This window comes from Paenibacillus nanchangensis, assembly GCF_046543445.1.
GTDB classification, from domain to species: domain Bacteria; phylum Bacillota; class Bacilli; order Paenibacillales; family Paenibacillaceae; genus Paenibacillus_AQ; species Paenibacillus_AQ nanchangensis.
In genome coordinates this window covers 1-114,792 of sequence record NZ_JBHOFD010000007.1, presented here as the reverse complement: position 1 = coordinate 114,792, position 114,792 = coordinate 1, and the positions used below count along the sequence as shown (strand labels likewise).

At 49.5% G+C, this 114,792-nt stretch carries 114 protein-coding genes, 1 tRNA gene and 2 pseudogenes (1 of these 117 only partly in view); 35 read left to right on the top strand and 82 right to left on the bottom strand.

Features of this window, described 5'->3' with window-relative positions; translation table 11 throughout:
* Positions 1-575 carry the final stretch of a serine hydrolase gene (locus tag ACE6ED_RS07300; protein ID WP_410826442.1) on the top strand. It extends 1,432 nt beyond the left edge of the window, so the window shows 575 of its 2,007 coding nt (coding positions 1,433-2,007); the start codon falls outside the window, past its left edge; its stop codon occupies positions 573-575.
* Between the two features lie 122 nt (positions 576-697).
* Here ACE6ED_RS07300 and ACE6ED_RS07295 read toward each other — a convergent pair whose 3' ends face one another.
* The gene (locus ACE6ED_RS07295; RefSeq protein WP_410826441.1) at positions 698-1,090 is read right to left on the bottom strand and encodes a RidA family protein; all 393 of its coding nucleotides are present in this window, start codon (positions 1,088-1,090) and stop codon (positions 698-700) included.
* 104 nt (positions 1,091-1,194) lie between these two features.
* Between ACE6ED_RS07295 and ACE6ED_RS07290 the strand changes: the two genes are divergently transcribed.
* Positions 1,195-1,557, top strand: coding sequence for a winged helix-turn-helix transcriptional regulator (locus ACE6ED_RS07290; RefSeq protein WP_410826440.1), 363 nt, complete (start codon positions 1,195-1,197; stop codon positions 1,555-1,557).
* 112 nt (positions 1,558-1,669) lie between these two features.
* Here the strand turns inward: ACE6ED_RS07290 and ACE6ED_RS07285 are convergent, their stop codons facing one another.
* From ACE6ED_RS07285 to ACE6ED_RS07260, 6 genes are all read right to left on the bottom strand, one after another.
* Positions 1,670-2,080, bottom strand: a complete 411-nt coding sequence (locus ACE6ED_RS07285; RefSeq protein WP_410826439.1) for a VOC family protein — start codon at positions 2,078-2,080, stop codon at positions 1,670-1,672.
* A 126-nt stretch (positions 2,081-2,206) separates the two neighbouring features.
* Positions 2,207-2,530 carry a heme oxygenase gene (locus tag ACE6ED_RS07280; RefSeq protein ID WP_410826438.1) on the bottom strand — a complete coding sequence of 108 codons (324 nt, stop codon included), beginning with the start codon at positions 2,528-2,530 and terminating at the stop codon, positions 2,207-2,209.
* 65 nt (positions 2,531-2,595) lie between these two features.
* Positions 2,596-3,291, bottom strand: a complete 696-nt coding sequence (locus ACE6ED_RS07275; protein WP_410826437.1) for an ABC transporter ATP-binding protein — start codon at positions 3,289-3,291, stop codon at positions 2,596-2,598.
* Positions 3,291-4,412 carry an ABC transporter permease gene (locus ACE6ED_RS07270; protein WP_410826436.1) on the bottom strand — a complete coding sequence of 374 codons (1,122 nt, stop codon included), beginning with the start codon at positions 4,410-4,412 and terminating at the stop codon, positions 3,291-3,293. Before ACE6ED_RS07270 ends, ACE6ED_RS07275 begins: the two co-directional genes overlap by 1 nt.
* Positions 4,413-4,530: 118 nt before the next feature.
* A complete protein-coding gene (locus tag ACE6ED_RS07265) occupies positions 4,531-5,100 on the bottom strand; it encodes a TetR/AcrR family transcriptional regulator (protein ID WP_410826435.1) in 570 nt (189 codons plus the stop codon).
* A gap of 93 nt (positions 5,101-5,193) precedes the next feature.
* A complete protein-coding gene (locus tag ACE6ED_RS07260; RefSeq protein WP_410826434.1) occupies positions 5,194-6,351 on the bottom strand; it encodes a winged helix-turn-helix domain-containing protein in 1,158 nt (385 codons plus the stop codon).
* 184 nt (positions 6,352-6,535) lie between these two features.
* Between ACE6ED_RS07260 and ACE6ED_RS07255 the strand changes: the two genes are divergently transcribed.
* The 3 genes from ACE6ED_RS07255 (at position 6,536) to ACE6ED_RS07245 (ending at position 9,270) form a co-directional block, all read left to right on the top strand.
* On the top strand, positions 6,536-7,714 hold the full coding sequence (locus ACE6ED_RS07255; RefSeq protein ID WP_410826433.1) for a sensor histidine kinase: 1,179 nt from the start codon (positions 6,536-6,538) through the stop codon (positions 7,712-7,714).
* Positions 7,701-8,354 carry a response regulator gene (locus tag ACE6ED_RS07250; protein ID WP_410826432.1) on the top strand — a complete coding sequence of 218 codons (654 nt, stop codon included), beginning with the start codon at positions 7,701-7,703 and terminating at the stop codon, positions 8,352-8,354. Before ACE6ED_RS07255 ends, ACE6ED_RS07250 begins: the two co-directional genes overlap by 14 nt.
* 79 nt (positions 8,355-8,433) lie before the next feature.
* The gene (locus ACE6ED_RS07245; protein ID WP_410826431.1) at positions 8,434-9,270 is read left to right on the top strand and encodes a CPBP family intramembrane glutamic endopeptidase; all 837 of its coding nucleotides are present in this window, start codon (positions 8,434-8,436) and stop codon (positions 9,268-9,270) included.
* Between the two features lie 12 nt (positions 9,271-9,282).
* Here the strand turns inward: ACE6ED_RS07245 and ACE6ED_RS07240 are convergent, their stop codons facing one another.
* Positions 9,283-9,924, bottom strand: coding sequence for a TetR/AcrR family transcriptional regulator (locus ACE6ED_RS07240; protein ID WP_410826430.1), 642 nt, complete (start codon positions 9,922-9,924; stop codon positions 9,283-9,285).
* A 178-nt stretch (positions 9,925-10,102) separates the two neighbouring features.
* Between ACE6ED_RS07240 and ACE6ED_RS07235 the strand changes: the two are divergent.
* Positions 10,103-10,993: pseudogene (locus ACE6ED_RS07235) on the top strand (SDR family oxidoreductase).
* A 177-nt stretch (positions 10,994-11,170) separates the two neighbouring features.
* On the opposite strand, the gene ACE6ED_RS07230 reads toward ACE6ED_RS07235, so the two are convergent.
* The gene (locus ACE6ED_RS07230; protein ID WP_410826429.1) at positions 11,171-12,055 is read right to left on the bottom strand and encodes a TetR/AcrR family transcriptional regulator; all 885 of its coding nucleotides are present in this window, start codon (positions 12,053-12,055) and stop codon (positions 11,171-11,173) included.
* Between the two features lie 141 nt (positions 12,056-12,196).
* On the opposite strand from ACE6ED_RS07230, the gene ACE6ED_RS07225 reads away from it, so the two are divergent.
* Positions 12,197-12,775 carry an isochorismatase family protein gene (locus tag ACE6ED_RS07225; RefSeq protein WP_410826428.1) on the top strand — a complete coding sequence of 193 codons (579 nt, stop codon included), beginning with the start codon at positions 12,197-12,199 and terminating at the stop codon, positions 12,773-12,775.
* A 204-nt stretch (positions 12,776-12,979) separates the two neighbouring features.
* Here the strand turns inward: ACE6ED_RS07225 and ACE6ED_RS07220 are convergent, their stop codons facing one another.
* Both ACE6ED_RS07220 and ACE6ED_RS07215 read right to left on the bottom strand, forming a co-directional pair.
* Positions 12,980-14,071, bottom strand: a complete 1,092-nt coding sequence (locus ACE6ED_RS07220) for an L-dopachrome tautomerase-related protein (protein ID WP_410826427.1) — start codon at positions 14,069-14,071, stop codon at positions 12,980-12,982.
* 232 nt (positions 14,072-14,303) lie between these two features.
* Complete coding sequence (locus ACE6ED_RS07215) at positions 14,304-14,585, bottom strand: hypothetical protein (RefSeq protein ID WP_410826426.1); 282 nt, start codon at positions 14,583-14,585, stop codon at positions 14,304-14,306.
* Between the two features lie 183 nt (positions 14,586-14,768).
* On the opposite strand from ACE6ED_RS07215, the gene ACE6ED_RS07210 reads away from it, so the two are divergent.
* From ACE6ED_RS07210 to ACE6ED_RS07190, 5 genes are read left to right on the top strand one after another with little or no spacing between them, the layout of a single operon-like run.
* Positions 14,769-15,011 carry a spore gernimation protein GerQ gene (locus ACE6ED_RS07210; protein ID WP_410826425.1) on the top strand — a complete coding sequence of 81 codons (243 nt, stop codon included), beginning with the start codon at positions 14,769-14,771 and terminating at the stop codon, positions 15,009-15,011.
* A 12-nt stretch (positions 15,012-15,023) separates the two neighbouring features.
* Positions 15,024-15,410: a spore coat protein gene (locus ACE6ED_RS07205; protein WP_410826424.1), complete on the top strand. Its 387-nt coding sequence runs from the start codon at positions 15,024-15,026 to the stop codon at positions 15,408-15,410.
* A complete protein-coding gene (locus ACE6ED_RS07200) occupies positions 15,407-16,543 on the top strand; it encodes a zinc-dependent alcohol dehydrogenase (protein ID WP_410826423.1) in 1,137 nt (378 codons plus the stop codon). Before ACE6ED_RS07205 ends, ACE6ED_RS07200 begins: the two co-directional genes overlap by 4 nt.
* A 31-nt stretch (positions 16,544-16,574) precedes the next feature.
* Entirely contained in the window at positions 16,575-16,775 is a 201-nt protein-coding gene (locus ACE6ED_RS07195; RefSeq protein WP_410826422.1) for a hypothetical protein, read from the top strand.
* Between the two features lie 13 nt (positions 16,776-16,788).
* On the top strand, positions 16,789-17,085 hold the full coding sequence (locus ACE6ED_RS07190; RefSeq protein WP_410826421.1) for a spore coat protein: 297 nt from the start codon (positions 16,789-16,791) through the stop codon (positions 17,083-17,085).
* 80 nt (positions 17,086-17,165) lie between these two features.
* Here the strand turns inward: ACE6ED_RS07190 and ACE6ED_RS07185 are convergent, their stop codons facing one another.
* From ACE6ED_RS07185 to ACE6ED_RS07120, 14 genes are all read right to left on the bottom strand, one after another.
* Positions 17,166-18,035 (bottom strand): ROK family protein, encoded by an 870-nt coding sequence (locus tag ACE6ED_RS07185; protein ID WP_410826530.1) that lies wholly within the window; start codon positions 18,033-18,035, stop codon positions 17,166-17,168.
* A gap of 22 nt (positions 18,036-18,057) precedes the next feature.
* On the bottom strand, positions 18,058-19,488 hold the full coding sequence (locus tag ACE6ED_RS07180) for a hypothetical protein (RefSeq protein ID WP_410826420.1): 1,431 nt from the start codon (positions 19,486-19,488) through the stop codon (positions 18,058-18,060).
* 47 nt (positions 19,489-19,535) lie between these two features.
* Positions 19,536-20,531 (bottom strand): ABC transporter permease, encoded by a 996-nt coding sequence (locus ACE6ED_RS07175; RefSeq protein ID WP_410826419.1) that lies wholly within the window; start codon positions 20,529-20,531, stop codon positions 19,536-19,538.
* A gap of 6 nt (positions 20,532-20,537) precedes the next feature.
* A complete protein-coding gene (locus ACE6ED_RS07170) occupies positions 20,538-22,007 on the bottom strand; it encodes a sugar ABC transporter ATP-binding protein (RefSeq protein ID WP_458782621.1) in 1,470 nt (489 codons plus the stop codon).
* Positions 22,008-22,126: 119 nt separating this feature from the next.
* Positions 22,127-23,110 (bottom strand): sugar ABC transporter substrate-binding protein, encoded by a 984-nt coding sequence (locus ACE6ED_RS07165; RefSeq protein WP_410826417.1) that lies wholly within the window; start codon positions 23,108-23,110, stop codon positions 22,127-22,129.
* Between the two features lie 202 nt (positions 23,111-23,312).
* Positions 23,313-25,319 carry a LacI family DNA-binding transcriptional regulator gene (locus ACE6ED_RS07160; RefSeq protein WP_410826416.1) on the bottom strand — a complete coding sequence of 669 codons (2,007 nt, stop codon included), beginning with the start codon at positions 25,317-25,319 and terminating at the stop codon, positions 23,313-23,315.
* A gap of 256 nt (positions 25,320-25,575) precedes the next feature.
* Positions 25,576-26,607 carry a hypothetical protein gene (locus tag ACE6ED_RS07155; RefSeq protein ID WP_410826415.1) on the bottom strand — a complete coding sequence of 344 codons (1,032 nt, stop codon included), beginning with the start codon at positions 26,605-26,607 and terminating at the stop codon, positions 25,576-25,578.
* A gap of 1 nt (position 26,608) precedes the next feature.
* Entirely contained in the window at positions 26,609-27,700 is a 1,092-nt protein-coding gene (locus ACE6ED_RS07150) for a hypothetical protein (RefSeq protein ID WP_410826414.1), read from the bottom strand.
* 101 nt (positions 27,701-27,801) lie between these two features.
* Positions 27,802-28,863: a hypothetical protein gene (locus ACE6ED_RS07145; protein WP_410826413.1), complete on the bottom strand. Its 1,062-nt coding sequence runs from the start codon at positions 28,861-28,863 to the stop codon at positions 27,802-27,804.
* Positions 28,838-29,425, bottom strand: coding sequence for an RNA polymerase sigma factor (locus ACE6ED_RS07140; protein WP_410826412.1), 588 nt, complete (start codon positions 29,423-29,425; stop codon positions 28,838-28,840). Before ACE6ED_RS07140 ends, ACE6ED_RS07145 begins: the two co-directional genes overlap by 26 nt.
* A gap of 293 nt (positions 29,426-29,718) precedes the next feature.
* A complete protein-coding gene (locus ACE6ED_RS07135; protein ID WP_410826411.1) occupies positions 29,719-30,294 on the bottom strand; it encodes a TetR/AcrR family transcriptional regulator in 576 nt (191 codons plus the stop codon).
* A 150-nt stretch (positions 30,295-30,444) separates the two neighbouring features.
* On the bottom strand, positions 30,445-30,843 hold the full coding sequence (locus ACE6ED_RS07130) for a VOC family protein (RefSeq protein WP_410826410.1): 399 nt from the start codon (positions 30,841-30,843) through the stop codon (positions 30,445-30,447).
* 70 nt (positions 30,844-30,913) lie between these two features.
* Positions 30,914-31,633 (bottom strand): sigma-70 family RNA polymerase sigma factor, encoded by a 720-nt coding sequence (locus tag ACE6ED_RS07125; RefSeq protein WP_410826409.1) that lies wholly within the window; start codon positions 31,631-31,633, stop codon positions 30,914-30,916.
* A 46-nt stretch (positions 31,634-31,679) separates the two neighbouring features.
* Complete coding sequence (locus ACE6ED_RS07120; protein ID WP_410826408.1) at positions 31,680-32,384, bottom strand: DUF4386 domain-containing protein; 705 nt, start codon at positions 32,382-32,384, stop codon at positions 31,680-31,682.
* Between the two features lie 88 nt (positions 32,385-32,472).
* On the opposite strand from ACE6ED_RS07120, the gene ACE6ED_RS07115 reads away from it, so the two are divergent.
* On the top strand, positions 32,473-33,342 hold the full coding sequence (locus ACE6ED_RS07115) for a helix-turn-helix transcriptional regulator (protein WP_410826407.1): 870 nt from the start codon (positions 32,473-32,475) through the stop codon (positions 33,340-33,342).
* A 164-nt stretch (positions 33,343-33,506) separates the two neighbouring features.
* On the opposite strand, the gene ACE6ED_RS07110 is transcribed toward ACE6ED_RS07115, so the two are convergent.
* Positions 33,507-34,403, bottom strand: coding sequence for a LysR family transcriptional regulator (locus ACE6ED_RS07110; RefSeq protein WP_410826406.1), 897 nt, complete (start codon positions 34,401-34,403; stop codon positions 33,507-33,509).
* A 111-nt stretch (positions 34,404-34,514) separates the two neighbouring features.
* On the opposite strand from ACE6ED_RS07110, the gene ACE6ED_RS07105 reads away from it, so the two are divergent.
* The 6 genes from ACE6ED_RS07105 to ACE6ED_RS07080 all read left to right on the top strand — a co-directional run bounded on the left by ACE6ED_RS07105 (position 34,515) and on the right by ACE6ED_RS07080 (position 40,008).
* Positions 34,515-34,904, top strand: a complete 390-nt coding sequence (locus tag ACE6ED_RS07105) for a tautomerase family protein (protein WP_410826405.1) — start codon at positions 34,515-34,517, stop codon at positions 34,902-34,904.
* A 19-nt stretch (positions 34,905-34,923) separates the two neighbouring features.
* Positions 34,924-35,244, top strand: coding sequence for a carboxymuconolactone decarboxylase family protein (locus tag ACE6ED_RS07100; protein ID WP_410826404.1), 321 nt, complete (start codon positions 34,924-34,926; stop codon positions 35,242-35,244).
* A gap of 658 nt (positions 35,245-35,902) precedes the next feature.
* Positions 35,903-36,586, top strand: a complete 684-nt coding sequence (locus ACE6ED_RS07095) for a response regulator (protein WP_410826403.1) — start codon at positions 35,903-35,905, stop codon at positions 36,584-36,586.
* Positions 36,579-37,949 carry a sensor histidine kinase gene (locus tag ACE6ED_RS07090; RefSeq protein ID WP_410826402.1) on the top strand — a complete coding sequence of 457 codons (1,371 nt, stop codon included), beginning with the start codon at positions 36,579-36,581 and terminating at the stop codon, positions 37,947-37,949. Before ACE6ED_RS07095 ends, ACE6ED_RS07090 begins: the two co-directional genes overlap by 8 nt.
* Positions 37,950-38,037: 88 nt before the next feature.
* The gene (locus ACE6ED_RS07085; protein ID WP_410826401.1) at positions 38,038-39,405 is read left to right on the top strand and encodes a S41 family peptidase; all 1,368 of its coding nucleotides are present in this window, start codon (positions 38,038-38,040) and stop codon (positions 39,403-39,405) included.
* Positions 39,406-40,008, top strand: a complete 603-nt coding sequence (locus tag ACE6ED_RS07080; protein WP_410826400.1) for an SDR family NAD(P)-dependent oxidoreductase — start codon at positions 39,406-39,408, stop codon at positions 40,006-40,008.
* A gap of 317 nt (positions 40,009-40,325) precedes the next feature.
* Here ACE6ED_RS07080 and ACE6ED_RS07075 read toward each other — a convergent pair whose 3' ends face one another.
* The 8 genes from ACE6ED_RS07075 to ACE6ED_RS07040 form a co-directional block, all read right to left on the bottom strand.
* A complete protein-coding gene (locus tag ACE6ED_RS07075) occupies positions 40,326-41,801 on the bottom strand; it encodes a serine hydrolase domain-containing protein (protein WP_410826399.1) in 1,476 nt (491 codons plus the stop codon).
* 51 nt (positions 41,802-41,852) lie between these two features.
* On the bottom strand, positions 41,853-42,959 hold the full coding sequence (locus ACE6ED_RS07070; RefSeq protein WP_410826398.1) for an ATP-binding protein: 1,107 nt from the start codon (positions 42,957-42,959) through the stop codon (positions 41,853-41,855).
* Complete coding sequence (locus ACE6ED_RS07065; protein WP_410826397.1) at positions 42,944-43,639, bottom strand: response regulator transcription factor; 696 nt, start codon at positions 43,637-43,639, stop codon at positions 42,944-42,946. The genes ACE6ED_RS07070 and ACE6ED_RS07065 overlap by 16 nt, the downstream gene beginning before the upstream one ends.
* Positions 43,640-44,206: 567 nt before the next feature.
* Positions 44,207-44,596, bottom strand: coding sequence for a carboxymuconolactone decarboxylase family protein (locus tag ACE6ED_RS07060; RefSeq protein ID WP_410826396.1), 390 nt, complete (start codon positions 44,594-44,596; stop codon positions 44,207-44,209).
* Entirely contained in the window at positions 44,593-44,802 is a 210-nt protein-coding gene (locus ACE6ED_RS07055; protein WP_410826395.1) for a YgaP family membrane protein, read from the bottom strand. The genes ACE6ED_RS07060 and ACE6ED_RS07055 overlap by 4 nt, the downstream gene beginning before the upstream one ends.
* 73 nt (positions 44,803-44,875) lie before the next feature.
* Positions 44,876-45,550 carry a Crp/Fnr family transcriptional regulator gene (locus ACE6ED_RS07050; RefSeq protein ID WP_410826394.1) on the bottom strand — a complete coding sequence of 225 codons (675 nt, stop codon included), beginning with the start codon at positions 45,548-45,550 and terminating at the stop codon, positions 44,876-44,878.
* A gap of 281 nt (positions 45,551-45,831) precedes the next feature.
* Complete coding sequence (locus ACE6ED_RS07045; protein ID WP_410826393.1) at positions 45,832-46,629, bottom strand: class I SAM-dependent methyltransferase; 798 nt, start codon at positions 46,627-46,629, stop codon at positions 45,832-45,834.
* Positions 46,630-47,008: 379 nt separating this feature from the next.
* Positions 47,009-47,443: an Lrp/AsnC family transcriptional regulator gene (locus tag ACE6ED_RS07040; protein ID WP_410826529.1), complete on the bottom strand. Its 435-nt coding sequence runs from the start codon at positions 47,441-47,443 to the stop codon at positions 47,009-47,011.
* A gap of 169 nt (positions 47,444-47,612) precedes the next feature.
* Between ACE6ED_RS07040 and ACE6ED_RS07035 the strand changes: the two genes are divergently transcribed.
* Positions 47,613-48,077 (top strand): VOC family protein, encoded by a 465-nt coding sequence (locus ACE6ED_RS07035; protein ID WP_410826392.1) that lies wholly within the window; start codon positions 47,613-47,615, stop codon positions 48,075-48,077.
* Positions 48,078-48,192: 115 nt separating this feature from the next.
* Here ACE6ED_RS07035 and ACE6ED_RS07030 read toward each other — a convergent pair whose 3' ends face one another.
* Complete coding sequence (locus ACE6ED_RS07030; protein WP_410826391.1) at positions 48,193-48,606, bottom strand: VOC family protein; 414 nt, start codon at positions 48,604-48,606, stop codon at positions 48,193-48,195.
* Positions 48,607-49,129: 523 nt separating this feature from the next.
* On the opposite strand from ACE6ED_RS07030, the gene ACE6ED_RS07025 reads away from it, so the two are divergent.
* The 3 genes from ACE6ED_RS07025 to ACE6ED_RS07015 all read left to right on the top strand — a co-directional run bounded on the left by ACE6ED_RS07025 (position 49,130) and on the right by ACE6ED_RS07015 (position 51,244).
* Positions 49,130-49,687: a MarR family winged helix-turn-helix transcriptional regulator gene (locus ACE6ED_RS07025; protein WP_410826528.1), complete on the top strand. Its 558-nt coding sequence runs from the start codon at positions 49,130-49,132 to the stop codon at positions 49,685-49,687.
* A gap of 166 nt (positions 49,688-49,853) precedes the next feature.
* Positions 49,854-50,333, top strand: coding sequence for a hypothetical protein (locus ACE6ED_RS07020; RefSeq protein WP_410826390.1), 480 nt, complete (start codon positions 49,854-49,856; stop codon positions 50,331-50,333).
* Positions 50,334-50,371: 38 nt separating this feature from the next.
* The gene (locus tag ACE6ED_RS07015; RefSeq protein ID WP_410826389.1) at positions 50,372-51,244 is read left to right on the top strand and encodes an SDR family oxidoreductase; all 873 of its coding nucleotides are present in this window, start codon (positions 50,372-50,374) and stop codon (positions 51,242-51,244) included.
* A gap of 343 nt (positions 51,245-51,587) precedes the next feature.
* Here the strand turns inward: ACE6ED_RS07015 and rlmH are convergent, their stop codons facing one another.
* Positions 51,588-52,067 carry a 23S rRNA (pseudouridine(1915)-N(3))-methyltransferase RlmH gene (gene rlmH / locus ACE6ED_RS07010; protein WP_410826388.1) on the bottom strand — a complete coding sequence of 160 codons (480 nt, stop codon included), beginning with the start codon at positions 52,065-52,067 and terminating at the stop codon, positions 51,588-51,590.
* A gap of 88 nt (positions 52,068-52,155) precedes the next feature.
* On the opposite strand from rlmH, the gene ACE6ED_RS07005 reads away from it, so the two are divergent.
* Positions 52,156-52,425 carry a hypothetical protein gene (locus ACE6ED_RS07005; protein ID WP_410826387.1) on the top strand — a complete coding sequence of 90 codons (270 nt, stop codon included), beginning with the start codon at positions 52,156-52,158 and terminating at the stop codon, positions 52,423-52,425.
* A 276-nt stretch (positions 52,426-52,701) separates the two neighbouring features.
* On the opposite strand, the gene ACE6ED_RS07000 is transcribed toward ACE6ED_RS07005, so the two are convergent.
* The 8 genes from ACE6ED_RS07000 to ACE6ED_RS06965 form a co-directional block, all read right to left on the bottom strand.
* Complete coding sequence (locus ACE6ED_RS07000) at positions 52,702-52,869, bottom strand: CxxH/CxxC protein (protein WP_410826527.1); 168 nt, start codon at positions 52,867-52,869, stop codon at positions 52,702-52,704.
* A 275-nt stretch (positions 52,870-53,144) separates the two neighbouring features.
* A complete protein-coding gene (locus ACE6ED_RS06995) occupies positions 53,145-55,052 on the bottom strand; it encodes an amino acid ABC transporter ATP-binding/permease protein (protein WP_410826386.1) in 1,908 nt (635 codons plus the stop codon).
* Positions 55,049-56,995, bottom strand: a complete 1,947-nt coding sequence (locus ACE6ED_RS06990; protein WP_410826385.1) for an ABC transporter ATP-binding protein/permease — start codon at positions 56,993-56,995, stop codon at positions 55,049-55,051. The genes ACE6ED_RS06995 and ACE6ED_RS06990 overlap by 4 nt, the downstream gene beginning before the upstream one ends.
* A complete protein-coding gene (gene cydB / locus ACE6ED_RS06985; protein WP_410826384.1) occupies positions 56,995-58,011 on the bottom strand; it encodes a cytochrome d ubiquinol oxidase subunit II in 1,017 nt (338 codons plus the stop codon). The genes ACE6ED_RS06990 and cydB overlap by 1 nt, the downstream gene beginning before the upstream one ends.
* Entirely contained in the window at positions 57,998-59,401 is a 1,404-nt protein-coding gene (locus tag ACE6ED_RS06980; RefSeq protein ID WP_410826383.1) for a cytochrome ubiquinol oxidase subunit I, read from the bottom strand. The genes cydB and ACE6ED_RS06980 overlap by 14 nt, the downstream gene beginning before the upstream one ends.
* Positions 59,402-59,618: 217 nt before the next feature.
* Positions 59,619-59,849, bottom strand: a complete 231-nt coding sequence (locus tag ACE6ED_RS06975) for a cold-shock protein (protein ID WP_410826382.1) — start codon at positions 59,847-59,849, stop codon at positions 59,619-59,621.
* A gap of 163 nt (positions 59,850-60,012) precedes the next feature.
* The gene (locus ACE6ED_RS06970; protein WP_025701608.1) at positions 60,013-60,213 is read right to left on the bottom strand and encodes a cold-shock protein; all 201 of its coding nucleotides are present in this window, start codon (positions 60,211-60,213) and stop codon (positions 60,013-60,015) included.
* 281 nt (positions 60,214-60,494) lie between these two features.
* A complete protein-coding gene (locus ACE6ED_RS06965) occupies positions 60,495-61,745 on the bottom strand; it encodes a S1C family serine protease (protein WP_410826381.1) in 1,251 nt (416 codons plus the stop codon).
* A gap of 400 nt (positions 61,746-62,145) precedes the next feature.
* Here ACE6ED_RS06965 and ACE6ED_RS06960 point away from each other — a divergent pair, with 400 nt between their 5' ends.
* A complete protein-coding gene (locus ACE6ED_RS06960; RefSeq protein WP_410826380.1) occupies positions 62,146-62,352 on the top strand; it encodes a hypothetical protein in 207 nt (68 codons plus the stop codon).
* Here the strand turns inward: ACE6ED_RS06960 and ACE6ED_RS06955 are convergent.
* The 21 genes from ACE6ED_RS06955 to rpsF all read right to left on the bottom strand — a co-directional run bounded on the left by ACE6ED_RS06955 (position 62,321) and on the right by rpsF (position 86,583).
* Entirely contained in the window at positions 62,321-63,127 is an 807-nt protein-coding gene (locus ACE6ED_RS06955; RefSeq protein WP_410826379.1) for an MBL fold metallo-hydrolase, read from the bottom strand. The two genes, ACE6ED_RS06960 and ACE6ED_RS06955, sit on opposite strands and share 32 nt — an antisense overlap.
* 20 nt (positions 63,128-63,147) lie before the next feature.
* Positions 63,148-63,873: a two-component system regulatory protein YycI gene (yycI, locus tag ACE6ED_RS06950; protein ID WP_410826378.1), complete on the bottom strand. Its 726-nt coding sequence runs from the start codon at positions 63,871-63,873 to the stop codon at positions 63,148-63,150.
* A gap of 63 nt (positions 63,874-63,936) precedes the next feature.
* The gene (locus tag ACE6ED_RS06945; protein WP_410826377.1) at positions 63,937-65,235 is read right to left on the bottom strand and encodes a YycH family regulatory protein; all 1,299 of its coding nucleotides are present in this window, start codon (positions 65,233-65,235) and stop codon (positions 63,937-63,939) included.
* Complete coding sequence (walK, locus tag ACE6ED_RS06940) at positions 65,232-67,061, bottom strand: cell wall metabolism sensor histidine kinase WalK (RefSeq protein ID WP_410826376.1); 1,830 nt, start codon at positions 67,059-67,061, stop codon at positions 65,232-65,234. Before walK ends, ACE6ED_RS06945 begins: the two co-directional genes overlap by 4 nt.
* Complete coding sequence (gene yycF, locus ACE6ED_RS06935; RefSeq protein ID WP_410826526.1) at positions 67,061-67,789, bottom strand: response regulator YycF; 729 nt, start codon at positions 67,787-67,789, stop codon at positions 67,061-67,063. Before yycF ends, walK begins: the two co-directional genes overlap by 1 nt.
* Positions 67,790-68,048: 259 nt before the next feature.
* On the bottom strand, positions 68,049-69,674 hold the full coding sequence (locus ACE6ED_RS06930) for a peptidoglycan DD-metalloendopeptidase family protein (protein ID WP_410826375.1): 1,626 nt from the start codon (positions 69,672-69,674) through the stop codon (positions 68,049-68,051).
* 280 nt (positions 69,675-69,954) lie between these two features.
* Positions 69,955-70,758 carry a hypothetical protein gene (locus ACE6ED_RS06925; protein WP_410826374.1) on the bottom strand — a complete coding sequence of 268 codons (804 nt, stop codon included), beginning with the start codon at positions 70,756-70,758 and terminating at the stop codon, positions 69,955-69,957.
* A gap of 210 nt (positions 70,759-70,968) precedes the next feature.
* A complete protein-coding gene (locus ACE6ED_RS06920; RefSeq protein ID WP_410826373.1) occupies positions 70,969-72,255 on the bottom strand; it encodes an adenylosuccinate synthase in 1,287 nt (428 codons plus the stop codon).
* Positions 72,256-72,474: 219 nt separating this feature from the next.
* Positions 72,475-73,836 carry a replicative DNA helicase gene (gene dnaB, locus ACE6ED_RS06915; protein ID WP_410826372.1) on the bottom strand — a complete coding sequence of 454 codons (1,362 nt, stop codon included), beginning with the start codon at positions 73,834-73,836 and terminating at the stop codon, positions 72,475-72,477.
* A gap of 1 nt (position 73,837) precedes the next feature.
* Positions 73,838-74,284: a 50S ribosomal protein L9 gene (gene rplI, locus ACE6ED_RS06910; RefSeq protein WP_410826371.1), complete on the bottom strand. Its 447-nt coding sequence runs from the start codon at positions 74,282-74,284 to the stop codon at positions 73,838-73,840.
* Positions 74,281-76,287, bottom strand: coding sequence for a DHH family phosphoesterase (locus ACE6ED_RS06905; RefSeq protein ID WP_410826370.1), 2,007 nt, complete (start codon positions 76,285-76,287; stop codon positions 74,281-74,283). Before ACE6ED_RS06905 ends, rplI begins: the two co-directional genes overlap by 4 nt.
* A gap of 11 nt (positions 76,288-76,298) precedes the next feature.
* Positions 76,299-77,213, bottom strand: a complete 915-nt coding sequence (locus tag ACE6ED_RS06900) for a DUF2232 domain-containing protein (protein ID WP_410826369.1) — start codon at positions 77,211-77,213, stop codon at positions 76,299-76,301.
* Positions 77,210-77,521, bottom strand: coding sequence for a MazG-like family protein (locus ACE6ED_RS06895; RefSeq protein WP_410826368.1), 312 nt, complete (start codon positions 77,519-77,521; stop codon positions 77,210-77,212). Before ACE6ED_RS06895 ends, ACE6ED_RS06900 begins: the two co-directional genes overlap by 4 nt.
* A gap of 147 nt (positions 77,522-77,668) precedes the next feature.
* Complete coding sequence (locus ACE6ED_RS06890; RefSeq protein WP_410826367.1) at positions 77,669-78,094, bottom strand: CBS domain-containing protein; 426 nt, start codon at positions 78,092-78,094, stop codon at positions 77,669-77,671.
* Between the two features lie 96 nt (positions 78,095-78,190).
* The gene (locus ACE6ED_RS06885; RefSeq protein ID WP_410826366.1) at positions 78,191-79,231 is read right to left on the bottom strand and encodes an LCP family protein; all 1,041 of its coding nucleotides are present in this window, start codon (positions 79,229-79,231) and stop codon (positions 78,191-78,193) included.
* 453 nt (positions 79,232-79,684) lie between these two features.
* The gene (locus ACE6ED_RS06880) at positions 79,685-80,638 is read right to left on the bottom strand and encodes a D-alanyl-D-alanine carboxypeptidase family protein (RefSeq protein WP_410826365.1); all 954 of its coding nucleotides are present in this window, start codon (positions 80,636-80,638) and stop codon (positions 79,685-79,687) included.
* A gap of 260 nt (positions 80,639-80,898) precedes the next feature.
* The gene (gene opp4A / locus ACE6ED_RS06875) at positions 80,899-82,638 is read right to left on the bottom strand and encodes an oligopeptide ABC transporter substrate-binding protein (RefSeq protein WP_410826364.1); all 1,740 of its coding nucleotides are present in this window, start codon (positions 82,636-82,638) and stop codon (positions 80,899-80,901) included.
* A gap of 148 nt (positions 82,639-82,786) precedes the next feature.
* Complete coding sequence (locus ACE6ED_RS06870; RefSeq protein WP_410826363.1) at positions 82,787-84,814, bottom strand: endonuclease MutS2; 2,028 nt, start codon at positions 84,812-84,814, stop codon at positions 82,787-82,789.
* 636 nt (positions 84,815-85,450) lie between these two features.
* Entirely contained in the window at positions 85,451-85,723 is a 273-nt protein-coding gene (rpsR, locus tag ACE6ED_RS06865) for a 30S ribosomal protein S18 (RefSeq protein ID WP_410826362.1), read from the bottom strand.
* A gap of 24 nt (positions 85,724-85,747) precedes the next feature.
* Positions 85,748-86,251, bottom strand: a complete 504-nt coding sequence (gene ssb, locus ACE6ED_RS06860; RefSeq protein WP_410826361.1) for a single-stranded DNA-binding protein — start codon at positions 86,249-86,251, stop codon at positions 85,748-85,750.
* Positions 86,252-86,298: 47 nt separating this feature from the next.
* On the bottom strand, positions 86,299-86,583 hold the full coding sequence (gene rpsF / locus ACE6ED_RS06855; protein ID WP_410826360.1) for a 30S ribosomal protein S6: 285 nt from the start codon (positions 86,581-86,583) through the stop codon (positions 86,299-86,301).
* Positions 86,584-86,776: 193 nt separating this feature from the next.
* Here rpsF and ACE6ED_RS06850 point away from each other — a divergent pair, with 193 nt between their 5' ends.
* The gene (locus ACE6ED_RS06850; RefSeq protein WP_410826359.1) at positions 86,777-86,974 is read left to right on the top strand and encodes a YjzC family protein; all 198 of its coding nucleotides are present in this window, start codon (positions 86,777-86,779) and stop codon (positions 86,972-86,974) included.
* Between the two features lie 370 nt (positions 86,975-87,344).
* Here the strand turns inward: ACE6ED_RS06850 and ACE6ED_RS06845 are convergent.
* From ACE6ED_RS06845 to ACE6ED_RS06830, 4 genes are all read right to left on the bottom strand, one after another.
* Positions 87,345-87,435: transfer RNA gene (locus ACE6ED_RS06845), tRNA-Ser, on the bottom strand.
* A gap of 44 nt (positions 87,436-87,479) precedes the next feature.
* The gene (locus tag ACE6ED_RS06840) at positions 87,480-87,689 is read right to left on the bottom strand and encodes a DUF951 domain-containing protein (protein ID WP_410826358.1); all 210 of its coding nucleotides are present in this window, start codon (positions 87,687-87,689) and stop codon (positions 87,480-87,482) included.
* A 2-nt stretch (positions 87,690-87,691) separates the two neighbouring features.
* Positions 87,692-88,726 carry a mechanosensitive ion channel family protein gene (locus ACE6ED_RS06835; protein ID WP_410826357.1) on the bottom strand — a complete coding sequence of 345 codons (1,035 nt, stop codon included), beginning with the start codon at positions 88,724-88,726 and terminating at the stop codon, positions 87,692-87,694.
* On the bottom strand, positions 88,704-88,991 hold the full coding sequence (locus tag ACE6ED_RS06830; protein WP_410826356.1) for a DUF3343 domain-containing protein: 288 nt from the start codon (positions 88,989-88,991) through the stop codon (positions 88,704-88,706). The genes ACE6ED_RS06835 and ACE6ED_RS06830 overlap by 23 nt, the downstream gene beginning before the upstream one ends.
* Before the next feature lie 160 nt (positions 88,992-89,151).
* Between ACE6ED_RS06830 and yyaC the strand changes: the two are divergent.
* Positions 89,152-89,742 (top strand): annotated as a pseudogene (yyaC, locus tag ACE6ED_RS06825) (spore protease YyaC); the annotation flags it as partial.
* On the opposite strand, the gene ACE6ED_RS06820 reads toward yyaC, so the two are convergent.
* The 12 genes from ACE6ED_RS06820 to rpmH form a co-directional block, all read right to left on the bottom strand.
* Positions 89,729-90,229, bottom strand: coding sequence for a DUF4446 family protein (locus tag ACE6ED_RS06820; protein ID WP_410826355.1), 501 nt, complete (start codon positions 90,227-90,229; stop codon positions 89,729-89,731). The pseudogene yyaC and the gene ACE6ED_RS06820 overlap by 14 nt on opposite strands.
* A 122-nt stretch (positions 90,230-90,351) precedes the next feature.
* On the bottom strand, positions 90,352-91,527 hold the full coding sequence (locus tag ACE6ED_RS06815) for an aminotransferase class V-fold PLP-dependent enzyme (protein WP_410826354.1): 1,176 nt from the start codon (positions 91,525-91,527) through the stop codon (positions 90,352-90,354).
* Positions 91,528-91,780: 253 nt separating this feature from the next.
* Positions 91,781-92,620, bottom strand: coding sequence for a ParB/RepB/Spo0J family partition protein (locus ACE6ED_RS06810; RefSeq protein ID WP_410826353.1), 840 nt, complete (start codon positions 92,618-92,620; stop codon positions 91,781-91,783).
* Positions 92,613-93,374 carry a ParA family protein gene (locus ACE6ED_RS06805; RefSeq protein WP_410826352.1) on the bottom strand — a complete coding sequence of 254 codons (762 nt, stop codon included), beginning with the start codon at positions 93,372-93,374 and terminating at the stop codon, positions 92,613-92,615. Before ACE6ED_RS06805 ends, ACE6ED_RS06810 begins: the two co-directional genes overlap by 8 nt.
* 298 nt (positions 93,375-93,672) lie before the next feature.
* Positions 93,673-94,488, bottom strand: a complete 816-nt coding sequence (gene noc, locus ACE6ED_RS06800) for a nucleoid occlusion protein (protein WP_410826351.1) — start codon at positions 94,486-94,488, stop codon at positions 93,673-93,675.
* Positions 94,489-94,885: 397 nt separating this feature from the next.
* Positions 94,886-95,611, bottom strand: a complete 726-nt coding sequence (gene rsmG, locus ACE6ED_RS06795; RefSeq protein WP_410826350.1) for a 16S rRNA (guanine(527)-N(7))-methyltransferase RsmG — start codon at positions 95,609-95,611, stop codon at positions 94,886-94,888.
* Positions 95,608-97,497, bottom strand: a complete 1,890-nt coding sequence (gene mnmG, locus ACE6ED_RS06790) for a tRNA uridine-5-carboxymethylaminomethyl(34) synthesis enzyme MnmG (protein WP_410826349.1) — start codon at positions 97,495-97,497, stop codon at positions 95,608-95,610. Before mnmG ends, rsmG begins: the two co-directional genes overlap by 4 nt.
* A gap of 28 nt (positions 97,498-97,525) precedes the next feature.
* Entirely contained in the window at positions 97,526-98,902 is a 1,377-nt protein-coding gene (gene mnmE / locus ACE6ED_RS06785) for a tRNA uridine-5-carboxymethylaminomethyl(34) synthesis GTPase MnmE (RefSeq protein ID WP_410826525.1), read from the bottom strand.
* Positions 98,903-99,204: 302 nt separating this feature from the next.
* Entirely contained in the window at positions 99,205-99,939 is a 735-nt protein-coding gene (jag, locus tag ACE6ED_RS06780) for an RNA-binding cell elongation regulator Jag/EloR (protein ID WP_410826348.1), read from the bottom strand.
* Positions 99,936-100,775, bottom strand: coding sequence for a YidC/Oxa1 family membrane protein insertase (locus ACE6ED_RS06775; protein ID WP_410826347.1), 840 nt, complete (start codon positions 100,773-100,775; stop codon positions 99,936-99,938). The genes jag and ACE6ED_RS06775 overlap by 4 nt, the downstream gene beginning before the upstream one ends.
* 85 nt (positions 100,776-100,860) lie before the next feature.
* Positions 100,861-101,211, bottom strand: coding sequence for a ribonuclease P protein component (rnpA, locus tag ACE6ED_RS06770; RefSeq protein WP_410826346.1), 351 nt, complete (start codon positions 101,209-101,211; stop codon positions 100,861-100,863).
* Positions 101,212-101,382: 171 nt separating this feature from the next.
* Complete coding sequence (rpmH, locus tag ACE6ED_RS06765) at positions 101,383-101,517, bottom strand: 50S ribosomal protein L34 (RefSeq protein WP_019914530.1); 135 nt, start codon at positions 101,515-101,517, stop codon at positions 101,383-101,385.
* A gap of 1,243 nt (positions 101,518-102,760) precedes the next feature.
* On the opposite strand from rpmH, the gene dnaA reads away from it, so the two are divergent.
* The 6 genes from dnaA to gyrB all read left to right on the top strand — a co-directional run bounded on the left by dnaA (position 102,761) and on the right by gyrB (position 109,120).
* Positions 102,761-104,107 (top strand): chromosomal replication initiator protein DnaA, encoded by a 1,347-nt coding sequence (dnaA, locus tag ACE6ED_RS06760; RefSeq protein WP_410826345.1) that lies wholly within the window; start codon positions 102,761-102,763, stop codon positions 104,105-104,107.
* A gap of 199 nt (positions 104,108-104,306) precedes the next feature.
* The gene (gene dnaN / locus ACE6ED_RS06755; protein ID WP_410826344.1) at positions 104,307-105,449 is read left to right on the top strand and encodes a DNA polymerase III subunit beta; all 1,143 of its coding nucleotides are present in this window, start codon (positions 104,307-104,309) and stop codon (positions 105,447-105,449) included.
* Between the two features lie 46 nt (positions 105,450-105,495).
* Positions 105,496-105,714, top strand: a complete 219-nt coding sequence (yaaA, locus tag ACE6ED_RS06750) for a S4 domain-containing protein YaaA (RefSeq protein WP_410826343.1) — start codon at positions 105,496-105,498, stop codon at positions 105,712-105,714.
* 38 nt (positions 105,715-105,752) lie between these two features.
* Positions 105,753-106,871, top strand: coding sequence for a DNA replication/repair protein RecF (gene recF, locus ACE6ED_RS06745; RefSeq protein WP_410826342.1), 1,119 nt, complete (start codon positions 105,753-105,755; stop codon positions 106,869-106,871).
* A gap of 44 nt (positions 106,872-106,915) precedes the next feature.
* The gene (remB, locus tag ACE6ED_RS06740; protein ID WP_410826341.1) at positions 106,916-107,164 is read left to right on the top strand and encodes an extracellular matrix regulator RemB; all 249 of its coding nucleotides are present in this window, start codon (positions 106,916-106,918) and stop codon (positions 107,162-107,164) included.
* 45 nt (positions 107,165-107,209) lie between these two features.
* Complete coding sequence (gene gyrB / locus ACE6ED_RS06735) at positions 107,210-109,120, top strand: DNA topoisomerase (ATP-hydrolyzing) subunit B (RefSeq protein ID WP_410826340.1); 1,911 nt, start codon at positions 107,210-107,212, stop codon at positions 109,118-109,120.
* 38 nt (positions 109,121-109,158) lie between these two features.
* Here gyrB and ACE6ED_RS06730 read toward each other — a convergent pair whose 3' ends face one another.
* Positions 109,159-110,088: a YheC/YheD family protein gene (locus tag ACE6ED_RS06730; protein ID WP_410826339.1), complete on the bottom strand. Its 930-nt coding sequence runs from the start codon at positions 110,086-110,088 to the stop codon at positions 109,159-109,161.
* Positions 110,089-110,570: 482 nt separating this feature from the next.
* Between ACE6ED_RS06730 and gyrA the strand changes: the two genes are divergently transcribed.
* Both gyrA and ACE6ED_RS06720 read left to right on the top strand, forming a co-directional pair.
* The gene (gyrA, locus tag ACE6ED_RS06725; protein ID WP_410826338.1) at positions 110,571-113,099 is read left to right on the top strand and encodes a DNA gyrase subunit A; all 2,529 of its coding nucleotides are present in this window, start codon (positions 110,571-110,573) and stop codon (positions 113,097-113,099) included.
* A 196-nt stretch (positions 113,100-113,295) separates the two neighbouring features.
* On the top strand, positions 113,296-114,378 hold the full coding sequence (locus tag ACE6ED_RS06720; RefSeq protein ID WP_410826337.1) for an HD-GYP domain-containing protein: 1,083 nt from the start codon (positions 113,296-113,298) through the stop codon (positions 114,376-114,378).
* Positions 114,379-114,792 lie beyond the last annotated feature (414 nt).

The window sequence follows — 114,792 nt, the reverse complement described above, 5'->3', positions numbered from 1 at the left end:
AATACTTCTATTATACGAATCCCAATTCCTTGGACTATGGTTCTGATGCCCGTAAAGTGCATCCGAAGCCAGCGTTCGCAGATGTGCCTAATGACAGCGTCTATAAAACCCACATCAACAATCTGCATGCTTTTGATATTATAAGCGCTAAATCTGGCAACCTCTTTGAGCCACGCGGCACAATGACCCAAGGCGAGTTTATGGATGCCGCTATTCTTGCCCATGGATGGGATACATTTAGCGATATTCTTGAGAGCAATAAAGAAAAGATCGTGTCCGGCATACCTGGATTTGACCGTAATGCCCCAATAACAAGACAAGCCGCAGCGGTTATGATTCAAAATCTAAAACAAGCGGAACCTGCAAGGGAAATCAAGCTGACGGGTGACACGGACCTTTGGGCGGTTAAAGCGATTACCACACTAGTTTCTCAAGGTATTGTAGACCCGGATACAAAAGTACAAGCGGATAGTTCCGTCGATTTCCGCTCGAAACAGCCTTTGCTTCGTCAAGAAGCCAGTGCTTTGCTTGATCTTGCGTTTGGCTACTATACGTTGCCCATCAAGAGCAAATAAACTATTTTTTCAGGACTCCAAACTTGCCGAAAGCCACTCTAGACGGAGTGGCTTTCAAGCATGATCATAGAAAACTTACAGTTTTTCGAAACGGCTCAATCGGTCCCCGATGATCATGTTCGTTAGTTGATGTGAGCGACAGCGCTGATCTCTATCAATTGCTCAGGGAACGCCAGCGCTGTCACACCAATGAGACTGCCGGCGGGACGGTGCTGCCCCATATATTCTTTAAACAACTGGATGCAAGGCTCGAAATGCTCCCTCACGTCTGTTAGGTAAACCTCAACATAAGCAAGGTTTGACTTTGTGGCGCCGAACCCCTCCAGTACACGATCTAAATTCTCAAGTGTCTGCCTGGTCTGTGCCTCGATGTCCCCCGCACCAACGAATGTGCCCTGCATATCGTGGGAAAATTGACCCGAGACATAGATCGTGCCGTTAATTGCATACCCCTGGGAGATGCCGCTCCCTTCCTCCCATGCAACACCGTGATCAAACGTTTTTGCTATCCCCATGTTTGTTCTCCTTTCGTTCAATGTATGGTTAGTATAAAATGATGGCAAACAAAAAAATAGTACGCACCTTATTGATAGGTACTATCAGAAAGGATAGTGTTAGCATGAGTATGGCCGAATACAAAGGCAAAGTGAAGCATCTTCAAGACACCCCCTTCGGTTACACCCTATCCGTCATTGGCGGCAAGTGGAAGATGGTGATTATTTACCTTCTGGCGGAGAACGAGCCGGTTCGATTTAACGATCTGAAGAGACAAATCGGGGCCATTACGTATAAAACATTGAGCTCACAGCTTAAAGAGCTGGAGCAGGATGGAATGGTGGACCGGAAGGAATATCCTCAAATCCCTCCAAAGGTTGAGTACCGGCTTACAGAAAAAGCGAAAGCCCTGCTACCCATTCTGGAAGGGTTGTGTGAGTGGGGAGAACACCATCGGCCTTCCACGATAACAAAAGAAGACGTATGACAACGGCCTGTCATACATCTTCCTATTTCCCTGCCTTACTATTCAATTCCAGATATATACCCTCTATCTAAACCCAATATCCCATATGGCTGCCCCTATTGAGAACGGAGTTCTATTCCCGGCAAATCATCAACTTATTCCCGTCCGGATCTTTTACAACAAACCAATGATTATGCTCTATTCCGGTTACAAGTTCCGCACCGGTCTTCTTCATATAATCCAATGAGCCTTCTAGATCTTCTGTTAAAAGCATTATTGCAGGAACCTCAATGGAAGGAGCCCCGCCGGGTTGATCCCCGCCCCACTTAGGCATCGTATCAAGAATGATTCCGGTTCCCTCCATTGGCAAAGGGCACAAGTGGCCGCTCATGATCTCGCAGTCGTTTTCATCCAGCCCCAAAACCCTGCAGTACCAGCTGCGTGACCTCTTAATATCACTTACCGGGATAAAAATGCTCCCGATTTTGTTTTTGATCGGGCTTGCTTGAAAATTGCTTTCGTTAGCCTGTGGTGGTTTGCTCATGATTTCGCCCCCATAAATTTACTTTTAATGTTTTCAGAATCACTGAAATTATCGCAAAACTATGGGTACACGTTTACACAGCAACAGATTGGTTATATAACCTGTCTGTCGTATTAGGGCGCCAAATCAGTTTTTTACGGATGCCACTTCATAAGTTATAATTTCACTTCCGAGAACTGGAGATTCTTTATTTTCTCCTCCTGAACCTGGTTCCGGACGTTTGTGTGCCGATTTAAAAGCATCACTATTTCTCCAGGCTGTAAAGGATTCAGTATTCTCCCAATACATATTTACATTTAGCTCATCGTATTCAGTTACGTTCTGTGTCAACCATACTTCTACTTTTACAAAACCCTCAAAAGTGTCCAGCGGACCTGGTGCTGTAAATCTCGGCGCCATTGCTGCGCCCATTCCCTTTTTCACTTTAATTCTGTTCGTGACAACGATCATCTGTACCATCTCCCTAATTTTCGGATATATTTATGGCTCACAAAATTAAGAGATACTATTAAATCTTAATAGATGGACTCCAGTTCCGCTAGCATTAATTTGCCGTCTTCCATCCGATACATCTTGTCGCAGTAGGTAAGCAGCCGCTCATCGTGTGTGACCATGATGGCCGCTTTGCGGCGTGTTCTCACCTCATGGGCAATCAAGGAAACAACTTCATGGGCGCGCTTGGTATCCAGGCTTGCTGTAGGTTCATCTGCTAATATGACACTGGGATCATTAATTAACGCGCGGGCAATAGCGATACGCTGCTTCTCTCCCCCAGACAGCTCCTCCGGGTAGCTCTTCAGCTTTTTACCTAGACCCAATTCCTCTAGTAATTTTACAGCAAAAGCTTTGTCTGCTGCACGAACCGTACCCGACATCCGCTTTACGACAAGCAACTGATCAAGAACATTCAGGTATGGAACCAAATTGGAGGCCTGCATGATGAAGCCAATCTCATGCAATCGGATATCGGATAGTTGCCTGTCTGACAGCTTCGATAAGTCCTTCCCATTTAAAAGAACTTCTCCCGAAGAAACTCTAAGCAGTGCGCCCGCAACAGATAAGAAGGTGCTTTTGCCCGAACCGGACGGTCCCACCACTGCGACGAACTCCCCGGGATCCACTTTTATGGACGCTCGGTCTAATGCCACGATACGATTTAATCCTTCATTGTAATATTTAGAAACTTCTGTTATTTGCAAACCCTTAGTCATTATTCCACCCTCCCAAGTGCCCTAAGCGGATCAATTTTTGAAATTGTGCGAACAGATACCAACGAGCTAAGTAGTGAGATTACCAGCAAAACAAGGGAATATATAATCACCAGCTTCGTATCTAGCATGAACGGCATGCCTTTGGGCATGATTGCCGCTGTCCCATAGGTCAATAAGGTGCCAACGGCAATGCTTGAGAGCGATAAGACGAACACCTGTGAGACTACGGCTTTGCTTAAGAATCCATTTTTAGCCCCGATTGCTTTCATAATCCCGAACTGGTTGGACTTCTGCATGGTGAATACATAGAAGAACACGCCAATAACGAATGCAGAAATCGCTAGCAGGAATGCAAGCATCATCGTGATTGTGCCATTCTCTTCTTTGTAGCCGGGCATTCCCTGAACCGCTTCGGCACGAGTAGCCGTATCGGTACCTGAAAGCTGTTCATCTATGATATTCGGATCAATATCTTTACCTTGGAGCATAATCGCGTTGACGGGCTCCGTGACTCCCTTATCGGAGCCCGGTGCCGCAAACGCAAGCTTGCGCCATTCTTCAATAGGTGTAAATACAGCGGATACGTGATTATACGTCTGATTCTTGACAAAGCCGACAATCGTCAACGATTCTGCCGAACCATCTAACTGGAAGGTGTCCCCAAGCTTAAATCCTTCGTCTTTCATCGTTTCATTGACGATAACGTTCGTCATTTGACTGGAAGTCAGCCCCGTACCTTCTGTAACGGCCGGCTCAAGGAAGCTCCCCGGATTAATTCCAATAATCGCTATATCTACTTTGTCCTCATTCAACTTAGAGCTCCCTTTGATGGCCGATGCCATAATGGTTCCCATAGGTGAAGTTGCACTTACATTCGGAATTTCTGCTAATTTAGCTGACAAATCATTAGACAATAAAGACTTGCTCATTGAAGCCTTCGATCCTTGTTCGAAAACCACATAATCAGCCTTCATGGTCTTAAACGTCGAAGCCGCAAGCGTAGATAACCCATTACCTAAACCTGACAATATAAATACCAACCAAGAAATAAGCACAAAGATGATAGCAATCATCAAAAACCTTGTCTTGCTATGTCTTAATTCCTTCAATGCTAAAAACATAGGCTACTCCTCTCCTCAATCATTTTATTTGACACCTGTGTCGAATTGATCATTTCTCGACTAGCACAGGTTCATTATAGGCCTTAATCGACACGAGTGTCAAATATATATGTGCTCTCTATCTCCGTCCTACCCCTCCTAGCCACATTTGGTACAATAGCTTACTCCACTGAGGTGTAGGAATGTTCATCATATTGGGAGTATCAATCAGGTTAAAAAAGACACCTATTATGGCGGGAAGTGGGATGCTCGTATTTAAGTGCCCCTCTTCTTGGGCATGAGCAAACAATCGCTCCAGTTGATTTTTCAAAGTCACATGCGCCTGTTCAATAAATTCAAGATCATTGGCCGCTGCCGCAGAATTATCCTTGTTTATTTTGTTTGCATACCCAAGCAATTGATGGAAACTGGCTTCCTCCAGATATACATCCAGCAGTTGTTGAAGGGCTTTCATGCAATCCGTTTCATCAATAGCCGACGCTTTCTGCAGCACATTCTCCATGGATCGCTTCATACATGCAGCAACAATTTCCTCTTTATTGGCATAGTATTGGTAAATTGTACTTCTTGCCCCGACCAGGCTTTTCGATAACAATTTAAGCTGAAACCCCTCATAACCGTATTCCAGCAGCACTCTCTTGGTTTGATCAAGCAACTCCGATTTTGTAAAAACCTGCTTTCTTCCCATATTAATCACCGTCCCTAATTGCTATCCATAGCTTCATTGTAACAAAAACTTCGCCCTGCTAATCTCCTTTAAATATAGGAAATAATATCACAATCAGAAACGGTTTAGCTCGCTCAGCACCGTAGCCTCCAGCGGCCCTAACAGCTTTTGGAGGCCGATCCGCTCCAGTTCTTCTTCATAAAGATCTGTATATTTCAGCTGCAATTTTTTCTCCGGAGGAAACATGCCGCAGTAATGAATAATCCGGTACAGGCCATACATCTTTATCGGCACAAAACCGGACCTGTCCAACACCTGGAGTCCTTCGTCCAGCAGATTCTCCGCTTCGCGCCATGCCTCACGCCGCAGCATCCACAGTCCCTTAACCACCTTGTAACTGCCGGTCTCCCGCAAAAAAGGCTTGACGGACAATATCTTGGCTTCAATGGCTTCCGCCATCTTCTCCAGCTTGCAATCCTCCGCCCCTGCGACCAGATGCACAAACAGCTCCGAAATCGCCGTCTGCGGGATGAAATATTCATAATTAGGGTCGGCGATTACGGTATGACTTAACTTCAAACGTTCCAGTGCTTTATCCGGCTCTCCCGCCAGCGCATACCAATCAAGAATGTTGAGAATCTCCAGTTCCCTATGCTGCGCTGGAGACAATAGTTTTTTCTCTAGTACCCGCTCGCAGATGGCCAGCTTCTGTTTCGGGTTGCCCGTGAGAATATAAAACACCAACAGGGAATAAAAGCGTTCGCTTAGCCGAACCTCGTCCGTGTTCAGCAGCCATGCCAGATCTCCTTGTACAAATCGGATATAGACGGAATAAAACGGATCCAACGCATAGCCAAGCACATCCTGTTGGCGTGCAAGGGTCAGCATTGAACGGCCTTGGCCGTATTGGTGGTACTTTTCGAATATATCCCGCATCGTCTCATTTAGCTCCGGATCCCTGACCGTGGGGTTCGCTTCCGCTACGTTGTTGGCACGGTGAACAGCCAGGCTATAGCCAAGTCCACGGACCGTCTTGATTTCCAAGCCTGCGAAAGAATCCAGCTTCTTGCGAAGCCTGTATATATGGTCATCCACTGTTCGCTCAACCGGATATTCCAGCGGCCATACCTTATCCAGCAGCTGTTCCCGGCTGAATATACGGCCTTTATTTCGATAAAGAAATTGCAAAAGAGCGAACTCCTTGGGCAGCAGCTCTACCGTTAAACCTTCGGCAGTTACTTTATATTCGCTTGCGTGTAATTCTAGGTGCATGCATTAAACCTCTGCTTTCCTACAAAAACTTCAAGTTCATGAATTCAGTATACCAGCCGGCTTCAAGAGATAAAGCAGAAATTACGGGAACAACAAAATGTGTTAATTAACATATTTTTCCCTTACAATTGATACACTGGACGCTGGTGCTGAATTATTTTTATTGGAAACGTGGGATGTCGATATGAAACAAAAAATATTATCTTTCATGGATTGGGGCCTGTTTGCCCTTCGTTCGTATCACTATATTTTGCTGGCGTCTCGTCTATTGGAAAAAAGTGAGTTTTCGATCCTGACGGTAGTGAATATCATTTGGCTAACTCTGGCGCTTGTCGTCCCTATGCTGTTCTGGTTCCCTGGACGTAGAAATAACAAGACTTGGTTCTGCATACTGGAGCTGCTGCTTGGCGGTTCTTATTATGTGAATTCTGCCATCCATCCGGATCTCACTTCAAGGGCGGACTATTTGCTGCTCAGTCTTATCATGGGATACTTAATGACGAAGAAGACAATCTGGGTTATTCCTGTCGTGGCTTTGATACCTTTTCTATCGCAGACGTACTTGCATTTGCCTTGGGAGCAGGCGTTCAGCTTCGCATCAGACAATGTGCTGTTCTGCTTCATCGGCATATGGGTCAGCTCCATAGCCAAAGCCTATGAAGAGAAAAATAAACTGGCACTAGAAGTGGAGCGGCAAAATAAACTGCTAACCCTCTACTCTGCGGAAATCGAGACCATGACGCTTCAAGAAGAGCGCAACCGTATGTCGAAGGAGCTTCATGATACATTGGGGCACTCCTTTATCGCACTTATAATGAGCCTTGATGCTTCAATTGCCCTTTTGGACCGGAAGCCTGAAGAGGTCAAAGGCCGTTTGATCCGCTTAAGGGCACTCGCTGAACAAAATTTGGACGACATGCGGAACATTGTTCATGAAATGGGAGAAGAAGATGGGGCGAGTCTTACACAGCAGGTAGAGAACCTTGTCCACCGTTTCCAAGAGCACACGGGAACTGTACTCACCGTCAATCTGCTGGGGACAGAGCCCAGGGTACATTTTGAAGTGCGGCAAACGGTCCTCCGTGTCATTCAGGAAGCTTTTACGAATGCGCTAAAACATGGAAAGGCGTCTCAATTGTATTTGGAGCTGGAGTTTGCCGTGGACATGCTGCAATTAATTGTTCGAAATAACGGAATACCGATTAAAAAAATGGATTATGGTTTTGGCCTGACCACGATGAAGCATCGAATTGAGCGATTGGGAGGCAGCTTGTCCGTGAATTCTAGGGAAGAAATTGAGGCGATTACCGAAGTCAGATGTGAAATTCCGCTGAAGGGAGTGCTGCTGCATGTCGAACATTAAGGTGCTGATTGCTGATGATCAAGAATTGATCCTGGAAAGCTTACATATCGTGCTGTCCATGGAGGAAGATATCGAAATAGCTGCGTTGGCGAAAAATGGGGAGGAGGCCGTGCATGGATGCGAGCAGTTTCAGCCCGACATTGTGCTGATGGATATCAACATGCCTGTCATGGACGGCGTGGCTGCAACGGCCCTGATTAAGAAGCGATTCCCTGACATCAAAATTATTATGCTGACCTCTTATAGGGAAGTGGAGTATGTGCTTGCGGCGTTAAGTCATGGCGCAGAAGGTTATCTGCTCAAGGCCATCCACCCCAAGGATCTTGCTGCAGGTATACGCGTGGTTCATGCGGGAGGCACCTTAATAACACAAGAGATGGCGGGAAAAATGATTAAAAGCATGAGCATGAACCAGTCCTCAGCCGTAAAAAGTAATGAATACGGGCTCAGTGCCCGTGAACTTGAAGTGCTGCATAAGCTGGCTTCCGGCCTGCGCAATCAAGACATTGCTGAGGCGCTTTTTCTTAGTGAGGGGACAGTTAAAAATTACATCTCAACGATTTATTCGAAGCTTCATGTCAAGGGAAGGCGGGAAGCTGCCCGCATAGCCCGAGATTCGGGCATATTGGATCACAAGTAACCATGTCATGACCAAAGCGCACTATGCCTTTATGACTTTTTCAGCATAAACTCATAACTACCAAACGTTATAGGAGCTGATGAAAGACATGAAGAAAATAAGGTCCAACAGCATAGAGAAGCTGCTTCGCCTTCCAATAATCTGGATGCTTGTGGGTGCGGCCGCTATCATTCTTGTACAGGGATTATTCCTTGTGCTGACCGAGCGAGTAGAAGGGGCTGGTTCCCTATTCTTAACACTCCTGTTGGGCTTAGCAGCCATCCTGGTATATAAGCTTATTATGAAATATGTGGCTCAGCGGCCCATTCCAGAGCTATCCGGCCAGCACGCAGGGGTGGAAGCAGGCCTTGGCATAATCACGGGAGCAATTTTTATCGCAGTATCTACGCTTATTATCGTTATGCTCGGCGGCTATTCCTTTCAATGGGCGGGTGCTGCAGATCCGGGTTCAATTCTCATGACATCCATTGAAACATCGCTGAGCGCAGCCATCGTCGAAGAACTGGTCTTTCGTGGACTGATGCTTCAAGCTATACAGAAATTAGGGGGCAGCTGGATTGCACTCGCAATAACCTCGCTTACCTTTGGAGTCTTTCATCTTGGCAATCCTGGAGCAACCCTATGGAGCGCGCTTGCCATCACCCTAGAAGCAGGGGTTCTGCTCGGAGCTGCATTCTTGTGGCGGCGCAATTTGTGGTTCGCCATGGGGCTGCATTTTGCTTGGAATGCACTTGAAGGTTTACTTGGCATTCCTGTGTCCGGACACCCTGCGGCCGGGTTGTTTACTGTGAAGACAAACGGCGCAGCATTGCTCACTGGGGGAGATTTTGGCCTGGAAGGCTCTATTGTTACGGTGGTCCTAGGGCTTGTGATTGCCATTCCGATGCTAATCGGCGCTGCACGGAAACGGCCATGATTTGTTTCTCTCTCACGAAATGGTTAATAAAATTTCCGCTACCTGACTCTCAAAATTGGAGTCGTCAATCGTATCTAGATGTTCCGGCTTAATCATTTGATACTGTTTCATCTTATAATATTCGATTATTGCTTGCTTCAACGTAAGATCATACCAGTGAATACTGAAAGTTGGTTCCATAAAGCGCCGCAGTGTGGCGTCATCTTGAATCAAGGGCAGCACGGGGTTCATTCTGTTGAATACCTTCCGGTCCATCCCGGTTTCAAAAAAAGCCTGTAGATTCTTATTTCGATTTTGTTGGGCCATGACAAGCTTATCATAAAGCGCCGGGTAGAATTCCTTGAGGTCTTGCAGGAACAGGTCAGATATATAAACAACGCACAGCAGCGACTGCAGGAATGTTTTTTGGAAGCGGTCTGCATAAGAGAGGGAATCATCGTTTACAACGAGATCCGCCTGCTGCAAGTACTGAACTTCATATTCGACAACCTGCTCGATGATATCCTCTTTGGATGAAAAGTGTTTATATAGCGTCACTTTACTAATATCCATATATTTTGCGATATCGTCTATTCTCAATTGGCTGAACTTTGTTTTTCGAACGATCGGTTTGATTTTATTCAAATAGTGACTTGCGCTCATCGGTTTTCTCATGACTTAAGCCCCCTTTGATGCTTATTCCAATAGTATAGCAAAATCAAAATTACCACAAACTCAATTAACCAAACTTAATAAATTAACTAATTCAGTTAATTTAGTTTACTTTGCTAATCGCTTGCTGTATAATCTGTCTTGTACCTAATCATGCCATTGAGGGGAAAGGATGAATATTATGCGTGTATTTGTAACGGGTGCAACAGGGTTCATCGGTTCTGCCGTCGTACGCGAACTTCTCGAGGGGGGGCATCAGGTTGTTGGACTCGCCCGCTCCGATAAGTCCGCCGAGGCGTTGACGGCAGCTGGCGCCGAAGCGCACCACGGCGACCTCGATGACCTTGACAGCCTGCGAGAAGGCGCTGGGTCAGCGGACGGCGTCATTCACTTGGCTTTCAAACACGACTTCGCCAGCTTTGAGGCAGCCGCAGCAGCCGACAGTCTGGCGATCGAAGCCATGGGATCGGTGCTCAAGGGTACGGGGAAACCTTTCGTGGCCACCTCAGGCACGTTGATGCTCATACCAGGAATCCTGGGGACGGAAGAACAGGCATCGACGCAATCTACGCCGCGGCGCTCCGAGGAGACAGCGCTTGCGTTGGCTAGTCACGGGGTGCGATCATAGATCGTCCGCCTTGCGCCTTCTGTACATGGTAAGGGGGAGCAGGGCTTCGTTCCGACCCTCATCAAGATCGCGCGCCAAAAAGGGGTTTCGGCCTATGTGGGAGATGGACTCATCCGATGGCCGGCAGTACATCAATTGGATGCAGCCCGTCTCTTCAGACTGGTGCTTGAAAAAGGCGAGATGGGAGCTATCTATCACGGGGTCGCCGATGAGGGAGTGCCCTTCCGGGATATTGCCAGCGTTATCGGGCGTCACCTGAACTTGCCGGTGGCCAGCATCACCCGTGAAGAGGCAGACGTTCACTTCGGATGGCTCTCCTTCGCCGCTTCCACTGATAATCCAGCGTCAAGCGCGCTGACAAGGGAACGCTTAGGATGGCAACCGGTCCACCCTGGCCTGATCCCAGACCTTGAGCAGGGCCACTACTTCAACAATTTGAAATAACTTCGCAATCGATTTACAGTTAGGGACTTAGATTTCCATATGAAAAAAACTCGCTGCGATAACAGCGAGTTTCTTTACTTGTGATACGGCTCACCGTAACACCTTTATAGCGAGTTCGAAATGGACTCAATCGGATGCCTTTTGCAAAAGCTAGTCTCTATGTAATATCAGGCTTTCTCACTCTTCCAGGACCATTTGCTTCAACTGAATGACCGGACTTCTCAGCTCCTGTTCTTGTTCCAGATAGGCGCACAGCGCCTGAATGAGCGATCTCTTGGGCTGAGTCTGAGAGATCTCCGTTCCCAGCAATTGAACAATCTCTTGCAGCTCTCTCCGCCGAGCGAGCCCGCTGGGCCAAGACTCAAGCAAAGCGGTCACTCTGCCGAACAATTCTTCGATCATTTTTTCTTTTTCGTTATTCCAATCCTTTGAGTCTGAATGAATAAACTTTGTGAAGGCGGTTTGTCCAAGCAGCCCCTTCGAGCCTGACCTAGACATATGTTCGACTAGCGCATCCATTTTATCGACGATGAACCAAGCTGTATCCTCTATCGATAGCAGCTTCACCTCGAAGATGATGCGCTGCAGATAGTCCTTCAGGATCGCGCGGTAAATAAAAATCAGATCCCATAAAAACGGTTCGATTCTCTCCCCATAAACTTCAAGCAGCCAATATCTATGCCACTCCATCATACGGGCGCGGACATGATTCCGTAGTGAACGGAAAGTTGCGTATTGCGTAATAGGAAGATCTATGAAGTCAACCATAATGTGACTGTATTCAATAAAATACTGAAAGCGAAATACGATTTGATTGACGAGCCGCTCCTTGGGAGTGCCCGTCCCGGTTTGTTTCAGGTGCTCGGCCCGGTCAAAATAAACCGTTTGGCACTCGTCGAAAACCGCGCACAATAAGTCCTCTTTGGACGGAAAATATTTGTACACCGAGCCCTTTGCAATGGAACAGTCCTGAGCAATTTCCTGGATTGAGGTCCCCAGAAACCCTTTTTCTTTAAACATCTTAGAAGCCGAACGAATAATATCCTGTTTGGTTACACTCATCCTCATGTATCCCCCGCTTGACAACTTTAAACTCATAGTACAAAATTATGAACATAGAGTCAATTGACCTGTATTTCAAAATATTAAACTTTAGGTCAAAGCGGGAGCAAACTCGATTTCTTAGTAGGAGTGTGATTGATCTTGGAAGAACTTTTGTTTCAATTTCCTAAGACGGCATTAATCGTAATCGACTTGCAAAATTGGCTTGGAACCCAGTATGCCCCTTACTCGGCAGAGCAAGTCGTCACCCGCGCCGCCACTATGGTTCAAGCATTTCGTGAGGCAGGCGCATTTGTTGGGCTTGTTCGCGTATCCACGAAAGACTTTAAAGATATGCCTCGTCCGTTGCTGGATCAGGCCCCTCCAACCCTCAATCTGGTGCCTGGATGGGATGAAATTGTGCCCGAGATCGGAGTCACTGACACCGATCATTTAATTACCAAGCGCCAATGGGGAGCATTTTACGGAACGGACTTGGATCTGCAGTTGCGCCGGCGCGGCATCACGACAATCGTGCTTTGCGGCATTGCTTCTGGTATCGGCGTAGATACCACTGCGCGTGAAGCCTTCGCCCATGGGTATCAGGTTGTTTTTGCAGCAGATGCCATGACCGGCTTCAGCGTGGAGGAACATGAACACGTAATTAAGGCCATCTTCCCGCGTATTGGCAGAATCCGCTCTACCGAAGACATTCTTGCTTGCGCCGCGCTTCAATCTTAATCCGAGCATCTATATAATTGGAGCGGTAAAAATCTATTAAGAAAGGCTGCGACAGGCAACTTACTCCTAACCTGTCACAGCCCTCTCACCCATGTAGGGCGTAGTTTTTCTACTTTTCATCACCTAATTTCGTCCTACTTAAGGTTAGTTCACCGTAACACCCTTATAGCGAAATCGAAAGGGACTCAATCGGATGCCTTTTGCTTACCAAAAGGTAGGAGCAGGTGGTTCGGCTATTTTCATACGGAGTAAACTATAAGGCTTCTGCCGCAAGTCCTTTCCATAATGAAATCTTGGCTGCCGGTGTAATTGGTTTACGATGAAATATAAGCATTGATCTGGACCAATCGAAAAAGTGTCCGGCCATAAAATTCTCGGATCATGTGCGATGGTTTCGATTATTCCATTCGGCGATATCTTTCGAATACTATTGTTTTCATAGTCTCCAGCGTAAACATTTCCCTTTGCATCGGTGATCATTCCATCTGAAGCGCCTTTTTCTCCCCAATACTTCACGTAATACTGTAAATTCATATCTGGTATCGTTCGGTCTCTTAGAGCTTCCGTTGAAATCGAGTACAGTTGACGACTGGAGAGAGGACAAAAATACAATATCTTGCCGTCCGGGGAAATCGCTATACCATCGGATGCCAATCTAAAGGGTGAAGTAGATCCGTCATTGTTTCGATTCATCAGGATTTTACCTTCAACTTTCGGCAGGAAAGAGAGATCAGGCGAAGTTGAATTTGCCCCATTTAACCGTCTCCAGGCATAACCGGTGTCTAAATCAACGACAATAATCGCTCCTGGTCCTCGGGATGACGAATCCGTTATATAAGCATAACCTGCTTTACCAACACGAAAATCAACTCGGACATCATTCAGATAAGTGGTTGGCAGGACAACATCTTCCGTAAATGTATATACCCTTCTTATGGTATTGGAATTTAAATCAACAGCGACTAACTTCGCCCCCCCTTTGATGGGCTCTGAGAAATTAGGAGCACCTGTATCCAATATCCAAAGCGTACCCTTTCCATCAGCAAACACACTTTGGACACTAATGAGGGACGTTGTGATATTCGATGGGCTTACTACATTAGCGTCTAGACTAGGATAAGGCTGTAATGTATCGTAAACGATTTCAGCTACCGTAAATTTAACATCGTCTCCCCATTTCGGGAAGCAAATGAAAATACGCCCAGTTTCAGAAACAGCAACGCCTGTAGGCATGGCTCCGCAAAATAAAAAAACCGCCTCAAACTTACCGAAATACTGTTCACTAGGTAATATCACTGGTATAAAATCCTCCTCAATAGGTTCGAACTGCTATCACCTATTTATATGACTCCATGTGGTTCAATTGCCTGCATAATAAAAAAATTAACGGACCTTAGAAAGCAGAAAAGCCTTCAAAACCACAATTAAAGTGGATTTAAAGGCTCCTTTTTGATAAGGCAAAAGCTTAATTCACGTGTAACCGAAAAGAAGGACTATCCTCTCCATGCCTATCAGCTGTAAAACCGTTTTATTGCTGGTCCGGCAGACGTAATGCATTTGCTGAAGTTTGCGCTTGATCCAAGAACTCTTCCGCCCGGGTCAATTGCTGCCGGGCTGCCTCCAAAGCTTGTGCATTTGTTGCCGCATTCGATTCACTTATTGTGTTTATCGCCTGATTTAAAGCATTTTGTACCTCAGAAACCGCGTTAGATGCATGCTGCTCCAGCGTATTACCGCTCGAGTTGAGTGTGCCTTCTGCCGGTTTTTTTGCATTTTTGGTGGCTAGATCAATTTTGTTTTTATTGGGCAAGGTGGGTCCTCCATTCTTGAACATCCATCAATAACTTATACAGAAAAAGTATGCGTTAAGATTTTGTATATATGCTTACGCCCAGATGGGAATATACGGCTCCGGAAATTCGGGTTCTTTAGAATAAGACCCGGTGAAGCCGGAAAATTTAACGTTAATGAAAAAGGAGGGAATGACTTCTCAATGAATCCGCAGACGCTCGCACCGCACGAATCGATGGAACTCCATGAAGCATTAAACTTTAAAACACTCTGCCTGGCTAAGTCAAAACTTATGCAAGGTTTGGTCTTTGACCAAGAGCTAAAAGCGTTAATGCAGAAGGACGTAATTCAATCCACACAACAGATTGCCGAGCTGCAAGCAATTTACGCACGAGCTCCTTTCCAAGCGCCTGTTCCGAATAGCCCCACACCTATAACACATTAAAGGGGAATGCAAATGAACACTGATTATCTAGACCCGATTAATTCATTAAATATGCCGGAAATGGCAGATATGACTTTTGCAATGGACTTCCTTCTTCGTGCCAAGGAGGGTGTGCGAAATTTGTCCGTCGCCCTGACGGAAACGGCTTCTCCCGATGTAAGAGCAATGTTGCGCAACCATCTTATGCAGGGGATTGCACTGCACCAAGAAATCACGGATCTGATGATCCGCAAAAAATGGTTCCATCCTTATGAGCTGAACGAGCAGTACCAACTCGATCAGCTTTCCGCGAAAAACACAGTGATGATCGGACAGATGAATTTGTTTCCGGATGATACGTCGCGTAAAGGGATGTTTGATCGAACCCCAGATGAACATAACGGAGGACATAATGCATGAAGGCGGTAACGTATCAAGGGATTAAAAATGTGGTAGTCAAAGAGGTACCGGATCCGAAGATTGAGAAGCCGGACGATATGATCGTAAAAATCACCAGTACCGCCATATGTGGTTCTGACCTTCACCTTATTCACGGGATGATCCCTAACCTTCAGGAGAATTATGTCATAGGGCATGAACCGATGGGGATCGTAGAAGAAGTAGGCCCCGGCGTGACAAAGCTAAAGAAAGGCGACCGTGTGATCATTCCCTTCAACATCGCTTGCGGGGAATGCTTTTATTGCAAAAATCAGCTGGAAAGCCAATGTGACAAGTCAAACGAACACGGGGATATGGGCGCCTTTTTCGGCTACTCGGGAACGACCGGCGGATACCCTGGCGGACAAGCCGAATATTTACGGGTTCCTTTTGCTAATTTCACCCATTTCAAGATTCCCGAAAACTGCGAACAACCGGACGAAAAGCTAAGCTTAATCGCCGATGCCATGACGACGGCATTCTGGAGCGTAGATAACGCCGGAGTAAAGAATGGAGATACAGTCATCGTACTCGGCTGCGGCCCGGTTGGTCTTCTGGCCCAGAAATTCTGCTGGCTGAAAGGAGCAAAACGCGTCATCGCCGTCGACTATGTCGATTACCGCTTACAGCATGCAAAGCGAACGAACAATGTGGAAATCGTAAACTTTGAAAAGGATAGCAACATTGGCAACAAACTCAAGGAAATGACCAAAGGCGGCGCCGATGTCGTGATTGATGCGGTAGGAATGGATGGCAAGATGAGTGATCTCGAATTTCTTGCCAGCGGTTTGAAACTGCAAGGCGGCACTATGAGCGCATTTATCATTGCGTCTCAGGCTGTCCGCAAAGGCGGAACCATTCAAGTAACCGGGGTATACGGCGGACGCTATAACGGATTCCCGCTCGGTGACATCATGCAGCGCAATGTGAATATTCGTTCCGGACAAGCTCCGGTCATTCATTATATGCCGTATATGTACGAGTTGGTTACATCGGGGAAAGTGGACCCTGGGGACATCGTTACGCATGTCATTCCGCTCAGCGAGGCGAAACGCGGTTATGAAGCGTTCGATACGAAAACGGATCAGTGCATTAAAGTTGTCTTAAAGCCCTGAATTTAAGTGAATAAATGGGAGGAAACTTCAAATGAATTCCAATTACGCCTTGCATGAGATGCTAGAAGTTCATGAAATGGCCGCGTTCAAGACCGTTTGTATGACCAAATCGAAAACTATGCAAGCGTTGGTAACCGACCCGGAGCTCAAACAAATTCTGCAGCAAGACGTACAATTATCACAGCAGCAGCTTCAGGAGCTCGGTGGAGTGCTGTCTAAAGTAACCTCATAGGAGAGAATAAAACATGAATACAATACTTGAACACCTCTTAGGAGTTAATACGCTGACCGACGACGTGATCGCAATGGATTTTTTGATGAATGCCAAGAGCGGAGTCAGAAACTGCGCCATGGCCGTTACGGAATGTGCCACCCCTGAAATTAAGCAAATTTTGATGAAACAGCTCAACGAGGCTATAGACTCCCATGAAAAAATAACAAACTACATGATGCAGCGGGGCCTATACCATCCCTACCATGTTCCAGAGCAAGTTCAGCTCGATCTGAAAAATATTCAGACCGCTATGAGCATTTTGTCCTGACACAGCTCTTTCACCTTAACCTCTCAACCGGCAAGAAAAGCCTGTCCCGCTTTTATTGGGGACAGGCTTTTTCGGCTTATTTAACCCACTCTGTCATATTCCTTTTTAGCTAGAAGCAGTCCTCCGGTTATACCTGTGTCGTCGCCTAATGCAGGTAAACTTACATACTTATCTATCGGCGGGATTTCCACATAGTTGGCGATACGTTCGACCAGCTCTTTCTTCACCTTTGAGAGAAGCTGCCCGCTTTTCATAACACCGCCGCCTAAAATAATGATGTCAGGGCTTAATACGACGGTATAGGCATATAGAGCCTGGGCCAAATAATGAGCCAAAAAGCTCCATACTTCATGATTCGGATCGATTTCATTCCCTTTTTGCTGTAATCTTGCTTCAATCGTTGGTCCTGCCGCCATCCCTTCCAAACAGTTATGGTGAAATGGACATAACCCCTGAAACCCGTCCTCCGGGTGAGACTCGACCTTGATGTGCCCCATTTCAGGATGGCTGAATCCCTCCAGAATCTTCCCGTCGACGACTGCACCGCCGCCGATTCCTGTGCCAACGGTCAAATAAAGAACGCTTTTTAGTCCTGCGCCTGCTCCTTTCGCCGCTTCGCTTAGAGCCGCTGCATTGACATCGGTTGACCATCCGATAGGAATGTTATACCGGCTTTTCATTGCGCCAACAAAATTATAATGAGCCCATGACCGTTTTGGTGTATTTTTAATATAGCCGTAAGTTGGGGAATTCGGGTTGACATCAATGGGGCCAAAGGAACCGATCCCGATTGCCTTTAGATGATAGGAATCAAAAAATTCGAATACTTGATTCATCGTTTCATCCGGTGTTGTCGTAGGAAACGTCACTCTTTTGACGATTTGACCGACCTCATCCCCCACGGCGCAGACAAACTTTGTTCCCCCTGCTTCGATCGAACCAAACAATATAACCCGCTCCTTGTGTTACGTACTATTTTAGTATAGTTGCAAGACCTTGCTTGGAATCGATATTTTTCTCCATCGTATCCGCTTGTGCTTCCCAATTGCCGAATTGCCCATAAGCCGAATAAATCGTTGACCCCGTGGGTAGTTCGGGATGCTCGTTTTCACCATTCGTGCCCCAGTTGACCCATCCGGAATCATTACGCTGCACGATTTGGTAGCGGGACACTACATTGCTCGTATACCATACCATGGCATAACCAGTCTCTTCATTTAACTCGGCTGTTTTATTAGCGCTCATCGGAAAGATAGTTTGTTCCGGAGCGCTGTTTACATCAACCAATCGGTCGAACAATACCTTCTCATTTCTTTCACTTTGATGTACTTGTGCGTGAGACTCCGGAATAATGGTAGAGATATGGTGTTTGATCTCCTCCGCACTCAAAATTCCTTCTTTTACACAGAACAGCCTCCAGAAATAATCCCAGGAAACTTTATTAATATCCTCTCCGATATTATCCTTATATTTTTTAATGTTCGGATTATTTTGTTCGTCGGCATGCTCCAGCAGCTCATGAACGCCCTCAGATAAAATATTAGCGTATAAATCGCCTTCTCTGTAATAAGTTCCGCCATAGGAAGCAAAGGACGTAAAGACCCGATCTCCCTTGCCGCTCTCAAATTCATCGCCTACCGTAATTTTGTTTATGACAGGAATACCGTCTACCGTGGTTGAAAAATCGTCTACCTCATATTTTCTTCTAAACCATGGAGAATTGTAGAAGAACTCCCACGTAATCGCAAATTTTTTCCCCTTCAGATTCTCATCGAGCCCATCCGGCACGATGCCTTTAAACAGATATCTGCAATACAACGGGCCTTCCTCTTCAACGATACAGTCTACCGTAGTATGCTCAGGGGGATTGATCAGCCCATTTTTTGGTGTGAAGAACGGTCCATAGAATCCGCCAATCGCATTGGAATAGTCCTTAATCAGATTTTTTCCTTCCGCTTTGGCTTCAAAATATCGGATCCCCCATTTGCCGTAAGAGGTTCCGTCCGCAGTCCCGGAGCAAAGCTCCAAAATGTAGTAACCGGTGTCTAATCTTCTAAACCCGTCGTCTTGGGTGACTTCCAGCTTCTCGATGCCTTTAAACGCCTTCTCAACCGCAGCAGGCTGTTCATCCGCATACAGCCAGTAAGAGGTAACCAACTTGTCCATATCCACTACATATACAATCGAAGCTTCTTGAATGTAGTCCCCTTCCGCCCTAACATCAATTAACTGAAAAGGAATGGCATTATCTGCATCGTCATATAAGACAAGGCTATCCTTATGAACGCGGTCATCCGTAAAATTCAATTTCGTGATGACAGGTTCCCGTTTCCTTGGCAGATGATCCGGGTTATTCAGCATAATCTGATATTTATATTTGAAGTTTTGCTTGTTGTTGTCCACAGATAAACCTCTTTTCATTTTGTATTCAATCTCTGGGTGGATTCGTCTTACTGTTTAGCGGCTTTAAAAGAAAAGCTTAGTTTTTTTCCTTTTTGTGCATCAACCAAAATGGCAATCAGAATAATTAAGCCTTTGACAACGAGCTGCCAGAAAGAGCTTACTCCCAGCAGGTTTAGACCATTACTGATCACACCAATTACCATGGCGCCAAAAATCGTTCCGCTAATTCTGCCTCGGCCGCCAGCCATGGAAACTCCGCCTAATACACAGGCCGCAATAGCATCCATTTCATATCCAGCCCCAACAGAAGGCTGGCCGGAGTACATTCTTGCAGAGAGGACGATTCCAGCAAAGGCTGCAAGCAAACCGGTAATCGTATAGACACCTATCTCCACTTTTTTAATAGGTACGCCGGAAAGACGTGCAGCTTCTCTATTCCCGCCGATCGCGTAAATATAGGTTCCGAATTTTGTCTTCATTAATAAGGTAGAAAAGATAAACACTAAGATAAACATATACAGGACCGGCAGCGGAAGAAAGCCAAAGAGCTGTCCTGTTCCAATCGAGGTATAGGCTGCATCTCTAATCCTTACGGATTGACCGCCGCTGTATAAATACGCAACCCCCTGCGCGATATTCATTGTAGCTAATGTAACTATGAAAGCAGGCAGCTTAAATTGGGTTACTATACACCCGTTAACGAATCCGATAGCCGCACCGATTACTAGGCCGATTAAGATGGCCAGATAAACAGGCAATCCTGTTGTAACAATTAACCCTACCGTTAAGGTTCCCGACAATGCAACGATGGCCCCGACGGAAAGATCAATCCCTGAAAGAATAATCACCAATGTCATTCCGAGAGCCAAAAAGACGTTAATCGAGATCTGTCTCAAAACAGCGATTAAATTGTCCTGGGTTAAAAACACCGACGAAGTTAATGATAACGTGATAAACAAAAGCAATAATACAGTAATAATCCCAATATTCCCTCTAATCACCGACATGATGGGGTTGTTTACTCTCTCCGTTTTTTGAGTCATGCTATATTATCCTCCTGTTGCATAGCGCATAATATTTTCTTGAGTTAGTTCGGACTGGGCTAACTGAGCGGTTAATTTTCCTTCTCGCATGACACAAACAGAATCACACATATTGATGATTTCAGGAAGCTCAGAGGAGACCAAAATAATAGCCAGCCCCTGTTTAGCAAGCTCGTTGATAATGGAATAAATTTCGGATTTTGCGCCTACGTCAACGCCCCTTGTCGGCTCATCAAGAATTAAGAGCTTCGGATTGGTAGCTAACCATTTAGCTAATACCACCTTTTGCTGATTTCCTCCGGATAAACTGGACACTTCCGCATCAGGCGAAGCCGTTTTTATGTTTAAACTCTTTATATAAGCGCTGATTAATGCGCTTCTTTTTTCCTCACTAACAATCAGTTTATTTTTCATAAGGTGTTTCAGCTCGGACAGCGTCATATTAAAACCAACGGAATTCATTAGTACAAGGCCTTGATCCTTGCGATCCTCCGGAACCAGTGCAATCCCTTTTTCAATGGCATCACTGCAGCTTTTAATTTTCAGCTCTTCCCCGTTCAGAAAAACAGATCCGTGATCATAACCATAAGCGCCAAATATAGCAAGCATGAGCTCGCTTCTTCCCGCACCCATCAGACCGGAGAAGCCAAGAATTTCACCTTTGTGTACGGAAAAACTAATATCTTCAAAAATATTCTGTTTTGACAAATGGTCGACTTTCAACACGACCTCATCTTGCCGGGAATAGGTCCTTGTATAAAAGTTTTTTAACTCTCTGCCAACCATCATCGCCACGAGTTCATCAGGGCTGCTGTTTTTTGTAGTCACGGTTCCAACATAGGTCCCGTCTCTAATGATGGTAATTCGATCGGTTATGGTAAACAATTCTTCAAACTTATGCGAAATGTAAATCATACTCACGCCATTTTGTCTTAACCGTTCCATCGTTACAAAGAGGTGTTTGACCTCTTCATCCGATAATGAGGACGTAGGTTCATCCATTACTAAAATTTTTACATTAAAAGAAATCGCCTTTACGATTTCTACTAGCTGCTGGTGAGCTACCGACAACTCGCCGACTAACGTGTTCACATCAAGGTTTAGTCCCAATTCCTTCACCATTTCTTGGGCCTCAGCATTCATTTGCTTTCTATCGACCAATCCCAACTTCGTCACAGGCTCTCTTCCCAAAAAAATGTTCTCTGCAACGCTCAGATAAGGTACAAGAACGATTTCCTGGTGAATGACGCCAATACCATGGGCTTGGGCATCGTGAACGCCCTTGATCTGCACCGCTTCTCCATTGATTACAATTTCGCCGCGATCGGGTTGATGAATCCCGCCCAAAACTTTGATTAATGTGGATTTACCCGCACCATTTTCGCCTAGCAAAGCGTGAATTTCTCCTGATTTAAGCTCGAAGTCGATTCCGTTCAAAGCATGTGTTTGTCCAAAGCTTTTAGCAATCGAATGCATTTCCAGGACGTTTTCAACCAATGAGGTTCACCTCCGAAAGTAAAAAAAATGTAGAATGCAAGATAAACCTGAATTCTACAAGAATAAAACTATAAGAATTTAAAGGCCTTATCCTTAAATTACTGCCACTCGCCAGCTGTTTCTTCAGCCATTTCTTTGGTTACTACGTGGGAAGGCAGCAGCATTTCTTTCTCAATTTCTTTTCCGTCTATCAAATCAAGAGCAGCCTGGAAAGATTTTTCGGCGATTTGAATAGGTACCTGAGCCGCTACCGATTTAAGGGATCCATCCACTATCGCAGCTTTTCCGTCTGGTGATGCATCAATGGAGTACACGCCAATGTTTTTACCGCTTGCTTCTACAGCTGCAGCTGCACCCAGTGCGGAAGGGTCATTGATGGCAAAAATGGCCGCTAAATTAGGGTTGGCTTGAATAATGTCTTCGGCGATGGGCAGCGAAGCATCCAATGCGGCTTTACCGTCTTGCTGTGCCACAATATTAAATTTGGATTTACTATCCCCTAAGCCTTCCATGAAGCCGGCGACACGTTGAACACAGCTTTCATTGGATGGGAAGTCCAGAATCGCAATTTCTCCGCCGTCTGGAAAGTCCTTTACCATTTGCTCTCCCATCAATTTACCTGCCATAAAAGCATCGGTAGCGATTACACTCTTAACTAATTCCTGGTCGTCTTTGATTACCGCGGTATCTACGTTAAATACCGGAATATTTTTATCATTTAACTGTTCTAATCCCTGGCGGATTCCTGCAGAGTCAACTGGAATGACGAACACCGCATCAAACCCTTGGTTTGCAGCGTCAGACATTTGATTCATTTGTTTGTTCAAATCATAATCCGGATCCAACATGGTGAATTCCACGCCTTTTTCTTTAGCCAGTCTTTCGTAGGTTTTTGTCATCGCTGTCTGGAACGTATTATTTTGCGTGTTTGGCAGGAAAGCAAAGCTTAATTTACCGTCTCCTTTTGAGGCATTGCTGGCATTGCTGGCATTTCCGGTATTTGTTCCGTTGTTAGCGCTGCCACATGCGGTAAGACTTAATGCCAAAACTGTCACTGAAAGTGCTTTTAGAAAATTTTTCACTCTTATAGCCCCCTATAATTTAAATATGTTTCTTTTTTAGCTAAGAACCGTTTGTAAAGCAGCTTCTTCACGTAACAATGAAAACAGGAATCTGTATTGAACCGCTTTCATGCTAGTGATTACGTAAAATATAGCACATCAACGTTTTTTAAGTCAACGCTTTCAATAAAATTTTAAAGAAACATTGTTTTCTCTCCTTTTTTTACGTAAATTTATTCAGAATAATGTTCTCTATCTCTGGCGGAGCTGGCTCAAGCGTTATATCTTTCCATGCTTTCAATAAGTTTTTCGACTCCACCATATACGGTTGTACGCCGATATATTTATAATTATCTTGCCCCAACAAAGCTTTTGCAGTCGCTAAACCCACCGCAATCCCTTGCTGATAAGGCCTTTGTGTAGAAAGTCCCTTCACCATTTCTTCTTTAGCTAAATAAGTTGCAATTTCAATCTCCAAATCAAAGGTGAAGATGGATACATCTTCTCTTTTTAATTCCTTTAGCGCTTTAATTGCTTCAAGTGCCGGTCTATCCCAGGATATATACAGCCCTTTAATTTCAGGATTGGCCTTCAGCATTTCTTTGCATATTTCATAAGTATTTTCGATTTTATAAAAATACTGTTCATTCACAATCTCAATGTTTTTGAAATTCGTTGTAATGACCTCTTTCGCCACAGCATCACGCAAATGCGTTCCATAAAACGGAGCGCCGTGACCAATAAAACCGATTTTGACGTCTTTCTCATTCTTAAAGTAGTTCCCCAAAAGCAAAGCTGCATTTTGGCCGTTTTCCCGTTCATTAACCGAAACACAAGATGCATACTGGTCTTTGTTCATTCCTTCGGGAATATTACTCATAAAAATGAGTTTAACCTGTTCCGAAATACTTTGGAATTTCTTTGCCGTGACTTCATCATCGACAGGTATAGCGATGATCGCATCCGGCTGTTGAAGCCTTAAGCCTTCCAACTGGTTAACTTGCAGGATAGGATCGAAGTGTGCATTGGTAATGGCAAGAATGGAAATCCCATATTTGTCCAGGGTGTTGCGGATTCCATTCTCATACAGTCTCGCCCATGCCGTACCCCCATAGTGAAAGGAAATCGCAACCTTATAATTCCCCGCCTTTAATTGGTCCGCCTCTGCTTTAGAAATCGTCAATTCTTCTGGGGAAACCGTTTTTTCTCCGAATGGTCCCTTACCGATAACTTGAGTCGACCGTTGTATAGAGAGCTCCATGGGAATCTTAATTTGTTCAGCCTCTTGGGAAAGGTTCTCCATCTGTTCAAGCAAAAGCTTGACCTCTTGAATTCCTATTTCCTTTGTATCATGCTTAAGCATGGTTAACGGAGGGGTCACAATTTCAGACCACTCTTCATCGCCGAATCCAATAACCGACACATCTGTCGGACAATCCAGGCCTAATTTGTTCAACACCTTTAACAGATTTAACGTCATTCGATTACCGCTTGCAATAAAAGCTGTCGGTTTAATGCGGACCCATACGTCTTTAACCTTTTTTTCGATATCCTCATAACTATTGTTGTCTGCGTCTAACACCAATTCGCCTCTAAATGGCAGCTTGTACGAATTCAAGGCGCCCTGGTAGCCTTCGATCTTGCTCTCCGACGAGGAGAACCGGCCTCTCTCAATAATTAAAGCGATCTCTTCATGTCCGGATCTCAACAAATGCATAGCCGCTTGATAAATTCCGCCTTCCCCATCGGAAAGTACAGAACCAGCCTCGATACTTTTAACCGTTCTGTCTAAAAAGACAAAAGGAATACGATGCTGCACTAATTTATCAAACTGCTTGCCATCCGTACTTACAGGGACAATAATGGCCCCGGCAATCCGCTTATTAAAAACGATATTTGTAATGATATCTTTTTCCTGAGCGACCTTGTCATGATGAAAATGAACAACCGGGTTATACCCTTTTTCTATTAAATACTCAGAAATCGTGGAAACCAATTTCGCATACAAAGTACCGCATAAGTCAGGAACGACGATTGCAATTTCGGAGCTTTTGCCGATTTTCAGCTTGCTGCTTGTTTTTTTCAGCTTTTTATCATAGCCGGTCCTTTTAATGATCTCCTCTACTTTTTCTACAAGCTCCGGACTTACATACCTTGATTTATTAATTACGTGGGAAACCGTGGCAATCGAAACCCCAGCTTCTTTAGCGATCTCGTTGATCGTAACCATCACATCACAACTCCCAATTTTTTTACGTAAATTTTTAAAAATTGTATCACCTTTCTAGAATGGGGTCAACGAACTGTGGCTTTGAAAGGGCCTATATTTTTAAGCTAAATCCATCAATCGCCCAAGTTTACGTAAATAGTTGTCTTTTGCGGTAGTTCGTTCTTCAGCAAAAAGCCCCTCCGGATTACGGAGAGGCTTCCTGTGGATGAGTCTGATAGACGTTCTTTGATTATATAGGTGATTTCCACATTTTGAATTAGTTGATTAATACTTTTGGCTCCTCATTTGCAGGCCCTACAATCGTGTTTTCGCTGAAAGTGAGATACTGGCCATACTTCTCTACGATAAAGTCGTTAAACGATCCGTCCGTATTCACTGTGGCAGTGACTGTAGGCGCTCCCTTTTTAGTAAACGTCATTTCGTCCTTGTCCCATGCATTGGTTCCTCTTGCTCCCTTATATCCCTTCAAGTCAAAATCGATCATCATTTTCGCATCTTTCACTGCGTTCTTCATTAAGGTATCTAACGTCAGTTGCTTGCTCGTTGCACCCTTTGCTTTCTCTTGCTGATGTACGCTTGCCTGAAGTAGCTGCAGTGTTTGTTCTTCAATGGCAAAGCTCGCATTCACAGAATTTGATTTATACCTGTATCGATACACATCCGGCTTGCCCTCACGGATAAATACACGATCAAGCTTAGCCCCTGTCTTGACCTTTCCATTGGTAAGCTTGGATATTACCTGGGCAGCCTTTTTCTGCACACTTGCCGGAGCCGCATCAGGAGCATAATTCACACCATACGCCTGCTCGCTTTCTTTCATATACACTTGTTTGTTCTGCTTGGCATTCGCTGAGATCGTACCCACACTATAGATGGACTCGGAGATGTTCACATATTTCGGGTTTTCCGCCGGGAACAATGCCTTCCACGCTTTCTCCAGTTTTGCTTGATATTTCCCGCCGTTTAGATCTTCATAATTGATATTAATCCCGATATTTTCGAGCTTTCCGCTTTTCTGATAAGAAATAATATCGTACTTGAAATTCTCCCGTTTAAAATTCACTACATCCTTCATCGCCGTTCCCGGAATTAACGTATACGTATTGCCTGTCAGCTCTTTAAGTTTATCCTGAGCCTGCTGCATCAGCTTCTGATCACTCTTAACCCCCTGTGAAGCATTTGTATTTACCTTGTTAGATGCATTTGCTTGAACATATGCTTGGCATCCCAGCAGACTTCCTGATAATAAGGCAACGCCGAGAATCGGGACAATTATTTTTCTGTTCATCTTAATGAACTCCTTCCTTTTCAATTAACAGTTTGGGTTCTTCATTTGGGGAGCCAACAATGGTCATTCCGTAAAAATCGATGATCTGATCATACTTTTCAATCGTAAAGCTGGTGAACGAACCGTCTGCCTCATATTTGGCAGTCACTGAAGGGGCACCGTCTTTGGTGAATGTCATGTGATCCGCATCCCATGCATTTGTTCCTTGTGCTCCCTTATAGCCCTTCAGGTCAAAATTTAGCATCGTTTTAGCGTCGCTCACTGCATTTTTCATTAAAGTGTCCAGCGTCAGCTTCTTCATCTTTGCCTCTTTTGTTTCTTCTCTCTTCTGGAAATCTTCATAATTGTCTACACCTTGTCCATCCGTTTGACTTACATCTGCCTGGATCAGCTCCAGCGTTTGATCTTCAATGGCAAAGCTGACCTTCACCGTTTTGGATTGATACTTATATTGATACACATCAGGCTTGCCCTCACGGACATACACACGATCAAGCTTAGCTCCCGTCTTGACCTTTCCATTGGTAAGCTTGGATATTACCTGGGCAGCCGTCTTCTCCACGTTTGCCGGGACATCGTCAGGAGCATAATTCACGCCATACACGCCGCCATTCTCTTGCATGTAAATTTGCTTGTTTTGCATAGCATTTGATGAGATTGTACCCACATAGTAGATGGACTCCGAGATATTCACATACTTCGGTTCTTCCCCTGGGAACAAAGCTGCCCACGTTTCCTTCAGTTTGGTTTGATATTTCCCGCCGTTCAAATCTTCATAATTGATGTTAATTCCGATATTTTCGGGCTTTCCATTTTTATATGAAATGATATCGTACTTGAAGTTCTCCCGTTTAAAACTCATTACATCCTTCATCGCCGTTCCCGGAATTAACGTATACGTATTTCCTGTCAGCTCTTTAAGCTTATCCTGAGCCTGCTGCATCAGCTTTTGATTCTCATCCAGCTTAATCTCCTGTGATATACTCTTATTTACGTTGTTAGACGCACTAGCCTGCACCAGTGTCTGGTATCCCAGCAGGCTCCCTGATAGCAGGGTTACTCCGAGAATAGGAAGAATCACTTTTTTGTTCATTGGTATAAACTCCTTTGTTTTTTATTTTGTTTTGTGATAAATCTATAGACAATCAGTTGCCACCACCTCCTCTCACTGCCTTGGACCGGACAGCCCTTAATTTAATCCGTTTCTTGTTCTGATAAATCCCGTAACTTGATTTCAACGCCATAGATCGTCCCTTGAGAGGTAAACAGCGCAGTAACGGCTGGAGCACCCGCTTTCGTGAAGGTTAGTGTATCAAACCGTGATTCCAGTCTGGAGACGGTATAATCAGCCAAGTCCAATTTCATCCAGGATTGAGCCTGTTTCACTGCTTCCTTATGAAGCGTGTCCCGCTCAATTGCTTTCGTTTTCTCAACGAGGTCATCATATTTCTTCTTGTCATCCAATTTATCCAAATGATCCGATAACGGAAAAGCTACTACCCTTGTGATCTGATTGGTCTCTTTTTGTACATCAATGAGGATAGAACCCTTGTTTGTTTCATACACGAACTCATACACCGGGTTTTGATTGGGTCTTAAGATCATTTGACTAACTGACCTTTTACCTTGTTTAAACTCCCCGACTTTATGAAAAGCTTGATCCGCTGCAGCTTTGGCAGCACCTGGAACCTGGTTCTCTCCAATCGTTTGTTTCGCATAAAACCAGCGGCCTTGGTCAAATTCGATGGATCTGTTCTCGTTTCGCGCCTCGATGTGATAGGTATCCGCCTTATATTCGTACACAATCACTTCACGAATTCCTTCCCCCTGGGGAAAAATCTCTGTCCAAGCCCTTTGCAGCTGGCTCTTAAACTCCTGGTCCTCAATATCATCAAAGCGGATCATCCCCGTATGAAAAGACTTATGCCCGTCCAACCCCCGTTGATAAATTGTCTCTACCTTCTCATTGGGATTTGTTTTTATTTCTTTGGCAAAAGGGTTGATATATTCAAGCAACGATAGCCGCTCTATGGCTTGAGCCATGACAGGAGTCATAAATACACAGAATGCAAGCAATGACGCTGCGATAACTCCCGCTCTTCTGGTGAAGACCGGCTTTTGCGCGGGCACGCTTCGGGATTCAAGCTTGTCTACAATCTGCTGACTCATGCTGTACTCTGGCGTCTCCGTATCCCGAATCATTTGCTCCACCTGATGTATACTGACGGTTTTAGATGGATTTGGTGATCGACGCATTTACTGTTCCTCCTTCCTTAGCTTCCTTAGCCTGCAGTTTTTTGCGAAGGCGTTCGTACTTTTTGCGCACCGTTGCCGGTTTCATATTCAACATTTCGCTAATCTCGTTAAAGTCATACCGGTGAAGCGCCCGGAGAACTAATATATGCCTCTCTTCAGTGGTCAGTAAATCCAGAAACTCCTTCAGTGTCGTTTGACTGTCTACTTTCTCCATCGGGGTCTCAGGCTGATCATATTTGTAACGATCTATGAAACGAAACCACCTTTTTTTGCTCCGGATCTGATTCAGACTGTAATGGTAGGCAAATTTGTACAGCCATGCCGAAAAAGACATATTTGGACGATACTTATGTATCTGTTGATACACTCTAATAAATATTTCCTGCACCGCGTCCTCGGCTTCTTCCTTGCTTTTGAGCATATGGTAACAATAGATATACATTGGTTTTTCAAAGTTTCTTATAAGTGACGCGAAAGCTTCCTTATCACCAAGCTTAGTTCTTTGAATCAGCATCTCAAGCTCTTCTGAGTTTGATGGATACTCACTGTGCTGTCTATCCAAAAACCATCCCCCCCTCCTGGCTACACTCTTAATACACCAATGCAGCTCATTTTGTGACAGCAGCATCAAAAAATAATACTTGGTAACATCATCGAGCCTTGAAATGATGAAAAAGAAAAATTCCGATGAGGTTATGGCTATAATAAGTTTGCGTACAGACTCTAATACTCGGATTCTCCAAACATAAAAAGATCGCCGTCCTCCTGGAGGTCCAGGTTGGATAGGCGATCTTTCTTATGCGTCTCCTTTATTGAGGCTTTGCCTGGAGTCTCCAGGCCCTGTCATCGAACCCCTCATTTTGTATCGGCGTCCGGCGTTTGGATCAAAATGGTCTGCATTACACTTTCCCGAATGAGATCAATGACATCAGGTTCGGGTGGGGGAACCTTACGAATCTTGGCTGTCACGTACAGCCAAGAGGCCGTATTGGCGGAAGCCCAGACCAGATCTGCCGCAGCGGGGGCTGGCACAGCCAGTTTGCCTTCGGCAGCAACCCTCTGAACATATTGCACTAGTGCTTGGTACGACTGATCTGCCGCTTCGATATGGGCGCCTTCGAGCAGCCGCCCCATCATCGCCGCATAAATCCGGGGACGGGCTGCTGCGAAGCGGACATAGTCATCCCATCCTTGACGAAGAGCCATCTCTGGAATGGGGGACTCCACAGCTGCAATCTTGCTTTCAAACAACTGTTTGAACGCTTCCACTATAGCTGCACTCAGAAGTCCATCAGCATTGCCGAAATGGTGGTAGAGCGTGGGAGCCGTAACCTGCGCGATTGCTGTTACCGCACGCGTCGAAAATTGGGCTCCGCCCTCCTCTTCGAGTACCTTAAGTGCAGCTGCTAATATTTTGTCATATGTGTTCATACGCCCATTATAGCAGTGCTATATGTTTATGTCCATGACGAAGGTTGTTCGCCTATGACCCATAATTCCTGTATTGGTGAATTTTCAATCCTTGGCTTCTTCTTTTCCGCTTAGGCAAGCACGACTTTAACCTTGAGCTTGGCGAAAAACTTAGTTTTCTTCCTTTGGCCAACCGCCCCACAAGTTACCAAAGTGGCCGTCTGGGTCGCGAAATGTAAAACTATACCCACCCTGTGGTTTGTAGACCATTTCTCCAACTTCGGCTCCCTTCTTCTTTAACTCTTCGTACGCCTCCTGAATGTTGTCAACCTGTAGTGAGATAATCGGCTGAAGCTCCCCCCGGCTGTTCGTGAAATCCAGCTTCGGCACCTCTGGGCAGAGAATGAGACCGAGCCCGACACCCCCGACGTTAAGCCATGCCTCTTGATCGCCCTGTGTGTATTCAAACGTGAACGGAATGCCAAGTACCTCCTTGTACCACCTAATGGATACTCCTAAATCGCGAACAGGCAGTTGAACGACTGCGTAATTTTTCACCTTGACTGCCATACTAAGTCCCTCCTAGGAATCGTTTTCGCCACATATAACGAATTCTAAGCCAGATAAGAAACGGGTAACGCTAAACATTTTGGAAAAATTCGAGCAAATGTCCGTCCGGGTCCCGCATCGTGAAAGAATAACGGCCTTCCTCCCTCGATACTTTCTCTATCGTGACGCCTTGAGCAGCTAAACTCAGGTAAGCGCGGCAAATCATGCCTGCATCACCTTTCCGAAAGCCTGTCAAAAATGTCTCGAACAAGGCAGTGGTCATTTCACCACCAGTTTGCCTCGTTGGCCTTTCATTTCGAGCGATGTCCTCCCCGTTCCCGGCAGCAAGGGAGTGCAAGCGCCGACGTGCCCGTTTCAGCCCTTCCTTCACTGCCCCTTCCGTCATACCTAGTAACTCCGCCGTCTCAGCTGCACGAAAAGCGAAAGCATCAATCAGGATGACGAGCACCATCTGCCTAGGATTCAGCGTTTCGGATAGCTGCTCAAGTAACTCCCGGGCTAGCCATTCATTCATTGCAAATGGGACAGACCGGTGGTATTCCTCGTCGAAAGCCGTTTCGCCGCGCCGCTTCCGCTCTGCCCGGCAACGGTCAATCCAAGCGTTCTTCGCTATACGGAAAAGGAACGACCTGTTGATCGGCCTCTCAGGAGAAAGCGAAAACGCATGCAAGACCTTCGTTAGTACATCCTGCATCAAGTCCTCCGCATCCCAATCGTTTCCGGCAAGTGAACGGCAATAAATCTTCAATCCCGTTAAGTATGGCTCCAGTTTAGCAATTACGTCCTGCACTCTTAACTCCCCTGTTCGATCGCATCAAACAATTTTCAAATATATTTCATATTCGTGATCTAATACCAAGCCCCTTCTTTGAGGGCCGATGAAATCCCTTCACAATCAACCAGACTGCCAAGGTCATCTCGTAAACGCCTACAGGCAGGGCGACCAGCCCTTTTACTGCCGAATAAGGTCCAATAATTCCGAACATTTGCAATAAGCCAGCCATAAAAACCATAACCCCTGTGAGCATTCCGAAAATCGCTAACGGTTTAGGCACATAGCCTGTTCGATAGAGCAAATAACTATATAGACTTGTATTGATGCCTAACATGAAATTAGGACCCAACATAGCCGTCCAGCAGTAAATATCCTGCAGCAATAACCCTATAGGCTCAAGACTGGCTGCATTTGCTAAGCTGGCCGTACTATAATACGTACTAAGCCGTAACAAGCCTAATATACTTAGGATTCCGATTGCAATAAAAACAGCCTCCATAAACCGAAAACACAAATATCCCAATGCGAGGTGTTCATTCCAGAGCCGAACGTAAGGAAATAGCATGACTGAAGTACCAACAGCCGTAACCACAAGCAGGAGATCATTTAATACACCGATTAAGACCTTCGTTTCCGATCCATTTGCCACGGCCATATGCCATTGCTCTGACAAAACAGGTCCATACAAAACCACCGCTATGATTGACGACAACGCAGCTATGATATAAAAAATCCCCAGTATTCTGGCATTCCTTTTGTCTCGCATTTTTCCTCCTGAGAAATCATTTTTGCTGATACCCGTATGGTATACTTGGTACAAAACAGCCTGCAAACACTCGATAGAAGGAGTTATTATGAACCATAACGAAGTCATCGAACGTGCTTTGATCCATATCGAGGACCATTTACAACATCCCTTGACCGTGGAGTCCGTAGCCAATGCCTTCAACATGTCTAAATATTATTTTCATCGGTTATTTTCTGCTATGGTGGGCTGTACGTTAAGCCAATACATCCTATCCAGAAGATTAAATGCATCCTTAACCTTGATGCTTGATAAAAACAAGTCCCTGACCGACATTGCCTATCAGCTTAACTTCGGTACGCAAGCCTCTTTCACTCGCGCTTTCAAACGGCAATACGGTGTAGCTCCAAATTCCTTAAAAGCAGGAATCACAATCCTCTCCCCAGTACCCATACCCACAGTAGTGAATAGACCGATTAAAAACATTAACGGCGATATTGTCGCCGATTTCACCCTGACTGAGTTCGAGGGAACCCGAATCAGCGGAATCGCTTTTGAAGTGGATTTAGCCAATGATGATTATAAGGGGAAGATTCGCGCACATTCAGAAATGCTTCTAAACCAAATTGATGAAACTATAAACGGTCCCTGCTACGTCATTTATTCAAACTGTCAACCTGATTCAACCCGGTTTAAGGTTCTATTCGGGATTCCAAGCAGTATTGAAATTGATGAGCCTAATTATTTTACAGTCGATGTGCCGCAAACTTTTTGTGCAAGGTTCAACTATTGTGGTGATCTGCTTGACATTGGGGATGTACTGAAAAGTGACTATGCCCGTTTTTTAAAGATCTCCAGGCAGGAAACGGCTGAAACCGATATTGAACTTATTCAAGTTTTTGAGGACGTCCACAATTCTGATTCGGCCTATCATATATATGCACCTGTCAAAAAACTCCCTGCGGACTCTCATCTTTAGTGCCGTGGCTCAAATATCACCTTCTCTACTCCTTTCTTTTCTCGAAAATAAGATAACATACCGGTTTTCGATCTACTTTCCACATCTTGCTGTAATTTAGGGGCGAAAAAATGCACCTCTCTCGAGGTGCATAAACAAACTGTTCATCCTACTTGTGATACGGTTCACCGTATCACTCGAAACAGTGAATTTTCAATTTGCTCCTTTAGAATTTGCATGAACAATCGTTTAAAAGAGGGGGATGGGAAATCACGCCCGTGAAACTGTAGAAAGCCAATCGGTATTAGGATCCCTTCCCAGTTCATGTTGATTCTCTTTGTTTCCGGGGGTAAGGGAGTAGAGTCTAATACGACACCAACAGCTGTAGTCTTCTGGACGAAGTACGGAATCGCAGAAATATGATTAACCGAATGTAACAGAGGAGCCGCCTCATATCTCGACAAGTGCTTGGCTAACTCCAAGTGATATAAGCAAGTTCGTCCTCCTGCTATGAGGGCATAATCCAGTATGTCTTTTAAGGAAACATGATCTCTGTTAATCAACGAATGATTCTGGTCTGCTACAAAAACAACACTTTCTTTATATAGTGGCTCGAAATAAAAAGCGGTTGGATCCGGTGGCTCTCCGCATATTGCAAAATCAAGCTCATTCTGTCGTATAGCTTGCGACAACATTTCGGTATTCCCCAAATGAATCTGACAATCTACTCTTGGCTTACTCTGTTGAAACTTGCGTACGGAGTCCGGAAGGATGGATTGAATCAATGGTTCGATAGCCCCCACACGCAGGCTTCCTGCCTCATCTTGCTCTAATGCCCTGGCCATCTCGGATACATCGTTCCAATGCCGAATAAGCTTACCCACCTCGGTAGCAAATAATTGACCGGCACTCGTTAGTTCCACATCCCATCCTCTCTTGAACAGCTGTATTCCAATCTCCTTCTCCAACCGTTGGATCTGATTCGTAATGGTCGACTGTGCGTAGTTTAATTTCTCAGCTGCTCTTGAAAAGGTGCCTTCCTGAAGAATTGTTTGAAAAGCGGTTAGTTCTTTTAAGTCCATCTACTCCGCCCCTTAATCGATGTATTAGATGAAGTTTATTGTTTTATTCCATTATATAAATGAAGATGCTTCCTATACAATAAATGTATCTTAAGCAAGGGGGAAGTCTACATGCCATTCATAAGAGTTAGCTACATGAAGCCTCAATATGAGCCCTCCCAATTGGAACGCGTCAGTCAGACGATCATGCATGCACTCATTCACCATTTCAATGTGCCCTCGGATGATCTATTTCAAGTATTTCATGCGCATGATCCAGCGGAATTCTACTACAGCAACAATTACTTGGGCGTCGAACGCAGCAACGGATTGCTGTTTATTCAAATCACTCTCAAGTCGGGAAGAACGATTGAACAGAAGACAACTTTCTACAGGACATTAGCCGATCAGTTATCGAGAAGGATTCCGATGAGACCAGAAGATGTGTTCATCGTACTCGTCGATACCGAATTCGAAGATTGGTCATTCGGTAACGGGATCGCTCAAATGCTGCATCGATAAATACAGGAGGTGCTTCAGGATGCATCGGGAAATCAAGTCTAGTGCCCGCGAATCGTTTGGGGAATTCGCTCCGACATTCGTCCGGTACTCAGAAGATGTGTTATTCGGGGATGTGTGGAGACGGGAAGACTTATCTCTAAGGGATCGCAGCTTAATAACGGTTGCAGCTTTAGTGTCGGGAGGGATGACAGAGCAACTTCCTTATCACCTGCAATTAGCCGCACAGAATGGATTGAAGGAAAAGGAACTAGTCGAGGGGATTACTCACTTGGCCTTCTATGTCGGCTGGCCACGCGCCGCTTCCGCTCTTCAGTTAACAAAGAAGATGTTCATGGAATAGGCCGCACAATAGGCATCATGACATTGGATACTTATATGAAGTGGCGGTGGCACCCGATTCGGGTGCCTTTTTTCGCCCTACTTGTGATACAACTCTCCGTAACGGGTCTATCGGCGAAGACTGGCGGCCCTGTGGCCGCCAGTCTTCGCTATGCCTACTCACTTTTGCTGGAAGATTTCTAAACCTCTCTATTTCCTCCACTAACTGAATGGGCACTTTGTTGAGCAAACGACTTCTGATGCGAAAACCAAATTGCATGTACGAAGCCTCTCAGATAGTCAGGCACTTCATACAGCAGGTCATATTTGGCGGCAACAATTCCCTTGTGGTCACTGAGAACCTTAAAGGACATTTCTGCTTTCTCTTGAATCAGACAGTGTATAATCTGGTAATTGTGGACTGACTGCGATAAGCTGCGGAGTATGGAGTCATTTTGCAACAGCCCCCCCTTTCTGTGTAAGATAATAGGAGACTTGTCATTAAGACGATAGAGCTTCCGATCAATGGAAACCTTTCTTAAATGATAAAAAGTTCGTTGAAGCGTTAAAGTGAATTTGGCAAGAAAAGCTTCAGCTTGCGCGGGGTCATTCCGCGCGGAGCGGACTTCGAATAGATTCTTTTCTCATGGCAGGGAAAGTTAATACGAGGTGAATGAACATTGCCGACGATTATGATAGTGGATGACGATGTCTTTGTCCGCGAACTGGCAGGGCTGTTATTAAGAGACGAAGGTATGGACGTCGTAGAGAAAACGGATGGTCTCGAAGCCTGGGATTATTACTTGCATCATTCCGTTGATTTAATCATCTTGGATATTATGATGCCTGGCATGGACGGTTGGGAGCTGTGCAGAAAGCTGCGGGAGGCTGGAGACAAGCCGATGCTGATGGTCACGGCCAAAAAGGAGTCGCTGGACAAAGTCAAAGGCTTTCGATTGGGGACAGACGATTATTTGACCAAACCTTTTGATCCGATGGAGATGGTCATGCGGGTCAAGGCGCTGCTCAAAAGGTATCGGATCGCCACCTCCCATATCGTGAAGCTCGGTCGAGTCATTCTCGATAAAACGAGCTACCAGGTTCACTTTTCCGATACGGGCGAGGAATGGGCTCTTCCTTTAAAAGAATTTGAGCTGCTTTACAAACTGGCCAGTTATCCCGGGCAAATTTTTACGCGCGACATGCTGATCCGCGACATCTGGGGTTACGCGTTCAATGGGGATGAACGCACCGTGGACACGCATGTCAAACGTCTGCGCGACAAGTTTGAGCAGTATGCCGAAGATTTCCGCATCGTAACAATGCGCGGCATGGGCTACCGTCTGGAGGCGTATCATGATTAACTCGCTTTATGCCCGCGTCGTGTTGACGTTTCTGGGGGTCGTCATAGTCAGCCTGCTCTCGGGATTTATCATTCAAAGCTATTTCCACAAAAGCCATATTGGAGCGATCGTGGAAGAGAAGATGATTAGCAATGCCCAAAAGATCATTCAATTATATAAGAAATTGGCTCCGAAGGATGCGAAGGCTTTTGTGGAAGTAAGCAATTCTATGCCCTTTTATAAGATTCGGTTTTATGACAGCGCGGGAACGCTGCTGAACCCGGGGAGCGCTGCTCCAGACCAGCAGAAGGATCAATCGTATCTGCAGCAAGTGCTCAAGCAAAATAAAATTTATCGCAACGGGTCCAGCGAGGAGGACGAGATTACGGTTGGCCTGCCTTTTGCGCTGAACGGTTCACCGCACGTTTTGTTGGTTACGACCGAGACCGTTTTTCTCTTCGACGAAATCGATTCCTTGATCCGGTATCAGCAGCTGTTTACTCTCGGTTTGGGAAGTATTCTGGTATTGATCGCTGCGCGGTATATGGTGAGGCCCCTTCGGAAGTTGACACATGCAACGCAAAGAATGGCCAGGGGCGATTTTAACGTTGGCCTGTCTACCAAACGCCGCGACGAAATTGGACAGCTCACCCTAAGCTTTAACACGATGGCGGATGAATTGGGAAGGCTGGATATGCTCCGCCGGCGGTTTGTTTCCGATGTATCCCACGAAATCCAATCTCCTCTAACATCGATCAAAGGATATACCCGTGTGCTGAAGATCAAGTCCATGGACGAGAAAACCCGTATGCAGATGCTGAATATTATCGACGAGGAGAGCGACAGGCTGTCCCGGCTGTGCGACGATTTGCTGGAATTGACCAGCCTGGAGCACGAGCATGCCAAGCCCGCCCTGCAAAAGTTTCGTCTCGACGAGCAATTGCGCAAAGCTGTCATTCGCCTGGAACCGCAATGGTCTGCCCGCAATCTGGATATGCAGCTTATGCTGGAGCCGATAACCATTGTGGCGGATGAAGACAAGATGAATCAGGTGTGGAACAACTTGCTTGGCAATAGCATCAAATTTACCGCCGATCATGGAAAGATAAGGGTGGAGTCCTTCAAGAAAAGCGGTAACGCAGTTATCCGAATGACGGACGATGGAATCGGCATACCTGAGGAGGAAATCAGCCAAATTTTCAAACCGTTCTACAAAGTGGATAAAGCGAGAAAACGCAGTATTAGCGGAAACGGAATCGGTCTTTCCATCGTGAAGCGGATTGTCGATCTTCATCATGGAAAAATCGAAGTATCCAGCAGATTGGGGAACGGAACCTCCTTCTCGATCACACTTCCCCTCGAAGATACAAAGCCCGAATTGTAATCCTCCGTTCAAACTGAGGACAAATTCGGGCTTTATACTATCCTCGAAAAGCCAATTTTGTATTTTTTAATCAGAAGGAGGAACAGAAATGAAAGTATTGATTGCCATCTTGACCCTCCTGACATTCAGCATGTCGGGAACCTATGTCCAGGCGAAGGAGAACCGGAAGCAGCCGTCCCCCGCAACCGCAGCCGCCGAGCGCCAGCTTTGGCAATCGAAAGGGTATGGACACATACTCGATATAGAAGGCCAATCCGTTAAGGTCTACAGCTACACCAAGGACAGCTTGATACCGTTCGGGAAAGGAAATATCGAGAACAACGGCGACATTTATATTAATAAAATTTACGACAACAGCAAATTCCAGGAGCAATTTGATGCCCCGCGGTTTCCGATGGGCCGCTTCATTAACGGCAGCTTGACCGATGGCTTGGGGTACGTGCAGCATTTCAAACGGATCGATAATCTTCCCAAGGTGAAGTATAACGGATTCAGCAAGGATCCCGTGCAAAATTTTGAAGTATTCTGGCGATCCTTTGAGGAGAATTTCAGTTTCTTTTCGCTCGTCAAAGTGAATTGGAAAGAGGTGTACAAAGAGTATCGGCCCAAAGTTAGCGCCGCTACCTCCGAGAAGGAACTGGAGGATATTTTGACGCAAATGTTCCAAAAGCTGAACGACGGACACAGCGTCATATTCGGTAAAAAGGGGTTGATCTTCTCCAAGTCCAAAGTTGAGCGGGAGGAATTTTTCGAAGCCAATTCGAAGTCGATGCAACGAAACGTCGAAAACGAATATATCAAAGGGGCGGCAAAGAGCAAGCTCGACGGGCGCATTGTGTATGGCCACACGAAAAGCGGCGACGCTTACATCAAGCTGAATGGTTTTGACGAGTCCGATCCGCAGAAAATTGACCAAGCGCTGGCGGAAATGGTGCTGGATTTGGCGAACTGCCGCAACTTTATGATCGATATGCGCTTTAATGAGGGGGGCGAGGACTTCTTCGGGTTGAAAATAGCCGGCTTGTTTGCCGAGAAACGCAAGCTGGCGTATACCAAACAGGCCCGAACAGGCGGATACGAGGAATTCTCCAAGCCCACGCAGGTATATATCGAACCGGGAGCAAAGCGGTTTTCAGCTGACAATATTGTGGTGCTGACCAGTCCGATGACGGTAAGCGCCGGCGAGACAGGGACGATGGCCTTAAAAGCATTGGACAAAGTAACGGTTATCGGGGAAACGACGCGCGGATACTTCTCGGACGTGCTGTTTAGACTGTTGCCGAACAAACAGTTATTCTCCCTGAGCAATGAACGCTATACCTCGCCTGACGGCACGAATTACGAGCAGCGCGGCCTGCCGCCGGACGAAACGATCAAGATCAAGCAAGCCGATATTGATGCCGGCAAGGACCCGGTGATGAACCGGGCTTTGGAATTGCTTAAAAAGAAGCCATAAGTGGAAGAAGCAAGCGACAGGCAAATTGAGCATCAGTTTATGACCAATGTGCTTGGCTCTCTACGTGCAGCACGTGCAGTCCTGCCCTTTTTCCGTAAGCAGGGCGGCGGTCACATGGTACAAATTTCGAGTATGGCGGGTCATTATTCTATTCCGGGTATGGGACTGTATTGCTCTTCGAAATGGGCGGTCGAAGGAGCCTTTGAAGCGCTGGCTAAGGAAGTGGCTCCGTTCAATATTAAGACCACTATGGTGGAGCCCGGCGGAATCCGAACGAATTTCATTACAAGCAACGCCGTATTTGGCGAGCGGATGGACGAATACCGGGATACGGAGGCGGGCCAATTCGTTAGCCTGATGAAGGGAGAACTGCCTGGTATAGATATGAGCATGTTCAATCAAATGGTTGTCGGCGATCCGGATAAAATGGCGCAGCAGATTATCCGTCGTGTCGACCAGGGAGAGGGTCCGATACGTATGGCGTTGGGCAGTGACGCCTATGAGCAAATCCGGGCAGCCCTGCTGGACAGACTGGCCGCTCTGGAAGCACAGAAAGAGCTGGCTTACTCTACTGATTCAGATGATGTGGTAAAACCATTTTAAAGGATACCAAAGAATTCGGCATCCACAGCAACTGATATGCTCCTCTGAAGTAGCCGGTTTATTTATTTATCCTGTCTACTTAAAGAGGAGCATATTTAAAACTTGACGATTCCCTATACGAATCCTTATCAAACTACGGCGATCTTGGAGACGCGTTCCTAAACGTTCATTATCCGGATGAATTGACCGTGATAACAAATTAGCTGCTTTTCTTGGGTATAGATATCAAGATCAGAGAAATACCATAGGAGGTGTAGAAGGATTACAGAACAGAGTGGATGTGTGGAGGAACAAGTAATTGCCCCTAACATGGCCGTTCAAGCTTCGTTTACAAAATGCTTCTTTTTCTTCAAGAGATAATACAATCTGAACCGGCAGACCAAATTCGCTATATTTATGAGCGATAATACGGCAAGCCATATAATCAGAGAGGACATGGTGGTCCACAGACCATGCCAAGGCAATACCCGCCCGGCACCAATAAAGGTAGCTAGCAGTGACAAAAACAGGAGAATCAGAATCGGAATGCTTCTTCCAATCGTCAAAAAAATCATTCTTCCGGTCGTGATCTCTTTCTTGCTTTTCCATAACCGGATAAGCCGGTAGATTCCCCAGACCATAGTGGCAAAGGTCAAGAGCACCATCGCAATCTCCATATTTCTGCTGTTCAGCACAGGGATTTCAGGCTCTTCGCCGTGAATGATCCTTGCGATCCCGTCGATAAACGCCGAATAGTTGGTAAACGCGTTTAAACCCGAATTAAACATCATCACAATGCCCAGCTTCTGATCCAAATAGATGGTCTCTTCCGCCTTATAGGTCCAGAATATTCCGCTGTGGGAAATCTTCCGTCCCCCTTGGTCGTCATTACCGGCAAGCCAACCCATTCCATACGGACTGATCTGTCCTGCTTGATGGTACTGCTCCGTTAACTCTGGAGAAAGCAGGCGGCCGCTGTATTGGGCAAGCATCCATTTAGCCATATCTTCGGCAGTAGAGACGATGCCGGCGGGGCCGTTAATAAACCACGATGGTTCTGCCTGTGCTACGGGGAGGCCAAGCACAACATAATGTCCTCGTGCAATAGCGGAATTATCGTTGATTTGCTCCGTAGAACTGACATTAAAGGTTTGATTCATGCCCAAAGGCTTGAATATGGAACTTGCCAGGTAATCGGCGAAAGGCTGTCCGCTTATCTGCTCTACCAGCAGCGCCAAATATTCATAATTCGGATTGTGATAGCTGTAAGAAGTCCCGGGATCATGAGCAAGCTTAACCTTATCCAACGACGGATTCATTTCTTCTAATGAACGATATTGAGGGGATCTGGTCATGTCCGGATTCACTTTATCATTGAGACCGCTAGTCTGATTGAGCAGGTTTCTGACCGTAATCTGGCGGACACGTTCGTCCTTGGGCGACAGCTCGGGAAAGTAAGAGGCGTAGGGCGCGTCAAGATCGATTAAGCCTTTCTCCGCCAATTGCAGAATAGCCAGCGCCGTAAACGATTTGCTTAGAGAAGCAATGGGGAAAGGAGTGCTGCCGTCTATCTCGCGGCCATCGGATCGTGCTCCGAAACCCCGCGCATAGAAAACCTCATCGTTATTGGTTACCGCAAGAGCTGCTCCCTCAATATGATTTATTTTCATCATTTTGGTTACATACTGGTCAATCTTTTGCTGAATTTCAGTCTTGTTTTGAACTTCAGCGGCTGAAGCTGGTTCAGCTATGAAGGCGACGGACAACAAAAAGCAGCACAAGCTCAACCCCAATTTTTTAAGAACGATTAACATGATTAGCACTCCTCCACTCTTGATAAGGAAATGCTAAACGATAATTATCAACTATTTATCAACCCCGCCCGAAAAAAGGGCTGTTACTTGCCCCCCGCCGCCGGGAGCGTTACTGATTTGCAGACTCCCTTCATGCTTCTCGCAAAGGATTTTGCAAATATAGAGTCCCAGCCCATGGTGTTCGTTTGCATCCGATGCCTCCCCGCGATAAAAAGGCAGCATCGCCTTATCAAGCTCCGCTTCCGAAAAGCCGGTACCGTCCTCCGTAACCGTAATCCTAAGATGTCCCTTACTAACGTCATAATTTATACTCACATGGCTGGAAGCGAATCGCGATGCGTTCGCCGCTATGTTCTCAAAGACTTGCAGCACAACATAGGTATCAACAGCTATGCTTGCCGAATCTGCAGTCGTCGTCGTGTTGAACGTTTTGCCGCTTTGTCCGATGATTTGGTGTGCGCTCTCATTAAGTAAAGCGATGAGCCGGTCCGTTTCCATCGCGTAGCTGCGTACCGGCATGTCCCCCAGCTTCTGAATGGAACTCATAGCCTCCATATATTTTTCAAGACGGAAGACGTGTACGCTCATGGTCTCAATTATGTCCATTAGCCTTTCCTCGGAGATTTTGTGTTGAGGTAGATAAGTGTTCAGAAACTCGAAATTTCCCTTCAAAACAGACAGGGGCGTTCTCAAGTCATGCGCAAAAATAGCATTCAGTTGTTTGCGTTCCTCCACCGATCGCCATAGTGTTTTAAAGTTCATCTCTAACTGCCCGCGCATGATTTCAAATACACGGCATAACTCGCCCATCTCGTCTCCAGCATCATACGAAATCCGAAATCCCAGATCGTTCGAAGAAATCTTTTCCGATGCCTCCATCAAGATATCAATCGGCTTCCTTAGCTTCCAACGGTAAAAAATGCTGGCCATAAGAACGATGCCGGCGGCAACGGTTAACAGCACCACCGCAATGAGCGAAGGTAGTATCCAGCCGAGTACGCCTGGATTCCCGGCATAACGCTGTCGTAAGCTTTCGGCCCCCTGAAACTCCAATACGATAAGTCCTAAAATCCCGATTAGCGTAAGAAAGCATAAAAAGATGAACGACTGAAGCAAGCTCATCCGCTTCAGCCGCAGCCCGCTCATGATTTGCGCCATCTGTACCCTACCCCCCAGACCGTCTCAATCCTGTCCTCACAGCCATGCTCTTTCAATTTGTAACGAATTCGCCTGACGTGCTCCACAATTACAGCGCTATCTCCTTCGTCGCCTATTCCCCATACCAGCTCGAAAATGCGTTCTTTATCGAACACCATGCCGGGATGCGTAGACAACAGTTCAACAATATCGAACTCCTTCTTAGCCAAGGAAATCCGTTCGCCATGGAAGTATAGCTCGCGAGCCGAATAATCAATCACCAAATCCTCGTTAAACTTGATTGACGTTTTATGCTGGCTTCGCGTTTCCCGCCGCAAGTGAGCCTCTACCCTTGCACCTAATTCATGAATACTAAAAGGTTTTTGAATGTAGTCGTCCCCTCCCGCACGAAAACCCGAGATCTTATCCGCATCCTCCACACGGGCGGTTAGAAACAAAATAGGGCAAGATATAAAGCTTCTGATTTTCGTACATAATTCAAGACCATCCATCTCCGGCATGTTGATGTCCAGCAAAATGAGGTCCGGATGCTTTTCAACCTGCCGAAACGCCTCATGGCTGTTTTTGGCCGTCATGACCTCATAGCCGTTCATTTCGAAGAAATTAGTAAGCAGTTTGCGGAGATCAAGCTCGTCGTCTACGATGAGAATTTTAGATTTATGCTTCCCTTGCTTTTCCATTAGTTCTTTTCCTCCTAGCCACCATATACTACGAAAGGAGCCAATGAATCCCCCTAGAAACAAAATCATTTCGATGACACATGTCTGCTAACTGATCCTATGCTTTGTTTTCTTACCAGGCTGCCATTAAATCCTTGACTGTGTTGATAATGACGCTTACAACTGTTACTACAAAACCTATAATACCAGATGCTGCGATATTGATATGACCGTAATGGAAACCAATCGTAAAATTTCGGATTTTGCTGCAAAACAGAAGATTCACAGGTCGAACTGTATTCAGCTTGCAACGGATCAAACCGTCCAATGACAGGATTACGCAACTGGATCGCTACATTGTCTGAATGACTCAAGCAGCAGACATTGCCGAAACAATTTCGACGGGACCCGCTTCAGTTCCTACGGGACTTGGAGCAAAAATGGAAATCCACGACAGTTAGTTAATATGCCGTCATAAAAAAAAGAAGATTTCAGCCAGCGCAGTCTAGCTTGAAATCTTCATCTATTTTCTTAGATTAATGCAGCTCCAATAAACTATTTCCTATCCTTTTGGGGATGCCCTATTCCTTAGCAGAAGCAATCCGGTATGTACTTCGGCTGCACCTCTGCTGACGTTTGCTGCTCCTGAGACCTGCCTTCTTCATAGGCAACCAAGGAATGGGTCGCATGACTCAGCACGGCGCCCGCACGTGTGCAAGTTGCGACAAGAACCGCTTCGAATATCTCCTCACGTGTTCCGCCAAGGGACTGAAACTTTTTGACGTGCGTGTCAATGCAGTAAGGACAGCCCGTTACATGGGCGACAGCCAACGCAATAAGTTCTTTTGTTCGTAAGGGGATTGCCTTCAGTTCCTCATACACTTGATGCTCGAAGGTTAAGTACGATTGGGCGGCTTCCGGTGCAAGACGAATAAGATCAGGGATCTTTTTCAAGTTATTGCTATCATAGTAGTTCATTTGTGATGCGCCCCCCTGTTACTCCGATAAGTGTTGATGCCAAACCACCTGTAGACAATGCAAGTCCCTAAAATAGCTGTCAGTAAGGGGAACACTCCCAGCAAACCGACATACCGCCAGCTGGAATCAGCTTGAAAGAACACAACAAGCATACCGATACCGAGCAAGACCCGCAAGGATCGATCAAAACCACCAAGATTTCTCATCTCATATCACCTCAATAGAAGTTTAGATTTGAACCCATCTTAGCAGCATCCTGCAGGGTGTTCCGTGACTAAGTCACAAGACCCCGTCCTGAAGAACTTGGAACAGCCGATCCCGGTCCAAGACTTCTATGTATCCTCTACCCTGGGAAATTAGACAGTTATCAGTTAACACCTTCAGAGCACGGCTGACGACTTCCCTGGCGGTACCGAGTTCAATCGCAACTTGTTCGTGCGTAATGCGGAGTGTCGCGTGATTCTCGCTGGTGCATCCTAGCAGGAACTGAGCAATTCGATACGTTACCGGCCGGAATGCAACATTGTCGAGCAGGGTCATGACGGACGTAATTCGCTCAACCATTTGGCCAAAAATAAATTGCTTCAGCGGCTGGCAGATTTCCATCCATTTCTTGAAAAGTGGGATCGGTACGAGTAAAAGCTCCGTTTCCGCTTCGACCTCCACTGATGCTTCATAAGGGGTATCCCCTAAAATACTAGCCATCATGAGGACGCAGTTCTGGCCATCCTGCACGCGATAAAGGGTAATTTCTCTGCCCTGTTCATTCCCCTTAAAGATGCGAACCGTGCCGCACAGAACAAAAACTGCATGCTGAAGCATATGACCCTCGCGGATGGAAAGAGACGTACTTGGCGAGACGGTTCTAATTTCGCACTGCATCCAATACGAGTCAGGAATAGAGGCCAAGCAAGGGAACATTATGGATGCTTTATTTTTAATGGTCGGATGCATAACAGATACCTCCGTATTTTCAAGGTGACTAACAATAGGTGACCGCTACCCTCGTTCAGAACTCTCACCTTTTAGATTATGCCGATGCTGGGCGTACACTGTCAAAAAGGGGGGGCATTTCTGGCTTACGCTTCATTAATCCGCCCTTGACAAGAAGCCCCATCGAAATGCCCGATCATTCGTTTTCCATAAGGGTTTGGGCTTTCGTGTAAACCTCTCTCAATAAGTGTAGGTCAGCAAAAGTATAAGCAAAAAGAGTGCTTCATACCTACATGTGAAAATTATAACTTTCTTGCCCATATAATAGCACGATTTGTAGCTTCAATGATTGGCTCCGGAATCGGTTCAGCCGTATAATTTTGATAGGTACGCTCTATGGTGAACCCTGCATCTGATAGCCAATCGTAAACTTGCATTTGCGTAGGAATGTGCTTATACCAATACTTGGGTATATTTATTTTCTCACCGCTGTTTGTCGTGATCTCCCAGTGACCAATTCCGGTACAAACTTGGGTTATGGGGTCATATACGCTCCCATAACTAATGGTTCGTCCAGTTGTGCCCAATTCGTCTGTCCCATTGAAATAGCTGCTCTCTTTCAACCTATTAAACCGTGCTGCTGGATTATTATACAAGTCAAAATCCATATAAAGATGTCCGCCCGTGCGAAGCGCCGCAGCAGCATGTTTAATAAGCGTCTTTTGTGCCTCTTTGTAATCAATCTCACTTTCAATGTTAATCAGGACATTACCTGCCATGACTACGAGATCATAATCAAGGCCCCATACGGAATTCGCTGCATCAGCTTGGTAACAGCGTATATTTGCTAAGCCCAACATCCGGCGATAACAGCGCAGGAGCATATGTTCATCGACATCAAAGCCTGTAACGAAATGTTTCGCCTTTGCTAGAGGGACACAGATCCTACCGCCGCCGCAGGCAACTTCAAGTATATTCAGTGGGCGATTGCCTGTATGCTCTGTAAGTATCTTCAACAGAAAATCCACGTCCTGTGTTTGATTTTCAAACTGTTCATACACACTGGCATACCAATGTTTAGCGATAAATTCTCTGTTCACAGATTTACCTCCGATGGTAAGCGCGATAGATAATGCTTTGTTTCCCCATGATTATAGCGGGTGAAAATTTTACATACAATGTAAAGATAAAATATAACTATTCCCGTCAGTTAAAACGGTTCAAACAATTTTTCTTCGGTACGAGCCACATTCCACCGTACGCAAAATAAAACCGCGCCATGGATGCGCGGTTTTACGGATTGTTTTGGCATGACCGTTGTGAATCATTGCCGCTGCCGCAACCTCATTTTGAAAATTACGGCTTCTATGACGAGCAGATTGGAATCCAACAAACCCAAGCGACAACCCGAAACCCCACCTTGAAATCGCCAAACAGAAGAGCCAGCGGCGTTATCATCCCAGAATAAATTTGGCAGATTTAGAGTAAAACTCTGTGTTCCAATATATTTTTCAAACTGATATGAGACTTTGAGGGACCCAGCTTTAAAAGGGAATCTTGAAATTCGGCAAGTTCCTCAATCGATGCCGTTTGTACCTTGATAAGATAATTATATTCTCCGCTTATTCGATATAAATCCGTTACTTCCCTAGCCATTTCACAAAAATCAACGATCATCTGGCAATGTTCTGTTTTGACTAGTATAAACGTAGTCATGCCCCGATTCAGTTTCCTTAAATTTAATTCTGTGGAATACTCGGAAATGATCTTCTTGTCTTCAAGCTTCAAAATTCTCTCTTTAACCGAAGGTTGGGACATACTGACTTCTTTACTGATTTGAGAGATCGGCATTCGTGCATTGTGTTGAAGCAGCTGCAAGATCTTTTTATCCATATCATCAATTAGATGATCCATACCCATCAGTCCCTTGAATTGAATTTTAAAAATTAAGCCATATCCATTAAAATAGCTTATATTTAATAACCATCCTATCATTATATCCTCATATAATATATGTAATTCAACAAGTTAGTAGCTGTATACTATAAACAACATTCAGTATATAAACAAGGAGAAATCAAAAATGAGCATAAACGGCCTTTCACATGTGGCGATCCAAGCCAAAAACTATAAAGCTACTATTACATTTTATATCGAAGTTCTAGGGTTCAAGGTGGGTCATCATTGGTCTCTGCCAGCCTTTCAAATCAAAGAAGCCTCCATGCTAGTTTCACCTGACCAAAGAACCTGTATTGAGGTCTTTGATAACGACGCTGTCATCCCTGCTCAAGGGAAGAAAGCATCGTCTGAAGAAGATATAACTTACGGAGCGTTATTACATCTAGCCTTCTACGTGAATAATGTGGATGAAATGTATCAAAAAGCCCTTGCTCATGGAGCAAAGGCTTTTATAGAACCGGATTACCTTTCACTTGGCGAACCTCCGCTTGTAGTCAAGAATGCTGTCATTCACAGCCCCAACGGAGAAGTTATCGAATTTATTGAAGAGGTTGATTTTGATATGTCTGCAAAGACCCATGCAAATTAAGCTTTATAACAAAAACTTTCTGTTACTTATGATACGGTTCAGCTTAACGGGTCTATCGGCGAAAAATGCAAAATGAGCTTGTTCAGCTCATCTTCCGCTTCTTGAGATGTATTTCTTAGGCATTCTCCGCCGTAACGGGGTTAACGGCAAAGAGGGAATGAATGTTGCCTTCCGGATCTGCAAAGAAGCCCGTGGTGTGTCCCCAGGACGTCACCTTCGGCGCTGTTATCCCTGTAGCTCCTTTTGATACAAAATCATCATACATAACATATACATCCTCAGGAGAAGCACATTCGAAGTTAAGCTCAAAAGCTTGCCCTTTACGCTCTTCTGCAAAAGAATGGTGACCGTTAGTGTTATCTGCCATTAATGGTGCCGCGAAAATGGCTAGACGAACGCCATCATTCTCAAATTCAGTGTAATGTCCCTCTTCTATAAGAACCTTAAATCCCAGGACATCACGATAAAAGCTAGTCAATCTAGGAACATCAAGCGCCAAAACAGTGATTCCTTCTAATTTTACTCTCATGCTCATACCTGCACCCCTTCATCCTCTTTGACATTTCAATTTTTCGCCGTCACTTATGATATGGTTCACCGTAACACAAATAGGGCGAAATTAAAACGCACCCGATACGGATGCGTTTTAATTTCTGTATATTTTATTTAGAGAACCTGATTAATATATAATTTTGTATTCAAAATGTTTATCTCCTATCCTTTCTATTAGAATTTTACTTGTCTTCTTGTAAAACTTTCAACGGGCTGTCCTGAAAGTCCCCAAAGTAAAAAGGGCGAAAAAACGTTATGTTACCCATCCAACTTTTTTAAGTACTTGCTTTTGCAGGAAGGCAACGAAGCGGATGCCTGCTACCTTCAAGAGACAACATCGAAGCTGATCATCGACTTCTGCCCCGCAGTGGTAAGTCCGGTCAAACAGACAATCAAGACGAATATTGCTTACCCATCCGACTCTCCAGAGCGCATCAATCACCGCACCTTCGTAAAAAAATAGAGTTGACAAATATATAGTTAGGCTCCATACTATGTTCATGGCCCATCCATTTCATGAATCAGCTGACATGCAACTTATCCCTACCCTTGCACAGACGAAGCGTCAGGTTGACCGTTACGGACTCGACGTTGACGCGCAAGCTGTGCTCGTTGCTGCAAGATTGATGACAGCAGGCGCCAAGCTAGGACAGGCCGCGGACATCCACTTCGCCCGATTCGGATTATCGACAGGACGATATCGACTGCTAGCAGACCTCGAAGATAATGGAGGTGAAGAGCTGCCCTCGCAGCTTGCGGAAAATCTCAGCGTAACACGCGCCACTGTCACAGGATTAATTGAAACTCTTGAGCGTGATGGGCTTGTATCTCGACGAGCCAGCTCCCTTGACGGCCGTCAGAAATCGGTCGTCTTAACAGAGCTCGGTGAGAAAAAGCTGCGCGACATGGCTTCGGAGCACTATGCCAGACTCGAAGCGATGGTCGGCTCGCTGAGCATTGAGGAACGTACCTTGTTCCTCGATTTGCTGGGACGTGTAACCCAAGGCATCTCGGCGCTAACAGACGAATCCTTGGTATCAACGAAATCCAAACCATAAACGCGCATCGCAGAAAAGGAGAACGGGGCTAGTGCGGCTAGCCCATTTATTTCACCTTGTAATTAGGAACCTAATTATTTAATGTAGATCATATTTTTTTTACTATATAGTTAGCCAACTAATTACATGTCTCAACGATACATTCTGAGAAAGAAAGGTGTTGCGTATGTACAACAGAAATACCCCGACCCCGTCAGGGGAAATTTATGGTGCTCAGTCCAGAAGGACGAAGAAGCAATCCTTTGTCCTATGGCGCGAATTGATTCCTGCGTATCTTGCCCCTGCCATCATGGCTGGGATTGGGGGGATCATCACCGCTGACAAAGTGCTGCAGGTCCGGGCACTCATAACAATTGGAGGATCATCGTTGCTAATTGCATTTTGCATGGGTCTCTGGCTTCGCACCCGCCGTCCCCGTAATCAATGGTTCGTGCGTGCACCGCGCCTGCTCGTTACCTTGGTGTTTGCCATCGGCGGCGCTCTGTTCGGACTGCTGGCGGCTTGGGGAATAACAACCTTGCTGCCCTTTCTTCTACCGAACAACCCCTACCTCTGGCTCGGCCAGATTGGGTTTGATTTCCCGATATCCAGCGCGATTGCTTGTATGACGATGTCGTGGCGGTGGCGAGTTACCCTCTCGAAATAAAATAGTTTATTTACACATTGAAAAGGAGCGAATATCATATGATTACAATTTTAGGAGCAACAGGAACGATTGGGAACGCACTTGTAAGACGGCTTTCAGCCCTTGGACTGCCGGTCCGGGCTTTAAGCCGGGAGCCCGGCAAGCTTCGGGAACGACTCTCGGACATTGATTTGACCAGCATTGAGATCCGCACGGCAGATGCGAACGACTCAGCATCTATGCTTAGCGCCTTGCAAGGTGCCAAGCAGCTATTCCTCGCGCTGTCCAACAGCCCGAACCAAGTTGCTCTCGAGACTTCTATCATCCGGGCCGCCGTTCAAGCAGGCATCGAGCATATCGTCAAAATCTCAAGTCCCGTCTATGACCCTCGCTCGCCTGTCGCGGTTGCCCGTTGGCATGGCGAAATCGAGCTTGCATTAGCGGAGTCCGGTATGACCTATACCGTCCTGCGGCCTTATGCATTCATGCAGAATCTGCTGCGGCTAACACCGACGATTTCTGCCCAAGATATGTTTTTTGGCTGCATAGGCGACGCACCCTGCAACTTCGTCGACTGCCGCGATATCGCCGATGTCGCGGCTGCTGCACTGACGAATTCTGAAGTGGCTGGCCGTATCTACACGTTGACCGGCGCCCGGACGTACACCTATCCTGAGATTGCCAAACAATTGTCGTCTCTGCTCGGGCGCCCGATACGATTCATCCATTTACCGCCTGAACAACTGCGCACTGATCTAATCGAACACGGGCATATGCCAACCTGGCTTGCGGACCATGTCGTGGAAATTCAAACGATGTCGTCCGTGATCAGAGAGCAGCCGACAGATACCGTTGAACGTATATTAGGTCGAGCTCCGCGGACGCTGGAGTCTTTTCTTCAGGAACATGCCGTACATTTTCAAAGGCAATAACATGCCGATACGCAAGAACCCCTTAACTAGGTTAGGGGGTTCAACGCTTTATCTTATCTTTTGAACTGAGGAATACTCAATATGTTGGGCTCCCATTGGTAAGGTGTTGATCCGTTTGCAGGATGAATCCAGATAAGTGTACAGATAATGCCAGACCGCTAAGAACATTCCGTCCTGGCACCGTATTCGTCCACGAAACGCGCAAACCATCATGGTTCTGGCGCGTTTTTTGAATTTAGCCTAAGACTTTAATGAATAAAATGTTCCCCGTGGCAAGAATCCAAGCGTTTGAGACTGGAGTGGGTTAATTCAACTCCTTTTCTTCTCTTTCAAAAAATATGCGTCACTTATGATACGGTTCCCCCCGATTGATCTTCACCGCGCGATAAATCTGCTCGGTGAGCACCAGGCGCATGAGCTGATGGGGTAGCGTCATGCGCCCGAAGCTCATGCGCTGCTGCGCGCGGCGCATCACCTCATCGGAGAGCCCGTGGCTCCCTCCGATGACAAAAACGACATGGCTCGTCCCATACGTACCGAGCCGGTCCAGTTCCGCGGCAAGCTCTTCCGAGCTCCAGAGCTTGCCGTCGATCGCGAGCGCAATCACATGCGCCTCGCTCTTGATGTGCGCGAGGATCCGTTCGCCCTCGCGCGCTTTGACCTGCACGACCTCTGCTTCGCTTAGAGAGTCGGGCGCTTTTTCATCCGCCACCTCAATGATTTGAAACTTGAGGTATGGCGCCAGCCGCTTGGCATATTCGGCGATGCCGAGCGTTAAATATTTTTCCTTCAACTTGCCGACACCAATAATCTGTATGAGCATAAGTCCTCCACTGCGTGTTTTTTCGTTAGTTTTCCTTTACTTTTCCATTATAATCTACACATGAGAGAACAATTCAGGGGGGATGTTGATGAAACTGACGGATCAAGGAGTTCTCCGGATTGAGCAGCAGGATATCCACTATCTCTATTTCTTTCTGCAACGCGAGGGCATGTCTTTCGAAGATTCTTTTCGGTTCGAGATGCAGCTTCAGGGTATTGAACTGGATCCCGGCAGCGTCACCGCTGTCCATTTTCCGGAGATGCCGGATGATGACCTGCCTCCTGAGGATCGTCCTGCCATCCTGGAGGCCATTTACTCGGTAATTCGGGAAAACGACCCAGGGTTCGGAATCTGGTAAAAGCCGGGGTTACATCGCCGCATTACGACTAATCCCTAAGCTGCTCATATCCCTATTACGTTACGCTCTAACCCTTCCCCATCCATTTTCCGTCCATAAAAAAACAACAAAAGGACGTGCATCACGTCCTTTTGTCCCGTTTGGTCCCGTCACCTAACATTGTCTATACCTGTTACCCTTGGATCACCCCATAGGGATAATACCCTGCGCTGAAGCCTGCTTAAACTGTTTCTGTCGTGCCTCTTTCTTCCAACCCAGTTGTATCAGTAAATCCGGTTAAACTACCAGATATTCCGCATTGTGTTCGCACTCGGCGCATTTGGCAGGCGGATCCCAGTCGGAAAATTCCGTTTCCTTCAAATCCACTACGTCCGGCGCGTCCTCGTACTCATCGACGAACATGTCGATGGCGAGTTCCAGGTGTTCCTTGCAGACTACATACATTCCGTCAAGCATCCCTTTCTTGCTCCAAGCATAAACTCTCTTCTTCTGTTCTACCATAATTCAACGGAAAAGGGAACCTTCTTGTACATATTCGTAGCATTTACTCTTAAAGAGAAGTCTATACCTGGAAAAGAACAAGTGATCTTTGCCTAGTCTTTGCGTGGATACGTTCCTGGGTTTTTCCCTAGATTTTTGCTTAGTATTTGCCTAGGTCTTTACCTGGGCATTTACCCAGGCCCTCATTCAGGTCCTCACCTAGCTCCTTACCTATGCCCTCACCGAACATCAACCTCCGGGCGATCCAGCTCATACAGCCGCCGATACCGCGGCTCCCGTTCCATGAGCTCGGCATGGGTACCGCGCATTTCCACGCGCCCGTTCTCCATAAACAGAATTTCGTCCATCTGCTCCGCGCCAACCAGGTGATGGGTCACCCAAATCAAGGACTTGCCTGCCATCGCTTCAAAAATAGTAGCCAGCAGCTCCCGCTCCGTCCGCGGGTCCAGTCCTACCGTCGGTTCGTCCAGTACAACCACCGGCGTATTTTGGAGCAAAATACGCGCCAGCGCAATCCGCTGCCGTTCCCCGCCCGAGAACCGGGCTCCCGCTTCCCGGACCGGCGTATCGTAGCCGTCCGGCAGACTGGAGATCAGCTGATCCAGCTTAGCCCGCCGCGCTGCTTCAGCAATCTGCTCCTCCGTCGCTTCAGGATCGCCAAGCCGGATATTGTTCGCAACCGTGGTGTCGAACAAATGCGGGCGCTGGTTGAGGACGGAGATGAACTCCGGAATCCGTTCGCCATACGAAGCGGCCGGGCGGCCGTTGATCAGGACCGATCCTTCTGCCGGGGACAACGCCCCTTGAATCAGCTTGAGTAACGTCGACTTACCCGCACCGCTTCGGCCAATGATGGCAATCTTGCGGCCCTGCGGCACCTCCAGCGATAGCTCACGTACTGACCAATCCCCCAGGGGAACCGCAGAAGTAGTTAAGCCCAAACCAGATTCCCCCGACCCGGTTTTCCCGGTTTTCCCGGTTTCCCCGGTTTTCCCCGTTTTCCCTGTTTTTCCCGTTTCCGAATAACGGTACCCAACCTGTTTTAGCTCGATTGCTGCCGCTTGAACCGCACCCGCCTTATCTTTGCCTGCCATATCCGCCGGATGCAGCCTGGTTTCTCTTCCGCTTTCGGTTTCTCTTTCAGTTTCGCCTTTAGATTCAGAATCACCGTTCCCCGGCAACTCCACCCCGCCCAAACGCTCCAGCGAGTTTTGATACTGCGGAATCTTTTCCACCGCATCAGAGACGGGCAAAAAGGCATCCGCCACCGGGAACACGACCAGCGCAAACGCTGCAATAAAAGTTCCTGCAATCGCTCCGTCCGCATATTGTCCAGCGGCCCAATAGATCAGCGACAGCACGCTGACTCCCACCACCGCCTGCCCAATGAACATCCGCCACCGCGCCCAGGAGCGCAGCGCGGCATCGGTCCGGGCAACCGACCGTTCGTCGGCCTCATACGTGTCAACGAACTGGCTTTGCCGTCCGCTGATCACCCAATCGTCCATGCCAAGCACGGCGTCGGTCAGCTTTTGGTACAGCCGGTTGCGCTCCACCTTGACTTCCCGCTGGCGCCGTTTCGTGACAAGCAGCGAGATCAGCGGCAGAACAACCACCAATACAGCAATATACAGCGCCATCAGCAGCGCAAAAGCGGTATCAAACGTTCCCAAAGCAATTACAGCCCCAGCATAAATCAGCAGCGCGATCACACTGGGAAATACCGTACGCAGGTACACATTTTGCAGATACTCGATATCGTCCGCCAGCATGCCGAGAATATCCCCCGTGCGAAAGCGGGAGGACAGGAACAGCGCCTGCGGCTCTAGAATCCGGTACAGCCGAACCCGCATTTTGGATAAAATCCGCAAAATCGTATCATGCCCCACCAGCCGCTCCACATAGTGGATCACGGCACGGCTTGTACCAAAGGTCCGAACGCCGACGATCGGGACATAAATCATCAAAATGTTTTCAGGCGGAATCGACGCCTTGGAGATAAGAAAACCCGACGTATACATAAGTGAAGACGCCGAAAAAATCGTCAGCGCTCCCAGCACGATAATGAGCAGGAACCGCCAGAAGTAGGCGGAGACATATGGAGCAAACCAGCCTTCCCGTTTCAATGGATTCCCCCCATTTGCGTTTGAATCAGTTCATAATACGCGCCCCGGCGTTCGATCAGCTCGCGGTGGGTGCCGGCTTCGGCCACTTTTCCGCCCTGCATCACGATCACAACGTCCATGTCTTTCATCCAGTGGAGCCGGTGTGTCGCCAAAAAGACCAGCTTGCCTTCAAACAGCGGCAGCATCGTCTCCTTCAGTTCGTACTCCGTCTCAATGTCGAGATGCGCCGTCGGCTCATCCAGCAGCATAATCGGCCGGGTGCTCAGCAGCGCCCGCGCCAGGGCAACCCGCTGCTCCTGCCCGCCGCTTAAAGGACGTCCGCCGCCGCCGATCATTTCCTCCAGCCCGTCCGGCAGTCCGGAGACAAGTCCCTCCAGGCCCGCAGCCCGGACAGCGTCCCGCACCGCCTCATCAGACGCCGACGGGTCGTAGAACCGCACATTATCAGCCAGCGTCCCGCTAAAAATATACGGCGACTGCGGGATGTACGACGTCTGCCGCCGCCACTTGTCATCGGTCAACCCGCTGTACGACCGCCCATTAACCGTTACGCTGCCGGAGGTCGGGTGCAGGAATCCGCCAAGAATGTCGATCAGCGTTGATTTCCCGGCGCCGCTTTCGCCGATGATCCCGATTTTGCCGGTTCCGTTAAAATGCAGCGATACCTCATCCAACGACGCCGGTCCTTCGGCTTCATGCCGCACACCAATCCCGTTCAAACTCAGCCTGCTGTCCGCTCCCCAGTAAAAAGGAGAGTTGTTCTGGATGGCAGCCGTGCCGGTTTCGTCAATCTTGATCTTGTTAATCCTATCAGTCTTGCCGGCCTTGCCAATCCCGTGAGCCTCAGCAGTCCCGTCTGTCTTTTCAGACTGGCCTGCCGTTCCATTCTCATGAGTCATATCAGTCTCGTCAGTTCTGTCACTTCTTTCAGCTGCACCAGCCAGTCCAGCCGCCCCAACACCATCAGCGCTTTCACCCGCTGCCAGCTCCACCGCCTGCACTGTCTCCCGGTCGATGATGTTTTTCATCGCTTCTCCGGCTTCCTTGCCGTCCAGCGTGGCGTGGAAGTCCGCGCCGACAAGGCGAACCGGCAGGAAATACTCCGGCGCCAGAATCAGAATTGTCAGCCCGGTAACCAGCGTCATCTGCTCGTTAATGAGCCGCAGGCCGAGGCTGACAGCAACGGAAGCGACGGACAGCATCGTAAAAAAGTCGAGCGCAAACGAAGACAGGAACGCCACACGGAGCGTCCGCATCGTCGCTGACCGGTAGCGGTCGCTGACCTCGGCGATGCTGCCGATATGGCTGCGGCTGCGGCCGAGGAATTTCAGCGTCTCCAGCCCGCGCAGCGAGTCAACAAAATGGTTCGACAGCGTCCGGTACGACTTCAGTTGCCGGTCCATCTGCTTCCGCGCGGTCATTCCGATCAAAATCATAAAAACGACGATAATCGGCATCGTCAGCGTAAGAATAATGCCGCTATTGCGGTCCAGCAGGAACACGTACACCAGGATGATCCAGGGCGTGACGCCCATCGACACCATCCGCGGAACAATCAGTTCCAGGTAGGTCCGAAATTTCGTGACGCCTTCCAGCGCCAGCGTGACCAGCGTACCGGTCCCCTGATTGCCCGCCAGCCTTGGCCCAAGCGCAAACAGCTTATCCATCATCTGCCGCCGCATTCCCCCGCTTGTCGTCTCCGCAAACCGGTAAGCGGTGCGGCTCATCAGCATAGCGCAGGCATGACGCACCAGAAACGCAAGAAGGAACAACAGCGCAGTGCCCCATTGTTCCTTCAGCGGTTCTCCCGCGAACAGCGCGGAGATGATCTCCGCCAGCCATTTGGCCAGCAGAATGATGGATGCGGTCTGCACCAGGGTCAGGAAGCCGACGATCAGGAAGACCGGCCGTACTCCTTTATACCCCAGTAAATTTCTGTCCATCAGTATTCAAGATGCTCCTTCTCATGAACCCGTTTATGAAATACAAAATAACTCCAAATTTGATATCCCAGAACGAACGGCAGCAAAGTCAGCGCCACAATGGTCATAACTTTCAGCGAATAGTGCCCGGAAGACGCATTGTTGATCGTCAGGTTGTACGCTTCGCTGATCGAGCTAATCATTACCCGCGGGAACAGTCCCACGAATACGGACAGCACGGATACACCCATTACCGCTCCCGTCATTCCGAATGCCCATCCGTCGCGGCCTTTTTTGCTGAAGTAACCTGCCAGCAGGAAGGCCACCACACCAAGCGCCACCAGTGCAATCATCGGCACCAGCCGTACTTCAAACACATCGGTCATAAAATACGTCATCACTACAGACGCTACCAGCAGCACGGCAAGCAGCGGCAGCAGCTTTTGCGCCCGGGTGCGTGCACGGTTCTGCAGGTCGCCCACTGTCCGCAGCGTCGTGAACATCAGTCCATGCACCAAGCATAGCATGACCATTGTCAGCCCGGCAACCACCGTATACGGATTAACGATATCGAAGAATCCGGCATGCATCTGCATATCCTGATCGATCGGCAGCCCTTTAATGAAGCTGGCGAAAACAACAGCGAGCAGGAACGGCGGCAGGAAGCTGCCGAAGAAAATGCAGACATCCCAAGTTTTTTTCCAGGCCGCGCTTTCGCCTTTGCCCCGGAACTCAAACGCCACGCCGCGTGCGATCAGCGCCAGCAGGGCAAACACAAACGGAATATAAAATCCGCTGAACAGCGTTGCGTACCATTCGGGGAATGCCGCAAACATCGCGCCCGCTCCCGTCAACAGCCAAACTTCATTGGCATCCCAGAACGGTCCAATCGAGTTGATCAGCACCCGGCGTTCGGTGTCATTTTTGGCGAGCAGCTGTGTTTCCATGCCGACCCCAAAGTCGAAGCCTTCCAGGAAAAAGAATCCGATAAACAATACCGCAATCAGCACAAACCACAGTTCATTAAGAGACAGCATGATATCCCCCCTTGCCGTAAGGATCTTGGCTTGCGCCATGATCATTGTCTGTGGCGTACGGCCCTTTCTTGATTACTTTAACGAACAGCGACACAAGCACAATCCCCAAAATTGCATAGATAGCAGTAAAAGCAATAACCGAGAACAGCACCGAGCCCGCCGACACGTTCGGCGATACGCTGTCTTCCGTTGTCATGAGTCCAAACACCGTCCAAGGCTGACGCCCGATTTCGGTCATAATCCAGCCGGATGTGTTGGCGATTGGCGGCAGCAGCAGCCCCGCAAACATCAGGCGCATGAACCAGGTGTTTGGTTGTTCAAGTTTTTTGCGCCACATCAGGTAAATTGCATACAGTCCGAGAAAAATCATCCCCATACCGGCCACGATCATAATCCGGAAGCTCCAAAACGTCGTGCGTACAGGCGGAATATAATTGCCCGGTCCATATTGCTGTTCGTATTGCGCCTGCAGTTCTTTCATCCCTTGTACTTCCCCGTCAAATTTGCTGTAAGACAGGAAGCTGAGCAGATAAGGAATCTTCAGCTCGCCGGAGTTCTGCTGGGCCGCGGGATCAATGTTGGCTGTCAGCGTCCAAGCCGCCGGCGATCCGCTGTTCTCCCACAGTCCTTCGGAAGCAGCCATCTTCATCGGCTGGGTTTTCACCAGATATTGAGCCTGCGCATGGCCCGCAAATGCTACGCCGAACGAGGAGATAATTCCTACAATAGCGGCGATTTTAAACGATTTTATAAAAAACGATACTTCCTGCTTTCGGAGCAGCTTATACGCGCTGATGCCGGTAACCAGGAATGCCCCGGTAGCGTAAGCCGCGAACAGCGTATGCGGCAGTTCCACGAGCAGCTGTCCGTTCGTAATCAGTGCAAAGAAATCATTCATTTCCGCCCGGCCGTTATTCATTTCAAAGCCAACCGGATGCTGCATAAAGGAGTTCGCCGTCAGAATCCAGAAGGCGGACAGCGTCGTGCCCAGCGCCACCATCCAGATGGACAACACGTGCAGCTTTGGCGACAGTTTATCCCAGCCAAAAATCCACAGCCCGATAAACGTCGACTCCAAAAAGAAAGCGAGCAGGGCTTCGACTGCCAGCGGCGCGCCGAAGACGTCACCAACAAACCGGGAATAGTCGGACCAGTTCATACCGAACTGGAACTCCTGCAGAATCCCCGTTACCACGCCCACCGCGAAATTGATCAGGAACAGCTTTCCCCAGAATTTCGCCATTTTTTTGTATTCTTCATTCCCCTTGGCCACATAGATGGTCTCCATGATTGCAATAAGGAGCGCTAGACCGATTGAGACCGGCACAAAGAAGTAATGAAAGATCGTCGTCGATGCAAACTGCAGCCGCGACAGCATTACTACGTCCATTGTTTCCCCTTCCTTCTTCCTGTTATCAGTGATTCTATTCTGTCAAAATTTAAAGCATCCAAGTGTGATATTTATCACATAAAAACCGTGATTTAGCTCTCAAATGCAATAAATTTGTGACAAAGATCACAAGACATTGGTCAAAATTGCAAAAAAAAATAAGACGGCTGGGCCGTCTTCATCTATGTGGTGCTTTTATGGTTCTTGGCGAACCCGGTCAGAGAATGGAAATCCCTTTTTTCAGCTTCTTTACATCCCCGTTTGGATTAACCAGCTGGGGCAGCATCCGAGTATCCCGGACCATTGGAGATTGGCAGATACAGCAGGAGGGCGCTTGGTCAAAAGCGAAGTTGTCCCTCATCCAGCCCTTGCAGCTGTCGCTGGTACATACCCAGACGGCGGTAACTTCCTCCGGAATTTCCTCAACCGGCTTCTTGCGATAGTTCATGACCCTTCCTCCTCTTGGTCCACAGATTTAGATTGCATAAAGCGGCATAACAAGCAAAACGCCCCCGGGCAGATCAAACTGCCGGAAGAGTTTATGAGAATACCCCAGAATGTTAAAAACACCGTCCAGCCTTTCAGGGCGGGACGGTGTTATCTTAGGACAATTACAGTTTAACTACGTTCTCGGCTTGCGGTCCGCGGTTGCCTTCAACTACGTTGAATTCTACGCGTTGTCCTTCGTCGAGGGTTTTGAAGCCGTCGCCAACGATTGCGCTGAAGTGTACGAATACGTCGCTTCCGCCTTCAACCTCGATGAATCCGAAGCCTTTCTCTGCGTTAAACCATTTAACTGTACCTGTTTGCATGGGTGTATACCTCCACTATATTAAAATTAACATGTTTACTTTATCTTCACACAAAGAAAAAATTAACACATTGAAAAAGGTTGCTTCACAAATGACAACCCTTTTCAATGTGTTGATTTAGGTCTCATATGTAAGATTATTATTATTTTAGCACGGATGGCCAGGAAAGGCAAGCTAACCTATCCGTATTGTTCTTTTTGACAGTCAGCGGGGCGGGTGGCACCGATTGCTGCGCCGCCGCCCCTCAACCGCCTTATTACTATACACCAAACCGGGTTAGTTTATTCCTCTTTTTTTTCTTCAAGCGTAATGGTCAGCTGTTTGCGTACCCCTTCCCGGTAAAAGGTGATCTGCAGCGCGTCTCCCACTTCAGTCTGATTGTACAAATACTTCCGCAGCTCCAGCGTGGAGGTAATGGGCTGTCCGTTAAACTCTGTGATGACGTCGTTCAGCTTCATTCCCGCTGTTTTGGCCGGTCCAACTGCATCCAGCACAACCACACCTTCCTTGACACTGTCCGGGAGCTTCAGCTTGTGGATCTGCTCCTTGTCGAGCGGTGCATAAGGATTATTCAGGTCCACCGTATAGACCCCCAGGTAAGAGCGGACGATCCGCCCTTTGGCCAGCAGCTCATCGGCCACCTTCATCACCTGGTTGCTTGGGATAGCAAAACCAAGCCCTTCCACACCGGCGTCCGAGATCTTCATCGTATTGATGCCGATCACTTTTCCGTTCAGGTCGACCAAAGCGCCTCCGCTGTTGCCCTCGTTGATCGCAGCATCCGTCTGGATAACGTCCTGCTCCCAGTCGTATACCCCGTCCTGATTCAAAGACACCGGAATCTTGCGCTCGGTATAGCTGATAATGCCGGACGTTAAAGTATCCCCCAATCCCAGCGGGTTACCGATCGCGATGACGGTCTCGCCAAGCCGCAGCTTCGAGGAATCGCCGATCTGGGCGGTGACTTCAATGCCGTTACCGTCTATTTCCAGGATGGCGATATCACTAACTTTGTCCGTGCCCACCAGTGTGGCCTTGCGGGTTTCGCCGCTGACGGTCATGACCTCAAGCTTGCCCGATTCTTCAATGACATGGTTGTTGGTAATGATATAGGCCTTGTCGCCTTTTTTCTCGTAAATTACCCCGGAACCAAGAGCCGATTCGTCAAAAATCTCCTCTTCCTCTTCTTCCGCGGCTTCCTTATGGTTGATAATACTGACCACCGCCGGCCGCACGGCCGCCGCCGCCTGAATGATCCGGTCATAGGGATCCCCGCTGCTTGGCCGCACATTGTCGATCATAACCGGCCCGGATGCTTTCTCATTCGAGAGCTGCCCGGTTACCAGGCTGAACAGGAGAACGGCCGCAACGGCACTGATCAGCGAGCTGACCGCACAAATCTGCCAGGTTGCAAGTCCCCGGCGGCGCTTATGAACCGTCCAGCCTTTATCGATCTGCCTGCGCTTTCCTCCGAAACTTTTGCGGGCTTTTGGTACTTTGGTTGAATAAAAATCGTCGCGGAACAATCCCACCGGTCATCTCTCCCCTCTATGGTCATGCGCTTTCGACCTGGACGACTGGGGCTGCCTTTCCCGTCACCGCCCGCCGCATGGCGGACCTCGGGACATCGTCTATCTGGTATGTGTTGGCTCTTCACTATACAAACTCAGCCGTCGACCGGTGCTGTGCCTCTTCTCTGCCATTTACCGATCTTTATCCATTAACCATTCTCTTAATCCGGAATAACAACCGGCCTTCATGACTATACTGATAGAAAACAAGATTTGCGGCGCGCAGCCGCATCATCCCTGTTCAAAAAACAGGATGAGTTTTCCTATGGCAATTGTATCACAGCCCGGGGGCCGAGCGGTTTTTTTCTGCGTAAAATAGCGTGGTTATTTTTAACAAATATTAGGTTGTGGAGGTAAAATGATGAATACATTAAATTCGGCTATGGATCTCGTACAATTTATAGGCAAGCTGGGCGATCTAAAAGAAGATCACTGGCACATCACCTTAGAGCTGTGCGCCGTTGTGGAGCTGCTGATCGAAAAAGGCATCATTTCCCGTGAAGAGCTGGAGCGCAAAACCGCCGAGCTTGACCGGCTTACAGATCGCTCACCTTATCCCATGGCGTAGGTTTGTCGTAATAGGTATCACAAATCTTGAACTCGCTGTCTTTATAAAAACATCCCCGGTCTTCCATCGCACCGCGCACCGACATCCGGGCCAGATCGATCATGTTGTGATCCAGGCTCAAATGGGCCAAATATGTCCGTTTCGTCCGTCCGGTCAAAATCTCGCTTAGCGCCGCACCTGCCGCGTCATTTGAGAGGTGGCCCATATCGCCCAATATCCGGCGTTTGGTGTTCCATGGATAACGTCCCATCCGCAGCATTTCGATATCATGGTTCGCTTCAAGCACCAGCACATCGGAGCCTTCAATTGCCCGCATCACCTTGTCGCTGACGTATCCCAGATCGGTGGCCACACTGAGTTTCTCGTTGCCGTCATAAAAGCAGTAGCCCACCGGCTCGGCCGCGTCATGCGACACGGGGAACGATTCCACCCGCATGCTGCCAAAATCCCGGTGTTCTCCCGTCTCCAGCACGAACCGCTGGTTGTCCGCAATCGTCCCCAGGCTGTGCTCAATCGCCTTCCACGTACGGGTATTGGCGTAAATCGGCAGCTCATATTTGCGGGCCATCGCGCCCAGTCCCTTGATATGGTCGGAATGCTCGTGGGTGACGAGAATGCCGTCGATCTCGCGGCCTGTCAGCTCCCGCATCGCCATCAGCTCATCGATCCGTCGGGCGCTGAGTCCCGCGTCGATCAGCAGCGTCGTCTCTCCGTTACGCACGACCGTTGCATTCCCCGTCGATCCGCTGGACAATACTGTAAATGATATCCCCATGTTTCTCTTGCTCCTTTTGTCTACTCTGTTGTCTTCGGGCTGATCACGTCACCGCTGATCCCGTCCACATAATACGTATTGCCGCTTTCCAGCATAAACCGCCACATCGGCGCGGCCACCTGGCTCTCCGAGTTAAACAGCTCGCCGTAATAACCCAGCTCAATTTCCTTTACCGTCGTCTCCGGCGGGAACTTCTCAATCAGGCTTGTCAGCGCCTTGGAGGCAGGCAGCACCTTTTTCACCTCACCGTCCGTCTCGCTGAACTCAATATGCGGATGACGGTAAGCGACAATCTTTTGATCCTCGTACAATAATTCCAGATTGACCCGGAACAGCGGCCACCGCCCATCCACCAGCGGGTGGAGAACATATTTGCCGCTTTCGCTTTCAAGCTGGTCGAACCAGTAATCCCCGATGTCGGGAATTTCCTTCTCCAAAGCCTCCGTCAAATCGCTGAAGGAAAAAAACATCAGCTGGCTGTCAACCGGCTCCTTCAACCGCACCGGCTCGTCCGGCTGCGAATAACGGTACGACAGGCCTGGAAGCTCGGGCGTCGCAGCCGGAATAGGGCTGAGCACCCTTATCCGGTTCTCTTCCATCAGCTGCTGCGCGCTGCCGGACAGGGACGTAAAATCGAGATTGGCGCTCGCCTGATCGCGCAGGTCCATCCACAGCTGATATCCCAGCAGCATATTGAGCAGCAAAAAGGCGTAAATCAGCACATTTTTGGCCCGTCCCCAGTCCATCCGTTATCCCTCCTTGGCGGCCTCCGTACTTTCAGCCGGTTCTCCATCCAGTTCAACTATCAGCTATTCAATTAACAACGACGTTCCGTCACTCAAAATCGCTCGCCACACCGGCGTCAGCCGAAGCTGCTTGTCTAACAACACCGGCTTATACGCAGGGCTCAAATCCCGGATTCGCGAACCCTGCGCTACACTGGCTAACTTATTGCGCAGCGCGTCTCCGCCTGGCAGCTGGACCGTCCGTTTCACGGCTTTATCCTGCTCGGTATATAACAGCGACCGCTCATAAAATGCAATCGAACCCTGCTGAAGCGTCAGCCGGATTTGGCCGAACCGGAGATCCGGCGTGTCCACCACCGGAAAAGCACCATACGGAAACGACCGGTAATACTGGCGGAAGTTCACCAGCCGTTCGGTGTCGGTTCCTTCTTCAGCGGCTGTTTCCAGCCGGTAGGTGCCGTTCCAGCCGCCGTGCTGGTTTACGAAATCGACTGCCTCCAGCACATCTTTGGCCGGCGTGCTGTCTCCTGCGGGCAGCGCGGCCGGATCGCTGTAGCTCATCCAGCTCTGGCCTTGATCCACCTGCAGACTGCGTTTGCTGTCGGTGTAGATTTCCGAGCCGTCTTTTTCCCTAATATACCGCGTGCTTCCGGCATCAAAAAACAAGCTGCTCTGCATCTGTTCAATTGTATATAACCCGGACGGCATGGTTACATCGGTTACCGTCACTTCCCCTTCCGGAAAGTAATATTCACTACTCTCCGTTGTATACGGCGTCCAGCTGTCTCCAAAATCCACGTGCTGCTGTACGTCCTGGATAGTCAAATCCGCTTTGGCCGCCTCATAAACGACATCCCCTTTGCTGCTGAAGAACACCGCATGCGCCTTGCCGTTATTTTTGTCGTTGTAAATCCAGATGCGGTTGATGCTCTCCACAGCAAACAGCGAATCGGGGTCCACCCGCATGATTCTCTCCAGCAGTGTCACCGGTATGCCCGCGCCAAACGTCAGCTCCATCCCCGGGTTTTCTTCCCGGATCTGGCTCCAGTTAAAATCATGAACTGAATGACGCTGAAAGCTGCTGAAGTTGCGGCCCTGCAGCCGGTTCATGATCAGATCGTAAAATGTCGACCTCGGATAGAACAGCGTATGCCGTCCACCGCCTAGATGGATGACCAGCTTCTCCGGATACAGCAAATTGTCGGCTTTTTCTTCCGATCCCATATTGTCTGTCTTAACATAGGCATTCTCCGACCTCACAGCCGAGTCGCCGCCCGGCAGCCGGTAAATCAGAAAATAGCTTTGGACAAGACTCATCAGCACAAGCAGGCCAAGCGTCCACGATTTGATTTTCTCCTTCATGCCGAATCCCCCTTCGGCTCGTTCATCGGCAGGGTGAACGTGACCTTCGAGCCTTTATCCAACTCGGATTCCAGTATGATCGAGCCTCCGTGCGCCTTTACAATTTCCCGGGCAATGGAAAGGCCAAGTCCGGTACCGCCCATGTTGCGTGAACGCGCCTTATCCACCCGGTAAAAACGTTCGAATATCCGCTCGATGTCTTTTTTCGGAATTCCGATACCCGAGTCCTTGACCGAAATGGCCAGCATACCGTCATCGCTCCGGCCAGCCTCCAGCTCAATCGTTCCGCCCTCTGGCGTATACTTAAGCGCGTTGGACACCAGATTGCCCAGCACCTGGTCGATCTGGTCCCGGTCCAGCCAGGCGGTTGTCACCCCGCTGCGCACACGCGTGCTGATGCGGATACGCTTCTGCCGGATCTGAAGTGAAAACCGGTCGGCGACATCCTCCAGCATTTCGCCCACATCGGTCTGCTGAATGCGCAGCCGCGCCTCCTTGGAATCCAGCCGCGACAGATGCAGGAGATCGGTGACGAGCCGGATCATCCGCTCCGTTTCGCCCCGGATAACGCCCACGAACCGCGACGCAAGCTGGGGATCTTCCAGCGCCCCGTCATCCAGTGCTTCCGTGTAGCTTTTAATTGTGGTCAAAGGCGTCCGCAGCTCATGCGAGACATTGGCCACAAATTCGCGGCGGGACTGCTCGAGATTCTCTTGTTCCGTTACATCCTGCAGCACGGCAATCGTGCCCGCCATGCCGCCTTCGCTCCGGTGAATCGGCGTAAACGTCACGCGGACGATATATGTCTCCCCGTCCTGCCGGGACGTCAGCTTGAGCAGCGAGGAATGGGGGTTGCCGCTCGACAGCGAAACCAGCTGCTCCGGCTCCAGGCTGAGCAGCCGGTCCAGCGACTCGCCTTCCGGCTGGCCTTCCTCGGGCAGGCCCAGCATCATCGCGGCGCGCCGGTTCATCAAAATGACGACGCCATGTTCGTCAGTCGCCACCACGCCGTCGCTCATATTGGTCAGGATGGAGGCAAGCTTCTCCTTCTCTTCTTCGTTCTGGGACAGCGCGCCCCGCAGCCGGACGGTCATATAATTAAAAGCTTCGCTCAGCTGGCCAATCTCGTCATTGCCGAAAATCGGCATTTTCCGGTTAAACCGGCCTTCGGCCAGCGCCGTGGCGTGCCGTGTCATTTCTTTGATCGGCTGGGTAATCGTGTGGGCCAGAATGACGCCCAACACAGCCGTCAGCGCCAGCGCAATCAGCAGGCCGGAGATAAACACGCTGTTGATCCGGCTCATCGTCGAATATAAATCCTTCATGCTGGCGGCAATGTAGACGGCTCCGATCGTTTTGTTACCCGACAGCACCGGTTTGGCCACTACCTTTTTGCGTACGTTATCCTCGCCAATAATGTATTCCTCGTTGTCGCTGATGCCCTGCAGCGCCCGGCTGACCACCGTCTGCGTATTGCGCCGGCCGACATATTCGCTCTGCGATGGCACCGAAGTCGTGATAATCCGTCCGCTGGCATCCAGCACCTGAATTTCCGCCCCGTTAATGTACAGGCTGTTAACGACATCCCGCAAATTATCCAGCGTTTCTTCGTCGGACGCGCCAGTTTCGGCGCCAAATTTGTCGGCCACAAGAATCGACAGCATTTCCGCCTTGGCCTTGAGGTCCTTCGAAAAATTATCCGTCAGCGAATTCTTCATCGAACTGACGAAATATACCCCAATCAGCTGCATGGCGATCAGGATAAGCAGTACGTAAATTATAATCAGCTTGGCCTGGATCGTCCGAAAAAAGGACAGCCCCTTCATCACAATCCTCCATGCTTCGGACTATGCATCAGGTAGCCGAGACCGCGCCTCGTAAAAATGTATTCCGGTTTGCTTGGATTCTTTTCGATTTTCTCCCGCAGACGCCGGATCGTCACATCCACCGTGCGGACATCGCCAAAATATTCGAACCCCCATACCGCCTGAAGCAGATGCTCGCGGGTCATCACTTTGCCGGCGTTGCGGATCATATAAAAAAGCAGTTCATATTCGCGATGGGTCAAATCCAGCGGCTCGCCGTCTTTGTACACCATGTACATATCCGTGTCGATGTAAAGGTCGAAGTGCTGAATGCCTTTGTCCGCGGGGCGGGTCTCCGGCGTTTCCTGCGGAGCGGGCTTATGCTGCCGCCGCATCTGGGCCTTCACCCGGGCAAGCAGCTCGCGGGTGCTGAACGGCTTGGTGACGTAATCGTCCGCTCCAAGCTCAAGGCCCAGCACTTTGTCGATTTCGCCGTCTTTGGCCGTCAGCATGATGATGGGAATATCCAGATGATTCGAGCGGACTTCGCGGCACACATCCATACCGTCTTTGCCCGGCAGCATCAAATCCAGCAGCATCAGGTCCGGCCGCTCGCTGAGCGCCAGCTCCACCGCGCTGTTGCCGTCAAAGGCGCAGATCACTTCGTATCCTTCCTTCTCCAGGTTAAACTTCAAAATATCGGCGATGGGCTGTTCGTCGTCCACCACCAGAATCGTTCCCATCCGCATTGTGTTCAGCTTCACCTTTCCATATCTCAACTTTTCCTTATCGAAACTCTGATTGAATCGCTTCCCGAAAACTTGGTAAGCGCAGCTTTGTGTTGATTCCCCTTTATTTTACCATACCTGTCCAGGCGTCACATCCTGCGAATCCGGTTTCTATGCAGTTAAATCCCTCCAACCGCCCGCTCATAAAAGAAGTCCGGACAGCGTTGGCGGCTGCCGGACATCAAAGTAAAGGAAACACCCTTATTTCGGGTTATATTCGTTAATTTAAGTATTTCATCGGATTCAAAGCACTGCCGTTTTTGCGGATTTCAAAATGCAAATGCGTGCCCGTCGACCGCCCCGTATTGCCCATGACGCCGATCTTTGCGCCCTGCTCCAGCTTCTGTCCGCTGGAGACCGCGATGCTGTTTAAGTGGCCGTACACCGTCTCGTAGCCGTTGCGGTGGTTCACGATCACCACATTGCCGTAGCCGCTCTGCTGGCCTGCAAAGGTTACCGTGCCGGCATCGGCAGCTTGGATCGTCCGGTTGCCCGAGACAAGATCGACGCCTTTGTGCGTGCGGCCCCATCGTTCACCAAACCGGCTGGAGATTGTGGCCCCGCTGACCGGCCAGGCAAACAGGCCTGAGCCTTGTCCGATGACTTTGGTTCCCCGGTAAACCACTTCAGGAAGCGAAGCCTTCACGACCGTCTGGCCGAGCCACTCCTCCTGCACCACCGTGCCATTTTCTTTGGTGACACGGTACTGCATCTGCTTCAGACCGGTTTGTCCAGGCCGGACCACCTTCGTCTTCCCTGCCGGAAGCTGGTCGCTTTTCCGGATTTCGACCTCCGGTTCGGTGACGATATCCTCTGTCACTTCCTCCACCGTGACCACAGTCATCGGCGGCTGCGGCACGGTCAGCTTCAGTTCGTCTCCAATCTGCATATACAACTCTTTGATTCCCGGATTGTTGGCGGTAATCTCCTGCTGGGATACCCCGAACCGCTGCGCGATTCCGGTAATCGTATCACCCTCCTGTACGGTGTATACCAGCGGAGCTTCTTTCCCCTCCGTCAGCGTCTTGACGGCTTCCTGCACATCCAGCACCTTGTTGGGATCGGCCTTAACCGGCGCGACGGTTACCTGCTCGCGGATTTTGACCGATTCGATCTCCCCCGCTTCCTCCGAGCCGGATGCGTCTGCAGCTGCCGAAGCAGCTGGAGCCGCGGATGCGGCCGCGGTTGGTACTGCGGATGCGGCGGTTGGGGCCGCAGATGAAGCAGCGGTCCGCTTTAAGCTGGCGCCTGCAGCGCCCTCCGTCTGCCCGCTTGCGGCCGGCAGGTAATGGCGCTTCACTTCCTCCAGGACGGCGGCGGCGGTGGCCTGGTCCTTAACGATGCCCACTGTCTCTCCGTCCACCTTCAGCTGCACGCCTACCGCATAGGCTTTTAACATGCCGTCCAGCTTCTGCAGCGTCTTGTCGCTTGCGATCTCCGGTTTGTAGGCGGTGTCTGCCTCTGTGGTGATGCCTTCGGTCTGCAGCACCATTTCCTGGCCAGGGTATTTATCCTGGTATTCCTTACGTTTCTGCTCAAACAGCGTATCCAGCTGGTCCGGATTCTCCAGTGTCCCGATTGCACTGCCGTGCAGCAGCACATGATAGTATGTAACTGTATGGGCGCCCACATAGGCTTTGCCTGCTCCCACGGCGCCTGCGGCCAGCATCACCAGTCCAGCTACCGCGCCGATCACCGCACGTTTGCGCGGTTTCCGTCCTCCGCTTGGCCGAAAGCCCGATCCGCTTTCCGCTACTTCCGCATCAGGGTTCTCCGCACCGGCATCCGCGGCGGCAGTTTGTTCCGTCCGCAGTTTCCCCAGCCTGCGCGTCCATTCTTTTGCCATGCTACTCTCCCTTTCCCGTTATGCCGACACCGCCCAGCGGGCGGCCAAGCCTAAATTGTACTTGTAAGTTAAGGCATTCACAGCAGCGTCTATTGGATAAATTTCTGTCATATTTGCAGGTATAAAGGTTACAAAATATTAACTTATTATAATCCTTGTTAACTTTACCATAGTCCCCGCAGCAATTTCAACTTTACCGAACATGGAAAAACCCGCATAAACCTGCGGGTTTTGGGAGAAGCGGCAGCGAAGCTGCTTGTCAAATATGGCAAAAAGCCGACTATTCCTCTGTCAGCGGAACTGCTGCGCCGCCTTGAATCATTTTCATAAGCTTTTCATATTCCTCGGGTTCGACATGCTTGGAAACAATGTCCTGGATTTCCTTCATTTCTTCGTGCGTCAAGCCGCCTTCCATCAGGGCGGAAATCGTCTGCATTTCCGTCTGAGGCAGTTTGGTCATCAAAATATTAAAGATCTGCAGCTTCTCATCGGCTGGCAAATTGTCTTTGATGTCCCCGATCGCGTCGGGTGTCATGACGAGCTCTGGGCTCGAATCCTCGTCCGATACGCCGCCCATCACCGGCAGGGCTCCATCCGGAGCATCGTCTGCGCCGGAAGACGGCTTTCCGGCGTTATCCGCGCCGACAGAATGATCTGCATCTGCAGCGTTACCTGCTGTTCTCCCGGAGGCTTCCGGTGTATTCGCTGCCCCCGCTGTCTGGTCGGCTCCATTCGCTCCGCCAGCTCCATTCACTCCATCTGCTTTACCTGCTCTATCCGATCCGCCTACTCCATCTGCTCCGTTTGCTCCCCCTGCTCCATCCGCCCGATTCGCACCTTCCACCTTGCCGCTGTTGCCGGACGCCGCACCGGCAGTTCCAGTTTCCTGCTCTTCCCCCTTCAGTCCAATCATCCCCCGGACCACTCCCGTTAATCCCGGGGCCGGAACATCCAGCGGAATCCCAAATCCGGCAAGAAGCGATTGTACGTACGCATTGACGATGAGTCCGGTTGTGAGGATTGACAGACCGCTGGCCAGCACCGCGGTCAGGCAGATGAGCAGCAGCCGCTTCGTTAATTTCACTAAGGTTCTCTCCTTTCCTGCTCCTGTCTACCAGTATTGACGGAGAGAGAGAAACGGAAACCTTATCGAAGCCATAGAGCGTTTCTTTTCTTAAAGTGAGCGGAAATCTCCGGCAGCTCTCAGCAGAACGGTTCTACATGCACAGCAGCATCAGCGTTAACGCAAACAAGCCGCCCCCAGTAAAAAGGGGCGGCTTGCTCGTTCAATAACTTATTCGTAGATAGGCATAACCTGATTTGTCTGGTTCCGGTTGCGTCCAACCGAAAAGATGGCGATCGGAATGCCGGTCAGCTCGGAGACCCGTTCCACGTAACGGCGGGTGTTCTCCGGCAGATCTTCCAGCGTCTTCGCACCGGTAATGTCTTCGCTCCAGCCCGGCAGCTCTTCGTACACGGCTTCGCATTCCGCCAGCATTTTCAGGCTTGCCGGATAATGCGTAATGACTTCGCCGCGAAACTTGTAGCCTGTGCAGATCTTCACGGTCTTCAGGCCGCTCAGCACATCAAGCGAGTTAAGCGAGAGGCCGGTGATGCCGCTTACCCGGCGCGCATGGCGCACTACTACGCTGTCGAACCAGCCTACGCGGCGGGCACGGCCGGTTACCGTGCCGTATTCGTGGCCGGTCTCCCGGATGTAGTCGCCGATCTCATCGTTCAGTTCCGTCGGGAACGGACCGTCGCCGACACGGGTCGTGTAAGACTTCGCCACACCGATCACCTGCTTGATCTTCGACGGTCCAACGCCGGAACCGATGCAGACGCCGCCGGCGGATGGATTCGACGAGGTAACGAACGGGTACGTGCCTTGGTCGATGTCGAGCATGACACCTTGGGCGCCTTCGAACAGCACTTTTTTGTCCGCATCGATGGCATCGTTCAGCACAACGGACGTATCAGTCACATAAGGACGGATGAATTCCGCATATTCCAGGTACTGCTTCAGCACTTCCTCAACATTAAGCGGCTCGGCGCCGTAAACCTGGGTGATGATCTGGTTTTTCTCCTGCATCAACTGGCGCAGGCGCAGCTCAAATTCCTCCGCGTCCATCAGGTCGGCGATCCGGATTCCGTTGCGCGCAGCTTTGTCCATGTAGCAGGGGCCGATGCCCTTACGGGTGGTACCGATTTTGTTAGGTCCTTTACGGTCTTCCTCAAGCGCGTCCAGCACCATATGATAAGGCATGATGACATGGGCCCGGTCGCTGATGACCAGGTTTTTTGTATCGAATCCATTCTCGTGGATATAGTTGATCTCTTCAATGAGCGCAGCCGGGTTAATGACCATGCCATTCCCGATTACACACGTTTTTTCCTTGTAAAACACACCCGACGGTATCAGGCTGAGCTTGAACTTTTTGCCGTCGATCAGAATGGTGTGGCCCGCGTTGTTACCGCCTTGGTAACGGGCGACCACCTCCGCGCTTTCTGCGAGAAAGTCCGTAATTTTGCCTTTGCCTTCGTCTCCCCATTGTGTTCCCACAACGACTACCGTTGACATGTTCATTCCTCCGTAGGTGCGGCTGTGGCACCATTATTTGTGACTCTTATGTGGGCCCCGCACTGTACCTGATTCGCGTACGCCGCCCCTGGTCGCTTTTAGCAGTTCATGGCGCTAAAGCACAATAAACAGTGTAACAGCCGACCCAGGTGAAGTCAAATAAAAACGAACGATCACACAAGTCTATGTGCAATCGTTCGGATATTGTCGTAGTCAGGGTCAGCCTGCAAACGGTTCGGCATGCGTCCGCTCGTAGTTGACGAACTTGTTGAAATTTTTCAGAAACACCAGCTCGACAGTGCCCACGGGGCCGTTCCGCTGCTTGGCGATGATGATCTCGATAATGTTCTTTTTTTCCGTTTCCTGGTTGTAATAATCATCCCGGTATAAAAAGGCGACGATGTCCGCGTCCTGCTCGATTGAACCCGATTCCCGCAGGTCACTCATCATCGGCCGCTTATCCTGACGCTGCTCCACGCCCCGGCTGAGCTGCGACAGCGCGATAACCGGCACATCCAGCTCTCTGGCGATCTGCTTCAGCGTACGTGAAATCTCCGATACTTCCTGCTGCCGGTTCTCGCCGCCTTTGCTGCGGCCCTGAATCAGCTGCAGGTAGTCGATCACAATCATTCCGAGGCCCTTCTCTTTCTTGAGCCTCCGGCACTTGGCCCGGATATCGGCTACGGTAACCCCCGGCGTATCGTCAATGTAGATTTCCGATTCGGACAGGGAGGCGATACCCATTGTCAGCTTGGACCAATCGTCGTCGTTCTTGAACTCCCCGGTCCGCATAATGTTTGCGTCCAGGTTCGCTTCGGCACAGATCATCCGCTGTACCAGCTGAGGCGCCGACATCTCCAGACTGAAGATCGCAACGGTCTCTTTGGCTCTGACCGCGACATTTTGCGCGATGTTAAGCGCAAACGCCGTTTTTCCTACAGACGGACGGGCGGCGACGATAATCAGGTCGTTCCGCTGGAACCCGTTCGTCATCTTGTCCAGATCGGCAAACCCGGACGGGATGCCGGATGTGTTGCCTTTGTTCTGGTGCAGCAGCTCGACCCGGTCGAACACCTGCATCAGCACGTCCCGGATGGCGATAAACCCGCTGCCGCTGCGGCGGTTGGATATCTCCAGAATCCGCCGCTCGGCGTCGCTGAGCATATCGGCGACATCCTCGCCGCCGGTGTAACCTTCACTAACAATCTGCGTTGCGGTCCGGATCAGCCGGCGCAGCATCGCTTTTTCCTCTATGATCTGGGCATAATAGTCGACATTCGCCGCCGTCGGAACAGCGTGGGCCAGCTTGGCAAGGTAGCTTACGCCGCCGATATCCTCGAGCTGGCCCCTGTCCTGCAGCCTGGAAGTTAAGGTGACCAGGTCAATCGGTTGGTTCTCTTCTCCGAGCTGTACCATCGCCTCAAAAATCATTTGATGCGCCTTGTCGTAGAAGTCTTCGGTATTGACCCGCTCCATCGCGGTGATCAGCGCTTCATCCTGCAGCAATACCGCGCCGATGACCGCCTGCTCCGCTTCCAGATTTTGCGGGGGAATCCGATCGAAAAAGAGATCTCCTCCCATCTTACTCCTCCGTGACCTGAACCTTCAGCGTCGCTTTGACTTCAGGATGAAGCTTCACGGTGACCTGCGTTACGCCCAAATGGCGAATCGGTTCATTCATTTCAATTTTGCGTTTGTCGAGGCTGATGCCATGCGCCGAAGCGAGCGTCTCAGCCACCTGCTTGCTGGTAATGGCGCCGAACAGCCGGCCGCCTTCGCCGGACTTGGCTTTCAGCGCAACCGTCAGCTCATCCAGCTTTTTACCGAGCGCTTGAGCTTCTGCTTTTTCTTCCTCTTTGCGGCGCTGTTCGGCTGCAGCCTGATTCTCCAGCGTCTTCATATTACCATCCGTAGCCGGACGCGCCAGACCGCGCGGCAGCAGGAAGTTTGTTGCATAACCTTCGGATACCTCTTTAACCTGACCTTTTTTGCCTTGTCCTTTTACATCTTTGATAAAGATGACTTTCATTCAAATAACCCCTCTTTCGATTCAATTTCCTTCAGTACGGCCAGCAGCTTGGCCTCCGCGTCGGCGATGCTGCCCTCAAGCTGCACCGCGGCGTTGGTGAGATGGCCACCCCCGCCCAGCTTCTCCATCACCACCTGAACGTTCATGCGGCCGAGCGAGCGGGCGCTGATTCCGATCAGGCCGTCCGGCCGTTCGCTGATGACAAACGAAGCCAGCACATTCGTCATGCCAAGCAGCGTATCGGCCGTCTGTGCGATCAGCAGCTGCGGTACCCGCACACCCGGTTTGGTCACCGCCAGCGCGATATGGTCGTGGACCATTCTTGCATGTTTGATAATCTCCGCTTTGGAGATATATTCACTTAAGTCCTCTTTCAGCATCCGCTGAATCATCACCGTGTCAGCACCAAGACGCCGGAGGAACCCTGCCGCTTCAAATGTCCGAGAGCCTGTATGCAGCGCAAAATGCTTGGTATCCACAGTAATTCCGGCCAGCAGCATCGTCGCTTCCAGCGGGCTCAGCTTCACCTTCTCGTGAATATACTGCAGCAGCTCGGTTACCAGCTCGCACGCCGAGGAGGCGTACGGTTCCAGGTACACGAGCACCGCCTCGTTAATGAACTCCTCGCCCCGGCGGTGGTGGTCGACAACTACGACCCGGCTGGCATGCTGCACCAGCTTCGGCTCCATCGTCATCGACGCTTTATGCGTGTCGACTACAATCAGCAGCGTATGCTCCGTTATGCTCTGCAGCGCCTGTTCGGTCGTGATCATGGATTCGTATAGACCGGCATCCGTCCGGATCTGCTCCATCATGCGGGTGATCGACGGATTAGGCCCCTCCATCACAATATGGGCATCAACGTTGTACATCTGTGCCGCTTTTAGCAGACCTATCGAGGCGCCCAATACATCCGTGTCCGGTATCCGGTGGCCCATAATCAGGACCTGGTCGCTCTCCTGCATCAGGTCACGCAGGGCATGGGCGATAACTCTCGCCCGCACCCGTGTCCGTTTTTCGGCTGCGCTGCTCTTGCCGCCGTAGAAGGACAGCCGCTGCCCTGCCTTGACGGCCGCCTGGTCGCCGCCCCGGCCAAGCGCCATATCCAGGCTCGACTGGGCCAGAGCCCCCAGCTCGCTCGCCGAGTCGGCTCCGAACGCGAGGCCGATGCTCAGCGTCAGCGGTACTTTGAGATCCGCCGTCATCTCGCGCACCTCATCCAGAATGACAAACCGGCTCTCTTCCAGCGCCTGCAGGCTTCGCTGGTTAAGCAGCATCATATACCGCTCGGAAGACAGCCGGCGCAGGTAAACGTCGAACTGTTTGGCCCACTCAGTCAGCTCGCTCGCCACCTTGGCAATCAGCGCGGTCCGCTGCTGGTCGTCCATTCCCTGCGAAGATTCGTCCAGGTTATCGAGCAGAACGATACCAATCGCAAGCTTCTCCTCTTCATATTTCTCCCGGAGAACAGCCAGTTCCGTAATGTCGTACAGATAAAGCAGCCGTTCGCTTGGGATAATCACCGCCTGGTAATGGCGGGCGTCCAATGTAATTTCCTGCCGGAATTCCTTCAGCGGCCCTTCTTTGTGCCCGTCCCGTTTGGCCTGCGGAGCAGCCGGAAAGGTGGTGACCAGGTCGGGAATAAGCTCCTGCAGCGGTTCCCCTACCAGGGATTTACGCGAGAAAATCCCGCCCGCATGCCGGTTGTTCCATTCCACGACCCGGTCTTCGCTGTACAAAATAATCCCCATCGGGAGCATGCTGACTGCTTCACCCTCGACGCGTTTGATTCGGAAGGATAGCCCATTGATGTATTCCACCAGATTGCGCCGGAACGTAATTTCCGTCTTCAGCATCGTAAAGCACAGCAGTCCGGCAAGAAACAGACTGGCGACGCCAAGCACCCAGTTGTAGACGCTGATCACGATAATCAGAACAAGCAGCAGCATAAACGCCCATACGGTATGATAGCCGTGCCAGCGTCGCTGAAGAAATTTTGGCATGAACGCTCACCCTACCGTTTCGATTTCGTCACAAGCTCGCGCAGCGGAAACGCCAGATCCACGATCCCGATAATACGCAGAGGAGGATACAAGATGATCGGCACCGCCAGGAGCAGCGGAACCGCCTTGCTCCATTTCTTTTCGTAAGCCAGAAAGAACAGGAAACCGATCGCCTGAATCATAAAACAAATCCGGAGCAGCGGCAGCAAATTGCCTGCAATCATCGCCATAAACCCGGTCTGCGCATTGTAAGAGAACATCTGAATCACGATACCGATCAGATAATACCAGATAATCGACCGGGGCAATCTCCACTCCCGGGCCGGACGCATCTTGGGAACGGCGTAGCCGATACTGTTCAAAATCGGACGGGTGACCGAGTGGGTAATTACAGCCATCATAAAGGAACTGAGGATCAGCGTCATTGGAATCATTTGTACGGTCAACACGCTGAGCTGGCGCACTTGCTCCGTCGTCCAGACCATATCGCTGAGCAGCGGGTTGCTTGCTCCAATGTCATTGGTCATCTGCAGGACGTTGTTGACGTAATCAGTCAGGTCAAACTGGAACACAGTTGTGCCGAGCAGCAGCAGGAGTAGAAATTCAGCCAAAATGGTGATGGTTCCCGCCATAAGCGTTGCGGTTGCCGGGCGCTTCTTTTTGTACCAGCGGCCCATAACAAGTGCGGGAATGATCATATAAATGGCCAGCAGCACGAACACCGGATGGATAAATCCGACTATAATCCATACGGGAAGAATATGCGCGAGAAACTGCCGGGTATTCAGCGTGGTAAACAGCACCACCGCCGGGACGATCAGAAACAGGCTGGTTAGAACTAGAAACGGAGTTAGCAGAGATAGAAGCAGCAGCAGATACGCGGCGCTCCAGGCCACGGACGTCCAGCGGAATTTCAACCTATTCACCTCTTACGCATATGTTCTTCGAGCAATGAAATATCCTGGTACCATTCCTCAAGCTGATGCCCATCCTGGCGGTGCTTCTTCAGCTTGTCCAGCAGCAGTTCGTCAAGATCGCGATAAGACAGCCCAAGCCTCCGTCCGAGAATATAGCAGCTCATAATCAGACTGGCCAGACTATCGCCGATCCGCACGGTGCTGCCTTCCCACATGGATTTAAACAACCGGGAAACCTGGTCAATCACTTCCGTTTTTAACCATTCGATGACTTTGGCGCGTTTGGCTACATCCAGATCCTTCGGCACATTCGGCATCTCCCAACCTCCGGCAAAAGCTTTATTCTCCATTATAGCATAAATGCGATACCCCCACACAAAAGGCCCGCGGTCCGCAAGTGGCGAGCCCAGGCCTTCTCGGTAGCGGCTGACGGCGCGCTTCCTTACCAGGTTTCCTGTAATCGGTTATAACGATTCCTGTGATTTCCTTGACACAAACTGTTCGCAGTATTCGATAATCTGGCTGCGGCGTACGATGCCGATAAACCGGTTCATGTCGTCCACCACGGGAACGAAATTCTGGACCTTCGCCAGATTGATTAAATCCTCCATGTCGGCGTCAATCGATACCGCCTTGTTGTTCATCCGGAGGATGACGTCCTTTAACAAAAACTTTGAAGCGTTCTCAAATGTAATCTTGCCTTCGGAGTCCTTCAGGTGCCACAGGAGATCACCTTCGGTCACCGTCCCCGCGTATTCGCCGTTCCGGTTCAAAATCGGTATGGCCGTATACCGGTGGTGCTCCATCCGCTCCAGTGTCTGCCGCAGCGTGGAGTCAAGCGTAACGCAGGCCACCTCCTGCTTGGGAAGCAGAAAAAAAGCGATATTCATTTCATATCCTCCTCAAAAACATTCGGGCCAATTAGAAGCAGCAGCCTAATGCGATACGGCTGCTGCTCCCCTGCTGTATAAATGATTACCCGCAGATTATTGTGCGGCTTTGGTTGCCTGCGGCTCAAGCGCGTTGGCTGCTTTGCCCGGTTCGATCAGCTGATCGACCGGCGTGGCCGCGTTCATCCAATTGTCGATCATGCTCTGCGCCTTCTCCAGATCTTCTTCGTTTACAATATCATAGTACACGCCATCGATGCGTTTTCCTTCGCCCAGTACGGTAAAGCTGGAGATATCCATTTCTTTGCCGCCCATAAAACGTTTGGCCAAATCGATAATCATCGAAGGCTCCATGTCGGTCTGGAAATTGTGGCCCATGATATCCAGCAGTTCGGTAATGTTGCCAATCTGATTAATCGATAACATTTTATTCGCTACGACGTCCAGAAATACCTGCTGGCGTTTTGTCCGGTTGAAGTCGCTGTCTTCCCGGTACCGGACATAGTTCAGCGCTTCTTCACCGCTATAGTTGGATTTGCCGCCTTTGATCGTAAATTTCTCATGGTCGCGGCCTTTGTTTACAATATCCTTCTTAATGGGAAGCGGCACGCCGCCGATTGCATCCACTGCATCCTTCAAACCCTGGAAATTAATCGTGGCATAATATTCGATTTCATGGCCAAGCAGCTCTTCGAGGGTATCTTTCGACATTTTTGCTCCGCCGAATGCAAACGCGTGGTTGATTTTGTCTTTTCTGCCGTCTTTGTAGCCGACAATCTCGGTATACGTATCGCGTGGAATCGAGACAAGAAGCAGCTTGTAATCTGCAGGCCGCACGACCGCATAGATTAAGGTGTCGGATCTGGCTGTCTCATTATCGCGCTGGTCCGTCCCAAGGAGCATGACGGAAAACGGGTCATTTTTCATCGCGATCGGCTCCGGCTTGACTTTGGTGTCATCGACCGGCTTAGGCTCATTAAGCGGCTTGTATGAATCGGTCTGCAGCTTCTGCTCTACGCGGTCGGCGAGAAACATATCAAACGCCAGCACCGCAATCGGCTTCCGGAACAGATACGCTCCGGCCGCAATCACGAGCAGAACGACAAGGGCAATGTATCTTTTTTTCCATTTTCTCATATTTTTGATTCCTTCTTTATCATGGGATAAATGATGACTGGCGTTGCGTATAAATAGGGGTATATGTGAATGCTGCCGCTACCGGGCCGCATAGTTTGCGTAGCCTTCTTCCGTTCGTGCTTTCACGATCCTCCTTCCGGAACGCGCACTTTCCTTCTCAATTGTAAATACACGGTCCGCCTTCTTTTGACACAATACCTACAGCGGTACCTCAGGGCAATAGATGGCCCAATAAAAACAATATTACCATTGTACTCACTCCGAGTGCAAAAAGAAACAGCAAAAACCGACATTTGCCTGCAAATTGCTTCCAAAAAAGCACCATGCGTCGTCCTTAAACGGCATGATGCTTTCTGCTTCCGTAAGTATCCGCGGTCTGATTTCATCAGCGGCAGATCAGTTTGTCTTATATATGAAAAAAGTTCCTATTTCATGACCCGAATCCAGCCAAGCCTATCTGCCTGCCATCATTTCGGCCATCCGCAGCATGCGGCGCCCGGCCGGAAGATGCTGCAAAAATCCGTAATCGAACATCCGGGCGGCTGAGCTGAAGCGTGCCTCCCCCGTCGGAGAACCGATTACTACGGCGATCATACGATGGCCATTGCGTTTGGCCGTTCCGGTAAAGCTGTATCCGATGCGGCTGTTGTACGCGGTCCGCAGTCCGTCCGTTCCCTCGTAAGCATAAGAACCGCCCATGGCCGGCAGCATCAAATTGGTGTTGCTCACGTACAGTCCTTTGCCCTTCAGCTCCATCTGCGTCCGGCTGACCGTGTCCAGCAGTTCGGGATGCGCAGAGATCAGCGCCCGGGCTAACTTGGCCGTGTCCATCGCGGTCATGACGGTTTCTTCCCGGCCCAGATCGGCCGGCCGGTTGGGACCCAGGTCGTTTTGCATCAACCCGGAAGCATTATGAAACACAGTCGCGGCGGACAATCCGAGCGACCGGGCTTTCTCGTTCATCAGACGGACAAAAGCGCTCTCTGAACCGGCGATATGCTCGGCAAGCGCTACGGCGGCGTCATTGGCCGCATAAATTGCTATCCCGTCAAACAGTTCACGGACCGTATACAGTTCGCCCCGCTTGAGGGACAACGTTGTTCCTCCGACAGAACTGGCATAAGCGCTGACCGCAACCTGCTCGTTCCAGCCCGCCCTCCCTGCCGAAATCTGATCCAGAATCACCATTTCGGTCATCAGCTTGGTCAAACTGGCGGGCGGGAGCGGTGTGTCGGCGTTCAGACGGATTTTTACTTGTCCGGTCTCCATCTCCATCAGAACGGCCGCCTGCGCTTCGATATTTGGTTTAAATCCGAGCCAAAGGGGCCGTGCGCTGACCGCCAGCACAGTCAACGACAGGACCAGAACCAAGGCAACGGCAGCTGCTATGATGCTCCGTTTCTTCATCGGCATTTTCCTCCATATATATATGACGATTGAAACGGCATTTTGATTTCAAAATTCACAAAATTTTTTGAATTTATTTTGTGAATTTATAATTTCCGGCCTAAAACCCCGCCGGGAATGGATGCTCCAAACCCCGGGATAGAGGAAGTATCCTGCCATATTCCGATTTGCCGGTCTTTTTTAGCAGGCAAAGACCGGCCCGTTTCCACCATTACCCTACTTATCACCACAAATACCGCGGTCAGAAACCGTCTGTGAACCTAGCGACCATCTGTTACCCACCATGTGTGCGGATCAATAATATTGCTGAGCGCGTTTACTTTTACGCCCTGCAGCCTTTGGCTCACGGGATTAATGGTTTCCCGGTCGGATATAAAAATCATAGGGACTTCTTCGTTAATCAGCTGCTGCCATTCATAATACATCTGCCTCCGGTAATCCCGGTCATACGCTTTTAGCTCAACCGCCTCCCGGATCAGCTTCTCATTTTCTTCAGAGGACCAGCGGGGATAATTCCACGGATCGTTTTCCCGCCATAAACCGGACGGGTCGGGATCGCTGCCGAGTCCCCAGACGCCGTTAAAAATCTCCACGGACGGATCGTCCTTTTCCACGGCTTCATAAAACTCATTCATGTCTTTCAGCGCGCCGCCGTTCAACTGTACGTCCAGTCCTACGTCCCGCCAATTCTGCAGCATTGCTTTGGCCCTGGCATCCGCTGTCGTGCTTCCCGTCATTCCATCGAAGCGGATGGTGAATTTCTGCCCTTTCGGGTCTTCACGCAATCCGTCCCCGTCTTTATCTGTATATCCAGCTTCCTCCAGCAGCCGGCGGGCCATGCCGGGATCGTAGGGATACGTATTGATCTGGTCATCGGGAATCCGCGCCCAGCTTGATTCGGGAATCGGTGTTTCCATCAGTCTCCCCAAACCGTATGAAAAGGTTTCGATCAGCGTCTTCCGGTCAAGCGCATAATACATGGCCTGCCGCAGCCGCTTATCCTTAAACTTGGGGTTATCCATTACAATGGTCTGCGCCTGATCATCCCAATGCCCAAACTTGAATCCGATGTATTCGTAAGACAGCTCTGGAGACTTGATAATCCGGATATTATCCAGCTTCTTCAGCTCTTCATAGGCATCCCTCGGCGCCTGTTCAATATCGATGTCTCCGCTGGCGAACAGACTCGCCGCCTTTTTATCGTCGATCACCTTGTAAAAAACACTGTCCAGGTAAGGCTTGCCCTGATAGTAGTTATCGAACCGCGACAGTTCCACCGATTCCCCCGGCTGAATCCGGCTGATTTGGAACGGACCGATGCCGATCGGCCGCTTCCGGACCTGGTCGCTGTCCGGCATGTCTTTTACTGAGACACCTGCATAATAATTTTTGTTCATGGGATATGCCCATAGGTTATCTATTGTATTAACTCTCGCCGAGGTCATCGTGATTCGCAGCGTATAGGGATCAAGCACCTTAATTCCTGAAATTTCTTTGGCTTGTCCCTTATGGTAAGCATCCGCTCCTTGGATCATTTCCACGCTGTAGTAACGCGACCCGGTATACTCCGGACTGGCGATTACCTCTATCGCAAACTTCCAGTCCTCCACGGTCAATTCGTCGCCGTTATGCCACCGGATTCCCTGCTTGATGGTAAATGTAAATGTTTTGTGATCCGCAGATTCCTGCCAGTTGGCGATTCCAGGCGCCGTTGTAAGGTCGTCGCTAATTTTCAGCAGCGGCTCTGTCATAAATTCCAGCACATACTGGTCGTCTTCTCCCTCGGAAAAAGCAGGCTCAAACAGCCCCAGAAACGGCGATGGGTACCCATAAGTTACACTCCCGCCATAGCGGGGACCTTCGATTGCTTCAGCATCCGGGGCTCCCCCATTGCCGCCCGCAATATTGCTATCGGACGATTCTGTCAGACTGCAGCCGGATATCATCATGATCAGCAGCAGAAAGAGCAGCGTTCCGCATCTTGTTTTCTTGTGTATCATCCGTCTCTTCCTTCCACACATTCGTCAGACAAGAACCCGCTATCCTTTCTATCTTCCCATAGATACAAACCGGCGGTCAATTCATATCCTTCGCAAACATGCGGACGAATGACTTAAAAGCCTGCCGAATCGGCAGGCTTTCCTTCATCTATTTCGGGTCTTGCTCCTTCGTGATGGTCAGTCCTTCCACATGGCGCTTGCGCATAACTTTCCGCTTTTTCCGGTTTTCTTTCGAATCAAAAATGATATCGAAATCATAATCCTCGGGGTACAGCGAATCCTTGGACAGATAAGGCTTCAGCCGTTTATGGTTGACCTTTATTTTCTGCTTTTGCACCATAACGCCAACCCGTCCAAGTCCGTCCTGCAGCTCATACACGATACCGACCCGGCGGAGGGAAGTTATATAAACTGCGTCGCCTACTTCGAACGGCCGGCTGCCAGCCGGCGTTTCCGGCGTTTCCGGTATTTCCGACGTTTCCTCCATTTCTTCCTGTGAGGAACGCCCGTCTTTTCCGGCTTCCGGATTGGCAATTTGCCGGCCGGCTTGCATTGATGCAGGCTCTGCCATTCGTTTTTCCGCCATTCGTTTATCGCCAGTCTGTGCGTACAGCGCCCTCATGGCCCCCGTTCCGCCGTCCCCCGTTTCTCCTGCTTCCGCCTCCACGAATTGGCGGGCCCGCTGGATGACTTTGGCGTCCAGCCCAAGCTTCTCGGCGATCTGCAGCGCATAACTCCGTCCTGCTTCACCTATAGTGAGCCGGTAGAGCGGTCTAAGCGTCTCCGCATCAAACTCCATCCGGGCGTTCTGGAAGGAAGGCGACGTTGCGGCAAATTGCTTCAGTTCGTTAAAATGTGTCGTTACAACGATGTTGGCTCCACGCCTGCTGAGCTCCTCCAGGATCGCAATCGATAAAGCGATGCCCTCGCCGGGATCGGTTCCCGCCGCCAATTCGTCGATCAGCAGCAGCACTCCTTTTCCGGCCTCCTTCAGCATCCGGTTGATACTGGCCATCTGAGCGGAGAAGGTGCTGAGCGACTGCTCCATATTTTGTCCATCTCCTATCACGCTCATGATATTCCAGTAGACAGGGAACTCGCTGCCTTCCCCGGCAGGCACCAGCAGACCCGACTGTGCCATCAGGCTGAGGAGGCCGATAGTGCGCAGCACCACCGTTTTGCCGCCGGTATTGGGACCGGTTACGATGAGCGATTGATAGCCGCCGCCCAGTTCCACACGAATTGGAATCATCCCTTTTAATCCAGGATGGCGTCCGTTTACAATCCGCAGGATCCCTTTTTCATTAAAAGAAACGCTCCCGCCTCCGATCGACCTCCCGAATTTCGCCCTCGCAAAAATAAAGTCATATGCGGCCGTAACCTCGATGTTCATCCGCAGCTCTTCCGCGGCCTCTTCCAGCAGAGCAGTTAGGCGGCTGAGAATGATAGCTTCCTCTCTTGCTTCGTCTCCCTTAAGCATATCCAGCTCACTTTGCAGGTGAGCAATCTCCTCTGGCTCAACGAATACGGTTTGCCCGCTGGTGGACTGGTCCAATACCGCTCCCTTCACCTGTTTGTGATATTCCCGTTTAACCGGAATGACGTACCGGCCGCCTCTTTGGCTGTACAGGTTCTCCTGCAAAATGGACTGGTGCCTGGACATGATACTGTCCAGCTTTTTGTGCAGCCGTTCTTTGGTGACAGCGATCCGTTTTCTCGCTTTGTCCAGTCCTTTGCTGGCCTGATCTTCGATCCGTCCAAACCGGATACACCGCTCGATTTCCTCCTTCAAGCTGGTCAGTTCGAACAACGAGGAAGCATAGGCAGCGATTCTAGGCGCTGCGGCGGCTTTGGCTGCCATATATTTGCGCAGCTGCCCGCAGCTCTGCAAAAACTGCTGAACCGCGCTGAAATCCTGTTCCGTAAACAAATAACCTGTTCCAATCATGGACATCAGGTATTCCAGGCCTTCGAGCGAGGGGATGGGTACGCTAGAGCCCTTCGCCAGTAGCTCTGCGGCTTCCTGTGTCTCCTCTGCCGCCCTATGAACGGCTGTTATAACGGTCATTGGTTCCATTTCTCTAACCAGTGCCTGACCGGCGTACGAAACGGCGTATGCTGCGACCTGCTCCTTAATTTGATCGTACTCCAGTGTCATCATACTGTGTGTGTCCATCATTTTACCTCCCGTGGTGTTGAGTGCTAAATAAACCGCTCTGCAGGCTTCTCTGCTTCTATAACAACGCAAAAAGGGCAGAGCATGCGTATCGCATTCTCTGCCCTTTCCCTCGTTCGGCGGATCTTCTGCGGATTTATGGCACTCTCCGTCTCCGCAGCCGTGTGACCCCTACCGGTCCAAACGATCCGCAATACCCGGAAAACCCGATAAATCAAAAAAACGTGCTCAAGAGCACGTTTTATCACAAAAGAAACAACCGCCTGTTCAGGGGCAATTGAAGCTTCGCGTGTTCTTAACTAATCCACTCACCTTCCTACAGGTCAAGATATATTGTGTATTTACTCCAACACAAATAGACCAGCGTCTCGTGACACAAACGCCCCTGTAAGTCCAGTGATATGAAATTGCTTAGTTAAGAACAACCGTCAACATCAAGATTTCCCCTTTGGTTATAGGATAGCTGTAGTTTACTATATCTTCCTCCGGGAGTCAATTCATGGATAAGCTATTTTGCGCAGAAGTTAAGCTGCCAGGCAGGGCCAAGCAGGCGCATTACCCTATGACACCAATGTCCGGCAACAGCCCGCCAAAACAAAAAAACAGCCGGTTGCCCGGCTGTCTCTCTTCTTATCTTTATTCCGTTGTGTAAGGCAGCAGTGCGATTTGACGCGAGCGTTTGATCGCGATCGTCAGCATACGCTGATATTTTGCACTTGTTCCTGTTACACGGCGAGGCAAAATTTTACCGCGCTCGCTGATGAACTTCTTGAGCAGTTCAGTGTCTTTATAGTCAATGTGAGTAATTTTGTTCACAGTGAAGTAGCACACTTTACGACGTTTGTTGCGGCCGCCGCGGCGAGCCGGTCTTTTGTCGTTGTCTCCGCCTTCTCTTTGTTTAAAAGCCATGGTCTGTTGTCAGTCCTTCCTTATTTAGAATGGCAAATCATCATCCGATATATCGATCGGTTTTCCGTCGCCCGAAAAAGGATCCTGGTTATTGTTGTTGTTGCGCGAATAATTGCTGTTGTTCCCCCGGCCGCCGCCTCCGCCATAAGAAGGTTCTTCCGGCACCGGGCTTCCGCCCGATCCGCCGCTTCCGCCTTCTCCCCGGCTCTGGGATGATTCAAGGAAACGCACATTATCGGCAATCACTTCGGTTACATAAACGCGTCTGCCTTCGTTGTTCTCGTAGTTCCGCACCTGAATGCGGCCTTCAACCGCCGTCAGACGTCCCTTGCGAAGATAGTTCGCGCAGGTCTCCGCCAGCTGTCTCCAGGTTACTACAGGGATGAAGTCCGCCTCGCGCTCCCCGCCTTGTCCCGTAAACGGACGGTCTACGGCAAGCGTAAACTGCGTTACGGCTACTCCAGCAGGCGTATAGCGAAGTTCGGGATCGCGGGTCAACCGACCGATCAAAATGACACGGTTCAACAATGCATTCCCCTCCTTAAGGGCGATTTCCTTACAAAGTCACGGGCAGCTTAGGCTACGTCGTTCGTGATGAGATAACGAATGACTTCGTCGGAAATTTTCATGAGACGTTCCAGCTCGGTAACAACTGCAGGTTCTGCAGTAAAGTTAACCAGAACAAAAACACCATCACGGAATTTCTTGATCTCATACGCAAGACGACGCTTACCTTGCACTTCGTGCTTCGTAATTTCTCCGCCGTTGGAGATGATGCCTTGGAATTTATCGACTGCAGCTTGAACGGCTTCCTGTTCAATGTCCGGACGAATAATGTACATCACTTCATATTTGCGCATAACTTTCACCTCCTTATGGTCTGAGGCCCCTGATCACGTCAGGAGCAAGGAGCGAGCACAAACTCGCACCATAATAATATATCAAATTCGTCCGCCCATTGCAAGCATTGGCAGCAGCAGAATTACATGATCCGCCGTTTCATGCACACACTATACAGGCAGTTTACTTTCTGTCATTCCAAGGAGGATATTTATGGGCGAACGTACCGAATTCGAAAAAGGCGACCGGGCGCCGAATCCCGGCATTTACACCGAGGTTGGCGAAGCGCGCAGCTTCCACACCCAGATCCAAAATCCAGTGCGCATTGAAATGGAAAAAGGGGATGTGTTCCCTGAAACAACAAACAAAAACCGGAAGTGGAAAAAAGCCGAAAAAGCCCGCGTTCATTAATTTTTAAACGATCTGCATAACCCCAGCATTTCTGCACATACTACAATCAGAGCGGTACACAAGAGAGGTGTGGTTCCGTTGGACATCGCAGTCGAACAAATCACGGGAAATCCGGTTGGCATCTATCGTAAGCAAGGGAAGTGCGCAGGCTAATTCCATCCTGGAGCAAGCCGAGCAAGACCTGAGTGGCCGTAAATGCGTAAGACGATTTCAAAATCAACTGTTGTACCCGCTCTGGAAGGAGACCCGCAAGGGTCTCTTTTCTGCGTTGGAGATCACCTTTTAGATGCCGATACCTCTCAAGCGATTAAACCATCAAAAAAACCTCCGTTCCAAGGAACGAAGGCTGTTCATTATCGTTATGATTAGGTGGCGGAAAGGGTGGGATTCGAACCCACGCACGCTGTGACACGCCTAGCTGATTTCGAGTCAGCCCCCTTGGGCCTCTTGGGTACCTTTCCGCAGCGAATTTCATCTTAACATGAACCGACTAAAAATGCAACCCTTATTGCTCACTTTCTTTTTCGGCCGATCGAAGCACCTTTTTGAGGCTTTTTTCGAACTTTTGGCGCGGGATCAAGACACTGTGCTGACAGCCGACGCACTTGATCCGGATGTCCATTCCCATACGGATGATCTCCATCTCGTTAGTGCCGCAAGGATGCGGCTTCTTCATTTGCACGATATCTCCCAGATGAAACTCCTTTCGCTCCATCTTTATTCCGCTCCTTTCCCTTTTTCCCGATCTGCTGCATACTCACGGGTTGCAGCCTTCCGCTCCGCGTCAGCGGTGTCCCGTTCCGTCTCACCAGCGGCCTTGGATTCTTGGCCGGGGCTGTCTCCCCCGCTTAACTGTCCGCTGGCTTGAGCTTCGGCAGCCTTTGCCGCCTCCTCATCCTGCCGTGCTTTGGCCTCCATCGCCTGCTTAATGTCGTTTTTCATCTGCCGTTCGGCTGCTTCCTTGGCATTTGGCTTACAGCCGGCTGCTACTCTAACCACATATTCAGCCGTCGACATGGACTGAATCCCAAGCAGCTGCGGGTTGGACAAAATGCTGCCGCTCCGCTCCTCGATCCCCTTCAGCGCTTCCTGGATCAAACTGGCCGTCGAATCCAGGCTCTGCTCCATTTTGACCGGCACATCCACAACCGCCAATGCGTTCGCCAAGGAGTAGTTAGTAACATTGGTGATATTGCCGTTAGGAATGACATGCACTTCCCCGGTTTCACTCACCAGCTTGGTTGTCCGCAGTCCGATCATTTCCACCGTCCCTTTAAAGGTTCCCGTCTGGATCGTATCGCCTACCGCAAATTGATCCTCCAAAATAATAAAGAAACCGGTGATTACGTCCTTGACTAGGCTTTGCGCTCCAAAACCGATGGCGAGGCCCAGCATCCCCGCTCCCGCCAGCAGCGGTCCCAGGTCGAAATTGAACTCCGACAAAACGATAAGAATCATTACAAAGTTGCAAATCACGGTCGTTACATTTTTCAGAAGTTCACCCACAGTCGTAAACCGCCGGGTGTTGTTAATCAGCCTGCCGCTTTTTTGCTTCTCAAGTGAACGATCGATAATCCGGTTAACAATACGAATAACGATCCGGGTAAGCAAAAAAATGGCGATAATCCGAATGGCAGAAAACAATATATTTGTCCATACCTCCGGATCGGTAAACCAGTTCCATACTTTATCCTGAATGTTCTCAACATCCATTAGCGGATACAATGTATTATTCAGCCATTTGCCGCTCATCCTTCCCTCCCCTTTCCGTCATCAGATGATAACTTCCCTCTTTATCTTTAAAATAGATCCCTCTAAGTTCCACGGACTGCTCAGTCACAACCCGCTCAACGGCCTCGAGATCCCGGCGAAAAAACTGGATCGACATGGCGCAGCCTGCTGTAATTTCCTTGGGCGTAGGAAAAATATCAATTTCGATTTCTGCATACTCCAGCAGCATTTCTGCCCGCAGCGCCTGCTGGGTCGAATCGAAGGCCAGCAGCATATCTCCTTCCATTGCGTCTCCTCCCGCCTGTTTATTCTCTCTTTCTATCCCTACAAGTATAAAACTCTTCATTCATCCATATACTAGATACCAATACCAACCAACCGGTTCTCCGCAGGTGGAGGTCCCCTCCCCCTTCTTATGCGGGCTCCCTGGACGAAAGGAAGATCGTATGCAGCCCACATCCCATGCAGCTCAGCATGAATCATCCTGTTTAAAAATAGCATATAACGATCCTGAAAGCCATTCCGCCATCATGCATCGTCTCTTGTTCCATTTGTCCAAAACGGGGCCAGGCTCCCCTATTGTGGTCGTCTGTGTCGGGACTGACCGGTCTACCGGAGACGCCCTTGGTCCGCTTGTAGGAACGGCGCTGGCCCGTTACCGCAGCCCGCTGTTCCACCTGTATGGAACGCTTGACGAGCCGGTTCATGCGGTTAACCTTCAGGAGACCCTCAATTCTATCTATGACACGCATCCTGATCCATATATTATAGGAATAGATGCCTGTTTGGGGCACTCCACCAGTGTGGGATGCATCCAGGTGGCGGACGGGCCTCTGCGCCCGGGAGCAGGCGTAAATAAACAATTGCCGCCGGTTGGCGATATCCATATGACGGGTATCGTTAATGTCGGCGGCTTCATGGAATATTTTGTTTTGCAAAACACAAGGCTCAGTCTGGTCATGCGTCTCTCTGAAAAAATCGCATCCAGCCTCTATTCCGCGTTAAAACAATGGTATGCGCATGCTACCCCTGCTGCAGCGCTAGGGTCATCGCCTCTTGTTCTTCGGGAGAAAGCGGATACTGCGAGTTCCCCTCTTGGATCGGCTTGGCATAAATAAACGAATTATCCCGGTTATGGAGACTGGTCAGCACCATTCCGCTGCGGTTAGCATCAAGAATGGCTAGAGAGAAGCTCAGATCATTCCCGCGTTCACCGAATGCATTATACCGCTTCATGCCTACCTTGCCCTTCAGTCCGCGGAGATTCATCTGCACTTCTCTCAGCAGTTCAGCCTGTCCCTGGTATCCTTCCTCCAGTTTGTCCGCCTGCATTTTCAAGTCGATCAGCAGACTCTCCAGATCCTCCACCCCGCTGCCGGCCATCATTACATCATATCGTTTTCTTAATTTACGGAGTTTGGCTCCCTGCATCATCACGACAATTAGCAGCACAATTAGCAGCAGCGTAAAAATCAATACAAACCAATGAATCTGCTCGCCAATCAATTGATTCAAATCCGACATCCCTTACCCATCCTTTTTACGCTTTGTGTTCTTTGAGAGCCTTCCCTCTCCACGCTCCGCCGGACTATTCCTAATTACATTACCGCATCTTTTTATCCACATGTGGACAACTTCATCCATTTTCATTTATCCCCATATAGCCTGGACATAGCTTCCACCATTTGTTCAACCTCTGCTTCCGATGTATCCACACCCACAGAAGCGCGAACGGCTCCGCTTCCCATTGTGCCAGCAGCTTCGTGAGCCAGCGGAGAACAATGCATTCCCGGACGAACCGCAATCCCGAACTCTCGGTCCAACCGGAAGGCAACTTCAGCCGAGTCTACCCCTTTAATAATAAAAGAAACCACGCCTGTCCGTTCTACACCCATTGGCGGACCAAGCAAAGCAATACCGGGGATCTTAGCCAGCCCTTCCATCAACCGTTGAGCAAGTCTCCACTCTTTTTGATAGATAGCTTCTACCCCGATTCGTTTCACCCGGTTCACTCCAGCCAACAGGCCGGCTACAGCCGCTGTATTCTGGGTTCCGGCTTCATACCGGTCTGGCCGCACATCCGGCTGATCCGCATTTTCCGACTGACTCCCCGTCCCTCCATGCAGCAGCGGCTCCAGATCAACAGACGGGTGAATATAGAGCCCCCCTGTCCCCTGCGGACCAAGCAGCCCTTTGTGCCCCGGAAAAGCAAGTAAATCAATTTGCATAGCAGCCGCATCAATACCGACAATCCCCGCACTCTGAGCGGCATCTACCAAAAAGAGCGCTCCATGATCTTTTGTGATCGAACCGATTTCACCAATCGGCAAAATACTCCCCAGCACATTGGAACTATGACAGCAAACTATCATCTTCGTTTGAGGCCGAAACAACCGGGTTAACTCGCGGAGATCCACCTGACCTTGGGGATCCACCTTCAAATAATCCACTTCGACAGCTTTTGTCTTCCGCAAGTATTCAAGCGGTCTGCGAACCGAATTATGTTCGGTCATGGTGGCGATTACATGGTCACCTTCCCGCAGCGCCCCTTTTATTGCCAAGTTGAGCGCAAAGGTAGCGTTTGGCGCAAAAGCAATATCCTGCCCATTTGCAATCCCGAAAAGCTCCGCCAGCGCCATTCTCGCACGCACCAACACCCTGCCCGCTTGAACGGCCATGGTGTGATTTCCTCTCCCCGCATTGGCTGCAGACATCTGCATAGCGTCTACCATCGCCTCTATCACTTCAGGCGGTTTAGGCCAAGAGGTAGCGGCATGATCCAAATAGATCACCCGCTTATCTCCACCTCTCCCCTTAGTCATCCCTACCCCTCCCCTACTACGACATGACCTATGCTACTGCCATGATTCGGCACTGGATAAATAAGCTATGGCGCCACATGGAGATAAGCAGCCAATGAAACATGAGACAATATAACCAGCAATCCGATCATCCACTTTAACCCAGCTCCCAGTAGCTGACCAATCTTCCTCCAGCATGAACTAACCAATGAAAAAACATATCCCTTCCTCTCCCCCCGGACAGTTCAGGATATGTTCCAATGCCCATTTTTGTTTAATTGCCTAACAACTCAAGCAACCGCTCCAAATCCTGAGCACTGTAGTAATTCAGTTCAATCTTCCCTTTTTCTTTCCCCTGCTTAATCTTCACCGTCGTCTTAAATCGGTCACGCAGAGTTTCCTCCACACTCTCAATGTAGGGGTCTCTTTTTGTAGTTTTCGCTTTTATTGCGGCCGGTTTGCGATCCAGGTTTTTGACGGCCTCCTCCAGTTCGCGAACACTCCACTGCTCATCAACGCACTGTTTGGCCACCTTTTTGATCTGATCGGCATCTTTAATCCCCACTAATGCCCGGGCATGTCCCATGGAAATTGTTCCACGTGAAACATATTCCTTTACTTCTTCCGGCAGACTCAACAACCGCAAAAAGTTGGCGATATGCGAACGCGACTTTCCGACCTTTAAAGAAAGCTCTTCCTGGGTTAATGAAAATTGGTCCATTAACCCTTGATAAGCAACAGCGACTTCCATCGCATTCAGGTTCTCACGCTGTAAGTTCTCGATCAGCGCGACCTCCATCACCTGCTGATCGCTCATTGTCCGCACGACTGCCGGTATCGTTGCTTTTCCACAATATTGGGAAGCACGGAACCGGCGTTCGCCGGCAATGATCTCGTACCCCTTCAGCACACTGCGTACAATAATCGGCTGGATAACACCATGCTGACGGATAGATTCTGCCAATTCTTGGATAGAATCTTCTTTGAACTCTTTACGCGGCTGGTACGGATTGGCACGAAGCTGGTTAAGCGGGATTTCCACTACCTTATCGTCCTCGTTGATCGCCAATGAAGGGATCAGTGCGTCCAGCCCTTTGCCCAAACGCTTACTCATACGAAACCACTTCCTTTGCCAACTCTAAATAAACCTCTGCGCCTTTGGAACGCGGGTCATACGTAATGATAGATTGACCATGGGACGGTGCCTCGCTCAAACGGATATTGCGGGGAATGATCGTCCGGTACACCTTTTCTTGAAAATATTTCTTAACTTCCTCAATAACCTGGATTCCCAGGTTCGTCCGGGCATCCAGCATAGTCAGCAGCACGCCTTCAATTTGCAGGTGTGTATTTAGGTTTTTTTGCACAAGCCGAACAGTGTTCAGCAGCTGGCTCAACCCTTCAAGCGCGTAATATTCGCATTGAATCGGGATGATCACAGAATCAGCCGCGGTTAAGGAGTTAATGGTTAAAATCCCCAAAGACGGCGGGCAATCAATCAGAATATAATCATAGTTCGCCTTGACTTGATGAAGAGCTTTCTTCAGCTTCAACTCCCGCGAGATGGTCGGAACCAGTTCAATCTCCGCCCCTGCTAACTGGATCGTTGCCGGAATAATATGCAGCCCTTCGATCTGTGTTTCCATAATTGCATCCTTGGGATGTACTTCGTTGATCAATATATCGTATATGCAGTTGGCCACATCGGCCTTGTTAACGCCTACTCCGCTGGTTGTGTTCCCCTGCGGATCAATATCGACAAGCAGCACACGCTTCCCCAGCTTAGCCAGCCCGGCTCCCAGGTTCACAGATGTGGTTGTCTTGCCGACACCGCCTTTTTGATTGGCTATGGCAATGATCTTGGACACTTATTTCACCTCAAATAGTTAGGAAGAATCTTCATGTAGGTCTCAGGTAGACAGGCACCTCTGATGGTCGACAGGGTTGAATAAGGCGTTCAAAACAGGGTGGCCGGATAGGCGAAAAAAAATCAGCCCAACGCCCCACGACTTTTTCGGATGTCTACTCGCTGCGGATGGTTCCGGATATGCTCTAACCCCTAATCACCGGTCTCCCTATGCTTGTCCGATCGGTATGCTCCGGCTAGGGCCACAGAAAAAGCGGCCAATCACCTCAGGGCCGCCTTCAGCTTCAGTTCTTCTATGGTTATCGCTTCGGTATTTGGATGACGATTTCATAGTGATCGCCCCGGTCATTTTCGGAGGTCTTAATCTCCATCCCCGAGCCGGTTACCATATCTATGGATTGGCGAATGGTGTTCAGCGCCAGTCTGACATCTTTAGTGTAGGAAATCCGTTTGGATTTTTTCACTTTGGAAGCTTCTTTATAAAAAGCAATTCGGGCTTCCGTCTGTTTTACGTTCAGTCCTTTGGAAATGATTTCGCCCAATACCTTGAGCTGCATTTCTTCGCTATCGAGCGCAAGCAGCGATCTCGCATGCCGCTCCGTGATCTGGCGCTCCATTAAAGCCGTCTTCACCGGTTCAGGCAGCTGCAGCAGCCGAATCTTGTTAGCAATGGTAGACTGGCTTTTACCCAGGCGCTGAGCAAGACTTTCTTGGGTTAACGAGTGCAGGTCAATCAGCTTCTGATAAGCAATCGCTTCTTCAATTGAAGTCAGACCTTCCCGCTGGAGGTTCTCGATAAGTGCAATGGATGCTGCCTGGGAGTTGTTGAAATCACGGACAATGGCTGGAATATGCTCCATACCCAGCTTTTTCACCGCACGCCAGCGTCTCTCTCCGGCGATGATTTCATACTTGGAATCCCGCATGCGCACAACAATCGGTTGAATCACCCCATGGGTTTTGATTGTCTGGCATAATTCTTCTATCTTCTCATCATCGAAAATCGTTCGCGGCTGATAAGGACTGCTTATCACTTCATGGACCGGAATTTGCTTAATCTCTTCTCCGCTGCTGCGCTCGGTAAATCCAAACAGTTTGGTGAATTGTTCTTTCATTCCGTTCATAACCACCTAATTTCATAATAGTACGATTCGCCGGCTGTTACAGCCGATAACCATTTCATCGTACAGCAGTTGGATCTAACCGATGCCGTCTAAAGGCTGCGTGTATAACACTCTGCAATCCATTATCGGACTTTCTGTAAGTCAATGGCAAGCTTATATCCATCTATGTACCAAAACTGACAAAGGTTGATGTCGGTTTGGAGGAATGCTCGCTCTATTATTCTATCACTTTTCTTGAAAGAATCCTATTCTCCGGCAGAACCTATTTTAAATTTTTGATGGTGTAAGATTGGAACGACTTAGTAAATCGGCGTTCGAGCAGATCAATTACTTAAATAGAAAAAGGCATCTTCACTAGGAAGATGCCTTGAATGTTTCACGTGAAACACTAGATTAATGGGGATTTGGCTGGAACGCCAGCTTTTCTTGGATACTTTGACGGCGTAGATGCCGTTTTACGCACAAAAACGATATGTCTTGCAGAATCCTCGACCGGAAGCTGAAACGCTTCAACGGACTCCAGTTTCCCCTTCAATTCCTTTAAGCTGCGGGAAGCCTCTTGCAGCTCTTCGCTGGGGTCGCTGCCTTTCATTGCCGCAAAAACTCCATCTTGGCGGATAAACGGCAGGCAAAACTCATTTAGCAGCGCCATGCGGGCAACCGCCCTTGCAGTAACAAGATCATATCTATCACGATGCTCTGGCTGGCGGCCGATATCCTCCGCCCTGCCGTGGATAAGATATGCTCCATTAAAACCAAGCTCATTGGCAGTGTGCTGCAAAAAAGAGATCCGTTTATTCAGCGAATCCACCACCGTAAGCTCCAGATGAGGAAAACATATTTTCAGCGGGAACCCCGGGAATCCGGCACCAGACCCGATGTCGGCCATACGCTGGACCCTGTTCATGTCCATGAAAAAAGATAGCGAAACCGAATCATAAAAATGTTTGGTGTACACCTGCTCCCGGTCCGTGATCCCTGTCAGGTTCATTTTTTCATTCCACTCAACCAGCAGTTCAAAGTAACGTTCAAATTGCTCTAACTGCCGGTCGGTAATCTCGATTCCCTTTTCCTCTAAACGGGCTGCGAATTCAGTTTGAACGGTGTCTCTCATTGGGCTTTCGCCGCCGTTACACGGTTGTAATGCTCCATATAGACCAAAAGAATCGAAATGTCCGCAGGTGTAACGCCCGAAATACGCGACGCCTGGCCAATCGACAGCGGACGAATCCGTCCAAGCTTTTGACGGGCTTCCATTGCAAGGCCGTGAATATCGCTATAGTCGATATCCTCCGGAATTTTCTTTTGTTCCATCTTTTGCAGCCGTTCTACATGCTGGAGCTGCTTCTCGATGTATCCCGCGTATTTAATCTGGATCTCCACCTGCTCCTTCATTTCCTCATCCAAAGCGACCTCTGGAGGAGACAGCTGTTCAACCAGGCTGTAATCCACTTCGGGCCGGCGGAGAAGCGTCAGCAGATTGCTGCCGTCTTGAATCGGCGCAGAGCCTCGTTCTTCCAGCATCGCATTGACCTCAGCCGGTTTCACCTTCGCCTCACGCAGACGAACAATTTCTTCCTCTACCCGCCGCTTTTTGTCCAGGAAGGCATCGTACCGTTCCTGCGGAATCAGGCCAATCTCATGACCAAGCGGAGTCAAGCGCAGGTCCGCATTGTCATGCCGGAGCAGCAGCCGGTATTCCGCACGGGAGGTGAGCAGCCGGTACGGCTCATTGGTTCCTTTTGTCACCAGATCATCAATCAGTACACCAATGTATCCCTGTGAACGATCCAAAATCACCGGTTCCTTGCCTTGTACCTTGCGCGCGGCGTTAATGCCCGCCATGATACCTTGTCCCGCGGCTTCTTCATACCCGGAGGTCCCGTTAATTTGACCCGCAGTGAACAGTCCGGGCAGACGTTTGGTTTCAAGCGACGGCCACAGCTGAGTTGGCACCATCGCGTCGTATTCGATCGCATAGCCGTTGCGCATCATCTCTACTTTTTCCATGCCAGGGATCGAACGCAGGACCGCCAGCTGAACATCCTCCGGCAGGCTTGTCGACAATCCTTGGACATAATACTCCGAGGTATTTTTGCCTTCAGGCTCAAGGAAAATCTGATGTTTCGGCTTGTCGCTGAAACGCACAATCTTGTCCTCAATCGACGGGCAGTAGCGTGGGCCAGTTCCTTCAATAATGCCGGAAAACATCGGCGCACGATGCAGGTTGTCATTAATAATGCGGTGCGTTACCTCAGAAGTGTAGGTCAGCCAGCAAGGCAGCTGCTCATTGGAAGACGACTTCGTCTCGTATGAGAAAAACTTCGGCTGTGCATCCCCCGGCTGAATCTCTGTTTTCGAAAAATCAATTGTGTCTTTATGCACCCGCGGCGGCGTACCCGTCTTGAAACGGACGAGTTCAAAACCAAGCTCGCGCAGGTTCTCCGCAAGACGTACGGAAGGCTGCTGGTTGTTCGGGCCGCTTTCGTAAGTCAACTCGCCCATAATTACTTTACCGCGCAAATAGGTGCCGGTCGTCAAGATAACGGCCTTCGCCCGGTAGATTGTTCCCGTCTTCGTAATGACGCCGGTGCACCGGCCATCTTCTACAATCAGTTCCTCGACCATTCCCTGACGCATCGTCAGGTTCGGTGTCTTCTCCATTGTTTCTTTCATGACATGCTGGTATTGAAATTTATCGGCTTGGGCGCGCAGCGCGTGTACCGCAGGTCCCTTACCTGTATTCAACATCCGAAGCTGGATGAAGGTCTTGTCAATGTTCCGTCCCATCTCGCCGCCGAGCGCATCAATTTCGCGTACGACGTGACCTTTGGCCGGCCCGCCGATGGACGGGTTGCAGGGCATGAACGCAACCATATCCAGGTTGATGGTAATCATCAGCGTATTGCAGCCCATCCGAGCGGCTGCCAAAGACGCCTCACAGCCCGCATGTCCAGCGCCAATAACAATAACGTCATAGCTGCCGCCTTCATAACTCATGACCTGTGTCCTCCTTAATAAGGTAAGTTTACTTGCCCAGACAGAACTGGGAAAAAATCTGATCGAGCAGCGAATCCGCCGCCGTATCGCCTACTATCTCACCGAGTTGCTCCCAGGCAAGCCGAACGTCGATCTGAATCATATCGACAGGAATAAGCTGATCGGCCGCGTCGTAGGCATCCTGCAGCGACTGGTGAGCTTTTTTGAGCAGGGCGATATGGCGCACGTTGCTGACATATGTGAGATCGCCCGATTCCAGCTTGCCGCCGAAAAAGAGCGTAGAAATCGCATCCTCTAATTTGTCGAGCCCTTCCTCTTCCAAAACGGACATAGGGACAATGCTCGACTCTTCAAAATAGCGTAATAATACCACTTTGTCAAGCTGGCGCGGTAAGTCCATTTTATTCATGATACAGATGCATTGTCTACCTTTTATTTGTTCCATCAATGCCAGTTCGTCTTCATGGAGCGGTTCACCTGCATTAAGGACCAGCAAAATCAGATCCGCTTCCCCTACCGCCGCTTTAGAACGTTCAACGCCGATTTTTTCCACCACATCAATCGTCTCCCGGATCCCTGCGGTGTCCAGCAGCTTCAGCGGTATATTGTTAATGGTTACGTATTCCTCAATGACGTCCCGAGTTGTTCCTGGGATATCCGTGACAATCGCTTTGTTCTCATGAGCTAAAGCATTCATCAGCGATGATTTGCCTACATTCGGGCGGCCGACTATTGCCGTTGTAATACCTTCCCGCAGGATTTTTCCTTGAGATGCAGTCCGGAGAAGGCGGGTGATTTCCTCCATGACTTCCGTGCTTTTCCGTTTGATCAGCTCTGCGGTCACCGACTCCACATCGTGCTCCGGATAGTCGATGTTGACTTCGATATGAGCGAGCGTCTCCAGCAGGTTCTGCCGGAGCTGGTGAATTCGCTGCGAAAGCGAACCGCCCACCTGTTTAAGCGCAACCGAAAATGCGCGGTCCGATTTAGAGCGGATAAGATCAATGACCGCTTCGGCCTGGGTCAAGTCGATCCGCCCGTTCAGGAAAGCGCGTTTGGTGAATTCCCCCGGCTCGGCCAGGCGGATGTTTTGCTGCAGCAGTAGATCCATCACCCGGCGCACCGAGATCACTCCCCCGTGCGTGCTGATTTCCACCACATCTTCTGTCGTAAAAGAGCGTGGTCCCTTCATTACGGTTACAAGTACTTCTTCCATTCGCTCTCCGTTTGCGGGATCGACGATATACCCGTAATGAACCGTATGCGAATCCGCGGCGGTCAGCGGGATGCGGCCACGGAAGACCGAGTTGGTCTCCGCAATCGACTCGGGTCCGCTGACACGAATAATGGCAATCCCTCCTTCGCCGATCGCGGTAGATACCGCTGCAATCGTATCGCCGGTCATAGCCTGCATGGTTATCCCTCCTATTATAAAAGCGAGCTGTAAAATGATCGTTCAAAAACGTAGGATGCAGTCCGAAAGACGTACCGCTGTTCCCTCTCCTGTTAACTGGATGTCCTCTTTACCAACAACCTATTCGTATCAGGAATGACAGCTGAAGTAAATGTGGCTCATGAAATCCCCGTCTATTGAAAAAGTGCTGCCGAAAATGCACGCTGTGCGATGAGGCTGGACGCAATAAAGTTCTCTATTTCAAAAAAACAATGACCCCTTCATAGTCAAGGAGTCATTGCGCCAAATATTCTCTACTTTAAGGTAATCACTACACGCCGGTTTGGCTCTTCGCCCCGGCTGATCGTGTGAACCTGCGGGTGATTCTGGAGCCTGGAGTGAATAATCTTGCGTTCCTGTGGCGGCATCGGTTCAAGCACCACTTCTTTGCGGGTGCGGACCACCCGTCCCGCCAGCCTGTCCGCCAGGTCTTCCAGCGTTTTTTTGCGCCGTTCCCGGAAGTTCTCGGCATCAAGCACAACACGGAGGAAGCTGTCCGAATAACGGTTCGCGATAATATTCGTCAAGTATTGCAGAGCATCCAAAGTCTGTCCCCGTCTGCCGATCAGCAGCCCAAGCTCCGGGCCCGAAATATGCAGTGTCGTATGATCCTTGGAATGGACGGTCTCCACTTCGACCTTCAGCCCCATCCCCTCGGCGACATCCACAATAAAGCGTTCCGCTTGGCGATAAGCTTCTTCCGGCGAGGTTTCGGAAATCTGGTGCGGCACGACCCCGCTTGCCTCTTCCGTAGGTTCAGGCTGCGACTGCTGAGGCGGTGACGGAGCTTTCGCCGCTGACACCGGCGCCGGTTCGGGAAGCAAAGTCAATTCGACTTTGGCTCCCTTGACGCCGATAAGTCCCAGGAATCCCTTGGAGGGCTGTTCCAGTACGCTGACCGTAACCCGGTCTTTGTTCACCCCAAGCTGGGCAAGTCCACGTTCTACAGCTTCTTCAACGGTTTTTCCTGTTGCGACGACTTTTGTCATTTGGATTTTTTGGCTCCCTTCGTACCCTTCCCGCCCTTGGCATTACCGGTTCCGGCTGTGGCTACAGCAGGTTGAGGTTTATGGTTCCGATACAGGAAGTAGTTCTGGATGATCGTGTACAAGTTACTGTATACCCAGTACAGAGGAAGAGCGGCCGGGAAGTTATAGGACATAATGAAGATCAATACCGGATAGATCATCATCATAAACTGCATCGGTCCCTGCATCTGGGACGGATTCATGGAAGACATCATCTTGGTCTGCAAGTAGGTAGTCAATGCGGCAATCGCCGGGAGGATAAACAGCTTGTCCGGCTGGCCGAGCTGCAGCCACAGGAAAGTGTGCTCCCGAATATCCGGGTTATAGTAGATGGAATTGTACAGCGCGATAAAAATCGGCATTTGCACCAGCAGCGGAAGACAGCCCGCCATTGGATTAACCTTGTTCTCCTGGAACAGACGCATCGTTTCCTGCTGGACTTTTTCAGGCTGATCCTTATATTTTTTCTGGATTTTCTGGAGCTCCGGCTGGATGGCCTGCATTGCACGCGAGCTTCTGACCTGCTTGAGCGTCAGCGGCAGAATCAGCGTCCGTACGATGACCACCATTACAAGAACCGCCAGTCCATATTCTCCGTTAAACCACTTTGCGAACGTATCCAAGGCTACGGCAAAATAATAAACGACGTTGCTCTGCCAGAAGCCTCCGTTTTTCAAGTCTTCCGTGGTATGCGTCACCGTTGTGGTCGGAGCGCAGCCCGACAGTACGGCCATCGACAATACCAGCACAGCGATGAGGAAAAGCCATTTTCCCCGCCTAGTCTTCAGTAGAGACACCTCATAACCCCTCTCTTAACATTCCATTTCACCGTAAATCATACCATACTTGAACATACAAATAAACAAGCCGCCCCCGGCCCGATTATCTGCGCGAGGCCTTGAGCAGCTTGGCTTTGCGGAGGACGTGCAGCACACTTTTGTCCAGCTCGGCAAAGCTCATCGATAAGGCGCCTTTGCGCACGATGAACACGAGGTCCAAATGATCCGCGATCTCCGCTTCATGACTTCTTACAATCTCTTTGACTACCCGCCGCATCCGGTTGCGGACAACGGCATTGCCCACCTTTTTGCTGACGGATACGCCGAGCCGGAATTGCTCCACCTCTTTGCGGTGGAACCAATACACCACAAACTGGTGGTTCGCAAACGATTTGCCATGACGGTACACGGTGCTGAAATCGGTCCGGTTTCGCAAACGCAGTCTTTTGTGCACGGGAAATCTCCTTGTACAAAATCCGGACGCCGATACGTCTGCCGGATTTTCTTCTTCTAATATAATAGTATGGTCAGGCTGTACCGGGAGTAAACGACTTGTCTGGTACTCCCGTAAAGAATAAACCGTCCTAAGAAAAAAAGACCACCGGAGTGGTCTTGATCGCCTGACTTACGCGCTCAGAACTTTTCTTCCTTTCAAGCGGCGAGCGGCCAGAACTTTGCGGCCGTTTTTCGTGCTCATTCTTTTACGGAAGCCATGCACCTTCTTGCGTTTGCTCACATTCGGTTTAAATGTAGGTCTCATGAATTGCACCTCCCTTACAGGAACTTAACTACTGTCTTCATCCGCAGGAATGCTTATAATGCTTCCCTTTATATATAGGGACAGTATTCACGTCGTCAATCATCAACATTAGAGGCATAACCTCACAGAAAACGCCTTTATATATTTAACCATAAACTTCAAAGAGAAGTCAACCATCATTCTCCGCTTCCTTCTCTGTTCCTTCCCCTGTTTGTCTGCCTGCAGTTTTTCCTGCAGTTTGCTTTCAGTCAGTTTTCAGTGAGTATCCCCAGTGTTCAGTATTTCAGTATCCCCGGATTCACCGCTGTCTCTATTCCAATTTTCCTCTCCCCTGTTCTTGAGTCACTACGGCTCCCTCCCTCTTTTTCTTCCTGCCTGATTTTTATTTCATGCGTTTTTTCACGCTCTTTTTTCTTCCTCCCTCTTTTTCACAGGGTTCAGAGGAGAATGACAAAGTCCAGTACGGCGATGTCCTCCCCCATTTGTCCGTTCCAAAGCCATCAATTTAAGGCCAAGTGCCAGCACCCGTTATTACGGAAGTGACTTTATTAACACCGAACAGCGATCCGGATCCTGGAATCAAGTTTGCCGTTTTACTGTTGGCCCTTTTTTTGGCCTTCTTTGTGGCCTTCTTTGTGGCCTTCTTTGTGGTGTTCTCTGTGGTGTTCTCTTTGGTGTTCTGCTTGGTTTATTGTCTCTGGTTTTGTTATTTGGTTAGCTGCTTGGTTCGCAGTTTGGTTTATCTGGGCATGGCTATAGGCGGTCAGGCCGTTTATCCACAGCTGCACTCTCCGCACGATTCATCCACAGCCTGTCCGACTTATCCACCGGTGTGCGGATAAAATGCCCGTATGGGAGCAAACTGTGAATAAATGTCGTCGGATGCCGGCGGATTTTGTCAAAGGATGAACAGAATATCAACAATATGTAGTGTTGTGCCTAAAATTTATACACAAGTGATTGAATTTGTGGATAAAATATCTGCGCTCATTGAAAAACAAGGGCTGTTTTGCTATGATGGTATTACTTTTGAATGTGAATAGATTTGATTGTCCTCCATATTATCAACAAGTTGTGGATAAAGTTGTGAACAATTCAAGTTTATCCATATTTTTTTGTCTCCAGGGTCTGCATACTGGGGATAATTTTCTGCATGTTTCGCTATTTTCTTCAAGATCTCCACTGCATGGCTCAAGACTTCATGGCTCAAGCCACATTTGGAAGATTAAAGGAGTGACAGTCCGTGGACAGCCATACTTCCGAATTATGGCAGCAAATATTAACGATTATTCAAACCAAATTAAGCAAACCAAGTTTCGATACTTGGTTTAAGGCAACGAAAGCGCTCACGTATTCGTCCCAGGGACTTGTGATATCCGCGCCAACGACCTTTGCGGTTGAATGGCTCGAAAGCCGGTATACGAAGCTGGTTGCCGCTACGGTATATGAGGTGACCGGCCAGCAGGTGAACGTCAAGTTCGTCATTGAAGAGAGCAAGCCTGCCGAACCGGTGGTGCAGCAGAGCGCTCCCCCGCCGGCGGTACTGCGGGAAGAAGCGCAGACGCATATGCTGAACCCGAAATATACGTTCGATACGTTCGTTATCGGGTCCGGCAACCGGTTTGCGCACGCGGCTTCGCTGGCCGTCGCAGAAGCGCCGGCCAAAGCGTACAATCCGCTGTTCCTGTATGGAGGCGTAGGACTCGGAAAAACCCATTTGATGCACGCGATCGGCCACTATATTTTGGAGCACAACCCCAGCAATAAAGTCATCTATATCTCTTCCGAGAAATTCACGAACGAATTCATCAACTCCATCCGCGACAACCGCGGCGAGAGCTTTCGGAACAAGTACCGGAACGTAGATATTTTGCTGATTGACGATATTCAATTCCTGGCCGGCAAGGAATCGACGCAAGAGGAATTTTTCCATACGTTTAATGCGCTGCATGAGGAACGGAAGCAGATCATTATCTCAAGCGACCGGCCGCCCAAGGAAATTCCGACCCTGGAAGAACGGCTGCGCTCCCGGTTCGAGTGGGGACTCATTACCGATATTCAGCCGCCGGATCTGGAGACACGGATCGCCATTCTGCGCAAGAAGGCCAAAGCGGAGAATCTCGATATTCCGAACGAAGCAATGATGTATATCGCCAATCAGATCGATACGAATATCCGGGAGCTCGAAGGCGCGCTCATCCGGGTTGTCGCCTATTCCTCGCTTACCAACCAAGACGTCACAACGCATCTTGCGGCGGAAGCGCTGAAGGATATCATTCCTTCCAGCCGGCCAAAGATGATTACGATACAGGACATCCAGCAGCGCGTCGGCGAATACTTCAACCTGCGCCTCGAGGACTTCAAAGCGAGAAAACGCACCAAAGCCGTAGCGTTTCCGCGGCAAATCGCCATGTATCTGTCCCGGGAGCTGACCGATTATTCGCTGCCGAAGATCGGCGAAGCGTTTGGCGGACGCGACCATACGACCGTCATCCATGCGCACGAGAAGATCACGCAGTCGCTGAAGAACGACCAGGAGCTCTACAAAGTGGTAACCAACATCTCGGAAAAAATTAAAAATCCTTCCTAACCGGGAAGGAGTCCAGAGCCTATACACAATTTATACACATGTGGGTAGGCTTAATTTTATGCCGATCATGCGGCTTATCCACATATTCAGTGCCCCTACTACTGATACTACTAGTATTTAATAATAAATCATCATCAATAGCGAAGTACGCGAACGGCTCATTCGCCGGACCTCCCCATTTCCCGATAGGAGTGACATTATGAAAATCACCATTCTTAAGAACGAATTGAACGAAGCCATTCAGCATGTATCCAAAGCTATCTCCAGCAGAACAACTATCCCCATCCTCAGCGGCATCAAGCTGGAAGTGAATTATCAAGGGGTCACGTTAACCGCAAGCGATACGGATATTTCCATCCAATCGTTTATTCCGGCCGAGAACGATAACGAGCAGATTGTCCAGGTGGAGCAGCCCGGCAGTGTGGTGCTTCCCGCCAAGTTTTTTGTGGAGATCATCAAAAAGCTTCCGTCCAAAGAAATCCAAATGGAGGTCAAAGAAGGCTTCCAGACGCATATCGCTGCCGGCGCCACAGAAATTCAGATGGTAGGTTTGGACCCCGAGGAATTCCCGGTACTTCCAGATATTGAAGGCAACGAAACCATCTCCATCCCGGGAGATCTGCTAAAAAATATGATTAAACAAACGGTTTTTTCCATTTCCACTCAAGAAACAACACCGATTCTGACCGGTGTGCTGTGGAATTTGGCTGAAGGTGAATTCAAATTTACCGCGACCGACCGCCACCGCCTGGCCACCCGGGCTGCACGGCTGGAGGGAACCGAAGAAGTCCGCTTCTCTAATGTCGTTATAGCAGGCAAAACGCTGAATGAGCTCAGCAAAATCATTCCTGACCAAAACATGCTTGTCGATATTGTCGTCGCCGATAACCAAGTGCTGTTCAAATTGGACAGGGTGCTGTTTTATTCCCGTATTTTGGACGGGATCTATCCGGATACTTCTAGAATTATTCCGACGGCGTACAAAACAGAACTTACTTTGGACACAAAAAAATTAAGCGAATCGATCGACCGTGCTTATTTGCTGTCCCGTGAGGAAAAAACAAATATTGTGCGCATGCAGACACTCGAATCCGGGGGGATCGAGATTTCCTCCAGTTCCTCGGAGCTTGGACGCGTGCGTGAAGAATTGGACGTTGCTGATTTCAAGGGTGAACCCCTGAAAATTTCGTTCAACTCCAAATATATGCTCGATGTGCTCAAAGTTGTGGAGAGCGAGCAGCTGACGATTGCTTTCACCGGCATGATGAGTCCCATCATTCTCAAACCGCTGGATGACAGCCAAAGCCTGTACGTTATTTTGCCGTACCGAACAACCAACTAAGCGCTCTTTCCACGCTTGTGGATAAGTAGCGGAGAGGAAACCGAAGATGAAACCAATTGTTATCCACAGTGGATATATTAAGCTGGATCAGTTTTTAAAGCTGGCGGATTGTGTATCCACAGGGGGAATGGCAAAGGCGCTGCTGCAGGAAGGAATGGTCACCGTCAACGGCGAGAAGGAAGAACGGAGAGGGCGCAAGCTGTATCCCGGAGACCGGATTGACGTTCAAGACTGCGGCAGCTTTGAAATCAGGACAGAAGAATAACTCCCCTTGTGGGATGGTTTGGGGGAGGGAAGCCCAGCGTGTTTGTCAATCAGATCGCCCTTCAGCATTACCGGAACTACGATCAGCTGCGGCTTGAGCAGCTTGGCGACGTCAACCTTATCCTCGGGCAAAATGCACAGGGCAAAACCAATCTGATGGAGGCGCTGTTTGTGCTGGCCATGACCAAAAGCCACCGGACCTCCAAGGACCGGGAGCTGATCTCTTTTGACGCGCCGGACGGAGCTGCCCGCCTGTATGCCGAGGTTGAACGGAAATACGGCGAAATCAAGCTGGAAATGACGTTGTCCCCGCAAGGGAAAAAAGCGAAGATCAACGGGCTGGAACAGCGCAGGCTGAGCGAATTTGTCGGTTCGCTAAATGTGGTGATGTTTGCGCCCGAGGATCTGGAAATCGTCAAGGGCACGCCCGGTGTCCGCCGGCGGTTTCTCGACATGGAGATCGGCCAGGTTCAGCCGGGTTACCTGTTTCACCTCCAGCAGTATCAGAAAGTGCTTGTTCAGCGGGGCAATCTGCTGAAGCAGCTCTGGGGAAAAGAGGGAGCGGCACGCGACATGCTGGAGATCTGGGATGCCCAGCTTGCGGACCATGGTGTTAAAATCGTCAAAAAAAGGAAACAATTCATAAAGAAACTGCAGGTGTGGGCAGAGGATATCCACCGGGGAATCACGAACGGGGGAGAAGAGCTCAAGCTGCAGTACGTTCCTTCTTTCGGGCAGCGGGAGGAAGAAGATGAAGCTGTCTTATTGGACGAATTTATGTTAAAGTTATCACAAACGAGAGAACAGGAAATCAGGCGCGGCATGAATCTGACGGGTCCTCACCGCGATGACCTGTCCTTTTTTATCAATGGCAGGGAAGCGCAGACGTACGGCTCTCAGGGGCAGCAGCGCACGACCGCCCTGTCGCTCAAGTTGGCTGAAATTGAACTCATCCATGAGGAGATCGGCGAATATCCGGTACTGCTCCTTGATGATGTGCTGTCGGAACTGGATCCATACCGGCAGACGCAGCTGATCGAGACATTTCAGAGCAAGGTTCAGACGTTCATCACCGCCACCGGCATCGAAAGCCTGAAGGCCGACAAGCTGAAGGGTGCGCATTTGTATCATGTCCGTGACGGACAGGTGGGCAGGTAAAGCAGAAGTGAATCCGTGTGGTTCAAGGGGGAGAAGCTGCAGGCATGTATATCCATCTGGGCGGGGAGAAAATTATCCGGTCATCGGAGCTGATTGCCATCTTCGATGTTTCCATCGAGAAATCATCCAAGGCATCCAAACAGTTCGTCAGTCAGTCGCTGCAGCAGAAACGGTTGGAACGGATAGGCGAAGAAGAAGCCAAGTCGATTGTCGTAACGAAGAATCTCGTTTATTATTCCCCGATTTCTTCATCCACCCTTAAGAAACGCGCAAGAATACTGCCGGATTTATAACCCGACTGGGATAAATGAGCAAAATCGAAAGAAGTAGGTGAAGGCATGTCTATGAATCAACCGACATACGATGAGAGCCAGATTCAGGTTCTGGAAGGGCTGGAAGCGGTCCGGAAGCGTCCGGGGATGTATATCGGCTCGACCAGCGCCAAGGGTCTGCATCATTTGGTATGGGAAGTCGTCGACAACAGTATTGACGAAGCTCTGGCCGGTTATTGCGACCGGATTCAAGTGATTGTCCATGAGGATAATTCCATTACCGTGGTCGATAACGGACGGGGGATCCCCGTAGGCGAGCACGCCAAACTGAAGAAATCGGCGCTTGAAGTCGTTATGACCGTCCTGCATGCCGGAGGCAAATTCGGCGGCGGCGGATATAAAGTATCGGGCGGTCTGCACGGCGTCGGGGTTTCCGTCGTTAACGCCCTGTCCGAGAAAGTAATTGTTACCGTCAAGCGGGAAGGCCATATTTATCAGCAGGAATACCGGCGCGGCGCCCCGCAGTATGATATCAAGATCATCGGCGATACCGAAGAGACGGGTACGACGACTACCTTCCTTCCCGACCCGGAAGTGTTCACCGAGACCGTAGTATATGACTATAATACGCTGCTGACCCGGATTCGCGAGCTAGCTTTCCTGAACAAAGGGATCGAGCTGTCTCTCAAGGACGAGCGGACCGGCGCTTCCAACACCTTTAAGTACGACGGGGGCATCGTTGAGTATGTCAAGTACTTGAACGAGAAAAAGGAAGCGCTGCATGAGCAGCCGATTTACGTGGAAGGCTCGCGTGAAATGATTCAGGTCGAAGTAGCGCTGCAATATAACGAGACGTATACGGAGAATATTTATTCTTTTGCGAATAACATTCATACCCATGAAGGCGGAACACACGAGTCGGGCTTCAAAAGCGCGCTTACGCGGATTATCAATGATTACGCCCGGAAGACGGGGATGATCAAAGAGAACAACGCCAACCTGACCGGGGATGATGTCCGCGAAGGATTGACGGCGATCATTTCCGTGAAAATTCCTGAGCCGCAGTTTGAAGGCCAAACGAAAACCAAACTCGGCAACAGTGAAGTCCGCGGTATCGTGGAATCCTTGTTTGGCGAGAAGCTGCAGGAGTTTCTTGATGAGAACCCCGCGGTATCACGCCGCATTCTGGAGAAGTCGCTGCAGGCTTCCCGGGCGAGAGAAGCGGCGCGCAAAGCGCGTGAGCTGACACGCCGCAAGAGCGCTTTGGACGTCGGCTCCCTGCCGGGGAAGCTCGCGGATTGCTCCTCCAAGGACGCGTCCATCAGTGAGCTGTTCATCGTCGAAGGCGACTCCGCAGGCGGATCGGCCAAACAGGGCCGTGACCGGAACTTCCAGGCGATCCTGCCGCTTCGGGGCAAAATCTTGAACGTAGAGAAAGCGCGCCTTGACCGGACGCTGTCCAATGCGGAGATCCGGGCCATCATCACGGCGCTCGGAACAGGCATAAGCGACGACTTTGACCTGTCGAAGGCCCGGTATCACAAGGTTATTATTATGACGGATGCTGATGTCGACGGCGCCCATATCCGGACTCTGCTGCTTACGTTCTTTTACCGCTACATGCGCAAGCTGGTAGAGGAAGGGTATATCTACATCGCCCAGCCGCCGCTCTTCAAAGTGGAGCGCAATAAAGTGATCCGCTATGCCAACAGCGAGCGGGAACGCGATGAGATTATTGCTTCATTCGGAGAGAATGTCAAAGTGAACGTACAGCGGTACAAAGGTCTTGGCGAGATGAACGCGGAACAGCTGTGGGAGACCACAATGGACCCCGAGAGCCGGACGATGCTCCAGGTCACCGTCGAGGATGCCATTCTTGCGGACAGCTTGTTTGACACCCTGATGGGCGATAATGTGGAGCCCCGCCGGGATTTTATCCAGGAGCATGCCAACCAGGTACGCAATCTGGATATCTAACAATCGCATAGACGCAGCGGAAGCCTCCGTCCTGCCCCTTAGGGGGCGGACCGGAGGCTTTTGGATGTGAAGGCGCGCCGCTGGGCAGGCCTGCGTGTGGAGGAGGCAGAAGAGCGGAGCAGTGGATTTCTGCGGGACAAAGAGGTTTTAGCGCGGCCTACCCGGCCGTAAGCCTCGGCATACCGGTGGATTTTGCGGTAGATCGACTTGTCGGGAAACAGTTTAAAGACGGCGATAGAGGGCAGTGTATTGACCTCAAGGAGCCAGGGGTGAAGTTCCCCGTCCAGTGCGACGTCAAGACCAACCTCTTTGATCCCCGGATAGTGGCGTTCCAGTTGGCGGGCAATCCGGATTCCAAGAGCGGCCAGCTCGTTCTCCAGCGACTCGAATTCCCGCCGGTTCTTCGTGTATTCGTTGAGCACTTCCTCAACTGACAAAATGCTGCCGCCGTTATGGTAGTTGGTCACAATTTTGTTGGCGGCAGCCACCCTGCTGAGCATGCCGGTTGTTTCCCAGCGGCCTGAAGGGGTTTGCTGGGTCAGGACTCTAAGGTCAAAGGGGCGATTCCGGTGCGTCAGAAGTCCAATCCCTTTTTGGATCAAATACAGGTGTCCTTGCATACGCCGTTCGATGGCCTGATGCAGCAGCTCCAGCGCTATAAATGACTTCGCAGTCTGACCGTACCGTAAAATATATACGGTTTGGGAGGGCGGGCTGTCCGCCCCCTTCGTGTCGGGACTTGGGGACAACTCCTGGGCGGACTGGATGGTCCGGGCTTCAACGCGCATGACGCCTTTCCCGTAAGTGCCCCGGTCCGGTTTAACATAGACTGTTCCGTATTGAACCAGCATGTCATCCAAAGCGCCAAAGCTGTAATGTCGGGTATCCGGGATATACGTGGAGAGCGAGGGGTTCGCAAGAAGCGCACGGGTTTTGGCCCATTTGCTCGCCACTCTTTGAATTTTCATGAAAATCCCTCCTGTTGAATGTACGGCTAAGGGCAATTCCAAAAGTCGGCCTTTACTGCCGCGGGGAAATGTCAGGACAATCCGGGCAAACAATGATATAATATAAGGATATGGCGTCAGCAAAATCCTCGGATTTTGTGATCATTTCGCCCTATCAGTTATTAGTCTATGTGCCAAAGGCGTATGCGGAGAGGGCTGCTGTCCCGGTATACGAAAATCACCGCTTTGGCCCATTCCGGGCCGCTGTGTTTAATTGTCCGCTTTTTGTGAAAGTAATATAATTAAAGACAGTGGATTTCCTATGCACTGTTACTCTTTTATCTATTTTTCTTACTGCGGTTACGTCATTCTGCGGGAAACCGGCAAGTGGTTTTCTGCCGAATGGATTTGTATATTCGCCGCATAAACGGTGAGCGGAAGACGAAGACAGCTGCCGGAAGCGGTTTACGGTGTTTTTAACTGAAGGAGGTCCAATAAGAGCAATGGCTGAACAAAACAACCCGCAAATTATTGACCGGGACATTGGGGAGGAAATGCGTGATTCCTTTATGGATTACGCGATGAGTATCATTGTCAGCCGGGCTTTGCCGGATGTGCGGGACGGACTTAAGCCGGTTCACCGGCGTATTTTGTATGCCATGTCCGAGCTGGGGATGTCTCCGGACAAGCCGCATAAGAAGTCGGCGAGAATCGTCGGCGAGGTCATCGGTAAATACCATCCTCACGGTGATTCCGCGGTGTATGAAACGATGGTACGGATGGCGCAGGATTTCTCGATGCGCTACATGCTTGTGGACGGGCACGGCAACTTTGGTTCGGTTGATGGTGATATGGCCGCTGCGATGCGGTATACGGAAGCCCGCTTAACCAAAGTCGCTATGGAAATGCTTCGGGATCTGAACAAGGAGACCGTTGACTTTGAACCGAACTACGACGGCGAAGAGAGGGAGCCGGTGGTGCTGCCGGCCCGTTTCCCGAACCTGCTGGTTAACGGGGTAGGCGGGATTGCCGTAGGTATGGCTACCAATATCCCTCCGCATAACCTGGGAGAGGTTATTGATGGCGTACAGGCTATGATTCGCAATCCTGATATTACGTCAATGGAACTGATGGATTACATTAAGGGACCGGACTTTCCGACAGCGGGTTATATTTTGGGCCGTGAAGGGATCCGGCAGGCGTACCGGACAGGACGAGGTTCGGTTACGATGCGGGCCAAGGCGAACATCGAGGAGAACAACGGCAAGGCAAAGATTGTTGTTTATGAACTGCCTTACCAGGTAAATAAAGCAAGACTGGTGGAGAAGATCGCCGAACTGGTGCGGGAGAAGCGGATTGAAGGTATTACCGATCTCCGTGATGAATCTGACCGGAACGGAATGCGGGTCGTGGTGGAGCTTCGCCGCGATGTAAACCCGAATGTCGTACTGAACAACCTGTACAAACACACCTCCATGCAGACTACCTTTGGCATCAATATGCTTGCGATTGTAAACAAGGAACCGAAGGTGCTCAATCTGCGTGATGTTCTGTATTATTATTTGCAGCACCAGGTTGAGGTTATTCGCCGGCGTACGGAATACGATCTGAAAAAGGCGGAAGCCCGTGCCCACATCCTGGAAGGTCTGCGAATTGCCCTTGATCATTTGGATGAAGTCATCGCTCTGATCCGTGCTTCCCGGACAACGGAAATCGCACGTGAAGGATTAATGACTACATTCAACCTGTCAATCGAGCAGGCCCAAGCTATCCTCGACATGCGGATGCAGCGCCTGACGGGTCTGGAACGCGAGAAGATTGAAGAAGAATACAACGAGCTACTCAAGAAGATCAGCGAGTACCGCGCCATTTTGGCGGATGAGTCTCTGATTCAGCAAATTATCGGGGAAGAGCTCCAGGAAATTCGCGAGCGGTTTGGCGACGAGCGCCGGACGGAAATCACGGTCGGCGAAGAAAGCATTTTGGATGAGGACCTGATCCCGCGTGAAGAGGTTGTTATCACTGTCACGCACACCGGTTATATTAAACGTCTTCCGGTCAGCACGTACCGCAGCCAGAAGCGCGGAGGCCGGGGTGTAGTGGGGATGGATACGAAGGATCATGATTTCGTAGAGCATCTCTTCGTCAGCAACTCCCATAACTACCTGATGTTCTTTACGGACAAAGGCAAGGTATACCGGATCAAAGCATACGAGATTCCGGAGCTGGGCCGGACAGCCCGGGGGACACCGGTCATTAACCTGATCCAAATTGAACAGGGTGAGAAGATCAGTGCCGTTATCCAGGTGGAAGAAGCGGACAGCGACAAATATCTGTTTTTTGCGACCAAGGAAGGGATCGTCAAGAAGACTCCGCTTGAGGACTATAACAATATCCGCAAGGGCGGTCTGATTGCAATCAATCTGCGTGAGGAAGACGAGTTGATTGAAGTCAAGCTGACGGACGGCCAGCAGAATCTGATTTTGGGTACGGCGCGCGGTATGTCGATTACCTTCTCGGAGAATGATGTTCGCTCCATGGGCCGCAGTGCTACCGGCGTTAAGGGCATCAACCTTGACGAGGAAGATCATGTCATCGGCATGGACTGCTTTAGCGACGATCAGGAAGTGCTGATTGTAACAACCAAAGGCTACGGTAAACGGACGCCAGGCAGTGAATTCCGCTTCCAGTCACGCGGCGGCAAGGGTATCAAAATGATTAATCTGACGGACAAAAACGGTCCCGTAGTCGGTCTCAAGGTTGTGAAACCTGAGGAAGACCTGATGATCATTACGACAAGCGGAACGCTGATCCGGACCAGTATGGACGGCATTTCCACGATGGGCCGCTACGCGCAGGGCGTGAAGCTGATCAACATCCGTGAAGATGATGCGGTAGCCACACTGTGCCGTGCCGATAAAGAAGAAGAACTGCCTGAATCTGAAGAAGATCAGGAACTTGGTCTCGGCGAGGCAGAAGAGACTGCAGTAAATGAGGAAACGAATGAAGATACGGAGCCTCAAGAAGAATAGATGCTATAAGCGGAGCCTTCGGGCTCCGTTTTTTTTAGTCTGGTGGGATATACCCCGCCGTATTTGCGTCATGATAAGGTGCAGAAGCAGATTGTCGGCCTCATCGTTCCGTACTATAATTAAACAGACCGTCCCGTCCGGTAAACAGCAGCATGCTTGCGAACGGAGCGTTAGAGAAAGTAAGGGGTTGATTGTATTGCCGAGCGTATCCTTAGCGGAACTTAAACCCGGTGCCAAAATTAGCAGCGATGTAATTACTCCGCTGGGCGGCGTCCTGTATCCGAAGGGGAAAGTGATTTTACCGCGGGACCTGGAGATTCTTGAGGCGTTTTTAATCAAGCAGGTGGAAATAGAAGGAGAAGAGGCGGACAAGTCCCCAGAAACAGCTAAAGGGGAGAAAGGGGCAGTCCCGGCTGGTAGTAATAAGGAATTGAGCAAAAATGTCTCTACACTCCAGACGGAGTATACAAAAATGCTGAAGCTGATGAAAACGAGTTATCGTTCGGTTGTAGGTGCGTCTTTGCCGATTTTGGAGCTAAGAAGCGGCTTGGAAGCATTAATTGGGCATATTAAGGACTACCATGTGCTTCAATTTACACCTCCCCAATTGACTGAAGCAGACTATATTTATCATAAAGCTGTATTGTCGGCGTTGACCTGTTATCGGCTTGCCCAGTGGTGCGGATATCCGTCAAAGGATTGGATGCAGATGGCCTTTGCCGGGCTGCTGCATGACATAGGGAATGGCAAAGTCGATCCCGATCTTCTGGACAAGCGCCAACCGCTGGATGCAGGTGAGCGGGAAGAAGTCCGCAAACATACCACCTACGGATACCAGCTGCTGCGAAATGTAACGGCCATCAACGAGGGCGTGCGATTGGCCGCACTCCAGCATCACGAAAAAATCGATGGTTCGGGTTACCCGCTTAAGCTGGAGGGCAGCCAGATTCACGATTATGCCAAGATTGTAGCCGTGTCAGATATTTTCCACTCAATGACTCTGGAACGGGCCTATAAGAAAGCTCAATCCCCGTATCTCGTGCTGGAGGAACTGCATACCGAGAGTTTTGGCAAGCTGGACCCTTCTATTGTTCAGACATTTATCCAGAAGACCACGGAGCTGTATAACGGAATTAAAGTGAAGCTGAATGATGGAAGACAAGGCGAAATTATATTTACTGACCGGAATCATCCTACAAGACCGATGGTGCAGTGCGGAAGTACGATTGTAAATCTGGCGCAGCAGAGAGAGTTCTTTATCCAGGAGATTGTAGTATAGTTGTTGAGCGATAGCCGCAGAGAGGCTTTCGCAGAGGGGCTTGTCGAGTGTACTCTGCGGCAGCAGCGAACTTAATTGGGGTTTATTAGCTGCCTGTCGAATACCGCAGGTGACCATTCTATATTGCAGGTACCCTACCTGCACGATAAGGATGAAATTACCTGCGGATTATATTCTATTATTGCTTGCATATCGTCGTAGGACATGGTATATTCTTATTCCGGCCGAAAAACACTGGCTGGCTCGAAAAACTAAATCAAAAAAAGAGCTTGCTTTCTTGCTCAGAACATGATATAGTATAAGAGTTGCTGGTGAGACATTGACCGGCAGCGATCGAGAAGCTTGATCTTTGAAAACTGAACAACGAGTGAGTGAAAATCACTTCGGTGATTTCACAAATGAGAATTTATTCTG

Bases quoted from the DNA above. Each gene is read 5' to 3' on its own strand.
- ACE6ED_RS07130 (WP_410826410.1), bottom strand. From the start codon at position 30,843: ATGGCAGTCAAGGTGAAAAATTACGCAGTCGTTCAACTGCCTGTTCGC.
- ACE6ED_RS07160 (WP_410826416.1), bottom strand. From the start codon at position 25,319: ATGGTTACGATCAACGAGATCGCTAAAGAAGCTGGGGTTTCGATTGCC.
- ACE6ED_RS06810 (WP_410826353.1), bottom strand. From the start codon at position 92,620: ATGAGTAAGCGTTTGGGCAAAGGGCTGGACGCACTGATCCCTTCATTG.
- cydB (WP_410826384.1), bottom strand. From the start codon at position 58,011: ATGCTGTCTCTTAATGAACTGTGGTTTGTGCTGATTGCGGTATTGTTT.
- ACE6ED_RS07230 (WP_410826429.1), bottom strand. From the start codon at position 12,055: ATGAGTGTAACCAAACAGGATATTATTCGTTCGGCTTCTAAGATGTTT.
- ACE6ED_RS07065 (WP_410826397.1), bottom strand. From the start codon at position 43,639: ATGGAAAAGCAAGGGAAGCATAAATCTAAAATTCTCATCGTAGACGAC.
- rpmH (WP_019914530.1), bottom strand. From the start codon at position 101,517: ATGAGACCTACATTTAAACCGAATGTGAGCAAACGCAAGAAGGTGCAT.
- dnaB (WP_410826372.1), bottom strand. From the start codon at position 73,836: ATGGGAGGAGATCTCTTTTTCGATCGGATTCCCCCGCAAAATCTGGAA.
- ACE6ED_RS07195 (WP_410826422.1), top strand. From the start codon at position 16,575: ATGAATTCCAATTACGCCTTGCATGAGATGCTAGAAGTTCATGAAATG.
- ACE6ED_RS07035 (WP_410826392.1), top strand. From the start codon at position 47,613: ATGAGCATAAACGGCCTTTCACATGTGGCGATCCAAGCCAAAAACTAT.
- ACE6ED_RS06960 (WP_410826380.1), top strand. From the start codon at position 62,146: ATGAATACATTAAATTCGGCTATGGATCTCGTACAATTTATAGGCAAG.
- ACE6ED_RS07290 (WP_410826440.1), top strand. From the start codon at position 1,195: ATGAGTATGGCCGAATACAAAGGCAAAGTGAAGCATCTTCAAGACACC.
- ACE6ED_RS07025 (WP_410826528.1), top strand. From the start codon at position 49,130: ATGGCCCATCCATTTCATGAATCAGCTGACATGCAACTTATCCCTACC.
- ACE6ED_RS07075 (WP_410826399.1), bottom strand. From the start codon at position 41,801: ATGTTAATCGTTCTTAAAAAATTGGGGTTGAGCTTGTGCTGCTTTTTG.
- gyrB (WP_410826340.1), top strand. From the start codon at position 107,210: ATGTCTATGAATCAACCGACATACGATGAGAGCCAGATTCAGGTTCTG.
- ACE6ED_RS06850 (WP_410826359.1), top strand. From the start codon at position 86,777: ATGGGCGAACGTACCGAATTCGAAAAAGGCGACCGGGCGCCGAATCCC.
- ACE6ED_RS07285 (WP_410826439.1), bottom strand. From the start codon at position 2,080: ATGAGCAAACCACCACAGGCTAACGAAAGCAATTTTCAAGCAAGCCCG.
- ACE6ED_RS07250 (WP_410826432.1), top strand. From the start codon at position 7,701: ATGTCGAACATTAAGGTGCTGATTGCTGATGATCAAGAATTGATCCTG.
- mnmE (WP_410826525.1), bottom strand. From the start codon at position 98,902: ATGACCGGCGATACGATTGCAGCGGTATCTACCGCGATCGGCGAAGGA.
- ACE6ED_RS07055 (WP_410826395.1), bottom strand. From the start codon at position 44,802: ATGAGAAATCTTGGTGGTTTTGATCGATCCTTGCGGGTCTTGCTCGGT.
- opp4A (WP_410826364.1), bottom strand. From the start codon at position 82,638: ATGATACACAAGAAAACAAGATGCGGAACGCTGCTCTTTCTGCTGCTG.
- rsmG (WP_410826350.1), bottom strand. From the start codon at position 95,611: ATGAGAGACACCGTTCAAACTGAATTCGCAGCCCGTTTAGAGGAAAAG.
- ACE6ED_RS06895 (WP_410826368.1), bottom strand. From the start codon at position 77,521: ATGCCGAATGTGCCGAAGGATCTGGATGTAGCCAAACGCGCCAAAGTC.
- ACE6ED_RS06990 (WP_410826385.1), bottom strand. From the start codon at position 56,995: ATGGACAGAAATTTACTGGGGTATAAAGGAGTACGGCCGGTCTTCCTG.
- ACE6ED_RS07155 (WP_410826415.1), bottom strand. From the start codon at position 26,607: ATGAACAGAAAAATAATTGTCCCGATTCTCGGCGTTGCCTTATTATCA.
- ACE6ED_RS07070 (WP_410826398.1), bottom strand. From the start codon at position 42,959: ATGGCGCAAATCATGAGCGGGCTGCGGCTGAAGCGGATGAGCTTGCTT.
- ACE6ED_RS06880 (WP_410826365.1), bottom strand. From the start codon at position 80,638: ATGAAGAAACGGAGCATCATAGCAGCTGCCGTTGCCTTGGTTCTGGTC.
- ACE6ED_RS06890 (WP_410826367.1), bottom strand. From the start codon at position 78,094: ATGAATATCGCTTTTTTTCTGCTTCCCAAGCAGGAGGTGGCCTGCGTT.
- ACE6ED_RS07005 (WP_410826387.1), top strand. From the start codon at position 52,156: ATGAAACTGACGGATCAAGGAGTTCTCCGGATTGAGCAGCAGGATATC.
- ACE6ED_RS06930 (WP_410826375.1), bottom strand. From the start codon at position 69,674: ATGGCAAAAGAATGGACGCGCAGGCTGGGGAAACTGCGGACGGAACAA.
- ACE6ED_RS06840 (WP_410826358.1), bottom strand. From the start codon at position 87,689: ATGGAGCGAAAGGAGTTTCATCTGGGAGATATCGTGCAAATGAAGAAG.
- ACE6ED_RS06820 (WP_410826355.1), bottom strand. From the start codon at position 90,229: ATGTCGGATTTGAATCAATTGATTGGCGAGCAGATTCATTGGTTTGTA.
- rpsR (WP_410826362.1), bottom strand. From the start codon at position 85,723: ATGGCTTTTAAACAAAGAGAAGGCGGAGACAACGACAAAAGACCGGCT.
- ACE6ED_RS07275 (WP_410826437.1), bottom strand. From the start codon at position 3,291: ATGACTAAGGGTTTGCAAATAACAGAAGTTTCTAAATATTACAATGAA.
- ACE6ED_RS06885 (WP_410826366.1), bottom strand. From the start codon at position 79,231: ATGAGAAAATGGAAAAAAAGATACATTGCCCTTGTCGTTCTGCTCGTG.
- ACE6ED_RS07090 (WP_410826402.1), top strand. From the start codon at position 36,579: ATGATTAACTCGCTTTATGCCCGCGTCGTGTTGACGTTTCTGGGGGTC.
- jag (WP_410826348.1), bottom strand. From the start codon at position 99,939: ATGACAAAAGTCGTCGCAACAGGAAAAACCGTTGAAGAAGCTGTAGAA.
- walK (WP_410826376.1), bottom strand. From the start codon at position 67,061: ATGAAGGGGCTGTCCTTTTTTCGGACGATCCAGGCCAAGCTGATTATA.
- ACE6ED_RS07115 (WP_410826407.1), top strand. From the start codon at position 32,473: ATGAACCATAACGAAGTCATCGAACGTGCTTTGATCCATATCGAGGAC.
- ACE6ED_RS06830 (WP_410826356.1), bottom strand. From the start codon at position 88,991: ATGGAAGGAGATATGCTGCTGGCCTTCGATTCGACCCAGCAGGCGCTG.
- yycI (WP_410826378.1), bottom strand. From the start codon at position 63,873: ATGGACTGGGGACGGGCCAAAAATGTGCTGATTTACGCCTTTTTGCTG.
- ACE6ED_RS07260 (WP_410826434.1), bottom strand. From the start codon at position 6,351: ATGCACCTAGAATTACACGCAAGCGAATATAAAGTAACTGCCGAAGGT.
- gyrA (WP_410826338.1), top strand. From the start codon at position 110,571: ATGGCTGAACAAAACAACCCGCAAATTATTGACCGGGACATTGGGGAG.
- ACE6ED_RS07295 (WP_410826441.1), bottom strand. From the start codon at position 1,090: ATGGGGATAGCAAAAACGTTTGATCACGGTGTTGCATGGGAGGAAGGG.
- rplI (WP_410826371.1), bottom strand. From the start codon at position 74,284: ATGAAAGTCATCTTTATCAAAGATGTAAAAGGACAAGGCAAAAAAGGT.
- ACE6ED_RS06970 (WP_025701608.1), bottom strand. From the start codon at position 60,213: ATGCAAACAGGTACAGTTAAATGGTTTAACGCAGAGAAAGGCTTCGGA.
- ACE6ED_RS06870 (WP_410826363.1), bottom strand. From the start codon at position 84,814: ATGGACACACACAGTATGATGACACTGGAGTACGATCAAATTAAGGAG.
- ACE6ED_RS06955 (WP_410826379.1), bottom strand. From the start codon at position 63,127: ATGGGGATATCATTTACAGTATTGTCCAGCGGATCGACGGGGAATGCA.
- ACE6ED_RS07105 (WP_410826405.1), top strand. From the start codon at position 34,515: ATGCCATTCATAAGAGTTAGCTACATGAAGCCTCAATATGAGCCCTCC.
- ACE6ED_RS07145 (WP_410826413.1), bottom strand. From the start codon at position 28,863: ATGCGTCGATCACCAAATCCATCTAAAACCGTCAGTATACATCAGGTG.
- ACE6ED_RS07000 (WP_410826527.1), bottom strand. From the start codon at position 52,869: ATGTATGTAGTCTGCAAGGAACACCTGGAACTCGCCATCGACATGTTC.
- ACE6ED_RS07120 (WP_410826408.1), bottom strand. From the start codon at position 32,384: ATGCGAGACAAAAGGAATGCCAGAATACTGGGGATTTTTTATATCATA.
- ACE6ED_RS07135 (WP_410826411.1), bottom strand. From the start codon at position 30,294: ATGAACACATATGACAAAATATTAGCAGCTGCACTTAAGGTACTCGAA.
- ACE6ED_RS07020 (WP_410826390.1), top strand. From the start codon at position 49,854: ATGTACAACAGAAATACCCCGACCCCGTCAGGGGAAATTTATGGTGCT.
- yaaA (WP_410826343.1), top strand. From the start codon at position 105,496: ATGAAACCAATTGTTATCCACAGTGGATATATTAAGCTGGATCAGTTT.
- ACE6ED_RS07085 (WP_410826401.1), top strand. From the start codon at position 38,038: ATGAAAGTATTGATTGCCATCTTGACCCTCCTGACATTCAGCATGTCG.
- ACE6ED_RS07040 (WP_410826529.1), bottom strand. From the start codon at position 47,443: ATGGATCATCTAATTGATGATATGGATAAAAAGATCTTGCAGCTGCTT.
- ACE6ED_RS07060 (WP_410826396.1), bottom strand. From the start codon at position 44,596: ATGAACTACTATGATAGCAATAACTTGAAAAAGATCCCTGATCTTATT.
- ACE6ED_RS06730 (WP_410826339.1), bottom strand. From the start codon at position 110,088: ATGAAAATTCAAAGAGTGGCGAGCAAATGGGCCAAAACCCGTGCGCTT.
- mnmG (WP_410826349.1), bottom strand. From the start codon at position 97,497: ATGAGTTATGAAGGCGGCAGCTATGACGTTATTGTTATTGGCGCTGGA.
- ACE6ED_RS07255 (WP_410826433.1), top strand. From the start codon at position 6,536: ATGAAACAAAAAATATTATCTTTCATGGATTGGGGCCTGTTTGCCCTT.
- ACE6ED_RS07270 (WP_410826436.1), bottom strand. From the start codon at position 4,412: ATGTTTTTAGCATTGAAGGAATTAAGACATAGCAAGACAAGGTTTTTG.
- ACE6ED_RS07050 (WP_410826394.1), bottom strand. From the start codon at position 45,550: ATGCATCCGACCATTAAAAATAAAGCATCCATAATGTTCCCTTGCTTG.
- ACE6ED_RS07240 (WP_410826430.1), bottom strand. From the start codon at position 9,924: ATGAGAAAACCGATGAGCGCAAGTCACTATTTGAATAAAATCAAACCG.
- ACE6ED_RS07210 (WP_410826425.1), top strand. From the start codon at position 14,769: ATGAATCCGCAGACGCTCGCACCGCACGAATCGATGGAACTCCATGAA.
- ACE6ED_RS07280 (WP_410826438.1), bottom strand. From the start codon at position 2,530: ATGATCGTTGTCACGAACAGAATTAAAGTGAAAAAGGGAATGGGCGCA.
- ACE6ED_RS06945 (WP_410826377.1), bottom strand. From the start codon at position 65,235: ATGAAGGAGAAAATCAAATCGTGGACGCTTGGCCTGCTTGTGCTGATG.
- rlmH (WP_410826388.1), bottom strand. From the start codon at position 52,067: ATGCTCATACAGATTATTGGTGTCGGCAAGTTGAAGGAAAAATATTTA.
- ACE6ED_RS06980 (WP_410826383.1), bottom strand. From the start codon at position 59,401: ATGGACGTAGTAATGCTGTCGCGGCTGCAGTTTGCATCGACGACGATC.
- yycF (WP_410826526.1), bottom strand. From the start codon at position 67,789: ATGCGGATGGGAACGATTCTGGTGGTGGACGACGAACAGCCCATCGCC.
- ACE6ED_RS07205 (WP_410826424.1), top strand. From the start codon at position 15,024: ATGAACACTGATTATCTAGACCCGATTAATTCATTAAATATGCCGGAA.
- ACE6ED_RS07170 (WP_458782621.1), bottom strand. From the start codon at position 22,007: ATGCATTCGATTGCTAAAAGCTTTGGACAAACACATGCTTTGAACGGA.
- ACE6ED_RS07110 (WP_410826406.1), bottom strand. From the start codon at position 34,403: ATGGACTTAAAAGAACTAACCGCTTTTCAAACAATTCTTCAGGAAGGC.
- ACE6ED_RS07015 (WP_410826389.1), top strand. From the start codon at position 50,372: ATGATTACAATTTTAGGAGCAACAGGAACGATTGGGAACGCACTTGTA.
- ACE6ED_RS07245 (WP_410826431.1), top strand. From the start codon at position 8,434: ATGAAAGACATGAAGAAAATAAGGTCCAACAGCATAGAGAAGCTGCTT.
- ACE6ED_RS07200 (WP_410826423.1), top strand. From the start codon at position 15,407: ATGAAGGCGGTAACGTATCAAGGGATTAAAAATGTGGTAGTCAAAGAG.
- ACE6ED_RS06920 (WP_410826373.1), bottom strand. From the start codon at position 72,255: ATGTCAACGGTAGTCGTTGTGGGAACACAATGGGGAGACGAAGGCAAA.
- ACE6ED_RS07100 (WP_410826404.1), top strand. From the start codon at position 34,924: ATGCATCGGGAAATCAAGTCTAGTGCCCGCGAATCGTTTGGGGAATTC.
- dnaN (WP_410826344.1), top strand. From the start codon at position 104,307: ATGAAAATCACCATTCTTAAGAACGAATTGAACGAAGCCATTCAGCAT.
- noc (WP_410826351.1), bottom strand. From the start codon at position 94,488: ATGAAAGAACAATTCACCAAACTGTTTGGATTTACCGAGCGCAGCAGC.
- ACE6ED_RS07265 (WP_410826435.1), bottom strand. From the start codon at position 5,100: ATGGGAAGAAAGCAGGTTTTTACAAAATCGGAGTTGCTTGATCAAACC.
- ACE6ED_RS06835 (WP_410826357.1), bottom strand. From the start codon at position 88,726: ATGAGCGGCAAATGGCTGAATAATACATTGTATCCGCTAATGGATGTT.
- ACE6ED_RS07190 (WP_410826421.1), top strand. From the start codon at position 16,789: ATGAATACAATACTTGAACACCTCTTAGGAGTTAATACGCTGACCGAC.
- ACE6ED_RS06905 (WP_410826370.1), bottom strand. From the start codon at position 76,287: ATGCCAAAATTTCTTCAGCGACGCTGGCACGGCTATCATACCGTATGG.
- ACE6ED_RS07030 (WP_410826391.1), bottom strand. From the start codon at position 48,606: ATGAGAGTAAAATTAGAAGGAATCACTGTTTTGGCGCTTGATGTTCCT.
- ACE6ED_RS06815 (WP_410826354.1), bottom strand. From the start codon at position 91,527: ATGACTAAGGGGAGAGGTGGAGATAAGCGGGTGATCTATTTGGATCAT.
- ACE6ED_RS07175 (WP_410826419.1), bottom strand. From the start codon at position 20,531: ATGACTCAAAAAACGGAGAGAGTAAACAACCCCATCATGTCGGTGATT.
- remB (WP_410826341.1), top strand. From the start codon at position 106,916: ATGTATATCCATCTGGGCGGGGAGAAAATTATCCGGTCATCGGAGCTG.
- ACE6ED_RS07150 (WP_410826414.1), bottom strand. From the start codon at position 27,700: ATGAACAAAAAAGTGATTCTTCCTATTCTCGGAGTAACCCTGCTATCA.
- ACE6ED_RS06975 (WP_410826382.1), bottom strand. From the start codon at position 59,849: ATGAACTATCGCAAGAAGCCGGTTGAGGAAATTCCGGAGGAAGTTACC.
- rpsF (WP_410826360.1), bottom strand. From the start codon at position 86,583: ATGCGCAAATATGAAGTGATGTACATTATTCGTCCGGACATTGAACAG.